At 60.6% G+C, this 113380-nt stretch carries 109 protein-coding genes, 1 tRNA gene and 2 pseudogenes (1 of these 112 cut by a window edge); 54 read left to right on the plus strand and 58 right to left on the minus strand.

From position 1 onward, the window contains the following. Positions 1-422: 422 nt before the first annotated feature. The 4 genes from QDY28_RS08615 to leuC all read left to right on the plus strand — a co-directional run bounded on the left by QDY28_RS08615 (position 423) and on the right by leuC (position 3772). Positions 423-1220 (plus strand): transporter substrate-binding domain-containing protein, encoded by a 798-nt coding sequence (locus QDY28_RS08615; RefSeq protein WP_331381288.1) that lies wholly within the window; start codon positions 423-425, stop codon positions 1218-1220. A 34-nt stretch (positions 1221-1254) separates the two neighbouring features. After that, positions 1255-2079: an amino acid ABC transporter permease gene (locus tag QDY28_RS08620; protein WP_331381289.1), complete on the plus strand. Its 825-nt coding sequence runs from the start codon at positions 1255-1257 to the stop codon at positions 2077-2079. Positions 2080-2157: 78 nt separating this feature from the next. After that, entirely contained in the window at positions 2158-2292 is a 135-nt protein-coding gene (locus QDY28_RS08625) for a hypothetical protein (RefSeq protein WP_331381628.1), read from the plus strand. 70 nt (positions 2293-2362) lie between these two features. After that, the gene (gene leuC / locus QDY28_RS08630) at positions 2363-3772 is read left to right on the plus strand and encodes a 3-isopropylmalate dehydratase large subunit (protein ID WP_331381290.1); all 1410 of its coding nucleotides are present in this window, start codon (positions 2363-2365) and stop codon (positions 3770-3772) included. 78 nt (positions 3773-3850) lie between these two features. On the opposite strand, the gene QDY28_RS08635 is transcribed toward leuC, so the two are convergent. Continuing rightward, positions 3851-4753 (minus strand): EamA family transporter, encoded by a 903-nt coding sequence (locus QDY28_RS08635; protein WP_331381291.1) that lies wholly within the window; start codon positions 4751-4753, stop codon positions 3851-3853. 81 nt (positions 4754-4834) lie between these two features. Here QDY28_RS08635 and QDY28_RS08640 point away from each other — a divergent pair, with 81 nt between their 5' ends. After that, entirely contained in the window at positions 4835-5347 is a 513-nt protein-coding gene (locus QDY28_RS08640; protein WP_331381292.1) for a MarR family winged helix-turn-helix transcriptional regulator, read from the plus strand. Positions 5348-5390: 43 nt separating this feature from the next. On the opposite strand, the gene QDY28_RS08645 is transcribed toward QDY28_RS08640, so the two are convergent. From QDY28_RS08645 to QDY28_RS08655, 3 genes are read right to left on the minus strand one after another with little or no spacing between them, the layout of a single operon-like run. Beyond that, positions 5391-6128, minus strand: a complete 738-nt coding sequence (locus tag QDY28_RS08645; protein WP_331381293.1) for an SDR family oxidoreductase — start codon at positions 6126-6128, stop codon at positions 5391-5393. A 27-nt stretch (positions 6129-6155) separates the two neighbouring features. After that, positions 6156-7145 (minus strand): aldo/keto reductase, encoded by a 990-nt coding sequence (locus QDY28_RS08650; RefSeq protein ID WP_331381294.1) that lies wholly within the window; start codon positions 7143-7145, stop codon positions 6156-6158. Positions 7146-7158: 13 nt separating this feature from the next. Then, positions 7159-7554 (minus strand): (R)-mandelonitrile lyase, encoded by a 396-nt coding sequence (locus QDY28_RS08655; protein WP_331381295.1) that lies wholly within the window; start codon positions 7552-7554, stop codon positions 7159-7161. Between the two features lie 123 nt (positions 7555-7677). Here QDY28_RS08655 and QDY28_RS08660 point away from each other — a divergent pair, with 123 nt between their 5' ends. Further along, positions 7678-8571: a LysR family transcriptional regulator gene (locus tag QDY28_RS08660; protein WP_331381296.1), complete on the plus strand. Its 894-nt coding sequence runs from the start codon at positions 7678-7680 to the stop codon at positions 8569-8571. A 94-nt stretch (positions 8572-8665) separates the two neighbouring features. Here the strand turns inward: QDY28_RS08660 and QDY28_RS08665 are convergent, their stop codons facing one another. Then, the gene (locus QDY28_RS08665; protein WP_331381297.1) at positions 8666-9496 is read right to left on the minus strand and encodes an aldo/keto reductase; all 831 of its coding nucleotides are present in this window, start codon (positions 9494-9496) and stop codon (positions 8666-8668) included. Between the two features lie 166 nt (positions 9497-9662). Continuing rightward, positions 9663-10211: a L,D-transpeptidase family protein gene (locus tag QDY28_RS08670; protein ID WP_331381608.1), complete on the minus strand. Its 549-nt coding sequence runs from the start codon at positions 10209-10211 to the stop codon at positions 9663-9665. A gap of 148 nt (positions 10212-10359) precedes the next feature. On the opposite strand from QDY28_RS08670, the gene QDY28_RS08675 reads away from it, so the two are divergent. Together QDY28_RS08675 and QDY28_RS08680 are read left to right on the plus strand one after the other, a co-directional pair. Beyond that, complete coding sequence (locus QDY28_RS08675) at positions 10360-11043, plus strand: response regulator transcription factor (protein ID WP_331381298.1); 684 nt, start codon at positions 10360-10362, stop codon at positions 11041-11043. A gap of 9 nt (positions 11044-11052) precedes the next feature. Beyond that, positions 11053-11508: a cyclic nucleotide-binding domain-containing protein gene (locus tag QDY28_RS08680; RefSeq protein ID WP_331381299.1), complete on the plus strand. Its 456-nt coding sequence runs from the start codon at positions 11053-11055 to the stop codon at positions 11506-11508. Between the two features lie 114 nt (positions 11509-11622). Here QDY28_RS08680 and QDY28_RS08685 read toward each other — a convergent pair whose 3' ends face one another. The 6 genes and pseudogenes from QDY28_RS08685 to tesB form a co-directional block, all read right to left on the minus strand. Next, positions 11623-12426, minus strand: a complete 804-nt coding sequence (locus QDY28_RS08685) for an exodeoxyribonuclease III (RefSeq protein WP_331381300.1) — start codon at positions 12424-12426, stop codon at positions 11623-11625. A 103-nt stretch (positions 12427-12529) separates the two neighbouring features. After that, complete coding sequence (locus QDY28_RS08690; RefSeq protein WP_331381301.1) at positions 12530-13189, minus strand: outer-membrane lipoprotein carrier protein LolA; 660 nt, start codon at positions 13187-13189, stop codon at positions 12530-12532. Positions 13190-13324: 135 nt separating this feature from the next. Then, complete coding sequence (locus QDY28_RS08695) at positions 13325-15991, minus strand: FtsK/SpoIIIE family DNA translocase (protein ID WP_331381302.1); 2667 nt, start codon at positions 15989-15991, stop codon at positions 13325-13327. Positions 15992-16268: 277 nt separating this feature from the next. Beyond that, entirely contained in the window at positions 16269-17711 is a 1443-nt protein-coding gene (locus QDY28_RS08700; protein WP_331381303.1) for an ammonium transporter, read from the minus strand. A gap of 28 nt (positions 17712-17739) precedes the next feature. Further along, a complete protein-coding gene (locus QDY28_RS08705) occupies positions 17740-18090 on the minus strand; it encodes a P-II family nitrogen regulator (protein ID WP_181316108.1) in 351 nt (116 codons plus the stop codon). 213 nt (positions 18091-18303) lie between these two features. Further along, positions 18304-19190 (minus strand): annotated as a pseudogene (gene tesB, locus QDY28_RS08710) (acyl-CoA thioesterase II). A gap of 83 nt (positions 19191-19273) precedes the next feature. Here tesB and QDY28_RS08715 point away from each other — a divergent pair. Beyond that, positions 19274-20488: a ubiquinone biosynthesis hydroxylase gene (locus QDY28_RS08715; protein ID WP_331381304.1), complete on the plus strand. Its 1215-nt coding sequence runs from the start codon at positions 19274-19276 to the stop codon at positions 20486-20488. 210 nt (positions 20489-20698) lie between these two features. On the opposite strand, the gene QDY28_RS08720 is transcribed toward QDY28_RS08715, so the two are convergent. The 4 genes from QDY28_RS08720 to QDY28_RS08735 form a co-directional block, all read right to left on the minus strand. Beyond that, entirely contained in the window at positions 20699-20887 is a 189-nt protein-coding gene (locus QDY28_RS08720) for a Trm112 family protein (RefSeq protein ID WP_028751380.1), read from the minus strand. A gap of 9 nt (positions 20888-20896) precedes the next feature. After that, positions 20897-21556, minus strand: coding sequence for an LON peptidase substrate-binding domain-containing protein (locus tag QDY28_RS08725; RefSeq protein ID WP_331381305.1), 660 nt, complete (start codon positions 21554-21556; stop codon positions 20897-20899). Positions 21557-21778: 222 nt separating this feature from the next. Next, positions 21779-22756 (minus strand): thioredoxin, encoded by a 978-nt coding sequence (trxA, locus tag QDY28_RS08730; RefSeq protein WP_331381306.1) that lies wholly within the window; start codon positions 22754-22756, stop codon positions 21779-21781. Between the two features lie 156 nt (positions 22757-22912). Further along, positions 22913-23422, minus strand: a complete 510-nt coding sequence (locus QDY28_RS08735) for a prolyl-tRNA synthetase associated domain-containing protein (protein ID WP_331381307.1) — start codon at positions 23420-23422, stop codon at positions 22913-22915. Positions 23423-23665: 243 nt separating this feature from the next. On the opposite strand from QDY28_RS08735, the gene QDY28_RS08740 reads away from it, so the two are divergent. The 3 genes from QDY28_RS08740 to QDY28_RS08750 all read left to right on the plus strand — a co-directional run bounded on the left by QDY28_RS08740 (position 23666) and on the right by QDY28_RS08750 (position 25095). After that, a tRNA-Gly gene (locus QDY28_RS08740) sits at positions 23666-23740 on the plus strand. Positions 23741-23941: 201 nt separating this feature from the next. Next, the gene (locus QDY28_RS08745; RefSeq protein WP_331381308.1) at positions 23942-24706 is read left to right on the plus strand and encodes a hypothetical protein; all 765 of its coding nucleotides are present in this window, start codon (positions 23942-23944) and stop codon (positions 24704-24706) included. Beyond that, entirely contained in the window at positions 24703-25095 is a 393-nt protein-coding gene (locus QDY28_RS08750; protein ID WP_331381309.1) for a DUF5615 family PIN-like protein, read from the plus strand. The genes QDY28_RS08745 and QDY28_RS08750 overlap by 4 nt, the downstream gene beginning before the upstream one ends. A gap of 469 nt (positions 25096-25564) precedes the next feature. Here the strand turns inward: QDY28_RS08750 and QDY28_RS08755 are convergent. From QDY28_RS08755 to QDY28_RS08765, 3 genes and pseudogenes are all read right to left on the minus strand, one after another. Next, positions 25565-25843, minus strand: a pseudogene (locus QDY28_RS08755) (acylphosphatase); the annotation flags it as partial. Positions 25844-25937: 94 nt separating this feature from the next. Continuing rightward, on the minus strand, positions 25938-27209 hold the full coding sequence (locus QDY28_RS08760; protein ID WP_331381609.1) for an MgtC/SapB family protein: 1272 nt from the start codon (positions 27207-27209) through the stop codon (positions 25938-25940). Positions 27210-27294: 85 nt separating this feature from the next. Beyond that, complete coding sequence (locus QDY28_RS08765; protein WP_331381310.1) at positions 27295-27495, minus strand: hypothetical protein; 201 nt, start codon at positions 27493-27495, stop codon at positions 27295-27297. A gap of 363 nt (positions 27496-27858) precedes the next feature. Here QDY28_RS08765 and QDY28_RS08770 point away from each other — a divergent pair, with 363 nt between their 5' ends. From QDY28_RS08770 to QDY28_RS08780, 3 genes are all read left to right on the plus strand, one after another. Further along, positions 27859-28218, plus strand: coding sequence for a hypothetical protein (locus QDY28_RS08770; RefSeq protein WP_331381311.1), 360 nt, complete (start codon positions 27859-27861; stop codon positions 28216-28218). Positions 28219-28334: 116 nt separating this feature from the next. After that, a complete protein-coding gene (locus QDY28_RS08775; protein ID WP_331381312.1) occupies positions 28335-28976 on the plus strand; it encodes a DUF1007 family protein in 642 nt (213 codons plus the stop codon). A 150-nt stretch (positions 28977-29126) separates the two neighbouring features. Next, positions 29127-29969 (plus strand): MipA/OmpV family protein, encoded by an 843-nt coding sequence (locus QDY28_RS08780; protein WP_331381313.1) that lies wholly within the window; start codon positions 29127-29129, stop codon positions 29967-29969. Here the strand turns inward: QDY28_RS08780 and QDY28_RS08785 are convergent. The 11 genes from QDY28_RS08785 to QDY28_RS08835 all read right to left on the minus strand — a co-directional run bounded on the left by QDY28_RS08785 (position 29910) and on the right by QDY28_RS08835 (position 40112). After that, positions 29910-31250: a cyclopropane-fatty-acyl-phospholipid synthase family protein gene (locus QDY28_RS08785; RefSeq protein WP_331381314.1), complete on the minus strand. Its 1341-nt coding sequence runs from the start codon at positions 31248-31250 to the stop codon at positions 29910-29912. The genes QDY28_RS08780 and QDY28_RS08785 overlap by 60 nt on opposite strands. Next, complete coding sequence (locus QDY28_RS08790) at positions 31250-31678, minus strand: EamA family transporter (RefSeq protein ID WP_331381315.1); 429 nt, start codon at positions 31676-31678, stop codon at positions 31250-31252. The genes QDY28_RS08785 and QDY28_RS08790 overlap by 1 nt, the downstream gene beginning before the upstream one ends. Next, positions 31678-32823: a GNAT family N-acetyltransferase gene (locus tag QDY28_RS08795; RefSeq protein ID WP_331381316.1), complete on the minus strand. Its 1146-nt coding sequence runs from the start codon at positions 32821-32823 to the stop codon at positions 31678-31680. The genes QDY28_RS08790 and QDY28_RS08795 overlap by 1 nt, the downstream gene beginning before the upstream one ends. After that, entirely contained in the window at positions 32804-33619 is an 816-nt protein-coding gene (locus QDY28_RS08800) for an alpha/beta hydrolase (RefSeq protein ID WP_331381317.1), read from the minus strand. The genes QDY28_RS08795 and QDY28_RS08800 overlap by 20 nt, the downstream gene beginning before the upstream one ends. Beyond that, on the minus strand, positions 33609-34481 hold the full coding sequence (locus tag QDY28_RS08805; protein ID WP_331381318.1) for a fatty acid desaturase family protein: 873 nt from the start codon (positions 34479-34481) through the stop codon (positions 33609-33611). The genes QDY28_RS08800 and QDY28_RS08805 overlap by 11 nt, the downstream gene beginning before the upstream one ends. Continuing rightward, positions 34478-34831: an EamA family transporter gene (locus tag QDY28_RS08810; protein ID WP_331381319.1), complete on the minus strand. Its 354-nt coding sequence runs from the start codon at positions 34829-34831 to the stop codon at positions 34478-34480. The genes QDY28_RS08805 and QDY28_RS08810 overlap by 4 nt, the downstream gene beginning before the upstream one ends. After that, positions 34828-35781: an arginase gene (locus QDY28_RS08815; RefSeq protein WP_331381320.1), complete on the minus strand. Its 954-nt coding sequence runs from the start codon at positions 35779-35781 to the stop codon at positions 34828-34830. Before QDY28_RS08815 ends, QDY28_RS08810 begins: the two co-directional genes overlap by 4 nt. A gap of 4 nt (positions 35782-35785) precedes the next feature. Continuing rightward, positions 35786-37207 carry an aspartate aminotransferase family protein gene (locus QDY28_RS08820; protein WP_331381321.1) on the minus strand — a complete coding sequence of 474 codons (1422 nt, stop codon included), beginning with the start codon at positions 37205-37207 and terminating at the stop codon, positions 35786-35788. 20 nt (positions 37208-37227) lie between these two features. Then, positions 37228-37911, minus strand: a complete 684-nt coding sequence (locus QDY28_RS08825; protein WP_331381322.1) for an MtnX-like HAD-IB family phosphatase — start codon at positions 37909-37911, stop codon at positions 37228-37230. 168 nt (positions 37912-38079) lie between these two features. Beyond that, complete coding sequence (locus tag QDY28_RS08830; RefSeq protein WP_331381323.1) at positions 38080-39459, minus strand: sensor histidine kinase; 1380 nt, start codon at positions 39457-39459, stop codon at positions 38080-38082. Next, entirely contained in the window at positions 39456-40112 is a 657-nt protein-coding gene (locus tag QDY28_RS08835; RefSeq protein WP_331381324.1) for a response regulator transcription factor, read from the minus strand. Before QDY28_RS08835 ends, QDY28_RS08830 begins: the two co-directional genes overlap by 4 nt. Positions 40113-40349: 237 nt before the next feature. On the opposite strand from QDY28_RS08835, the gene QDY28_RS08840 reads away from it, so the two are divergent. After that, complete coding sequence (locus QDY28_RS08840; protein WP_331381325.1) at positions 40350-40634, plus strand: hypothetical protein; 285 nt, start codon at positions 40350-40352, stop codon at positions 40632-40634. 60 nt (positions 40635-40694) lie between these two features. Here QDY28_RS08840 and QDY28_RS08845 read toward each other — a convergent pair whose 3' ends face one another. Beyond that, entirely contained in the window at positions 40695-42113 is a 1419-nt protein-coding gene (locus QDY28_RS08845) for an aminotransferase-like domain-containing protein (RefSeq protein WP_331381326.1), read from the minus strand. Positions 42114-42218: 105 nt separating this feature from the next. Here QDY28_RS08845 and QDY28_RS08850 point away from each other — a divergent pair, with 105 nt between their 5' ends. The 3 genes from QDY28_RS08850 to QDY28_RS08860 all read left to right on the plus strand — a co-directional run bounded on the left by QDY28_RS08850 (position 42219) and on the right by QDY28_RS08860 (position 44204). Beyond that, positions 42219-43082, plus strand: a complete 864-nt coding sequence (locus QDY28_RS08850; RefSeq protein WP_331381327.1) for a DMT family transporter — start codon at positions 42219-42221, stop codon at positions 43080-43082. Positions 43083-43165: 83 nt separating this feature from the next. Then, complete coding sequence (locus tag QDY28_RS08855; protein WP_331381328.1) at positions 43166-43630, plus strand: nuclear transport factor 2 family protein; 465 nt, start codon at positions 43166-43168, stop codon at positions 43628-43630. A gap of 10 nt (positions 43631-43640) precedes the next feature. Then, positions 43641-44204 (plus strand): TetR/AcrR family transcriptional regulator, encoded by a 564-nt coding sequence (locus QDY28_RS08860; RefSeq protein WP_331381329.1) that lies wholly within the window; start codon positions 43641-43643, stop codon positions 44202-44204. Positions 44205-44215: 11 nt separating this feature from the next. Here QDY28_RS08860 and QDY28_RS08865 read toward each other — a convergent pair whose 3' ends face one another. Then, on the minus strand, positions 44216-44767 hold the full coding sequence (locus QDY28_RS08865) for a hypothetical protein (protein ID WP_331381330.1): 552 nt from the start codon (positions 44765-44767) through the stop codon (positions 44216-44218). A gap of 117 nt (positions 44768-44884) precedes the next feature. Here QDY28_RS08865 and QDY28_RS08870 point away from each other — a divergent pair, with 117 nt between their 5' ends. Both QDY28_RS08870 and QDY28_RS08875 read left to right on the plus strand, forming a co-directional pair. Then, positions 44885-45511, plus strand: a complete 627-nt coding sequence (locus QDY28_RS08870; RefSeq protein WP_331381331.1) for a TetR/AcrR family transcriptional regulator — start codon at positions 44885-44887, stop codon at positions 45509-45511. 152 nt (positions 45512-45663) lie between these two features. Next, positions 45664-46989 carry a glucoamylase family protein gene (locus QDY28_RS08875; RefSeq protein WP_331381332.1) on the plus strand — a complete coding sequence of 442 codons (1326 nt, stop codon included), beginning with the start codon at positions 45664-45666 and terminating at the stop codon, positions 46987-46989. A gap of 219 nt (positions 46990-47208) precedes the next feature. Here QDY28_RS08875 and QDY28_RS08880 read toward each other — a convergent pair whose 3' ends face one another. The 3 genes from QDY28_RS08880 to QDY28_RS08890 form a co-directional block, all read right to left on the minus strand. Beyond that, on the minus strand, positions 47209-48198 hold the full coding sequence (locus QDY28_RS08880) for an Ldh family oxidoreductase (RefSeq protein WP_331381333.1): 990 nt from the start codon (positions 48196-48198) through the stop codon (positions 47209-47211). An 88-nt stretch (positions 48199-48286) separates the two neighbouring features. Further along, the gene (gene amaB / locus QDY28_RS08885; protein ID WP_442967494.1) at positions 48287-49822 is read right to left on the minus strand and encodes an L-piperidine-6-carboxylate dehydrogenase; all 1536 of its coding nucleotides are present in this window, start codon (positions 49820-49822) and stop codon (positions 48287-48289) included. A gap of 197 nt (positions 49823-50019) precedes the next feature. Continuing rightward, positions 50020-51303: an NAD(P)/FAD-dependent oxidoreductase gene (locus QDY28_RS08890; RefSeq protein ID WP_331381334.1), complete on the minus strand. Its 1284-nt coding sequence runs from the start codon at positions 51301-51303 to the stop codon at positions 50020-50022. Positions 51304-51513: 210 nt separating this feature from the next. On the opposite strand from QDY28_RS08890, the gene QDY28_RS08895 reads away from it, so the two are divergent. Continuing rightward, a complete protein-coding gene (locus QDY28_RS08895) occupies positions 51514-51750 on the plus strand; it encodes an Lrp/AsnC ligand binding domain-containing protein (RefSeq protein WP_034522129.1) in 237 nt (78 codons plus the stop codon). Between the two features lie 374 nt (positions 51751-52124). Next, positions 52125-53327 (plus strand): glycosyltransferase family 4 protein, encoded by a 1203-nt coding sequence (locus QDY28_RS08900; RefSeq protein WP_331381335.1) that lies wholly within the window; start codon positions 52125-52127, stop codon positions 53325-53327. Here QDY28_RS08900 and QDY28_RS08905 read toward each other — a convergent pair. After that, positions 53294-54148, minus strand: coding sequence for a glycosyltransferase family 2 protein (locus QDY28_RS08905; protein ID WP_331381336.1), 855 nt, complete (start codon positions 54146-54148; stop codon positions 53294-53296). The genes QDY28_RS08900 and QDY28_RS08905 overlap by 34 nt on opposite strands. Positions 54149-54279: 131 nt before the next feature. Between QDY28_RS08905 and QDY28_RS08910 the strand changes: the two genes are divergently transcribed. The 4 genes from QDY28_RS08910 (at position 54280) to QDY28_RS08925 (ending at position 59798) form a co-directional block, all read left to right on the plus strand. Continuing rightward, positions 54280-55845 (plus strand): lipopolysaccharide biosynthesis protein, encoded by a 1566-nt coding sequence (locus QDY28_RS08910; protein ID WP_331381337.1) that lies wholly within the window; start codon positions 54280-54282, stop codon positions 55843-55845. 10 nt (positions 55846-55855) lie between these two features. Beyond that, positions 55856-57643 (plus strand): alpha/beta hydrolase, encoded by a 1788-nt coding sequence (locus QDY28_RS08915; protein ID WP_331381338.1) that lies wholly within the window; start codon positions 55856-55858, stop codon positions 57641-57643. A gap of 81 nt (positions 57644-57724) precedes the next feature. Beyond that, positions 57725-58393, plus strand: a complete 669-nt coding sequence (locus tag QDY28_RS08920; RefSeq protein WP_331381339.1) for a response regulator — start codon at positions 57725-57727, stop codon at positions 58391-58393. After that, the gene (locus tag QDY28_RS08925) at positions 58383-59798 is read left to right on the plus strand and encodes a sensor histidine kinase (RefSeq protein ID WP_331381340.1); all 1416 of its coding nucleotides are present in this window, start codon (positions 58383-58385) and stop codon (positions 59796-59798) included. Before QDY28_RS08920 ends, QDY28_RS08925 begins: the two co-directional genes overlap by 11 nt. Before the next feature lie 40 nt (positions 59799-59838). Here the strand turns inward: QDY28_RS08925 and QDY28_RS08930 are convergent, their stop codons facing one another. The 5 genes from QDY28_RS08930 to QDY28_RS08950 all read right to left on the minus strand — a co-directional run bounded on the left by QDY28_RS08930 (position 59839) and on the right by QDY28_RS08950 (position 64925). Beyond that, entirely contained in the window at positions 59839-60552 is a 714-nt protein-coding gene (locus QDY28_RS08930; RefSeq protein ID WP_331381341.1) for a DNA helicase, read from the minus strand. 290 nt (positions 60553-60842) lie between these two features. Further along, on the minus strand, positions 60843-61724 hold the full coding sequence (locus tag QDY28_RS08935) for an ABC transporter permease (RefSeq protein ID WP_331381342.1): 882 nt from the start codon (positions 61722-61724) through the stop codon (positions 60843-60845). A gap of 13 nt (positions 61725-61737) precedes the next feature. Then, the gene (locus QDY28_RS08940; protein WP_028751426.1) at positions 61738-62556 is read right to left on the minus strand and encodes an ABC transporter ATP-binding protein; all 819 of its coding nucleotides are present in this window, start codon (positions 62554-62556) and stop codon (positions 61738-61740) included. Positions 62557-62663: 107 nt separating this feature from the next. Continuing rightward, on the minus strand, positions 62664-63677 hold the full coding sequence (locus QDY28_RS08945; protein ID WP_331381344.1) for an ABC transporter substrate-binding protein: 1014 nt from the start codon (positions 63675-63677) through the stop codon (positions 62664-62666). Between the two features lie 234 nt (positions 63678-63911). Then, positions 63912-64925, minus strand: coding sequence for an ABC transporter substrate-binding protein (locus QDY28_RS08950; RefSeq protein WP_331381345.1), 1014 nt, complete (start codon positions 64923-64925; stop codon positions 63912-63914). Between the two features lie 825 nt (positions 64926-65750). Here QDY28_RS08950 and QDY28_RS08955 point away from each other — a divergent pair. The 7 genes from QDY28_RS08955 (at position 65751) to QDY28_RS08985 (ending at position 71816) form a co-directional block, all read left to right on the plus strand. Next, complete coding sequence (locus tag QDY28_RS08955; protein ID WP_331381346.1) at positions 65751-66059, plus strand: hypothetical protein; 309 nt, start codon at positions 65751-65753, stop codon at positions 66057-66059. A gap of 193 nt (positions 66060-66252) precedes the next feature. Continuing rightward, positions 66253-66711: a helix-turn-helix domain-containing protein gene (locus tag QDY28_RS08960; protein WP_028751430.1), complete on the plus strand. Its 459-nt coding sequence runs from the start codon at positions 66253-66255 to the stop codon at positions 66709-66711. A gap of 338 nt (positions 66712-67049) precedes the next feature. Next, complete coding sequence (locus QDY28_RS08965; protein WP_331381347.1) at positions 67050-69017, plus strand: DNA-binding protein; 1968 nt, start codon at positions 67050-67052, stop codon at positions 69015-69017. An 81-nt stretch (positions 69018-69098) separates the two neighbouring features. Then, positions 69099-69440 carry a hypothetical protein gene (locus tag QDY28_RS30980; RefSeq protein ID WP_442967495.1) on the plus strand — a complete coding sequence of 114 codons (342 nt, stop codon included), beginning with the start codon at positions 69099-69101 and terminating at the stop codon, positions 69438-69440. Positions 69441-69523: 83 nt separating this feature from the next. Beyond that, positions 69524-70720 (plus strand): YcaO-like family protein, encoded by a 1197-nt coding sequence (locus QDY28_RS08975; RefSeq protein ID WP_442967499.1) that lies wholly within the window; start codon positions 69524-69526, stop codon positions 70718-70720. Then, positions 70717-71442 carry a TfuA-like protein gene (locus QDY28_RS08980; RefSeq protein WP_331381348.1) on the plus strand — a complete coding sequence of 242 codons (726 nt, stop codon included), beginning with the start codon at positions 70717-70719 and terminating at the stop codon, positions 71440-71442. Before QDY28_RS08975 ends, QDY28_RS08980 begins: the two co-directional genes overlap by 4 nt. Positions 71443-71573: 131 nt before the next feature. Then, positions 71574-71816: a hypothetical protein gene (locus tag QDY28_RS08985; RefSeq protein ID WP_104824725.1), complete on the plus strand. Its 243-nt coding sequence runs from the start codon at positions 71574-71576 to the stop codon at positions 71814-71816. A gap of 232 nt (positions 71817-72048) precedes the next feature. On the opposite strand, the gene QDY28_RS08990 is transcribed toward QDY28_RS08985, so the two are convergent. Next, a complete protein-coding gene (locus QDY28_RS08990) occupies positions 72049-72732 on the minus strand; it encodes a TetR/AcrR family transcriptional regulator (protein ID WP_331381349.1) in 684 nt (227 codons plus the stop codon). A gap of 98 nt (positions 72733-72830) precedes the next feature. On the opposite strand from QDY28_RS08990, the gene QDY28_RS08995 reads away from it, so the two are divergent. The 5 genes from QDY28_RS08995 to QDY28_RS09015 all read left to right on the plus strand — a co-directional run bounded on the left by QDY28_RS08995 (position 72831) and on the right by QDY28_RS09015 (position 79094). Further along, on the plus strand, positions 72831-74126 hold the full coding sequence (locus tag QDY28_RS08995; RefSeq protein ID WP_331381350.1) for an efflux RND transporter periplasmic adaptor subunit: 1296 nt from the start codon (positions 72831-72833) through the stop codon (positions 74124-74126). Positions 74127-74134: 8 nt separating this feature from the next. After that, positions 74135-77281: an efflux RND transporter permease subunit gene (locus QDY28_RS09000; RefSeq protein ID WP_331381351.1), complete on the plus strand. Its 3147-nt coding sequence runs from the start codon at positions 74135-74137 to the stop codon at positions 77279-77281. Positions 77282-77320: 39 nt separating this feature from the next. Next, the gene (locus tag QDY28_RS09005) at positions 77321-78343 is read left to right on the plus strand and encodes a zinc-binding alcohol dehydrogenase family protein (RefSeq protein ID WP_331381352.1); all 1023 of its coding nucleotides are present in this window, start codon (positions 77321-77323) and stop codon (positions 78341-78343) included. A gap of 83 nt (positions 78344-78426) precedes the next feature. Continuing rightward, positions 78427-78672: a FitA-like ribbon-helix-helix domain-containing protein gene (locus tag QDY28_RS09010; protein ID WP_331381353.1), complete on the plus strand. Its 246-nt coding sequence runs from the start codon at positions 78427-78429 to the stop codon at positions 78670-78672. Beyond that, positions 78669-79094, plus strand: coding sequence for a type II toxin-antitoxin system VapC family toxin (locus QDY28_RS09015; RefSeq protein ID WP_331381354.1), 426 nt, complete (start codon positions 78669-78671; stop codon positions 79092-79094). Before QDY28_RS09010 ends, QDY28_RS09015 begins: the two co-directional genes overlap by 4 nt. Positions 79095-79110: 16 nt before the next feature. On the opposite strand, the gene QDY28_RS09020 is transcribed toward QDY28_RS09015, so the two are convergent. The 5 genes from QDY28_RS09020 to QDY28_RS09040 form a co-directional block, all read right to left on the minus strand. Beyond that, positions 79111-82218: an efflux RND transporter permease subunit gene (locus QDY28_RS09020; protein WP_331381355.1), complete on the minus strand. Its 3108-nt coding sequence runs from the start codon at positions 82216-82218 to the stop codon at positions 79111-79113. Next, entirely contained in the window at positions 82215-85334 is a 3120-nt protein-coding gene (locus QDY28_RS09025) for an efflux RND transporter permease subunit (RefSeq protein WP_331381356.1), read from the minus strand. The genes QDY28_RS09020 and QDY28_RS09025 overlap by 4 nt, the downstream gene beginning before the upstream one ends. After that, the gene (locus QDY28_RS09030) at positions 85331-86839 is read right to left on the minus strand and encodes an efflux RND transporter periplasmic adaptor subunit (RefSeq protein ID WP_331381357.1); all 1509 of its coding nucleotides are present in this window, start codon (positions 86837-86839) and stop codon (positions 85331-85333) included. Before QDY28_RS09030 ends, QDY28_RS09025 begins: the two co-directional genes overlap by 4 nt. A gap of 426 nt (positions 86840-87265) precedes the next feature. After that, positions 87266-88429, minus strand: coding sequence for an amidase (locus QDY28_RS09035; RefSeq protein ID WP_331381358.1), 1164 nt, complete (start codon positions 88427-88429; stop codon positions 87266-87268). Positions 88430-88530: 101 nt separating this feature from the next. After that, the gene (locus tag QDY28_RS09040; protein ID WP_331381359.1) at positions 88531-89640 is read right to left on the minus strand and encodes an RHE_PE00001 family protein; all 1110 of its coding nucleotides are present in this window, start codon (positions 89638-89640) and stop codon (positions 88531-88533) included. Positions 89641-89811: 171 nt separating this feature from the next. Between QDY28_RS09040 and QDY28_RS09045 the strand changes: the two genes are divergently transcribed. After that, positions 89812-92337 (plus strand): heavy metal translocating P-type ATPase, encoded by a 2526-nt coding sequence (locus QDY28_RS09045; protein ID WP_331381360.1) that lies wholly within the window; start codon positions 89812-89814, stop codon positions 92335-92337. Positions 92338-92410: 73 nt separating this feature from the next. After that, entirely contained in the window at positions 92411-92797 is a 387-nt protein-coding gene (gene cueR, locus QDY28_RS09050; RefSeq protein WP_331381361.1) for a Cu(I)-responsive transcriptional regulator, read from the plus strand. A gap of 248 nt (positions 92798-93045) precedes the next feature. Here the strand turns inward: cueR and QDY28_RS09055 are convergent, their stop codons facing one another. After that, positions 93046-94236 (minus strand): acetyl-CoA C-acyltransferase, encoded by a 1191-nt coding sequence (locus tag QDY28_RS09055; RefSeq protein WP_331381362.1) that lies wholly within the window; start codon positions 94234-94236, stop codon positions 93046-93048. Positions 94237-94418: 182 nt separating this feature from the next. Between QDY28_RS09055 and QDY28_RS09060 the strand changes: the two genes are divergently transcribed. Together QDY28_RS09060 and QDY28_RS09065 are read left to right on the plus strand one after the other, a co-directional pair. Further along, on the plus strand, positions 94419-94646 hold the full coding sequence (locus QDY28_RS09060) for a type II toxin-antitoxin system VapB family antitoxin (protein ID WP_331381363.1): 228 nt from the start codon (positions 94419-94421) through the stop codon (positions 94644-94646). Next, the gene (locus QDY28_RS09065) at positions 94646-95041 is read left to right on the plus strand and encodes a type II toxin-antitoxin system VapC family toxin (protein WP_331381364.1); all 396 of its coding nucleotides are present in this window, start codon (positions 94646-94648) and stop codon (positions 95039-95041) included. Before QDY28_RS09060 ends, QDY28_RS09065 begins: the two co-directional genes overlap by 1 nt. 16 nt (positions 95042-95057) lie before the next feature. On the opposite strand, the gene QDY28_RS09070 is transcribed toward QDY28_RS09065, so the two are convergent. From QDY28_RS09070 to QDY28_RS09085, 4 genes are all read right to left on the minus strand, one after another. After that, on the minus strand, positions 95058-95366 hold the full coding sequence (locus tag QDY28_RS09070; protein ID WP_331381365.1) for a hypothetical protein: 309 nt from the start codon (positions 95364-95366) through the stop codon (positions 95058-95060). Positions 95367-95458: 92 nt separating this feature from the next. Further along, positions 95459-96910 (minus strand): MFS transporter, encoded by a 1452-nt coding sequence (locus QDY28_RS09075; protein ID WP_331381366.1) that lies wholly within the window; start codon positions 96908-96910, stop codon positions 95459-95461. A gap of 200 nt (positions 96911-97110) precedes the next feature. Next, positions 97111-97773: a sulfite oxidase-like oxidoreductase gene (locus tag QDY28_RS09080; protein WP_331381367.1), complete on the minus strand. Its 663-nt coding sequence runs from the start codon at positions 97771-97773 to the stop codon at positions 97111-97113. Positions 97774-97849: 76 nt separating this feature from the next. Continuing rightward, on the minus strand, positions 97850-98428 hold the full coding sequence (locus tag QDY28_RS09085) for a HutD/Ves family protein (RefSeq protein WP_331381368.1): 579 nt from the start codon (positions 98426-98428) through the stop codon (positions 97850-97852). A gap of 75 nt (positions 98429-98503) precedes the next feature. Between QDY28_RS09085 and QDY28_RS09090 the strand changes: the two genes are divergently transcribed. Together QDY28_RS09090 and QDY28_RS09095 are read left to right on the plus strand one after the other, a co-directional pair. Next, positions 98504-98776, plus strand: coding sequence for a type II toxin-antitoxin system Phd/YefM family antitoxin (locus QDY28_RS09090; protein ID WP_331381369.1), 273 nt, complete (start codon positions 98504-98506; stop codon positions 98774-98776). Beyond that, positions 98773-99159, plus strand: a complete 387-nt coding sequence (locus tag QDY28_RS09095; RefSeq protein ID WP_331381370.1) for a type II toxin-antitoxin system VapC family toxin — start codon at positions 98773-98775, stop codon at positions 99157-99159. The genes QDY28_RS09090 and QDY28_RS09095 overlap by 4 nt, the downstream gene beginning before the upstream one ends. Before the next feature lie 3 nt (positions 99160-99162). Here the strand turns inward: QDY28_RS09095 and hutU are convergent, their stop codons facing one another. The 3 genes from hutU to hutI are packed head-to-tail and all read right to left on the minus strand — an operon-like array spanning position 99163 to position 103638. Further along, a complete protein-coding gene (gene hutU / locus QDY28_RS09100; protein ID WP_331381371.1) occupies positions 99163-100848 on the minus strand; it encodes a urocanate hydratase in 1686 nt (561 codons plus the stop codon). Position 100849: 1 nt separating this feature from the next. After that, positions 100850-102385, minus strand: coding sequence for a histidine ammonia-lyase (gene hutH, locus QDY28_RS09105; RefSeq protein WP_331381372.1), 1536 nt, complete (start codon positions 102383-102385; stop codon positions 100850-100852). Continuing rightward, positions 102382-103638 carry an imidazolonepropionase gene (gene hutI / locus QDY28_RS09110; RefSeq protein ID WP_331381373.1) on the minus strand — a complete coding sequence of 419 codons (1257 nt, stop codon included), beginning with the start codon at positions 103636-103638 and terminating at the stop codon, positions 102382-102384. The genes hutH and hutI overlap by 4 nt, the downstream gene beginning before the upstream one ends. 101 nt (positions 103639-103739) lie before the next feature. Between hutI and QDY28_RS09115 the strand changes: the two genes are divergently transcribed. Both QDY28_RS09115 and hutC read left to right on the plus strand, forming a co-directional pair. Further along, positions 103740-105083, plus strand: coding sequence for a formimidoylglutamate deiminase (locus QDY28_RS09115; protein WP_331381374.1), 1344 nt, complete (start codon positions 103740-103742; stop codon positions 105081-105083). An 83-nt stretch (positions 105084-105166) separates the two neighbouring features. Further along, the gene (gene hutC, locus QDY28_RS09120; protein ID WP_331381375.1) at positions 105167-105886 is read left to right on the plus strand and encodes a histidine utilization repressor; all 720 of its coding nucleotides are present in this window, start codon (positions 105167-105169) and stop codon (positions 105884-105886) included. A 10-nt stretch (positions 105887-105896) separates the two neighbouring features. Here hutC and QDY28_RS09125 read toward each other — a convergent pair whose 3' ends face one another. After that, entirely contained in the window at positions 105897-106049 is a 153-nt protein-coding gene (locus tag QDY28_RS09125) for a hypothetical protein (RefSeq protein ID WP_331381376.1), read from the minus strand. Positions 106050-106317: 268 nt separating this feature from the next. Between QDY28_RS09125 and QDY28_RS09130 the strand changes: the two genes are divergently transcribed. The 5 genes from QDY28_RS09130 (at position 106318) to QDY28_RS09150 (ending at position 109910) form a co-directional block, all read left to right on the plus strand. Next, positions 106318-106902 (plus strand): TetR/AcrR family transcriptional regulator, encoded by a 585-nt coding sequence (locus tag QDY28_RS09130; protein WP_331381377.1) that lies wholly within the window; start codon positions 106318-106320, stop codon positions 106900-106902. 206 nt (positions 106903-107108) lie between these two features. Next, positions 107109-107732, plus strand: a complete 624-nt coding sequence (locus QDY28_RS09135) for a hypothetical protein (RefSeq protein WP_331381378.1) — start codon at positions 107109-107111, stop codon at positions 107730-107732. A 176-nt stretch (positions 107733-107908) separates the two neighbouring features. Continuing rightward, complete coding sequence (locus QDY28_RS09140; protein WP_331381379.1) at positions 107909-108769, plus strand: cytochrome b/b6 domain-containing protein; 861 nt, start codon at positions 107909-107911, stop codon at positions 108767-108769. Beyond that, the gene (locus tag QDY28_RS09145) at positions 108766-109542 is read left to right on the plus strand and encodes a molybdopterin-dependent oxidoreductase (RefSeq protein WP_331381380.1); all 777 of its coding nucleotides are present in this window, start codon (positions 108766-108768) and stop codon (positions 109540-109542) included. Before QDY28_RS09140 ends, QDY28_RS09145 begins: the two co-directional genes overlap by 4 nt. A gap of 113 nt (positions 109543-109655) precedes the next feature. After that, positions 109656-109910, plus strand: coding sequence for a hypothetical protein (locus QDY28_RS09150; RefSeq protein ID WP_331381381.1), 255 nt, complete (start codon positions 109656-109658; stop codon positions 109908-109910). 98 nt (positions 109911-110008) lie between these two features. Here QDY28_RS09150 and QDY28_RS09155 read toward each other — a convergent pair whose 3' ends face one another. Further along, positions 110009-110485: an Lrp/AsnC family transcriptional regulator gene (locus tag QDY28_RS09155; protein WP_331381382.1), complete on the minus strand. Its 477-nt coding sequence runs from the start codon at positions 110483-110485 to the stop codon at positions 110009-110011. A gap of 147 nt (positions 110486-110632) precedes the next feature. On the opposite strand from QDY28_RS09155, the gene QDY28_RS09160 reads away from it, so the two are divergent. Continuing rightward, entirely contained in the window at positions 110633-111382 is a 750-nt protein-coding gene (locus tag QDY28_RS09160; protein ID WP_331381383.1) for a tryptophan 2,3-dioxygenase family protein, read from the plus strand. 17 nt (positions 111383-111399) lie between these two features. Here QDY28_RS09160 and mntR read toward each other — a convergent pair whose 3' ends face one another. Beyond that, positions 111400-111855, minus strand: coding sequence for a manganese-binding transcriptional regulator MntR (gene mntR, locus QDY28_RS09165; protein ID WP_331381384.1), 456 nt, complete (start codon positions 111853-111855; stop codon positions 111400-111402). 195 nt (positions 111856-112050) lie between these two features. Here mntR and QDY28_RS09170 point away from each other — a divergent pair, with 195 nt between their 5' ends. Then, positions 112051-113380: the 5' portion of an Nramp family divalent metal transporter gene (locus QDY28_RS09170; protein ID WP_331381385.1), read on the plus strand. It continues 26 nt past the right edge of the window; only the first 1330 of its 1356 coding nucleotides appear in the window; the start codon lies at positions 112051-112053; its stop codon lies beyond the right edge, outside the window.

Here is a 113380-nt window from a genome sequence, read left to right on the forward strand (position 1 = left end):
CCAAGCAGCTTCACGGCCATCGCTATGCCCGCTTCCGAAGTCTCACCCGCGTCGCCTGCCAATGCCTGCTTGCCGCCGCCGCCCAAAACATCAAGAAGATCACCATGGCGCTCACCAAAGCACCCAAACCAGCCATGACATGAAGGCCAAGGCTACAAACTTCGCCCTGCCTCACAACCAAACTTGAAACAACCAACCCTCCAAAAACAAAACCCGCCGAAAATATCGACGGGTTTGTCAGCGGTCTGAGGCGGCCTTCGGGCCGCCTTTTTTGTTGCCGGGAAAAAGGCGAAGGAAAATTCTCCGCAGACCACAAGCTTTGGAGCGGCTTTTCTGTTTTTATCATCGCCATCATGGCAATAGCCTTGCCATTCGCTTTCTAAATATGACAATTTTCCATTGCGCTATCCGGGGAGATTTCCATGGCATTCCGTCGTTCGTTCCTTCTGGGCCTCACCGCCCTTATGCTTGCACCCATTGCCTCCTTCGCCGCCGACCTGCCGAATCTGAACGGCAAGACCGTGGTCGTCGTCACCGAAAATGCCTATCCGCCCCTGCAATTCGTCGACCCCAAGTCCGGCAAGGCGATCGGCTGGGAATATGACGCGATGAACGAGATCGCCAAGCGGCTGAACTTCAAGGTCGAGTACCAGAACACGAGCTGGGACGCGATGATCCAGGCTGTCTCCGAAAACCAGTACAACATCGGCATGACCGGCATCACCATCAAGGAAGACCGCAAGCAGAAGGTCGATTTCTCCGATCCCTACATGCGCTCGCAGCAGTTCATGCTGGTGCGCAGCGACGAGAAACGCTTTACCGACGCTAAGAGCTTCGCCGCCTTCAAAGAAGGCCTGGTCGGCGCGCAGCCGGGCACGACGCCTTTCTACACCGCCGTCTATGAAGTCCTCGACGGCAATGAGCAGAACCCGCGCATCAAGCTGTTCGAGACTTTCGGGGCGACCGTGCAGGCCTTGAAGACCGGCGATGTCGACGTGGTTCTGACCGATGGCACCGCCGGCAAGGGCTATGTCGATGCTTCGAACGGCGCACTGAAGCTGACCGGCGATCCGCTCGGCACCGAGGATTTCGGCTTCATCTTTCCGAAGGGCTCCGATCTCGTCGCTCCGGTCAATGCCGCCATCGCCAGCCTGAAGGCCGACGGCACCTTCGAGGCGCTGAATAAGAAGTGGTTCCTCGACTATAAGATGGGCCAGTAAATAGCATGCAGTCTAAAGCTGGAAGCCCGCTCTGATGGCGCAGCGAGCAGGCCCGGGCGGGCACCTTAGCAAGGACGACTTCCCCTGGTGGCTAGTCGTCCTTGTTCTTATCGGCATCGTCATTGCAATCGCCATCGTCACTAGCGATCTCTACGCTCAGGTTTTCACGACCATCGTCCGGGGCATCGGCACGACGGTCTTCGTTACGATCGTCGCCTTTGCGCTGGCGATGGCGCTCGGCCTCGGCGTGGCGCTGCTCGGTCTCGCAGACAGCCTGATCCTGCGCCAGACCTCCCGCTTCTATGTCGAAGTCATCCGCGGCATCCCGATCCTGGTGCTGCTCTCCTATATCGCTTTCGTCGGCGCGCCGGCCTTCGTCGCGATCTACAATACGGTCACATCGCCGCTTGCCGCAGCAGGCTGGACCGAGCCGCTTCTGGTGCGCGACGTGCCGTTGATGTGGCGGGCGATCGTCGCCTTGATGATCGCCTATGCCGCCTTCATCGCCGAGGTCTTCCGCGCCGGCATTCAGGCCGTCGATAACGGCCAGATCGAGGCGGCGAAGGCGCTCGGCCTGTCGCGCTATCGCCGTTTCCGCCATGTGATCGCGCCGCAGGCCTTTCGCGTGATTTTCCCGCCGCTCTCCAACGATTTCATTGCGATGGTGAAGGACAGCTCGCTGGTCTCCGTCCTCGGCGTCGCCGACATCACCCAGCTTGCCAAGATCTATTCCTCCGGTTCCTTCCGCTATTTTGAAAGCTACTCGATCCTCGCCTATATCTACCTTATCCTGACGATCGGCCTGTCGCTATTGCTGCGCAGGTTCGAGAAACGGATGCGCGAGCGGCACAGGCGCTGACCTCGGGGACGCCTTCACGGTTTTGTGCCGCAGAATGTTGGCCAATGGCCACCATTGCCGAAGGTTTTGAAAATTGGTATGAGCATCGGCATGACTAAGATCATGAGCAAAGACGGACAAGTCGTCACGGCTTTCGTGCTGCAGGACCATAAGCGCCTGCCGGCCCGATTCTTTGCGATGATTTCGGGCGCGCTCAACAGCCGACTTCGCTGATCACTCCCGAGGCCGGCGGTCCTGATCCGCCACTCCCCATTTTCGACAATGCCAATATGGATCTGTAGCCATGAGCGCTCCACGCACCCTTTACGACAAAATCTGGGATGACCATCTCGTCGACGCCCAGGACGACGGCACCTGTCTTCTCTACATCGACCGTCACCTCGTTCACGAAGTGACGTCGCCGCAGGCTTTCGAAGGCCTGCGCATGACCGGCCGCAAGGTTCGCGCGCCGGAAAAGACGCTGGCCGTCGTCGACCATAACGTCCCGACCTCTCCGGATCGCCATCTCGGCATCAAGAACGAGGAAAGCCGCATCCAGGTCGAGGCGCTCGCCAACAACGCCGCCGAATTCGGCGTTGAATACTACTCGGAAAACGACAAGCGCCAGGGCATCGTCCATATCATCGGCCCCGAGCAGGGCTTCACCCTGCCCGGCATGACCATCGTTTGCGGCGATAGCCACACCTCGACACACGGCGCCTTCGGGTCCCTGGCGCACGGCATCGGCACGTCCGAAGTGGAACATGTTTTGGCCACCCAGACCCTGATCCAGAAGAAGGCGAAGAACATGCTGGTGCAGGTCGACGGCCAGCTTCCGCCCGGCGTCACCGCCAAGGACATCATCCTCGCCATCATCGGCGAGATCGGCACCGCCGGCGGCACCGGCTACGTCATCGAATATGCCGGCGAAGCCATCCGCTCGCTGTCGATGGAAGGCCGCATGACCATCTGCAACATGTCGATCGAAGGCGGCGCCCGCGCCGGCCTGATCGCGCCGGACGAAACGACCTTCGAATATATCAAGGGCAAGCCGCGCGCGCCGAAGGGCGAAGCGCTGGAACAGGCCATCGCCTATTGGAAGACGCTGAAGTCGGACGAAGGCGCGCATTACGACCGCATCGTCAAGCTGGATGCCGCCAACCTGCCGCCGATCGTCTCCTGGGGCTCCTCGCCGGAAGACGTCGTCTCCATCGAGGGCATCGTGCCGAATCCGGACGAGATCCAGGACGAGACCAAGCGCGCCTCCAAATGGCGTGCGCTCGACTATATGGGTCTGAAGCCAGGCACCCCGATGACCGAGATCAACATCGATCGCGTCTTCATCGGCTCCTGCACCAACGGCCGCATTGAAGACCTGCGCGCCGTCGCCAAGGTTGTCGAAGGCAAGACGGTGGCCTCGACGGTCAACGCCATGATCGTGCCGGGTTCCGGCCTCGTGAAGGAGCAGGCGGAAGCCGAAGGTCTCGACAAGATCTTCAAGGCTGCCGGTTTTGACTGGCGCGAGCCGGGCTGTTCCATGTGCCTCGCCATGAATGACGACCGCCTGAAGCCGGGCGAACGCTGCGCTTCGACCTCGAACCGCAACTTCGAAGGCCGCCAAGGCTTCAAGGGCCGCACGCATCTGGTGTCGCCGGCCATGGCCGCAGCCGCCGCGATCGCGGGGCACTTCGTCGATATCCGCGAATGGAATTGATCGGCTGCAAGGCATGAATGACAAAGGGCGGCCTGAGTGCCGCCCTTTTCTTTTGTGGAAATGAACTCGACCTCCGTCCTATCGCTTCGACAGGACGGACCGGCCGTCGCCGAGCGTGGAATTTCCCGCTGCTGGCGCTTGCTGTGCCCTCTGACTGAGCCAGACACTGCCGAGCACAACGGCGATGCCGAAGATCTGCATCGGACTTAGCTGCTGGCCGAGCACTGCCCAACCGAGGATCACGGCGGTCATGGGACTGAGAAAGCCGAGCGGCGAGACGACAGATGGTTCCAGGCGCGACAGGCCGCGAAACCAGAGCATATAGGTGAGCGCCGCTCCGATCAGCCCGAGATAGACGAAGCCGAAAATATTGGCCGCGGTCGGAAAGGGAAGCGGCGGTTCCATCATCATGGCGAAAGGCAGCAACAGCAAGCCGCCTGATGTCAACTGCCAGGCGGTGAAGGTGAGCGGCGAGACATCCGGCCGCCAGCGCCGGCTGAGCACGGTCCCGGCCGCCATGGAGACGGCGCCGCCAAGCCCGGCCGCAATGCCGAGAGGATCGAGCGCCGCCGCCGGCGTAAGGATCAGCAAGGCGACGCCGACAATGCCGGCAAGAGCCGCCACGATGGACAAGCCGCGGATCGGCGAGCCCAGCAAAAGCCGGGCGAGCACGATGACGATCAGCGGCTGGATCGCACCGACAGTTGCCGCCACGCCGCCCGGCAGCCGGTAGGCGGAAATGAACAGCATCCACCAGAAGATGGAAAAATTCAGCGCGCCAAGGACGAACGACCTTGCCCACCAGATGCCGTGCGGCAATTGCCTGACAATGGCGAGCAGAAGCAGCCCTGCGGGCAGCGCACGCAACAGGGCGACCGTCAGGGGATAGCCGGCCGGCAAAAGCTGCGTCGTCACCAGATAGGTGCTGCCCCAGATCGTGGGTGAGACGGCGGTCAGCAACAGGTCGGAATTGCGCGTCATATCATACGTCCGAATTTATCTTGACCTCAAGATAACTGAAAATACCTTGACGTCAAGATATTTCCATGGCGATGTCTCGACATGGATCGTATCGACAAAATTCTAGCCCAATGGAACCGGGAACGGCCCGATCTCGACACCACTCCCATGGGATTGATCGGCCGCCTCGGAAACGTCGCCCACCATCTCGGCCGTGAGATGGATCGGACTTTTGCGCAATTCGGCTTGAATCGGGCAACCTTCGACGTGCTGGCGACCCTGCGCCGCTCGGGAGCGCCTTATGCCCTTTCGCCCAGCGACCTGATGGCCACCATGATGGTCACCTCTGGCACCATGACCAACCGCATCGATCAACTGGAAAAAGGCGGCCTCGTCGCCCGCAGCATCAACCCGGAAGATGGCCGCAGCTTTCTGGTGTCGCTGACCGAAAAGGGATTTGCGCTGATCGACAGCGCAGTGACAGCCCATGTCGAGACGCAGGCCCGGCTGGTCTCAGGCCTATCGGAAGAGGAGAAAGCGGCGTTGAACGCATTGCTCGGAAAATATTTAGCCGACTTCGAAAGCTCTGCGCTGGAGAACTCTGTCGAAGTCTGACCCCATAGAAAGGTGGCCCGTAGATCGCGGGCCACTTTCATGCTCAATATTCTTGTCGGGTCGGCCTGAACAGGATTTCGTTGACGTCAACGTCTTCCGGCTGGCTCATCGCAAATGCGACCATGCTCGCAAAGGAGTCGGCGGGAATGGCGAGCTCGTAGACCTTCCGGACGCGCTCGGCGACGTCGGCTTCCGTGATGCTGTCGGGAAGCTCGGTCGCGACCGCACCGGGCGAGATGATGGTCGTGCGGATATTGTAGGGTTTGACCTCCTGCCGCAGCCCCTCCGAGATCACCCGCACGCCATGCTTTGTCGCGGCATAGACCGCTCCTCCCGGATTGACCTTGTGACCGGCCACCGAGGACACGTTGATGATGTGGCCGCTCTTCTGCGCCTTCATGTGGGGCAGCGCCGCGCCGATGCCGTAAAGCACGCCCTTGAGATTCACATCGATCATACGATCCCAATCCTCAACCCTACAGCGCTCCAGAGGAGAGTGCGGCATCAGTCCGGCATTGTTGATGATGACGTCGATACGGCCGTGGAGCTTCACTGCATGGTCGACAAGATGCTTGACCTGCTCGAACTGCGTCACATCGGTCTGCTGGACGGCTTGAGGATCCAGCGAAAGCTCTTCGGCAAGCGCCTTCAGCCGATCGAGGCGACGTGCTCCGAGCACCAATTTCGCTCCGTCTTTCGCCAGGCGACGGGCAGCCGCCTCGCCGAGACCGCTGCTTGCTCCGGTGATGACAACCACTTTGTTCGTAATGCCTTGCGTCATGGCTTTTCCTTTCCGGGCAGCGCGCCCCTAGCGGTTGACCCTTGCTTGCAGATGCGGAGGATAACGGTCGCCATGCACAGCGATCTGTGAAAGCGCATCCTCGATATTGCGGAGATCGTCGGCGGTAAGCGTAACGTCAGCCGCTCCGATGTTCTCTTCAAGCCTATGCGTCTTGGTGGTGCCGGGGATCGGAACGATCCAGGGCTTTTGAGCGAGCAGCCAGGCAAGCGCGATCTGAGCCGAAGTCGCCCGCTTCTGCGAAGCGATTGCGCCAAGCAGATCGACAAGGGCTTGGTTGGCTTTTCGGGCTTCCGGCGTGAAGCGCGGCACGATGTTGCGGAAGTCCTTGCTATCGAATGTGGTGTTTTCACTGATCGCGCCGGTGAGGAAGCCTTTCCCCAACGGACTGAACGGAACGAAGCCGATGCCAAGTTCTTCGAGTGTCGGCAGAACCTCTTGTTCCGGCTCACGCCACCAGAGTGAATACTCGCTTTGAAGGGCTGCGACCGGCTGGACCGCGTGGGCACGCCGGATCGTCTGTGCGCCGGCTTCCGACAAGCCGAAGTGCTTGACCTTGCCCTGCCGGATCAGCTCCTTCACGGCACCGGCCACATCCTCGATCGGCACGTTCGGATCGACGCGGTGCTGATAGAAAAGGTCGATGACGTCGGTCTTCAAACGCGTCAAGGCGGCTTCGGCAACCCTGCGGATGTGTTCCGGGCGGCTGGTCATGCCGCTCTGCCCGCCATTCGCATCGAATTCGAAGCCGAACTTCGTGGCGATCACGACCTTTTCCCGAAGGGGCGCCAGAGCTTCACCCAGAAGCTCTTCATTCTTATAGGGGCCATAGGCTTCGGCAGTGTCGAAGAAGGTGACGCCGCGTTCGAAAGCCGAACGGATCAGCTTGATCGCCTGCTGCGTGTCCGTTGCCGGGCCGTAGCCATAGCTCAAACCCATGCAGCCGAGGCCGAGGGCTGAGACTTCGAGACCGCTGTTTCCAAGTTTACGCATCTGCATGGCTTTTTCTCCCTCAGGCCTGATATTGTTCGTCGCTGACATGCTCCATCCACTCGACCACTTTGCCGTCGCGGTGTTCCTGGATGGCGATATGGGTCATGGCTGTGGTGGGGGAAGCGCCGTGCCAATGCTTCTCGCCCGGAGCAAACCAGACAACGTCGCCCGGCCGTATGTCTTCGATCGGACCGCCCTCGCGCTGCACCCGGCCCAGCCCGGCCGTCACGATCAGCGTTTGACCGACGGGGTGGGTATGCCACGCCGTGCGGGCGCCCGGCTCGAACGTGACGCTGGCACCGGCCGCGCGCGTGGAATCATGGGCTTGAAACAGCGGATCCACACGGACCGTTCCCGTAAACCAGTCAGCCGGCCCTTTGCCCGATGGTTGCGAACCGTTTCGTTTGATTTCCATGGCCTTTGTCCTTTGATCGAAGGCAGCACGATGAGTTCGGCTGCGAATAACAGACATCTAGGGCGTGCGATTAATCTCGATTAGATGGTAGAAGTGGCAAGGGCCTATGAGAAAGTTTCATGAATGCCGCGTCAGCCTTTGAATGACCTTATTGCGTTCCTGGCCGTGGCGCGGGAACAGAGCTTCACAAAAGCGGCTGCAAAACTCGGGGTTTCGCAATCGGCGCTCAGCCACACCATCCGGGGACTTGAGGCTCGCCTGGGACTGAGGCTGCTGACGCGCACCACACGCAGCGTCTCTCCGACGGAAGCAGGCGAGCGACTGCTCGTCACCATAGGCCCACGTTTTGACGAGATCGAAAACGAATTGGCGGCCCTCAGCGAATTCCGGGAAAAGCCGGCGGGCACCATTCGCATCACCGCCGGTGAGCACGCGGCCGAAACCATCCTTTGGCCGGCGCTGGAACCATTGCTGCCGCAGTATCCGGACGTCCATGTGGAAATCATCATCGACTATGGTCTGACCGATATCGTCGCCGAGCGATATGATGCCGGCGTGCGGCTGGGGGAGCAGGTGGCGAGAGACATGATTGCCGTTCGCATCGGTCCGGACATGCGCATGGCTGCCGTCGGTGCTCCCGCATATTTTGAAGGTCGGCCGAAACCCCTGACACCACAGGATCTCACCGGTCACAATTGCATCAATCTGCGCCTGCCGACCTACGGGGGCATCTATGCTTGGGAATTCGAGAAGGAAGGGCGGGAGCTGAAGGTGCGGGTCGAAGGCCAGCTCGTCTTCAACAATATCGGGCTCCGCCTGAATGCCGCATTGGCGGGTTTGGGGTTGGCATATCTTCCGGAGGATGTCGTGCAGCCTTATCTTCGCGACGGGCAGCTCGTCAGGGTTCTCGAGGATTGGTGCCCGCCATTTACCGGATATCACCTTTACTATCCGAGCAGGCGGCAGGCCTCACCGGCCTTCGCGCTGGTGGTGAATGCGCTTCGCCGCCGCCTTTGAAGAGGTCGCTACTGCAAAAACATAAAGCGGCCCGGAGTATTGGCTCCGAGCCGAATGTCAGCTGGAACGACAATCCTTCCGCAAATTCCAATGATCAGAACGCCGCCCTCAGCGGGTCCGGCCCGATGCGCCCGCCAGCCGAATCCAGCTTGGCGATGTCGGCGAGATCATCCGCGTCGAGCCTGAAGTCGAACACGTCGAGGTTTTCTTCGATACGGCTCGGCGTAACCGATTTCGGGATGACGATCAGGCCGTTGTCGATGTGCCAGCGGATGATGATCTGAGCCGGCGTGCGGCCATGCTTGGCGGCGATCTTGCCGATGACGGCGTTGCCGAGCAGCTTGCCTTGGCCGAGCGGGCTCCACGACTCCGTCTTGATGCCGAGTTCGTCGTGCGCCTCGCGCAAGGCTTTCTGCTGGAAGGTCGGATGCAGCTCGATCTGATTCAACACAGGGGTGACGCCTGTCTCGCCGATGATGCGGTCCAGATGCTCCTTGCCGAAATTGGAGACTCCGATCGAGCGGGCGCGGCCTTCTTCCTTGATGCGCTGGAAAGCCTTCCAGCTATCGAGGTAACGGCCACGATGCGGCGACGGCCAATGGATGAGATAGAGATCGACATAGTCGGTGCCGAGCCGCTTCAGGCTTTCATCGAACGCCTTCAGGGTCGAGTCGAAACCCTGGTCTTCGTTCCAGAGCTTGGTGGTCAGAAAGATGTCCTTGCGGGCGACGCCGGACTGGCGCATGCCTTCGCCCACGCCGTCTTCATTGGCGTAGATGGCAGCCGTGTCGACATGGCGATAGCCGGCCTTGAGGGCCGTGCTGACCGCCATCGGCGCGACGTTTTCCGGCGTCTGCCAAACACCGAGGCCGACTTGCGGAATGGAATTGCCGTCATTGAACGTGATTGTCGGTTGCGTAGTCACGATAAGTCTCCAAAGAATGAGAAGTGGGTGGAGTGAAGGCGTGATTTAAATTCGGAAAGAAAAGGACTCAGCCTTGGCCCGCGCGGGCGCTCCGGTCTCAAAACCTATGTCGCAAAACCTATATAGTGGGGACTGTCGGTATTTTAACCCTAGCCCAGCCCGCCGCTCAGACAACCCGGATGATCGTTCCCTCGCGCAGCAGCGGAAGGATGCGCCGCATGTCGCGAAGGTTGATTGCGACGCATCCCGCCGTAGGCTCGTAGCCGGGCTTGATCAGATGAAAGAAGATCGCCGAGCCACGATGGCGCCGGCGCGAGCGGATGTTCCAGTCGAGCACCAGGCAGATGTCATAGAGCCCGTCACGCCGCAGCATCTCCTCGTGGCTTGGCTTGAACGGCGCTTTGACGAGCCTGTTGTAGTTGGCATCGTCCGGCTGGTCGCACCAGAGCATGTTCTTGCGGATGCGCCGCATCTGCAAAGGCGTCTGAAGAAAGGGGACATGATCGCCGCGGACAAAGCCGTAAAGCAGCTTCATCGCCGCAATCGGCGTCGCGCCGTCCCCCTCCCGCTTCAGCATGCTGCGCCCCGACCGGCCGATCGCCGCCGGCACTGTCAGTGGCCCGATCTGCACCAGGGCGCGCGTCGGTTTACCCGGCGCCGGACGGACGACGATTGTGGAAACGGCCTGCCTGCCGCCCGCCCTTGCTTTCTGCATTTTGCTCACATGTTTTTGCTTTGCGCGTGATTTCGTTTGAAATCATAGCAGTTTCAACTGGACGACCAAGCCTGAGCCGCCTCACGACTTGCTAAAAATGCAATTTGGCGTAGGACTTAGGAGGCAATAGAACGAGGACCGCAACGGCATGACCGCACGCACCATTCTACTGGTGGATGACGACAACGACCTGCGTGAAACGCTGGTCGAGCAACTGTCCCTTTACGAGGAATTTACGGTTCTGCAGGAAGCGACTGCCGCCAAAGGCGTCCAGGCCGCCCGCGCCGCGCCGGTCGACCTGCTGATCATGGACGTCGGCCTGCCCGATATGGACGGCCGCGAAGCCGTGAAGCTGCTGCGCAAGAATGGCTTCAAGGCACCGATCATCATGCTGACGGGCCATGACACCGATTCCGATACCATCCTCGGCCTAGAAGCTGGCGCCAACGACTATGTCACCAAGCCATTCCGTTTTGCCGTGCTGCTCGCCCGCATCCGCGCGCAACTGCGACAGCACGAGCAGAGCGAGGACGCAACCTTTACGGTCGGCCGCTATCTCTTCAAGCCGAGCCAGAAGCTGCTGACCACGGAAGACGGCCAAAAGATCCGCCTGACGGAAAAGGAAGCGGCGATCATCCGCTATCTCTACCGCGCCGATCAGAAGGTGGTTACACGCGATATCCTTCTCGAAGAAGTCTGGGGCTACAATTCCGGCGTCACCACCCACACGCTGGAAACCCATGTCTATCGCCTGCGCCAGAAGATCGAGCGCGATCCCTCCAACGCCGAAATTCTGGTGACGGAAAACGGCGGCTACAAGATCATTCCGTAGGCGATCGCGATGGCGCTCAACGACGATATCCGCCTGCTGTCGCAATTGCCGCTCTTTCACGGCATGGGCGATGAGCCATTGCGGTTGATCGCCTTCGGCGCCGACCGCCGTCATGTCACGGCCGGTCTCACCCTGTTCCGCGAAAAATCGCCGGCCGAGTGCGCCTATGTCATCGCCCGCGGCAGCTTTGAGCTGAGCACCCTCGATGCAGCCGGGCAACCCCATGTCGAGGCCACTGTGCACGAGGGTGCCATGCTCTCCGAACTGGCGCTGGTGACGCTGGTGGAGCGCAAATACACCGCCGTGGCATTGGAGGACTCCGATGTCATCCGTATCACGCGGGCGCTGTTTCACCGGCTGATCGAAGAATATCCCGACGCCGGTCTGCTCATCCAAAACCGCGTCCGCGAAAATTTCGCCGTCCTCGCCAAGCAGGCGGCGGCGTTGCTTCACCGATTTTCTTGATTCCAGCCTTGGAAGGATCGCGGCCGACCCTCGCGGTTCGAGGCTCCGGCCTTTGGCCTGCGCACCTCACCATGAGGGCGGGGCAAGCTCCTTTCTCACCATCAGGGAGGAGTCTCAGAGATTGAAGTACGCCGTCACCGGCACATGGTCGGACGGGCGGTCCCAGCCGCGTGCTGCCTTCAGGATCTCGATGCGCTGGAGCAGCGGGCCGAGATCGGATGATGACCAGATGTGGTCGAGACGCCGGCCGCGATCGGCTGCCTCCCAATCCTTGGCGCGGTAGCTCCACCAGGTATAGAGCTTCTCGTTCTCCGGCACCTGCTGACGCATCAGATCGAGCCATGCCCCGCGCTTCATCACCTCGATCAACCCATCGGTTTCGACCGGCGTGTGGCTGACGATCTTCAGCAACTGCTTGTGGGACCAGACGTCATGTTCGAGCGGCGCAATATTGAGATCGCCGACAAGGATTGCGGACGTATTGGGCTCGGCGTTGGCATGCAGCCGCTTCATCTCGTCGATGAAATCGAGCTTATGGCCGAACTTCGGATTGATCGTCCGATCCGGCTCGTCGCCGCCGGCTGGAACGTAGAAATTATGCAGCCGGATGCGCCGGCCGCCGCGTTCGAAGATCGCCGAGATATGCCTGCTATCGCCAACTCCGCAATAATCCTGCCGATGATCCTCGGTCAGCGGAATGCGCGACGCAATCGCCACGCCGTGATAGCCCTTCTGGCCATGGACGATGATGTGCTCGTAGCCGAGCGCCCGCAAAGGCGACAGTGGGAAGAGCTCGTTGGGGACCTTCGTTTCCTGCAGGCAGAGAATATCGGGCCGGGCCTGCATTACGAATTGCTCGACGATCGGCATGCGCAGCCGCACCGAGTTGATGTTCCAAGTCGCAATCGAAAATCCCATGCCCAAACCCTTAGTTCCAATCAGGCTAGGGATTTAGACTGGCAGGGAGAGAAAAGGAAGATCATTCAACCTCTTCTCCCGCCCCATCATCGCCGGCGGGAGATCACCGGTTCGTGCCGGTGTAGTCGATCCGGAAAACGCTGTCGTCGAAGGAAATATTGGTCTTCACATTGTTGATGATGACATCGGTCGTCTTGCCCTGGGGATCGATGACCGTCCATTGGCGCAGGTCGTACGTCTTAGAATCGAAGATCATGGCGATGGTCGAATCACCGAAGACGGTACGATTGCCGAGCGTGATCTTGGTCAGGTCCGGCCGCGCATCGACATTGCGCACCATGTCGGCGGAAAGGTCGATCTTGTTGGCGAGCAGCAGGCTCAGCGGCGTCTTCGAGAGCTGATACATATTATTCGTGTGCGTCTGGTCGTTGATGACCTGCACGTTGTTGCCATCGCAGATGACACGCATGCGGGACGGCGGGTCATAGTTGAAGCGCATCTTGCCGGGGCGCTGAATGAAAAACGACCCGCTCATCTGGTCGCCACGCGGCCCAATCTGCAGGAAGCCACCCTTCATAGTCTTGATGGACGAGAAATGATCGGCGATTGCCTGGGCAATGCCGGGATTGAGTGCAGCAGCCTGCGCCTGCGCAAAGGCCGCAACGGGTGTCGCGCCTGCCGCACCCGCCACCAGCATGGCGCCGAGAAAATGACGGCGGGTCAGGTTCAGGCGGGTCGAGGGCTGCGCATCGGTCTTTTTCATCGAATTCTCCTTCATGCTTTGTCCATCGCGCGCAAAATCGGCGTCTTCATGGCGCGGCGGCCCATGCTCGATCATCGGCCGCGATCAAATCTCCGAAAGCATATTCGGGATAGGTGACATGAGGCTCGCGATCCCTCAGCGATCGAGAACATCCGCTTCGGTCGGCACGAGAATCTCGCGCTTGCCGGCGTGATTGGCCGGGCCGATCAGGCCTTCCTGCTCCATGCGCTCGATCAGCGAAGCGGCGCGGTTATAACCGATGCCAAGGCGGCGCTGGATGTAGGAGGTCGATGCCTTGCCGTCGCGCAACACGATCGCCACGGCCTGGTCATAGGGATCCTCCGAGTCGGAAAGGTTGGCCGTACCCGCCGGACCGTGACCATCGTCGTCGTCATCGTCGTCGGCAGTGATCGCATCGAGATATTGGGGAGAGCCCTGCGTTTTCAAGTAGGAGACGATATCTTCCACCTCGCCATCGGCGACGAACGGGCCATGGACGCGCTGGATGCGTCCGCCGCCGGCCATGTAGAGCATGTCGCCCATGCCGAGAAGCTGTTCGGCCCCCTGCTCGCCGAGGATCGTGCGGCTGTCGATCTTCGAGGTCACCTGGAAGGAGATGCGGGTCGGGAAGTTCGCCTTGATCGTGCCGGTGATGACGTCGACGGATGGACGCTGCGTCGCCATGATGACATGGATGCCGGCTGCGCGCGCCATCTGCGCCAGGCGCTGCACGGCGCCTTCAATATCCTTGCCGGCGACCATCATCAGGTCGGCCATCTCATCGATAATGACGACGATGTAAGGCATAGGCTTCAGATCGAACTCCTCGGTCTCGTAGATCGCCTCGCCGGTCTGGCGGTCGAAGCCGGTCTGCACGGTCCGGCTGATGGCCTCGCCCTTGGCAACGGCCTGCTCGACGCGGGTATTGAAGCCATCGATGTTACGCACACCGATCTTCGACATCTTCTTGTAGCGCTCTTCCATCTCGCGGACGGTCCATTTGAGCGCGACCACAGCCTTCTTCGGATCGGTGACCACGGGCGAGAGCAGATGCGGAATGCCGTCATAGACGGAGAGTTCGAGCATCTTCGGGTCGATCATGATCAGGCGGCATTGTTCCGGCGTCATGCGATAGAGCAGCGACAGGATCATGGTATTGATGGCGACCGACTTGCCCGAGCCGGTGGTACCGGCCACAAGCAGATGCGGCATCTTGGCGAGATCGGCAATGACGGGCTCGCCGCCGATCGTCTTGCCGAGCGCCATGGCAAGCTTGGCCTTCGAGCTCTCAAAATCGCGGCTGGCGATGAGCTCGCGCAGGTACACGGTCTCGCGGGTGGAATTCGGCAGTTCGATGCCGATGGCGTTACGGCCGGGAACGACGGCGACGCGGGCGGCGATGGCGCTCATCGAGCGGGCGATATCGTCGGCAAGGCCGATCACGCGGGAAGATTTGATGCCCGGCGCAGGCTCGAGTTCATAGAGAGTCACGACCGGACCAGGACGGACATGGATGATCTCGCCCTTGACGCCGAAGTCCTCGAGCACGCCCTCGAGCATGCGGGCATTCTGCTCCAGCGCATCGGAAGACAGCGTTGCGTCGCGTACAATCGCCTTGGGCTCAGCGAGCAGGTGTACGGCCGGAAGCTGGAAGCCATAGGGTCGGATGAAGGAGGTCTGCGCCTCGCGCTCGGCGCGGATGCCGGGCTTCGGTCGGGCGGCGGCGGGAACGACGCGGTGGCCGGCATGGCCGCCGGGAACTTTCGGCGAAGCGGCACGCAGCGCCCATTCGTCCTCGTCGTCGTCAGGCAGAATGCCGGCCGGGCGCGGCAGCTCGCGCTCATAGGACGGATCGTCGTCCTCATCCTCGTCGTCGTCGATGCTCATCGACGGCGGAGAGACAACGCGGCGTGACGCCGGACCGTCCATCGACGGCTCGACGCGTTCGCCGCGGACGACAGGCGCCTTGGCGCGCACCGGCTCGTTCAGCGTGCCGAATTCGTCATCGTTGAAGTCGTAAGGCGCATCGAAGGCGTGGTCCCGGCGCTTGCGCGGACCCATGCCGAACAGACGGCGAAGACGCGCCTGGGTATTGTACCAGGAGTGCATGAGGGCGCCGAAGGCGAGGAAGCCGCCGCGATCGTCATCCTCGTCATCATCACCGACATTGCGCGCGCGGCTCGGCGTGTTTTCGTATTCCTCTTCCTCCTCCTCGTCTTCCGGCAGGCTGCGGCCGAGAACGCCGGCAGCAAACAGCATGAGCCAGGCCGCAGGAACTGCGAGAATGGAACCGAATACCGTGGCGAAAGCGCCGCTCGGATAGGTGCCGATGAAAAGCGCGGGGAAGCGCAGAACGATATCGCCAATGACGCCGCCGATACCGTTCGGAATCGGCCAGGTCGGAGGCGCGGGAAAGCAGGCGATGGAACCTGCGGCAACGATCGCCCCGCCGACCCAGGCGCCCAGGCGAGCCGGCACACGATGGATTCTGCGATTGGAAATCAACGCGAAAGCCCAGGCAACGACCGGCAGCAGCGCGACGACGGAGGCAAGTCCGAGCGCTTGCATCAGAATGTCGGCAAAGGCAGCGCCCGGAAAGCCTAGTATATTCGTCGGCGCGTTGCTCGTGGCATAGGAATAGCTGGGGTCCATGACGTTCCATGTCGCCAGTGCCGCAACGGCAAGCGCCAGCAGGAACAGCAGCGCGAAGCCGCCGAGGCCCCTCACCTGCCGCCAAACCACTCCCGAAAGCGAGAGACGACCGGAAGGACCGCCCAACGCTGCCGAATTGCTTCTGCCCATATTATCCAGCCCGTTCGTTGTCGAAAGCACTCGCGAATCGGCCTCATGGCCACTCGCAAAATACGTCAGCTCTAGCTAATCAGAGGAGGGTTAATGCCATGTTAACCATGCGGGTGCGGCGGGCGAATCAGCGAAATATCGGCGCCTGGCGAGCGGTCGCGCGAACAAAAAGGCCCGAACCAAGGTCCGGGCCAACAGCGGCTCATTTTTGATAAACAGGCCGCGACGGGATGTTGAGCGGCGCCGGGATTTTCACCCCGCCGCCGCAAACTTCAAATTAGGAATTGTGGTACGCGGCTTCGCCATGCGAGGCGAGGTCGAGACCTTCGCGCTCGGCTTCCGGCGTCACGCGCAGACCGACGATCAGGTCGACGATCTTGTAGAGGATCGCCGAACCGACGCCTGACCAGATCAGCGTGGTCAGAACGCCCTTCAACTGGGCGAGCACCTGGGTTGCGGTGCCCGGATAGGAGGCTGCGAAGTCGGCCGTCGAATAATCGACGATGCCTGCGCCGCCGAGCGCCGGGTTGACCAGGATGCCGGTCATGATGGCACCGAAAATACCGCCGACGCAGTGGACGCCGAAGACGTCCAGGCTGTCGTCGTAGTTGAACTTGTTCTTCACGACGTCGACGAAGAAGTAGCAGATCGGCGAAACCAGCAGGCCGAGGACGATGGAGCCCATCGGACCGGCAAAGCCGGCAGCCGGCGTGACGGCAACGAGACCAGCGACGGCGCCCGAAGCTGCACCGAGCATCGAAGCCTTGCCGCGGGTGAAGGTTTCAACGACGCACCAGGAAAGAGCGGCGGCAGCGGTGGCGACGAAGGTGTTGATCATCGCAAGGGAAGCATAAGCGTTGGCTTCGAGGTTGGAGCCGGCGTTGAAACCGAACCAGCCGACCCACAGCAGCGAAGCGCCGACCATGGTGAGCGTCATCGAATGCGGAGCCATGATCTCCTTCTTGTAGCCGGTGCGCTTGCCGAGCATGAGTGCGCCGACCAGGCCTGCGATACCGGCATTGATATGAACGACGGTGCCGCCCGCGAAATCGATCGCGCCGAAGCCGAAGACCATACCCGACGGAGCCGAGTAAGAGCTCGGGCCACCCCAGAACCAGACCATGTGGGCGATCGGGAAGTAGATCACGGTAACCCAGAGGAAGACGAAGAGCATGACGGCGGAGAACTTGATGCGCTCGGCGAAGGCGCCGACGATCAGGGCCGGCGTAATGCAGGCGAACGTCATCTGGAAGCAGACATAGGTGAGCTCAGGAATGCCGACGCCCTTGGTGAACGTTTCGACCAGATCCTTTGGATCGGTGCTGACGCCGGCAAGGAAAGCCTTGGAGAAGCCGCCAATGAAGCTGTTCAGCGAACCGCCATCGGTGAAGGCGAGCGAGTAGCCGTAGACGCACCAGATGACCATGACCATCGCAGTGATCATGAAGACCTGCATCAGGACGGACAGCATGTTCTTGGCGCGCACGAGACCGCCGTAGAACAGCGCGAGGCCCGGAATGGTCATCAGAAGAACGAGAACCGTGGAAACCAGCATCCAGGTGTTGTCACCCTTGTCCATGGTCATTGCCGGTGCTGCGGCAGCGGCAGCCGGGGCTGCGGTCGTCGCGGCTTGCTGCGCAAAGGCAACCGCCGGCGCGAGCAGGGCCGCAGAAAGCGCACCTACCCGAGCAAGAGTGGAGGAAAGCTTTGTAGATGTCATTGCAAATAACTCCCTGATCGGCCGTCTCTTACAGCGCTTCTGAATCGGTTTCGCCCGTACGGATGCGCACGGCATGGTCAATCGAGTAGACAAAAATCTTGCCGTCGCCGATCTGTCCGGTCTTGGCGGACGCGGCGATGGCTTCGACCGCCTTGTCGACGATTTCGGTTGCGACCGCGACTTCGATCTTCAGCTTCGGCAGGAAGCTGACGGCATATTCCGTGCCACGATAGATTTCGGTATGCCCTTTCTGACGCCCGTAACCCTTCACTTCGGTCACGGTCAGGCCCTGGATGCCGACAGCCGTCAGGGCCTCACGGACCTCATCGAGCTTGAACGGCTTGATAATGGCCATCACAATTTTCATCTGGTTTCCCATCCTTTGTTTACCCTCGGCACGGAGCCGATCTCCTTGCCGCTGACGACTGTTTCAGCAGCGACTGAGGGTACACATTCAAAGGGCGTGCCAGATTCGTGACACTATTATAACTACTTGAAATTTAACGGCTTTGCGCAAGGCACCTAATAAAGCGGCAGATCGCGGCACAGCTCACGCACAAATAATATGCAAATTTGCAAAATTGCATATCAATTAATCATTTGCCTTTTTACGAATCAAACCCTCTTGCGCGACAGACGCAATCAGGACACCGGACCGTGTGAAAAGGCTACCGCGGGCCAAACCACGGGCGCCCGAAGCACTTGGGCTGTCCTGGGTGTAAAGAAGCCAATCATCGAGCTGAAACGGCCGGTGGAACCACATGGCATGATCGAGGCTCGCGACCTGCAGGCCCTGATCGAAAACCGAGGTGCCATGCGCATGCAGCGCCGCGTCGATGAGCGTCATGTCCGAGAGATAGGCAAGCACGGCGTTCCGATAGAGACGGTCATCCGGCACGGGCCCCGTCACGCGAACCCAGATATCCTGCCGCTGGCTGGGCTGCGACCGGGAAAAATAATGATCGAGCGACACTGGCCGGATTTCGATCGCCCGCTTCCGCTCCCAATAGCGGCGCACATTCTCCGGGGCGTTGGCGATATAGCGTTCCTTGATCTGCCGTTCGTCCATCAGCTCTTCCGGAGCCGGCACGTGCGGCATCTCGCTTTGATGTTCGAAACCTGGCTCGTCGATCTGGAAGGAGGCCGTCATTCCAAAGATCGCCTTGCCGTGCTGGATCGCCAGCACCCGGCGCGTATTGAAACTCGAGCCGTCGCGCAGACGATCGACCTGGTAAAGAATCGGGACGGTGGGATCACCGGGCAGCATGAAATATAGGCATGCAGCGAATGCACGAAGCGTTCATCCGCCACCGTCCGCTGCGCCGCCATCAGCGCCTGGCCGATAACCTGCCCGCCGAAGACGCGCTGCCAGCCGACCTGCGGACTATTGCCGCGAAAGAGGTTCATCTCGATGGTTTCCAGATCGAGCGTCGCGAGCACGACTTCCATGGCGGTCTGTTTCTCGTTCTCGCGCGACATTTTGATTGAACTCCGACGGTAGGAACCACGAATGGGATGCTCTATATAGAACAGGAAATGACAGTAGGACACGGGGAAGCGCGATGTTGGACATGCTGGTAGTGGGTGGCGGTTATGTAGGTCTCGCCGCTGCGGTCGCCGTCAAGCAGGCAGCCCCCCATCTTGACGTCATGGTCATAGAGGCCGCCCCCGAAACCGCCTGGAAAAAAGACGCGCGCGCTTCGGCGATCATCGCCGCCGCCTCCAAAATGCTGGAGGTCTTCGGCATCTGGGATGAGATCAAACCGGAAGCGGAACCGATCACTCGGATGATCGTCACCGATTCGCGCACGAGCGATCCCGTGCGCCCGGTGTTTCTGACTTTTGACGGGGAAGTGGCCGAAGGCCAGCCCTTCGCTCATATGGTTCCTAACATTGCCATGGTCGGCGCTCTGCGCGGCGCCTGCGAACGCCTCGGCATCCCGATTCGCCACGGCGTCAGCGCAACGGACTTCAAGACCGGCGATGCCAATGTTACGCTGACGCTCTCGGATGGCAGCACACTGGAAGCAAAGCTGCTGGTCGCCTGCGACGGCGTGCGCTCCAAACTCCGCGACATGGCTGGAATCAAGACGGTGAGCTGGGACTACGGCCAGTCTGGCATCGTCGTGACCGTGGAGCACGAACGGCCGCACAACGGCTGTGCGGAGGAGCATTTCCTGCCTTCCGGCCCCTTTGCCATCCTGCCGCTGAAAAACAATCGCGCCTCGCTCGTCTGGACCGAACGCACATCCGACGCCGACCGGCTCGTCGCCTCTGACGATCTGGTGTTCGAAGAGGAGTTGGAGCGCCGTTTCGGCCACAAGCTCGGCGCGCTGCACACGGTCGGCGAGCGCCGCGCCTTCCCGCTCGGCCTGACACTCGCCCGCGATTTCGTCGCGCCGCGCTTTGCGCTCGCCGGCGATGCCGCCCACGGCATTCACCCGATCTCCGGCCAGGGCCTCAATCTCGGCTTTAAGGATGTTGCAGCATTGGCCGAAACGGTGGTCGAAGCGGACCGCCTCGGCCTCGATATCGGCTCGATCAACATCCTAGAACGCTACCAGACCTGGCGCCGCTTCGACACCTTCCGCATGGGGGTGACCACCGACGTGCTGAACCGGCTGTTTTCCAACGATATTACGCCGCTGCGCGTCGCCCGCGATTTCGGCCTCGGCCTCGTCGACCGGCTGCCGAAACTCAAATCCTTCTTCATCGGCCAGGCCGCCGGCACGGCTGCCAGGGACAATCCGCGGCTGCTGGCGGGCGAAGCGATCTGAGTTCCGTTTACCTTTTCCGGTAACGCCCCCTCAACCCGAGCTTCGCTCGACCTTCTCCCCGCTGGGGCGAAGGTAAGGTGCCGTGCCCATCGGCGTCACGGTGAGGACAAAGCAGTGAACGGTCGTCGCAAGAGGTAACACCTTCGCCCCAAGCGGGAGAAGGATGCCCGCAGGGCAGGTTGAGGGGGCGTTACCGGGAGAAAGAATCCCTCAATCCTCGATGCGCCGCGCTTCCGAGATCAGCATGATCGGAATGCCGTCGCGGATGGGATAGGCGAGCCGTGCCTTTTCCGACACCAGCTCGTTCTTGTCGCGATCGTAGCTTAGCCGTCCCTTGGTAAGGGGGCAGACGAGGAGATCGAGCAGTTTCGGATCAACCTTGCTGACGGTGATGTCCATCGCAAACCCCTATTGCATCACCGAATCGGTATCGCCGAAGCGAGCGAGTACGATTTCGATGATGGCGATGAAGGTTTCCGCCCGCGTCTTCAGGTCGGGCGCTTCCAAAAGCGCCTGCTTTTCAGCGGGATCGAAGGGCGCCATCATCGCCAGCGAATTGACCAGCGTCATATTGCTGGCGCGCTCGACGCTCTCCCAGTCCGCCTCCAGCTTGTTGGCATCGAGATAAGCCCGAAAAGCCGAAAGCAGTGCCGAACGATCGACCGTATCTTCCTCGTCCCGCGACTTGAGGTCGGAAATGAACGGCGTAATGCGAAAGCTGCGGTAGGGCTGGTGGCCGGTGATCTCGTCCATCAGCCGGAAGCGGCAAATGCCGGTCAGCGAGACGATATAGCGGCCATCGCCCGTCTCGGCGAAGGAGGTGATACGCCCAAGGCAGCCGACATGCGCAAGATGCGGCGTTTCCGCCGGCTCGCCGAGCGCCGGCTGCACGACGCCGACCAGCCGATTGCCGGCGATCGCGGCATCGAACATCGAAAGATAACGCGGCTCGAAGATATTGAGCGGCAATTGTCCGGTCGGCAGAAGCAGGGCACCGGAGAGGGGAAAGACCACCACCGATTCCGGCAGATCGCTTGGCTTCAAATATCTGGCATTGCCGACTTGCATGATTTTCGTCCCGTTACATTACTGCGCCGCTCGTTTCCGAGATGCGCAAGAACGATACCCAACGGACATTGTTCCGTCATACGCCACGCCATAGGACAATGTGCCCCCCTCTCCCGAAAACACAAGAGGATTTCCGGGCAAAACGCCAGAGCATTCCGCTTTCCTGTTCAGCCGAGACAACCGCTGTGATCCGGATGAAACGCCCTCCGAACACACGGCGTCTTATGAAAACAGGATCGACGAAAGCTTGCGGCGCGCGGCAATGGTCGCCGGGTCCTTCGGACCCCAAACCTCGAAGAACTGCAGCAACTGACGGCGCGCACCATCATCGTCGAAGGCGCGGTCGCGGCGCATGATTGTCAGCAGATGCTCGGCAGCTTCCTCGCGCTTGCCCTCGACATTGCGGATCTTGGCGAGTTTGACACGCTGCTCGTGATTGTCGGGATTGAGCACCAATTCCTGCTCAAGCGCCACGGGGTCGCCGAGCTTGCGGGCTTCCTCGATCTGATCGAGCTTCTTTACCACCGCCTGGATGCCGGCATCGTTGGCCAGCGTTTCCGGCAGATCGGTCAGCGCTTCGCGCGCTCTCTGGTTCTGGCCGGCCGCGATCATGCACTCGGCCATGCCGGCAAGCGCCTTGGCATTTTCCGGATCGGCCTGCAGCACCGCGCCGAACAGCTCGGCGGCGCCATTGATATCGCCGCCGGCAAGAAGGCCCGCTGCCTCTTCCAGGATAGCTTCGATCTCCGCCGCCTGATCGCCGGCACCGTCAGCCGGCCCGCCGAGGCGATCGATGAACTGGCGAACCTGGCTTTCGGGAACAGCGCCCATGAACCCGTCAGCCGGGCGGCCGTTGACGAAGGCGATGACCGCCGGGATCGACTGGATGCCGAGTTGGCCGGGAATGGCCGGATGATCGTCGATATTCATCTTGACCAGCTTGACGCGGCCCTTGCCCTCGTTGACGACCTTTTCCAGAACCGGTGTGAGCTGCTTGCATGGTCCGCACCAGGGCGCCCAGAAATCCACCAGAACCGGCTGGTTGCGCGATTCCTCTATAACGTCCCGCGCGAAATTCGCCGTCGTCGTGTCCTTGATGGGCGAAGCGGCGCCGGATGCGGCAGGTGCGGCACCATAGGATGCCGAGGCAGACATCTGGCCGCCGAACGAAGCGTTATAAGGATTGTTTGAACCGCTCATGAGTGTCTCCCGTCTGCCGGCATCCTGGACTTTTTAAAGCATGATTTCAAAAGGAACGAAGCCGCTTTTGCATAAATCACGCCCAATGAAATTCCTGAGCGACAGGACATTCGAAGATAGGCCATCTCGCTCTAATCGTAGCGTTAAAATCGTACGTCAGCCCGTCACTTTCAAGACTAGCGGCGTATGACCCGTCGCTTCCATGAAGCGCAGGAGATCGCCGCTGGCAATCGAGGTCGTCGCATCGTTCGACAACGGATGGCAATTGACGATGTCGTGCTCCATCAATTCGGCATCGAGAACGAAGGTGACGTTCCTGCCCGTATCGTTGATCGCCCCGAACGCCGTCACCGCTCCCGGAACGACGCCCAGATATTCTAGCAGCTTTTCGGGTTTGCCGAAGGAGACTTTGCTCGCCGCACCGATCAGCGTATGCACCGTCTTCAGATCGACATTCGCATTCTCCTCGACCGTCAGCAGGAAGAAATTGTCCTTCTTGTCCTTGACGAACAGGTTCTTCGTATGCCCACCGGGAATCTCGTCGCGCAGCGATACCGATTCGGCAACGGTGAACACCGGCGGATGATCCTTGGTGCTATGGGCAATGCCGAGGTCATCCAGGAAACGGAGAAGATCGTCGCGGGTTTTCGGGCTGTTGTCGGTCATGGGCATCTCGCAATAAAAATGACCCGCCCCTGATACGTCGCCCGCAAATCCTTTGCAATCTTCCAGACGACAAAGCCAAGCGTTCTAGGGCTTTCCGGCGGACAAGGCAAAAAATACAGATTTTTCTTCGCGACCTCGTCATTTCCCTGTTGCATTTGAAAAATGGTTAGGCCATATAGCGCCCGTCGCCGCAAGACGACGCCCAGCGGTCCAACACACTACCCCGGACGGCTGCGGATATGAGCGGGTGTAGCTCAGGGGTAGAGCACAACCTTGCCAAGGTTGGGGTCGAGGGTTCGAATCCCTTCGCCCGCTCCAATTTTCTTAAGAAAATCAAGGCTATAACAAGATCCGTTATAGGCTATTGTTTGAATTTCATGTGGCGACCGCGAAAAGGAATCTGGCGTTGGGAACCGCGAACCCCAAGGGGCGGAATTATGCCCACGGGTCTCCGTTTCGGAATGCGTCGACGGCTCACCGCCGTGCCTCCCACAAAGTTTCAAAAATAATCGTTCGCACTTGCGCTATTTCCATCTTGCGAGCGATGTGGATATCGGTAGGTTGCCTTACATGGTTTCGACGCAACGACACTCATCGACTATTGATGCGATCGGCGTAGGTTCTTACACCGCGCCGGAGGCCGCTCGGCTTTTGAAAACGTCGGCTCTCAATGTGAACCGCTGGCTTCGCGGCTACACCTTCCGGCGCTCAGGCAAAGAGCACCACATGCCGCCGCTCTGGACAACCCAGCATGCCGAGATCGAGGAGCATCTGGAAATCGGCTTCCGCGATCTAATCGAGCTTCGGTTCGTCAAGGAATTCCTAGACGCTGGCGTCGGTCTATTGGCGATACGCAACTGCCTCGACTTTGCGCGCACATGCGCGAATGATGAGCGACCGTTCTCCACGCGTCGCTTTCAGACCGACGGCCGCACGATCTTCCTGCAGAGCATCGACCGATCCGCAGAGCCTAAGCTCCTCGATCTAAAACGCCGACAGTATGTGTTCCAGCAGGTCGTTGAGCGCACGTTCAAAGAACTCGACATCGAGGACGATGCGGTTGCCCGGTGGCGTCCCTTCAACGGCAAGCAGTCGATCGTGATCGATCCCGGTCGCGCGTTCGGTCAGCCGGTGGCCTCACAATCTGGTGTTCCGACTGTTGCGCTCGCCGATGCCGTCGAGGCAGAGGGATCGGTCGAGGATGTCGCACGGATATTCGAAGTGCCAGTGAGCGTGGTTCGCGACGCGGTGCAGTTTGAAAACGGATTGAAGAGAGCTGCGTGAAGGTTTTGGTAGACGAAAACCTTCCGCCCGCGCTCGCCCGCTCCCTACATGCATTGTTTTCTGGAAAACACGAAATCATCCACGTTCGGGAGCGGTTCGGGCCCGGCGTGAAGGACGTGCAATGGATCGGGGAGCTTAGCGCCGAGGGCCGATGGATTGTGATCTCCGGCGATCGGCGGATAACTCGCAACAAAGCCGAATACAACGCCTTCAGAAGCTCTCATTTGGTTGGGTTCTTCCTCTCTAAGGGTCTCTACAAGTCGCCGCTCATAAAACAGATGGAGCGCATCCTTGCGCTCTGGCAGACGATCGAAACGCAGGCGGGGCTCGTACAGGGCGGCGCGATGTTCGAGCTGCCAATGACGAGCACGAGGGTCAAGCAGTTGTAAGACGGGTCGCTCCACGCCAGAAACACGGCCTCAACTTGTCTTCTCCCTCAACGATGGCGCGGCTGGCGCGCTGTCTCACACTGGCCCAAGACGCCCCTAGGGAGGGTCGCGTAAGTGCCATTGAGCTGCGCGCTTGCGCGTCGAGCTTTTGTGGCTGAACAGGACGGCAAGCCAGCTAGCAAGGCCGACCGAAGACATGACGATCTGAAGACCGTCACTGGTCAATTTTCTATGTATGGTTTCTGGGCGGAGCAGAGGATTTTTTTGCCACCCGCCCTGCCCCAAGAAGACGAGGGCGGCGAACCACCGCCCGGTCACACTCGACATCCGAGTGACAGCTGCAGGACCGGGCGAATGTTAACCATGTCTCCGGTACAAACGTCACCTATCTCTCAGGTTTGGCACAAAAATCAGGTGGTTTGGAATGGCCTTTCGAGGCCAGTCGCTCGTCTTGCGGATCCAGCCAGCCGGTGATGCGAAACCCTGTCGGCATCTGCGCGAGAGTGGTTTGCTGTTTCTCCACGCTAAAAACCGATGCGCCAGGCGGCCCATGCCAGAAGCGCTCGATCATGGTCGAAATCGCGGCGTCAGATCCAGCAATCAAAGCGACGACGGATCCGTCCGCTTCGTTGCGAACCCAGCCTGCCAAGCCGAGCCTTAAAGCCTCGCTCCGCGTCCAAACACGGAAACTGACGCCCTGTACCCTGCCGGTTATCCGTACCAGGGTAGCCTGATAATCATCGGACATAGCCACACCTATCTGGCGACACCACCAGAATGCCAATCTGCAAAGCCGTGCGCAAGGGACCGATTACGACGGCAGCCGGGCGTGCCTGATCGCATCACTCAGGCATGAAGCTGCGGAGCGCGAAATAGGCGACCGCTCCCGTGACGATTGCGATGGCTGACGCTTGCGCGAGCGCCATGCCATAGTCACGCGTGCCGGCCGTGAAAGCGAGGACCGCCTTGGTCACCACATTGACGACGACGGCAATGAGGATGACGGCGGCGGCTGTGTTGACGTCGATCGCCGAGCCCGCGAGCCGCGCTGTGGAAAGCGTGATCGCGTCGACGTCTACCAGTCCGGAGATGACCGCCACGACGAAGAGTGCCGATGTGCCAATATAGTTGATCGTCATTTTCGATATCAGGCTGATCAGCCCGAGCAATGCGGCGAATGAAAACACCATGCGCAATTCGAACGGGTTCTTCAGCGTAATTTCCGGCACATCCGCTGCAGCGCTGGAACGCCAGACCCGTAGAAAGCCGGCAATCAGAAACCCTATGATCGCCGGCACCAGGCCGGATGCCAGCGGCACAAGCAGGTTGAAGGAAAGGGCGCTGCCGATGACCAAGACGCGGGCGAAGGACAAGGCGCCGGCAATGGCTGCCCCGGCTGCCAGATGTGCGGAGCCTTGCGGCGCCTCCTTCGAATGACGGGCGAAGGAAAGCGTCAGTGCTGTCGAGGAGACCAGCCCTCCCGCAGCGCCGGCCAGCAACACGCCGCGGCTCGTGCCGGTCAGCTTGATGGCAACATAACCGGCAAATGAGAGAGCGGCGATGGTGATGGTCAGCAGCCATAGAGAGAAAGGATTGAGCGCTCCCCAGGGATCTAGCGCCCTGTCCGGCAGCAGCGGCAGCGCAACCACGGTCATGGCCAGCAACACCAGCGCCGAACGCAGTTCCGGCCAGCTCAGTCCTTTAAGAAAGCCATGCAGGCTGTGACGTGCGGCAAGAATTGCGGTTGCTACGACGCCGCCGGCTGCCGCCGTCACGATGTCGCCGACAGCAGCCAGAACCCCCAATCCAAAGACGACGAGAGCGGCAACGACCGAGGTGATGCTGTAATCCTCATCCCTTTTCGTTTCCTGCCACTTGCCAGCAATATAAATGAGGCCAAGCAAAACGGCGATGGTCGCCGGCAGCAATGGGCCAGTCATGGACTGCAATATGCCGGCTATTCCGCCGAGAAAACCGGTGAGGCCGAATGTGCGGATGCCCGCCGTTCTGCCACCCGCGCGAACATCGCGCTCCTGCCAGCCCCGCTCCACGCCGACGAGCAGCCCAATCGCAAGCGCCACGCCGAGGCGTTGAAAGATTTCGCTGTGTTCCATTACATGACGATAGGCCGATTGCGTCCGTAAGCAATCCACCGCCGTCTTCGAAGAAAGACGGTCGGTCGTCAATGTCGCTCGGCGGCTAGGAAAACAGCCGTTTCAAACTCGCCTCGTTTTTCACGCCGTGTTGATAGAAGTCGATGATGGATGCGGCAAGCTCTTCGCACCGATCTTCATCCTTGATCCCTTTTTCGACGCAGATCTGGTCGAACACACGCTGGCAGATTTCGATATCTTCATTCTGCAGTGGGATCTCACCTGCCGATACCATGCTGCGGATCATATCTGCCCCTTATCAGTCGCCATTGCCAAAAAGCGCCCCACCGGGGAGCCTCTGGCAGGGCAATGAAAGGAAATGCATGAGACTTGCTAATTTTAGCGCAGGCATGATTGGAATCAAGAAAACCGCGGGTCTATCTACGCAGTCGCGATAATGTGAACCGCAACGGAAAGCCAAGATTTTGACGGATCTCGCTTTGATCGAGATTGCATGCGTCGCGCGTGTCACGCAGCAAGAGCAATCCGACAAAGTCCGGCTGCATTTTTAAGCGATGCAAACAAATGAGCAAATCCAGGCAACCAGGCGCATTGTTTCAGGCTCTTGCTCGACACCATCTCTGCGCAACCGGCAATGATGGACCGGATCATGAATTCTTGGGCGAAATCTCTTCTCCTTTTCGAAGTCACGCTCTTTGCCGCCGCGTCGCTCGTCCACTCCGGCGTGATCCTTGGCGGCTATTATGTGCACACACAGGCCGCGACAGCCGAAGGGTTGATCGCAGTGGTTCTGATTTGCGGGATATTCGCGTGCCTCTTCCAGCCGGCATGGACCCGCTCCGTCGCGCTTGCGGTCCAGAGTTTTGCCCTTTTTGCAACGCTGATCGGCGCCTTCACCATTGCCATCGGCATCGGCCCGCAGACAATGGAAGACCGTGTATTCCACCTGCTCCTGCTGCTGGTGCTGATCTCGGGCTTTGTTGCCGCCTTCCGATGGAACAGTCAGTAGAGCGAATCTCGGTTCGACTTCGGTCCACATCATCCACCCGTCAGGGTCTCAAATCAGTCTCAATTGAAGTTCAGGCCTCGGCACTCGACCCCAGACGGACAACGGACAGAGCCTGAATGAAACGACGAACGATTTTGCCGCTCGCGATGCTGTCGCTCCTGCCCGTCCCGGCGCTTGCCCACCCGCATATATTCATCGACGCCAAATTCGAGGTGGTCGCAGCACCGGACGGCTCGATCGCCGAGCTTCGCAATGTCTGGCGTTTCGACGAGGTCTTTTCCTCGTCGGTGCTGCTGGATTTCGACAAGAACGGCAACATGACGCTCGATCCCGGCGAGCTGAAGGCCGTGGGCAAGACGGTCAGGAATTCGCTTGCGCAGTATAACTACTACACAAACGTCACCAGCAACGGCAAAGCAGTCGCGATGGCAAAGCCCGAGACGATACAGGCAGATTACAAGGACAGCGCCCTGATACTGACCTTCTCGCTGAAGCCGCTGCAGAAGACATTCCTCAAGGGAACCACGATTTTCGGGATTTACGATACGACCCTTTATACCGCAGTCGATTTCGCTGCCGACAGCGACATGGCCACCTCCGGCGAGGCCTTTGCCCGCTGCAAGCGCAAGGTGGTGCGGCCCAATCCAAACGAGATCATCGCGCAAAACCAGGCAACGCTCACCAGCATGTTCTTCAACGACCCGATGGGAACGAATTATTCGCAGCTCGTGGCAACGAGGCTGGAAGTCCAGTGCTGAAATTACTATCGATCTGAAATGCGGAAACGCGATCGTTACCCGCCATTGCCGCTCGAGTTTTTTCTATTCGTCGAACATCAAGCTGTGTTAGTAATGCCGCCGGTGGCAATCTGCCTGCAAATTGGGCGATTAAGGACAGGTGTCGGCAGCGTGTTCAGCGTCAAAACATCTTTGTTCAACAGGTCCTCGGCACTTGCCGGGATCGCTCTGCTGGCAACATTTGTAAGCGGCGCCTTTCCGGCGCGAGCGCAGGAGGCGGCGAAGTCTGCGTCAACCACCTGGGTCGTGACGCTCGGCGGTACGGTCGAATACGGTCCATCCTACGAGGGATCGAAGCATCTTTCCTTCAGCGGCATGCCGTCTTTCGATTTCCACCGCCTCGGTGAAACTCAGGATTACAGCGCCCCGGACGACAACATCGATTATAGCCTCTTCGAGGTCGGCGGCATCGAAGTCGGCCCGGTCGTCGGTCTGAGAAGCGGGCGCTCGGCCTTTGACGATTCTCGCCTGGACGGCTTGCGCAGGGTTCGCTGGAATTTCGATGCCGGCGCCTTCGCGCAGTATTGGCCGATGGAAAATCAATTGCGGGTGCGCGCCGAGACGCGCCAAGCGCTCTGGGGCGGCGATGGTCTCGTCGCCGATCTGTCACTCGACTGGTTCCAGCCCGTCGGAGACAGTTGGCTTCTTTCCGCCGGTCCGCGCATGTCGTTGGCGAACTCCACCTACATGAGCAACAATTTCGGAATCTCCGCGAGCGAGGCAGCGAAAAATGGTCATCTCGGCGCCTTTGACGCCAGCGGCGGCCTGAAATCCGTCGGCTTTACGGTCGCGGCCACCTATACGTTCTCGCCCGCCTGGAGCGTGCAGATCTACAACAAGTATAACCGCCTGGTGAGCGATGCCGCCGACAGCCCGATCACCTCGCAGATCGGCTCACCCAATCAGAACATCATCGGCTTTACGCTCAACAGAACGTTCGACGTCCGTTTTTAAAGCTTGGCTCGCTTCGCTGCGGGCGATGTAGTCCCGCGTGACAGGGAGGATGTCGTTGCGCTTGCTGATCTGGATCTGGAAGACGACGAGATCTTCGTAGCGGAACGCAGCCTCCGCGGTCGAAAGATAATATTCCCACATGCGGCAGAAGCGCTCGTCATAGAGTTCTGCCACCGCGGCCCGGCGTGCCACGAAACGCTCGCGCCAATTGGCGAGCGTCCAGGCATAATGCAGGCGCAGCACCTCGACGTCGGTAATCATCAATCCCGCGGCCTCGATCTCCGGTACGATCTCCGAAAGTGCCGGAATGTAGCCACCAGGAAAAATGTATTTGTCGAGCCAGGGCGTGGTAAAGCCGGGCGTGGCCGAGCAGCCGATGGTGTGCAGCACCATGATGCCGTCATCCTCGAGCAACTCGGCGCATTTGCGGAAGAAGGTCCGATAGGATGCCAGGCCGACATGCTCGAACATGCCGACCGAAACGATCCTGTCGAAATGACCCGTCAGGCTGCGGTAGTCTCTGAGCGCGAACTGAATCTCCACCCGCGATCGGCCCACGGTGCTCAAAAGCCGTTTCGAAGCATAGTCATGCTGCTCTTCGGATAGCGTGACACCGAGCACATAGCCGCCCGGCGCCTGCTCGGCCAGGTGCAGGGCAAGGCCTCCCCAGCCGCAGCCGATGTCGAGAATGCTGTTGTCCGGTTCGATCGAAAGCTTGGCGGCCAGATGCCTTTTCTTCGCCCGTTGCGCCTCTTCCAGCGATTGATCGGGATGCTCGAAATAGGCGCAGGAATATTGCCGGTCCGGATCCAGGAAAAGTTCGTAGAGCCGGCCGTCGAGATCGTAGTGATGCGCGACATTTGTCTTGGAGCGAACTGGCACATTGCGGTGACGAAAAATCCGCAGCCTCGTGCGGATCTGATCAATCACCCGGGCAATGAGCGGATGCGTGCTGTTCTGCGCCTCCCGCAGCATCATCGCGACGAAATCGTAGAGCGAACCCTGTTCGACGAGGAAACGGCTATCCATGTAGAGTTCGCCGAGCCGCAGGTCGGCATCGATAAGGAAAGCCCATTGCGCGCGGGCGTCCGTGAAGCGGACATGGACTGGCTGACCGCTGCCGTCGCCGAACGTCAGGACGCGGTGGGCGGCCGTCGTCACCGTCAGCGATCCTCTTGTCACGATATGCGACAGCGCGCGCTTCAGGCTCCAGTCCGCAAGGCGGGATATGATGCTGACGCCCTTGTTCTGGCGATGGTCTTCAGCTTGCAATCGGGACATCACTTATCCTCACCCGTGTCGGCACTGAGCGAACCCTGCTTTGAGCTCCAGCCATTTTGGTCCGATGTTTCACCCGCAGCGCCTGCGATCAGCCACACGCCCGTCAGGATCAGCCCGCTGCCGATCACCTGCAGGCCGACGACGGGTTCGCCGAAGACGAACCAGCCGGTGGCGATGATCAAAACGTAGCTGATGCCGGAAAGGGGAAAGGCGCGGCTGAGCTCAAGCTCGGAAAGCACGTTCATCCAGATGAAGAAGCAGAGGATTTCGGCTGCTATCGCCGCGAGGATCCAATGCGAAGCCAGCGCCTGCCACAGCCAATCCGCTCCGGCGGCACCGTCCAATTGCGCGGCTCCGTGCTTGATGAAGAATTGGTACAGCGTGTTCAGCACCGGCACCGCCAGCCAGGATAAGCGCATCGATATCATCAGCCCGCCTCATCTGTCGAAAACAGCGGAGACACCAGCCGCAGTATTTTCTGAAGAACGGGATTACGATGGCGAAAGAACATCGCGTTGGCGGTGAGATTGCTGCCGAGCCGCACCTTGTTCTCATAATAGGCCTGCCCGCTCTGGTAGCGGCCTATGCCGTGTTCCAGGCAATAGCGCAGATTGGTGAACCAGCTCAGGAAATAAAGATTGTAGGGCCGCCCCTCCTCGCCATCCATGCAGAAGAATTTGTCGATGGCGACGCGTCCGTCGTGAACGATCAGGTTAGCGGCGAGCAGCCTGTCCTCGACGAAATAGAAGGCGCAGAAAGAACGGCCCTCCATGCGGGAAAGGATTCCCTCGAAGTAAGCGGCCGTCAGCTCCTCGAACTGCCATTCGCTGCGATTGCGGGTATCGTGGTAGAGCCTCATGACCTCGGGCAAGAAGTCGCCGAAATCCGTACGGATCTCGACCCTGACCTCGGCAAAGGATTTCAACTTGCGGCGCATGTCCTTGCGGGTGCCGGAGGAGAGCCGGGCGAGATATTCATCGATCGTCTTGAAATCGATATCGAGCCAAGCGGTCGGCAAACCGCCGATCATGGCGTAACGACCGGCCGAGAGCGGGCCATCGAGCGCGGGAACGACCGGCTGCGGAATGTCCTTCAGGCCCATCAGCGCGCAATCTTCCGTTGCCGCAAGCTGTTCGAAGAACGACAGCAGCTCGGCACACAGCAATTCCCGGCGTGCCAGTGGCACATCCGGATGGAAGCCGACCGCGCCCGTTTCCGTGCAGGGCGAACCGAGACAGGCAAGACGCAGCGTCAGAAAGCCCGGGAAACGCTGGCGTACGCGACGCACCATCCTTCGCAGCGCGCCCTCTTCCAGCGTCGTATCCAATGCATAGGGGCAGAGGAAAGCCGGCATGGCGGCACTGACCCGCCCGTCTTCGACGACCGTGATGTAGCGCCATTCGAAACCCTCGATGCCGGCCTCCTCGATGGCCAGCAGGCAATCATAATCCTCGACCTGATCGTGGAAACAAGCATTCCAGGCATCGCGGCCGATGGCGCGAATGCTGAAATGCACCTCGGCGATGGGATCGCGAACCGGTGCCGGCGAAACGTCAAGCGAGGACTGGAACATGGCTCGCCTCGAAGAAATCTGCGGTGAAATCGGCTACCTGCCGGTGCTGACGGTCGACATGGATCATATGGTAGCTGTCCTTGATCCATCTGAGCTCGTGCGGGCCGCCGATGTGGTCGGAAATGTAACGCGCATGCCTGGGATTGCTGAGGTCGTCGTCCTCAGCGTGCAGGATCAGCGTCGGCGTCTTGATCTGCGGCAGTCTGCCCCTGAGGGTCTTGCCCAGCCGATACATCTCGACGAGCCCCCTGCCGGGGAATTTCTCGAGAACGCCCTCTCCCCCCATGGCCTCGATCAGCTTGCGCATCCGCTCGTCCTTGATCCCGAGGGATGCGGTCTCGCGAAAATTGAGACGGTCGAGAAAGGGAATGCGGGAAAGCCAGCCGATCTGCGACGACAGCAGCGGATAATAGAAGGGGACATCCCACCCGTCATAGTGAAAACACGGGGAATAGATGGCCACGGCACGGATGGTCTCCGGACGCCTTTCGGCCGCCAGCATCGACAGCTTGCCGCCGACGCAGATACCGGCTGCAAAGACCTGCTGCGTTCTCTGCGCGAGCAATTCCGATGCCTGCACGACGCTCTCCAGCCAATCCTCCCACCGCGAGCGCCGCAGGGTACCGGTATCCACGCCATGGCCGGCCAGCAGCGGCGCATAGACGCTATAGCCCTTACGATTGAGATGGCGGGCGACCAGCTTCATTTCCGCCGGAGCCCCCGTCAGCCCGTGAACGAGCAGGACGCCTTTGTCATTCGAGCCTTCCAGAAAAAAGCTCAGTCCATCAGCCTTCATGAGAAAGCTCCGCCTGCCGGTTTTCCTTGGCTATGAAGCCAAGCGCGTGACAGGTGCTGATGACGTGCGTACCGGCCTTTTGCTGCTCTTCCTTGATCTGCTCGTGCAGAGTGCGCAGCTTCGTCCAATGGGTCCGCGGCCGGTAATGGTGCTCAGCGTGATAGCCGTTGCCGAACCACAGCCAATTGTAGAACGACTTATGGCTGGAAACGCCCCAGGCGATTGGCTCGTCCGGATCGCCATTCAGATGCTCGTAATAACCGTTGAGCGACGACAGGCAGTTGCCGAAATAATAGAAGGGCACGAAGAACAGCACCGCCTTCCAGTCGTAGATCAGCGCAATCGCAGCAAGGCCGAGGAAGAAGAAGAGCTCGAACCGGCCCCATTTCGCATCGAACGGGCGGTTGCGGGCGATAGCCTTGTGAATATCGCCGAGACTGTCGCGAAAGAAGCTCAGCAGCGTGTAGGACCACACATTCTCCGGCTCGCCGTTGCGGCCGTGGCGATAGATCGACAAGAGATCGATCGTGTCGCCCTTTTCGTCCGGACGGTCGCTGTTGCCGGAGTGATGGCGCATATGCACCCAATGATAATAGGTCTGGGAGAAGCCGATCGCGACCGATTCCAGCAGGCTGAATGCATAGTTCATCCAGCGCGGCTTGAAATAGGGCGTGTGGATGAAATTATGGGATATGCTGTTGATATTCCACGAGATCGACACGGCATACAGGCAGCCGAGGACAGCCGAGAGCCACAATGGTCGGCTTTCGAAACCGACGATCAGATAGATGTCGAAGGCGAGATGCGCCACAGCGGCCAGAACCGGTACGACGTCCCATCTGGTGTGCGCAAAGATTTTCATAGTCCGGTTACTCCCACGCAAGCCACGCCGGCGGTCACGAGGAACACACCTGCCGCGTGGCGGAGGTTGATATTTTCTTTGAAGATCAGGGCTCCGGCGAAGACGATGACGACATAGCTCAGCGCCATCAGCGGAAAGGCGATTGACAGAGCCACGTGCTCGAGCACGGCGGTCCAGGCCAGCAGCTCCACAGCCCAAAAGAAGATGCCCAGCCATGTGACAGGCCTGGCCAGCGCCGAAAGCAATGCGTTCTGGCTTGCCGATTGCTTGAAACAGACCTCGCGCGCCGTTTCCGCCAGCACGCAGAAGAGGATCAGGCCGAGCATGGGAAAGGTCAGGCTGCCGCTCATGCCATGTACTCCGCCAGGACCTCCAGCAACGCGTGATTTGCGGCACTGTTGATGTTTCTGATCGCTTCGGCCTTTGCCCGGATATGCGGCTGATCGATAAAGATCTCGGCCCTTTTCAAGAGCCTGGTTTGAAAATTGCCGCCATAGGTCGGGACGGAGTAGTCGCCGATGACGTCTGCGCCGATGATGCGATGGCGGTTGCCGATTTCGCTGATCAGCGCCAGGAGATAGGGCAGCCGCATCCGGCCCTGGTCCCAGTTCGTCACCGCGTCCTCCGCCGCCAGCACGTCCTTGTCGATCGTCACATAGACGGCTTCGGTACGAATTCGGCTCAGCATTCGGTCGATGAAATTTTCCTCGCCGATCTCGGAAATGGATTTCCAGTGCAAGGCGCCCTTTTCCTGCCGGTAGCTGGCGCCGCTGCCGTACTCGGCCAGGACACGGCTCGGCGGGTGTTCGTAAGGATAGAGTTCGAGCTTGCCTTCGCCGAGCCAGTGCAGATTGGCGCCCTTGCGTTCCGGGCTGCGAAGGTCCCGGCTGCAAACGCCGATGGTGATGACTTTCTGGATATTGCGGTTGGCAAGGGCACTGTTGACCCACGATCCGCAATGCATGCCGCCATTGAAAGTGACCCAGTCCGGGTGATTGTCGAAATGAATAAGGGTCGCCGCAACGGACTGCCGCTCCAGCGCCCCGTCAAGAAGCAGCGCCGTCACATGATGAAAGTCGCCCGAGCCCATGAAGCAGAGCTGCGGATCCTTGCCGGCTGCGGGAGTGTTCCGGACTATATTGCGGCTGAGTTCGGAAAGTGCCTTCTGCTTGCTCCACAGCCGGACCGCCTTGCCGGTTGCCTTATCGGCGTATTGGCACGCGCCCGCAAATTTGCAGGCGCGCACGAAATCTGGCTGCAACTCCAACGCATCATCGAGATGAAGAAGAAGGAGTTGCACCGATCTATCTCCGGGCAGCGCGCGTGAGAAGCTGATCGAGCAGGGCAATCGCCAGATCGATCTCCTCGCGGGTGATGAGCAGGTTCGGCGCGAAGGTGATGACGTTCTTGTGGTAGCCGCCGACGTCGAGCACGAGGCCGTACATCTTGGAGCCGACCTGAATATCGCCCTTCATGCCCTCGTCGCAGAGCCAGTCCATCGTCGCCTTGTCGGGCGTATAGCTGTCGTCCTTGCAGATCTCCATCCGCAAGGCCAGGCCAAGCCCGTCGACCTCGCCGACAATAGCGTGACGCTTCTGCAATTGTCTCAGCCCATCGAGGAAATAGGCGCCCTTGGCCATGATGGCCGCGCCGAAATCCTCCTCTTCCAACATCTTCATGGTTTCGAGAGCCACGGCGGTCCCCATCGGGTTGCTGGCGAAGGTGGAATGTGTCGAGCCGGGCGGGAAGATCTCGGGGTTGATCATCTCTTCCCTTGCCCAGACGCCTGAAAGCGGGTTGAGCCCATTGGTGATCGCCTTGCCGAAGACGAGAGCATCCGGCGAAACGCCGAAATGCTCGATCGACCAGAGCTTGCCGGTGCGATAGACGCCCATCTGGATTTCGTCGACGACGAGCAGGATGCCGTGATCGTCCAGCACCTTCTTCAATTCGACGAAGAAGTTCATCGGCGGAATGACATAGCCGCCGGTGCCCTGGATCGGCTCGATGTAGAAGGCGGCATATTCGGACTTGCCGGCCTTCGGATCCCAGACGCCGTTATATTCGCTCTCGAACAGACGGGCGAACTTCTGAACGCAGTGCTGCCCGTATTCTTCCTTGGACATGCCCTTCGGGCCGCGGAAATGATAGGGGAACTCGATGAACTGTGCCCTATCGCCGAAATGGCCGTAGCGGCGGCGGTAGCGGTAGCTGGAGGTGATCGCCGAGGCGCCGAGGGTGCGGCCGTGATAACCGCCCTCGAAGGCGAACATCAGGCTTTTGCCGCCGGTGTAGTTGCGCACCAGCTTCAGCGAATCCTCGACGGCCTGCGAACCGCCGACATTGAAATGGACGCGGCCTTTGTGGCCGAACTTGCGCTCGGCATCCTGGGCGATCATCGCCGCCAGTTCCACCTTTTCCCGGTGCAGATACTGCGAGGCGACCTGCGGCAGCCGGTCGAGCTGCCGGTGCGCGGCGGCGTTCAAACGTTCGTTGCGGTAGCCGAAATTGACGGCGGAATACCACATTTGCAGATCGAGGAACGGCGTCCCCGCCCGGTCGTAGACGTAGGAGCCGTCGCATTCCTCGAAGAATTTCGGCTTTGCCGTGTAGTGGACCGTATCGCCATGGGAGCAATAGGTCTCTTCAAGGATACGCAACTCCGCCTCAGATTTGACAGGCGATTCCATCTCGCCGCTGAAGGCTTCGACTACATTGGTTTTCATTAAATGCCTCTTGATCTGTTTTATGCGATCTTGGAATGCAGCAACGCGCGGTGTCCCCGTGCGGCGCCGGGAAGAATGGCTTTCATCTTTGGAAGCAGGTCGCCGAAACTGTCGAAGCCGACATAGGGAATGCCGCGGCCCTCGCAGTAATCCGCGAGCTTGGCTTTCGCGAAGACGAGGTCGACCTTGTCGGCAACACAGAAATCGCTTCGCCCATCGCCGATGTAGATCTGCAGCTCGGCACCCTGGACAACCCGGCATTTGCAGACGCCTGAACCGGACACGCATCCGGCTGCCGTGGGCGACGGAGAAAGAGAATACCACTCTCGGCCTTGAGCGAAGCGATAGTTGAGGACGTTGGCGACTATCCGCAGCTCATCGATGCCGTGACGTGCCAGGATATGGCGAATGAATTGATCGACACCGTCGCTGACGATCGTCACGGGCAAATCGCTGCGGTTGCAGTATGACAGGAAATCCTCGAAGCCGGGGTCGATCGACACCTCGTCCAGGAGAGCATCAAGATCTTTCCGGCTCGCCTGCACGAGGGCGATCTGCCGACGCATGCACTCGCCCGACCCGATCAACCCCTGTTTCCACTGCTGTTCTATGTCTTCCCATTCGGAACCGGCGAAACGGGACAACACCATATCCGTCACGTCTTCGATGGATATGGTTCCATCAAAATCGCAAAACACCTGCATGAAAAACCCCTTCGCCTTGTCCTGACGTTGGGTCTAACAACGGCGGATGAGCTAGGCATGAGGGCAGGATGATGCGAAAATGAAATATGGCGCGGCTCAAGAATCCGTGAAAAGCTGAACCCGCCCAGCGACAAGGTCTCGCGCTCAGATGAATGTGCAAGCATGGTTCTATTGGTTTTTGGGCAGTCGCAAATCGACCCGCAGGCCCGTTCCCCAACGCGGCGTTAAAAGCTGGATTGACGCGGCGAGCCTGTCAGCCGTATCGGCGACGATGGCCAGACCGAGGCCGGCGCCTTCGGTGTGCAGCGTATTGAGCCGATAGAAGCGCTGGAAAACCGCCGCACGCTCATCTGGCGGAATGCCTGGCCCGCTGTCGCTGATCGATATGCGCCAGAGCGCGCTTTCGGAGGAGATCACAACCTCGATCTTGCCCGACACTGGCGTGTATTTGATGGCATTGTCCAACAGGTTGCCAATCATCATGCGCAGCAGTGATTCATCCGTCTTGACCTGCGCCGTCTCGTCGCCCTCCAGCAGGACATCGAGCTGCCGGCTGGTGATGATATTGCCGAATTCCGCCAGGACCGATGCCACCAAATGATAGAGCGTGACCGGCGTCGGATTGAGGGGATGATGGCTTACCCGCGCAAGCCGCAACAATTGCTCGATCAGATGTATGGCCCGATTGTTGCTGGCAACGAGATCGGCGATGATCGTCTGCCTTTCGTGCTCGCTATCGGTATTGCCCAGCATCTGCAGCAACAGTTTCACGCTGGCCTGCGGGGTGCGCAACTGATGCGCCGCAAGATCCGAAAAGCGCCGCTCCAGCGTCAATGAATGGCCGAGTTTCTCGAGAAGCTGGTTGATCGACCGGCCGAGCGGCAACAAGTCCCGCGGCAGATCCTGGACAGGGATGGCGGAGAGATCGTCGGGTGACCGGGTGCGGATCTGGCGCACCAGCCCGTGGATCGTGCGCAAGCCGCTGTTGATGCCGAGCCAGATGAGAAAGCCGATGACCGGCACGAGAACAAGCAGCGGAAAGAAGAGATTGAGCAGGATGTTGGAGACGAGCGTTTCCCGCAGGGCAATCTTTTCGCCTATCTCCATGACGATGGTCGTGTTCGGTATCGGCAGTGAATAGACCCGCCAATCCTCGCCCTTATAGGTGATCGTGGTGAAGCCGACCTTCTGCTGCGGCACGTCGGACAGGAAGGCCGTACTGCTGTAGAAGCGGATATGGCCGTCCACCCAGGCGCGAAACATGTGAGCGTCGGCATAATCGTCGGCGTCCTCATTGAAGGATAGCTGATTGTCCATCGCAAAATCGATGTCGTCGATCTGCTTGGCAGAGTGATCCGGCGATCTTTCCAGAGGGCGACGCAGCAGGCTCCAGATAACATTGGCATCGTCGATGAGCTGGGCATCGTAGATATTGTTGATCTCGCGCGTCGCGCTGTTGAAGGCGAAGGCGCCGATCACCACGATGGTCACCGCCACGACCGGCGCGATCCTGAAGAAGAGTTTGCGGGTTAGCGTGGAGGTGCTCATCGCTCGATCATGTAACCGACGCCGCGGATCGATTTGATGAAATCGGTACCGAGCTTTTTGCGCAGATTATAGATCGTCACCTCGATGGCGTTGCTTTCGACGGTGTTCTCGGCATCGTAAAGCGCATATTCGATATCGTTCTTGGTCACGTATCGGCCGCTGCGCTCCATCAGCAGCTTCAGCAGATGGAATTCCTTGGCGGTGGTATGAACCTGTGCATTGCCCTTGCGGGCGACCATCGCAGACGGGTCGACCTCGACATCGCCGCATCGAATGAGGCTTTCCGTCCGCCCGTCGCGGCGGCGGATCAGCGCGCGCAGGCGGGCAAGCAGCTCGTCGAGATCGAACGGCTTGACCAGGTAATCATCGGCACCCTCATCCAGCCCTTCGACTTTCTGCCGTACGGCATCGAGCGCCGTCAGCAGCAGAACCGGCACCGCATTGCCCCGGTGCCGAATGCCCCTCAGCACCTCCATACCATTGAGCTGCGGCAGGTTGATATCGAGAATGACGGCCGCGAAATCCGAATGTTGCGCAGCTTCCAGGCCGGACTCGCCATCGCGCATCCAATCGACGCCGTAAGCATGTTTCTCCAAAGCCTTCTTGAGGGATGATCCAAGGATATTGTCGTCTTCAACAAGCAGAACACGCACGGTCGATCTCATCGCGCCAAGAGGGATAGAGCCGATGTGAACCGCAATTGAAGCGGCCTTGTGGCAGAGCTATAATGTGATGCTTCAGTTCAGCAAGACCTGCAAGAGCGTATTCGAGCTGCTTCACAGTGCCCGATTGTCTTTCCGATCTCTCCCCCGGCATTCGATCATATCCCGAGACCTTTGGTGTATATGTTTTATCTGTAGACTGCGTACGGAGCTGAGGGATGCAGAAACATGAAAACGCTCGCTCTTGCCGTTCCGTCGGTTATTTCGATTAACCTTATTCTCTCCTTCACCGCATTGGCGGCAAACACCGCAACCAAAGGGACCAGCAATTCATCGCCATGCGCTGCCATGGTGGAGAGTATCAATGATGGGCTGAAGGCATCGGCGATCAGCGCCGCCGAAAGGAAGCGGGCACGCGAGCTGGTGGCCGAAGGTCTCAAGCGCTGCAAGGTCGATGACTATTCCGGCGCCGACAGCTATTTCATCGAGGCTTTAAAGATGCTGCACAAATGATGCGTCCGGCATCACTGGCCGGATCGTAATCGCCTGGATTCTGAGTAGAGACGCTGCCGGTCATCCGGACGCCAATCTCCGCATCGATGCCGCGAGCACGTCGAAAATGCGGGCATCCGTCGATTGCGCGACATTGAAGCGAAGGAAATTGCCTGCCGTATCCCTCTGGCTGAAGGCATTGCCCGGCGCCAGAATGATGCCTTCGGCAAGGCAGTTGCGCGCAACGTCGGCCGCATCAAGACCTTCCGGCAATCGGCACCAAAGGAACATGCCGGCCTGCGGCCTCAGCCAGGGCGTGATGCCGATCGCTTCCAAGCGCGACACCGTTTCGTTCATGGTTTTGGCAAGCCGAACCCGCAGTGCCTCGATATGCTTGCGATAGCCTCCGTCCTTCAGGGCCGAAAACAACAGCTCAGCCCCTAGTTGGCCGCCGCTGAAGTTGGTGGCGATCTTCAGATCAACGAGGCTGTCGATCCAGTCCCGCCGCGCGGCGATGAAGCCGCAACGGACCGAGGCGGACAGCGTCTTTGAAAAGCTGCCGATATGGATCACCCGATCGAGCCCGTCATATGCGGCAAGCCGCGGCGCCGGCACATGCTCGAAATCGGCAAAAATATCGTCTTCGATGATGATCAAGTTGGAAGCGTCAGCCAGTTTCAGCAGGCGATGCGCGATCACCGGCGACAATACGGCACCGGTCGGGTTGTGAACGGCAGAATTGGTAATGTAGAGGCGCGGCTTATGTGTTTCGAGCGCCTCTGCGAACAGTTCGATGTCCGGCCCCGTCGGCGTGAAGGGTACGCCGACGATATTAGCCCTGTGCGCCCGCAGGAGGGCATGGAAATTGAAATAGCAGGGATCGTCGACCAGCACGGTATCGCCGGGTTCGAGCAGGAACCGGCAGAGAAGATCGATGGCCTGGGTGCCGGATTCCATAAGCATGATCTGGTCGGGCGACGCGGCGATCCCGTGTTCGCCCATGCGTCGCGCGAGAAGCTGCCGCAACGGCGGCAGACCGAGCGGCGTTCCATAATTGGTGAGAATGCCGCTTCCGCCGGTCCGCGCCAGGCTTCGCATCGCTCGACGAAGCGCCGCTTCCGGCATCCAGGAAGGTGGAAGCCAACCGCAGCCGGGCTTCAGAACACCATCGTCCACCTCCAGCGATTGCCGCGAAATCCAGAGCGGATCGACATCGCGTTCAAGCTTGGGCGCTATCTCCGACAGGGAAAGCGGCGCGAGCGGCCCGCAGACGTAAAAGCCGGAGCCGGGCCGCGAGCGGATGACGCCCTCGGCCGCCAGCCGCTCATAGGCTTCGACCACGGTGGAAACGGACACCTGCATCGTCCTGGCGAAGCTGCGCACCGAGGGAAGCCGCGCTCCCGGCCCCAGGCTGCGTGCGGCGATGCGATCCGCGATCGCCGCCATTACGCCCTCGATGCGCGTGCCGCTGGCGCCTTTCATGACGATGGCATCGTTCATCCGTACTGCACCTCACACCATAACAGTTTGCGAAAATTGTACTGCACCGTCTCTGGAATGACCAGCCGACTTCGCCGATACCGGTCAGCAAATTGGAGCATCGGCATGGACAAGACGACAAGCGGCTGGATCTACGGAATGACGGGTGTGCTGATCTTCAGCGGCTCATTGCCGGCGACACGGGTAGCGGTCATGGATTTCGATCCGGTCTTCCTGACGGTCGCCCGCGCCGCGATCGCCGGCATCCTGGCACTGTGCCTGCTGCTCGCCTTTCGGGAGAAGCGGCCCGTCCGCAGCGATATCATCCCCCTTGCCATCGTCGCCTTGGGCTGCGTCGTCGGCTTTCCGCTGCTGACGGCGCTGGCGCTCAAGCATGTCACTTCGGCGCATTCGATCGTCTTCATCGGCTTGCTGCCGCTGGCTACCGCCATATTCGGTGTATTGCGCGGCGGCGAACGCCCGCGGCCGGCCTTCTGGCTATTTTCTGCGATCGGCAGCGCCATTGTCTCCGGCTATGCGCTTGCCCAGGGCATCTCCGCATCGCCGGTCGGCGATTTGCTGATGCTCGCGGCAATCCTCGTTTGCGGGCTCGGCTATGCCGAGGGCGCGGTGCTGTCACGCCGGCTGGGCGGTTGGCAGGTCATTTCCTGGGCGTTGGTCCTGTCGCTGCCGGTCATGATCGCGCTTTGCCTGTTCACCATGCCGCAGACGATCGGCGGCATCGGCGAACCCGCCTGGATCGGCCTCATCTATGTCTCGCTCTTCAGCATGCTGATCGGCTTCGTCTTCTGGTATCGCGGACTGGCGCAGGGCGGTATTGCTGCCGTCGGGCAATTGCAGTTGCTGCAGCCTTTCTTCGGCTTGGCGCTCGCCGCCACGCTGCTGAAGGAAAGCGTCAGTTGGTCAATGCTTGCGGTGACCCTTGGCGTTGTCGGTTGCGTGGTAGGCGCGAAGAAATTCGCGCGATAACGCCGCTTGAAGAGCCGAACTCGCTCTTGCTCGTCTAAACCGATCGGTCTAGTATGGCCGCATCGGTCTAAAAGGAGCAAGTCATGGCCAACCCACTCGTGCCGCCGTTTACCCGCGAAACCGCTATCGCCAAAGTCCGCCTGGCCGAGGACGGCTGGAACAGCCGCGATCCCGAACGCGTCTCAAAGGTTTATACCGAAGACAGCCAATGGCGGAACCGCGCCGAATTTCCGCATGGCCGCAAGGAAATCATCGAGTTCCTCACCCGCAAATGGGCCAGGGAGTTGGACTACCGGCTGATCAAGGAGCTATGGGCTTTCGACGGCAATCGCATCGCCGTGCGTTTCGCCTATGAATGGCACGACGACAGCGGCCATTGGTTTCGCTCCTACGGCAACGAAAACTGGGAATTCGACGCTGACGGCCTGATGCAGCGCCGCTTCGCCTCGATCAACGATATGCCGATCAAGGAAGAGGATCGGAAATTCCATTGGCCGCTCGGCCGCCGTCCTGACGATCATCCAGGGCTTTCCGATCTCGGCCTCTAAGAGAAAGACGATGACCCGCACCGTCTTCGAAAAATCGGACGCCATAACCCTCGTCGCCGAGGTTTTCCGCGAACTCGGCTATGAGGGTGCGTCGATGAGCAACATCACGGCGCGGACCAAACTGTCGAAGGGCAGCCTCTATCATTTCTTCCCTGGCGGAAAAGAAGAGATGGCGGCGGAAATCATGGCCAATATCGATGCCTGGTTTGTCGACGAGATGTTCAAGCCGCTCGAAGAAGACGAACCACATGTCGCCATCGCCGGCATGTGGCAGACGACAGACGCTTATTTCCGCTCGGGCCGCCGCATCTGTCTCATCGGCGCCTTCGCGCTCGACGAAACACGCGACCGTTTTGCAGGAGCGATAAGGGGCTATTTCTACCGATGGATCGAAGCGCTTTCCGGCGCTTTGACGAGAGCGGGCGTCAAGACCGGAGAAGCAAATGCCCTCGCCGAAGAAGCGGTTGTAGGCATCCAGGGGGCGCTGATACTTGCAAGAGCGCTCGGGGATGATGGGATTTTTGGGCGAACGCTTCAAAAGCTAAGGGAGCAGATGGAAGCCAGGCTGAGGTGAGTGAATGTCGCCTATCCTCCTGCCGTTTGCCGCACGCGCTTCGGATACCAGCCTGTAAACCTGACCGCGCCGGCAAGCGCCGCGATGGTTGCGACGATCCCGACATTCGTCGGTATTTCGGGTGCATAAAGCAGGATTGCATCCGCGGCTGCCATCACCGTGAAGGCAAGCGCCCAGACAGAGGTGATGATGTAGTTCGTCCTGATGAAAACCGGATTATCCCAAAATTCGTGTGCCACCTGTTCGCGAGCATATTGCAGCGTGAACGGGCGGCGGACGGCAATGGAAATCAGGACAATCGCCAGCAACCCGGCATCAACAGCCAAGCGTACGGCAAAGATCGATTCCATGGCGCCCCCGAGCAGAACGCAAAGCGCAAGGCCGCCAAACAGGATCGTCGTGCCGATATCCAGAATTTTCGGCGCTTTGCCGAGAATGAGCCGGTCGCGCAGCAAAAGAACCAGGGAGACAAGCGCGGCTAAGAATAGCGCTAAGGTCGGGCTGGTGAAACCGTTCGCAACCGCAAAGACGATGAAGGGCAGGAACGCCAGGAGAAGACTCATCAAATTTCCGTTCGCCAAAGAGGTGAAGCGAAACTCGTTCGCGTCAGATATTGACAGTGACAATATTTAGCAATTTCCAGCTTGTCAACGGAAATATTTCCATTGTAAACATTTGACATGAATCATGATGTCCCGATCCGCCGCCCCTATCACCATGGCGACCTGAAAGCCGCCCTGCTCGCCGAAGCGGAAACAATTCTGGAAAACGAGGGCGTTCAGGCGCTGACGCTGCGCGCTGCCGCACGAGCCGCGGGGGTCTCGCATGCCGCACCGAAAAACCATTTCGGCGATCTCACCGGTCTGCTGAGCGAGCTCGCCGCCCTGGGTTTTGTCCGTTTCGGCGCGGCACTCGCAGCCGCGATGGCTGAAGCAGGAGACGACCCGCGCCAGCGGAACAAAGCGATGGGTCGCGGCTATGTCGGCTTCGCCACCGCCCATCCCGGTCTTTTCGCCCTGATGTTTCGCGGGGAAGTGCTCGATCAAGACCGGCCGGCTCTGCGCGATGCCGTCCTCGCCGCGCGGGAGGCGCTTATCGCCGCTGTCCGCGCCCGGGCACCCGGCATATCGCCGCCGCCGCTGCAGATGGCGGCACAGGCGACGGCCCTCTGGTCACTGGTGCACGGCTTCGCTATGCTGCTGCTAGAGGGACGCTTGAACGGCATGATCAGATCGCTTCCCGGCGACGAGACAGCGGATAGTTTGCTGGACGCGGTGCTCGCGGCCATCCGCGTCGTCGATGATTGAGCTTTCTGGAGGCGACCGCCACTGATAGGCGAATGTTTCCATTTTAAACAATCGTCCACAAAAGCGTGGCAGCATTAATCATCTTTGATTTGCAACTGTCGGGGCTCTTGTGCTCAGCAGAAGTGGGGGGCGCCGAGAAGATGGATCAGACTATGCTGCAACAGACCAACGAGACCGACGATGCGCTGATCGACCGTCTGCAACGCTCGGCCTTCGACTATTTCATGCTGTACACCAATCCCGAAAACGGGCTGGTGGCGGATACGTCGATCAAGACGAGCCATTGCAGCATCGCCGCCGTTGGTTTCGCGCTATCGAGCTATCCCGTCGCCGTCGAACGGGGCTGGATCAGCCGCGCGGATGCGGCGCAGCGCGTGTTGACCGCACTCAATTTTTTTGCCGAAAGCCAGCAGGGCGAAGAGCGAGGCGCCACCGGTCATCGCGGCTTCTACTATCACTTCCTCTATATGGCGACCGGCAAGCGTGCATGGAACAGTGAGCTCTCGACCATCGATACTGGTCTTTTCCTGCTCGGCGTATTGACGGCGGCCGCCTATTTCAACGGTCCCGATCAGGACGAAGAGGACATCCGTACGCAGGCGCAGTTTCTCTATGAGCGTTGCGATTGGCATTGGGCACTGAACAAGGGCAAGACGATCAGCATGGGCTGGAAGCCGAGCAGCGGTTTCCTGCGCTGGCGTTACCAGGGCTATGACGAAGCAATCTTCCTTTACGTGCTGGCACTTGCTTCGCCCACCCACGCCGTGCCGTCCTCGAGCTACGACGCCTTCGCCTCGACCTATACCTGGATGATGTTCAAGGACACGCCCTATCTTTATGCCGGACCGCTGTTCATCCATCTCTTCTCACATGCGTGGATCGATTTTCGCGGCATCGCCGATCGGCATGTAGCCGATAAGGAGACGGACTATTTCCGCAATACGCAGACGGCCATCGCCGTTCAGCGCGATTACACCGACCGCAACCCCGGCCATTTCGTCGGCTATGCCAAGGACATTTGGGGGCTCTCGGCCTGTGACGGGCCGAATCCGACCGGCACCAAGCACAGCCGGCGTTACAGCCCGAAAGTTCTCGGCTATGCCGCCCGTGGCGCCCCGCTCGGTCCCGACGACGGTACCATTGCACCCTGGGGGCCGCTATCCTGCCTGCCTTTCGACCGCCAGGCCGCGCTCGACGGCACCAAGGCCCTGCTTGCCACCTATCCGAACCTGTTGCTGGATGGCCGCTTTCCCGGTGGCTTCAATCCGAGCGTCAGAGGCCCTGGTCCGGAAGGCTGGGTCGACGACCGTTCGGTCGCCATCGACCAGGGCCTGCTCGTCATGATGATCGAAAATGAGCGCACCGGGCTGATCTGGAACCTCATGCGGCAATCTCCGATCCTGCGCCGCGGCCTGGAACGCGCCGGCTTCACCGGCGGCTGGCTGCACGAAAAACAAGCTACACCGGCGATCGCCTGATCTGTGGATCTCAGGTGGCAATCAGTCATCCTCATCGAGCAGCACTGTGCCTCGCCCCTCACCCTAGCCCTCTCCCCCAATGCGGGGCGAGGGACGACGGAGCCAGGCAGCTATCCTCCTCATCGATCGACACATTGTTTAGCGGATAACTCCCTCGCCCCGCTTGCGGGGAGAGGGTTGGGGTGAGGGGCCGTGCACAAGAGCACGGCAAAAACACATTCAAAGCCTCTCTATCGCGGCAATCACTTCATCCTCGACGGTGATGCCCTCACTCAGCGCCGCGCGCCGCGCCGTCTGCCCGCGCCGGCCCGGCAGGCGGACATTGGGATCGCGGGTGATTTCGCTTGCCAGCAATGCCAGCCGCTGAGCCGTATCGGCAGCACTCGTCGCTGCCGGATTGATCGCGATGATCGTATGGCCGAGCGCCGGAGGCGCCCCCTTGTCGTCGAAGAGCGAAGAGGATTCGAAGGAATAATTGGCGCCGGTCAGCCCAGCCGCCAGTATCTCGACCATCAGCGCGAGCGCCGCTCCTTTCGAACCGCCGGCGGGGATCATCGTGCCGGCCAAGGCCTCTTCGGCGGAGGTCGTTGGTCTTCCGTCACGGTCGAAGGCCCAACCGGGTGGGATCGGCTCTCCCTTTTGCCGGGCGGCCATGACCTTGCCGCGCGCCACCTTCGATAGCGCCAGATCGATCACGATCGGCTCGTCATCGGGCAGCGGCGCGGCGAAGGCGATCGGGTTCGTGCCGAAGACCGGCCGCTTGCCGCCCCAGGGCGCCATGGCGGCCGGCGCATTGGCGACCATCAGCGCCACCAGCCCCTGATCGGCAAAGCGCTCCAACGTCAGGCCCATGACGCCGGCATGATGCGAACGGCTGATGGCCGCGAGCGCGATCCCCTGCTCGCGGGCAATAACGGAAAGCTCGGTAACGGCAAGGTCGAGCGCCGGATAGGCATAGCCGTTGCCGGCATCGATGCGCAGCACGGCCGGATAGGGCCGAGTGAGCTGCGGCTTGGCAAAGCCGTCCGTCTTGCCGATCTTGGCCTGCCCGGCATAGGCGGGCACGCGGCGCAAACCATGGCCACTCTGCCCGGCCGCCTCGGCGGCGACGAGGGCGACAGCCACCGAACGGGCGTTTTCCGGACTGACTCGATTTCGCTTCAGCGCCTCAGCAACCAGCGTTTCGGCTTCGGCGAGCGACAGATGCATGATGAGGGACCTTGGAACGATGAGGAGGGCGAAAACGATCCTACGCTCACGCCCTCCTCATCGCAACGCAACGATTGCTATGCCTGCCTTACTCGACGTCGAACTTGACGCCCTGCGCCAGCGGCAATGTCCTGCCGTAGTTGATGGTGTTGGTCGCCCGGCGCATATAGGCCTTCCACGCGTCCGAACCGGACTCGCGGCCGCCGCCGGTTTCCTTCTCGCCGCCGAAGGCACCGCCGATCTCAGCGCCGGAAGGGCCGAGATTGACGTTGGCGATGCCGCAATCCGAACCGCGCGCCGAGACGAAGGCTTCCGCCTCGCGCATGTCATTGGTGAAGATCGACGATGACAGGCCTTGCGGCACGGCATTGTGCAGCGCCAACACCTCGTCGAAATCGCTGTATTTCATCACGTAGAGGATCGGCGCGAAGGTTTCCTGCTCGACCGGTCCGGTCTGCGCAGGCATCTCCACCAGAGCCGGGCGGACATAGAAGGCATCGGCCGTGCCGTTTTCCACGCGTTCGCCGCCGGTTACCTTGCCGCCGGCCGACTGCGCCTCGCCGAGAGCCGCCTGCATCTTGTCGAAGGCATGCTTGTCGATCAGCGGTCCGACGAGCGTGCCGGTTTCCAGCGGATTGCCAATGGTCACCGAGCCATAGGCCTTCTGCAGTCGCGGCACAAGCTGATCGTAGACGCTCTCATGCACGAAGAGGCGGCGCAGCGTCGTGCAGCGCTGGCCGGCGGTACCCATGGCGGAAAAGGCGACGCCACGCAGCGTCAGGTCGAGATCGGCCGTCGGGCAGACGATCGCGGCATTGTTGCCGCCCAGTTCGAGGATGGCGCGAGCGAAGCGGTTGGCGAGACGCGGGCCGACTGCGCGGCCCATGGCCGTCGAGCCGGTCGCCGAAACCAGCGGGATCTTCGGGTGGTCGACCAGCACCTCGCCGACGTCGCGGCCACCGATGATCAATGTGGAGAGATTGGCCGGCGCCTCGCCGCCCTCTGCGACATAGCGCTTCAGCGCCTTTTCGAAGAGCGCCTGTACGGCAAGCGCCGTCAGCGGCGTCTTTTCCGACGGCTTCCAGACGGTAGAATTGCCGCAGACGATAGCAAGCGCCGCATTCCATGACCAGACCGCGACCGGGAAGTTGAACGCGGAAATGATGCCGATCGGCCCCAGCGGATGCCAGCTTTCCATCATCCGGTGTTCCGAACGCTCGGTGGCGATGGTCAAGCCATAGAGCTGGCGCGACAGGCCGACGGCGAAATCGCAGATATCGATCATCTCCTGCACTTCGCCGAGGCCCTCGGAGGTGATCTTGCCGACTTCGATCGAGACGAGGCGGCCGAGCGCCGCTTTGCCGGCGCGCAACTCTTCGCCGAGCAGGCGGATCAGCTCTCCGCGCTTCGGTGCCGGCACGGCGCGCCAGGAGAGAAATGCCTCATGCGCCTTGTCGATCGCGGCCTTTGCTTCGGCAGCCGAATGCTCCCTGAGCCGGCCGATTTCAGCGCCGGTCACGGGTGAAGTGACGGCCAGTGTTCCGCCCGTATAGCGATCGGCGGCAACGCCGAGTTCGGTCAGGATTGCCTTGGTCTCGGTGGCGAGATCGAGTGTGGCGGTCATGATTGTCTCCTCTTCTTTTTATGTATCGGAAGGCAAGGCCGGCGAAAACCCCTCCCCAACCCTCCCCACAAGGGGGAGGGGGTCAACGCGTGGCGCCCGCCCGGCAAAACGACATCCCGCGAATGCTGAGGACGCGGCATCTAAGCCCTCCCCCTTGTGGGGAGGGGTTGGGGAGGGGTCTTTAAAAAAACCCCACCTCAAAACCGTACCCCGACAAAATGCGCAGCCTGGGCGCCGGCTTCGTACCACATTTCCTTCAGCGCCCGAAAGCCGAGCTCACGGGGATCGGTCAGCGGCAGCGGCAGGTCGGCTTCGGAGACGCGGCCGAGAACATGGTCGGACAATATCTTCCCGAACACCGTGCCCGGCGCGATGCCGCGGCCATTATAGCCGGAAAAGCCGACGACATCCGGGGCAAACCTGTGGAAGCGCGGCAGGGCATTGTCGGTCATGCCGATCTTGCCGTACCACTCGCTTTCAAAGGCAACGTCTCCGAGATGGGGAAACAGCTTCCTCAGGGAACGGCGTGCCCAATTCTTGTGAATGGCAAGCCCGGTATTGCGCAACGCTCCGACACTCCCGAAGACAAGACGGCCGGCTTGGTCCATGCGGAAGGACGACAGGATCTCTTTCGTATCCCACGCTCCCTCGCGGCCGGGCAGGACCGATTTGCGCAGATTGTCGCCGAGCGGCACGGTGGCGAAATTGAAATAGGGCAGATGCACCTGCTCATTGCGCACCTGCTGCCAAGGGCCGGTGCTATAGGCATCCGTCGCGACGACGATCCAGTCGGCGCTGACACTGCCGCCCGCCGTCCCGACGATCCACCGCCCGCCATTCTTCTCGGTCGCCGTCACCCGGCTGCCGGTGTGGATGACAACACCGGCCTTGGCCGCCGCATGCGCCAGACCGCGGACATAGGCCAATGGCTGCAACGTGCCGGCGCGCATATCGAGCAGCGCCCCCGCATAAGCGGAACTTCCCACCCGTCGCGCCGTCTCGTCCGCGCCAAGGACGGTGACCGGGGCGCCGCGCTTGCCCCATTGACGGGCACGCTCCTCGATCTCCTTCAGCCCCTCCGTTCCGACGGCGCAATGCAGCGTGCCGTTGCGCTCCAGCTCGCAGGCAATGTCGTGTTTCTCGATCAGCGTCATCACCAGCTTCGGCGCATCGCCGAGAAGCTCCAGCAGCCGTTCGCCATGGACCGGGCCGAGCACGCCGGGCAAGTCGTCGGGCATGACCCACATGCCGGCATTGATCAGGCCGACATTGCGCCCCGCCCCGCCGAAGCCGATTTCATTGGCTTCCAGCAGCACGACCCTGGTTCCGGTTTCCGCCAGATGCAAAGCCGAGGACAGGCCCGTATAGCCGCCGCCGACCACCACCACATCGGCCGAAACATCGCCGGCAAGCGGCCGGGTCGCAGGCGGCGGCGGTGCGGTCTTCTCCCAGAGTCCGTGAGAGCGAGGGTCATTCAGCATCGAGGCGATCCAATAGTGTAAAAGAATCCGGCCAATCTAGCGCCACCTCCCGACTTGCGGAAGCGGCAACAACGACATCCGGTGGATAGAGAAAAACTTGCATGGCCACGCCGCTTTCGACCATTATAGAGCAAAGCGCCGGCCGCCATCGCGGCCGCGACAGAGTCAAGACAGCCGCCATCGCGGCCGCGACAGAACCAGGACAATCTCATGAAGCCCATTTTCGTTCAGCTCCAATGCGCCCCCGGCAAGACCTACGAGGTTGCCGACGCAATCTACCAGACGGAGCTGGTCTCGGAACTCTATTCCACCAGCGGCGACTACGACCTGCTGCTGAAGGTTTACATCAAGGACGAGCAGGACATCGGCAAGTTCATCAACGATAACATCGCCAATATTCCCGGCATCGTCCGCTCGCTAACGACATTGACGTTCCGAGCGTTTTGAAAGGTCCCGGTCGGCAGGCCTCGCCTCAGAGCACTTTCAGAGATGGCCCCTCACCCCAACCCTCTCCCCGCATTGCGGGGAGAGGGAGCTCATTGACTATCGTATCCGAGGCACGATAGCGCGGCAAATGCCGAAGCAGTCCCCTCGCCCCGCCTGCGGGGCAGAGGGTTAGGGTGAGGGGCCAAGCACAAGCCCAGCCTCTTTTTACGGAACGCCCCGATATTAACCCTCTTGCTTGAAACGCCGCCGTCTCTCCTCCGCAATTAAGCTCTTTTTAACCAGCAAGATGATGTGCTTTGCGCTGATCAAGAGACGGCGCCTTCGCGCGCCTGATCGCCGCGGCTTTGCGCGGCCCAAGGATCGAGGGCGGGTCAATGACATCGGCTATTTCGGATATTCAGGCACAGAATGCCTCGGGACAGCTGATCGTGCACGTCGTGCGGCAGTTTCTGCCCAACAAGGGCGGGCTGGAAGATGTGGTCGCCAATCTCTGCCGGCAATTGATCGGCCGCGGCTATCGTGTCCGCGTCGTCACCTGCAACAGCCTGTTTTCCGATCCCACCCGCGAACTGCCACCAGCCGAAACGATCGAGGATATCGAGATCGTCCGAATCCCCTGGTCCGGCTCCAGCCGTTATCCATTGGCGCCACAGGTGTTCAAGCACATCGCCGATGCCGACCTCATCCATGTCCATGCCATCGATTTCTTCTTCGACGCGCTTGCCTGGGGCAAGCTGTTCCATGGCCGCCCAATGGTCGCCACCACGCATGGCGGCTTTTTCCATACGCCGAAATATGCCGCCATCAAGAAGCTCTGGTTCAACACCGCAACAAGGCTTTCCGCCCTCGCCTATGCAGAGCTCATCTGCTGCAGCCTGTCGGACGAACGGCTGTTTTCCAGCATCGCCGGGCACCGCACCCGCCTGATCGAAAATGGCGCCGATGTCGGCAAATTCGCCAATTGCGCCGCGCTCGAAGCCCGCCGCCGCATCGTCACCATCGGCCGCTTCTCCGTCAACAAGCGGCTCGACCGCATGCTTGACGTCATGAAGGTGCTTGCGGCCCGCAATGCGGATTGGCACCTCGACATTATCGGCGCCGTCTCCGATCTCGACCAGCAGACGCTGGAGAAGGAAATCGCCGCCCGCGATCTCGGCCGCCATGTGTCGCTGCATGTATCGATCGACAATTGCGCCATCCGCAACATCATCGCCCGCGCCTCAGTTTTCGCCTCGGCCTCCGAATATGAAGGCTTCGGCCTGGTGGCGATCGAGGCGATGAGCGCCGGCCTGCTGCCGGTGCTGCACACGAACGACGCCTATAAGGCGCTTGCCGAAACCCATCCGACGCTGATGCTTTCGGACTTTTCCAATCCGGAAATTGCTGCCGATGCCCTCTCCGCCGCTTTCGCCCGCTTGGGGGCCGAAGGCCTCGGCCTCAGGGAAGAACTCATTCATGATGCCCGCGCCTATGCGTGGGAAGAGGTCGCGCAGCGCTATGTCGATGTCTATGCCGGAGCCATGACGCCAAGAGGCAAACGCCATCAACCCCTGTCCCAGCGCGGCCAGGTCGCATAACCTTCCAGTATGCCCATCAGCCAGGCCCGCTTGTAGCGAGCCGTATCGGCCCTGAATCGCACCAGCGCCGCCAGCCAGCCGGCGACCGGCCGGCAAAGGCGATAGCAGACATAGGCTAGCGGAAAGCGCTGTTTGCGCATCAGGGCGCCGAAGCCGCGGCCATATTTGCGTGCCCGCTCGACCTGCCGTGGACCGTATTCGCTGGTGACCTGATCGTGATGAACGATCAATTCCGGAAAGAACATCAGCCGTTTGCCCGCAGCAAGGGCCCGCAACAGAAAATCCGCCTCCTCGCCGCTCTGGAACGGCGAATCCGAGCCGACCCCGAGATTCTCGTCGAAGCCGCCGATTTCCGGCAGCGCTGCACGGCGCACGAAGATGCTGTTGGAATTGCCGCACTTCAGATAGTTCCAGCGCGTGACCGCAAGCGAGATGTCGCCCGTCGGACTGACCGAGGCCAAGCCGCCGGCATCGAGCGTACGGCCGGTGACGATGGCAAGCTCGGGATGTTCGGTAAACAGCCGCTCCGCCGTCTCCAACGTATCGGGCTCATACCAGCAATCATCGTCGGGAAAGCAGACATAGTCGTCCTTTGCCGCCGCCATTCCATTGTTGCGTGCCCGCGAAAGACCCTTGGCCGAGCGAATATGGCGGATCAAGAAAAAGGGCGAAAAGCTTCCGATCAGCTCCAACAATCGATCGTCCGGATTCTGGTCGACGAGGATCACCTCGAAATCCCTGTGACGCTGATTCATCAGCGACAGAAACAGCCTTTCCAATTGGTCGAAGCGATCGATCGTACAGACGACGAGGCTGAACAAGGAAGACCTCCGGACAAACGGCAAGCCAGCCAACATCGGGATATCGCATATTAGCTGAAGTAAAAATGAAAGTTACATTAGGAATAGACGGTAAATATTAAGGCATATGAAATACAGCAGGCGCTATCTCCATGAAGAGCCGGACATTTGCGGCCACTGCGACTTGGGGAACGGTAATCTTCATGACGAAGAGCATCATGGCGAATTCGGCGTTGAATGCAGCGGCGGGGCTGACCCTGCTGGCGACCGGTTTTGCCTGTTCGATCATCGCCGCCCGCCTGCTTGGCCCGGAGGCCAACGGCATCATCGCCTTTTCGCTCTGGTTGACGACGACGGGAGCACTCGTCGCCGAACTCGGCACCGGCATTACGCTGCTGCGCATCCTGCCGCAACTGAAGGTCCAGGGCTATTCGGCGGAGGAGCGGCGCGGCTTTGCGGCCTATCTCCTGCATCCGACGATCTTCTCGACGCTGATCCTGCTTGCCGGCTATGCCGCCTACTATTGGGAAGCGGAACGGATGCATTGGGCAAACGATGCATCGGCCATCATCGTGATTACCGGCGCGTTCTTCGTCCTGCAGTCGCTCGGCGCCTACAGCAAGAACTATCTGGTCGGCGAACAACAGCTCGGCGCATTCTTCCGCATGACCCTGACGAGCTCGGTGCTGCAGCTCGCAACCGTGCTTCTCGGCGCCATCTTCTTCGGCGTCACCGGCGCCCTGACCGGCTATGCCATCGGTCAGCTCCCGATGTTTATCTCGAGCCTCAGGATCGCAGTCGCTCCACGGAACAGTTGCGGCGTCGGCCTTGGCTATCTCGTCAGCTCCTCGCTCATTCTCTCGGTCGAATTCATCAATAGCTCGATCTTCCTGAACCGCATCGAGCTGGTCTTCCTGCAGCACTATTGGGGCATCGAAGCCGTCGGCTTTTATGCCGTCGGCCTGTCGCTTGCCAATCTGGCGCTACAGCTTCCGGTGCAGTTGAGCGGCAGCCTGCTGCCCTATTACTCCGAGCAGATGCATTCTCAGGCGTCCGGCAAGCTGCCGGTCCATGTCTTCGAAGGTGTGGCGCGCGCCATTTCCTACATTACGCTGCCGATGAGCTTCGGCCTTGCGGCAATCGCCCCGGAGCTGGTGGTGACGATCTTCGGCAAACCCTTCGGCCCGAGCGGCGGCATGGTGGCGCTGCTCTCGCTGACGGCGGCTCCTTACGTCTTCATGCAGATCTGTACGCAATATCTCTATTCCATCGACCGCATGCGCGAGCGCACCATCATCGGCGGCGTCGCCAGCGCCATCATGGTCGTCGGTTGCTTCATCGCAGTGCCCCTGTATGGCGGCGAAGGTGGCGCCCTGGTGCGGCTGCTCGCCTTTACCGCCCTATGCGTGCTGATGGTGCGCCGCATGGAATTCGAAGGCTCGATGCACAGCATGTTCGTCAGCCTTTCCAAGGTGACCGCCGCATCCGCGCTCTGCGCCGCTGCGGCCTATGGTTTCGTTCACGTGCTGCCCGGCATTCCCGGCCTCGCCAGCGCCGTCATTGCCGGCATCCTGGTCTACGGCCTGGCGCTCCGGCTGCTGAATGCCGTGCCGCCGGAGGATATTGCGGTGCTGCAACAAATTGCTGCGCGTCTGCCCCGGCGCGCCCATCCCATTGCCGTTCACGCGCTGGCATGGCTGGCGCCGCGCCGAATTTGAGGAGAATGCCATGGCTGCGTTGGGAGCCGCCGAATACCAGGGCCCGCTTAAAGAGATCACCCCTGCCGCCACGCCGGTGACCTTTTCCGGAACCGTCGGTCTGTTCATGCCATCGGCGGCACCGACGAGCCAGACCGCCGTATTGTTCCTTAGCCCCTGGGGCTTCGAGGAAATGTGCACCCGCAAATTCTGGCGCATCCTCGCCGAAGATCTTGCCAAGAAAGGTATCGCCAGCCTCCGCTTCGACTATGCCGGTACGGGCGACGCGCTCGACGTTGCAGATCCAGGTGAAGGGCTGGCGCTCTGGCAAGATACGGCGCGCGCCGCCGCCGCGACGCTGCGATCGCTCTCCGGCTGCGAGCGGCTGATTCTGGTGAGCCAAGGGCTTGGAAGCGTCGTCGCGCTTGATATCGCAGAACAGCTCTCCGCCGTCGACGGCATCGCCCTTCTGGCCCCGACCATCTCCGGCCGCGCCTATCTGCGCGAATTGACGGTGTGGTCGAAAATGATCGACGAGGGCATGGGCCTCACCGAAGCGCAGCGCCGCAGCGAAGGCGTGACGATCGCCAGCCTGCACATGCCGGAGGGTATCGCCGCTGCGGTCAAGAAACTCAACCTGATGACGCTTGCTCATGTCGGCGTGCCGGATTGCCTTGTCCTGGCGCGGCCCGGGCGTCCGGGCGATGCCGATTTCGCAGCCCATCTCGAAACCCTCGGTCCGCGTGTCGAACGCGCTGCCTATGAGGGCTACGACGAGCTGGTGTCGAACCCGACGATCGCCACCATGCCGCTCGACGCCGGCCGGAAAATCCTGGATTGGGCACGATCGATCGCGGTGGAATCCACCACGACATCGCGCAGAATTCTCCGCACACCCCGGGCCGAAGCGCTTGATGGCGACGGCTTTCGCGAGACGCCGCTGCGTTTTGGCGAAGGTGACCGCCTCTTCGGCATTCTATGCGAACCCGCAGGCGCCCGCACGGGCGCAACGGCTTTGTTTTTGACCACGGCCTATGACCGCCATGCCGGCTGGGGCCGGATGTCGGTGAGCATGGCGCGGGCGCTCGCCCGTGACGGCATCCCCTCGCTGCGTTTCGATACCGCCAACGCCGCCGACAGCCCGCCGCTTCCCGACGCGCAGGAGCAGGTGCTCTATTCCCGCGATCAGCATCAGGATGTCAGCGCCGCACTCGACTTTCTTGAGACTCAGAAGCTGCTGCCTGCCTTTGCTGTCGGCCGCTGCAGCGGTGGTTATCTCGCCTTTCAGAGCGCCATCCGCGATAGCAGGTGCAGCGGTCTGATCACCGTCAACCCTTACGCTTTCTTTTGGGATGAAACCCAGTCCGTGGACGCAGCCCTTCGCTTCGTGCCGCGTTCGCTTGAGACCTATGGCCAGAAACTCCTGCAGTTCGAGACCTTGAAGCGGCTCTACGGCGGCCAGATCGACGCCAAAAGCGCAGCGCGCAACATCGTCGTGGCGCTGGCGCGCCGCGCCGTCCGCCTCGGTCGGCCCCTGCTCGGTGTTCTTCCCTTTTTTGCCGGCGAGCATGAAACCGTCATCAACGGCTTCCGCGCGCTGACCAAGCGGCAAGTCGATATTTCGCTGATCTACAGCGCCCACGACATCGGTCTTGATCACTTTCGCGAGCATTTCGGCGAGGACGCTGCCGGCCTGAAGAATTTCCCCGACATCCGGCTCACCATTATCCCCGACGCCGACCACAATTTGACGCCGCCCTATGCGCGAAAAGTCTATTTGCACGAGGTAAGAGAGATGGCATTGAGGCTCGGCAAATGAACGCCCGCCTCACCGCTGGCAAGATAGGCCTCGGGCACCCAAAATGCTCGCAACACCCGGCCCTTGCTGTATAATCGCGCCATGAGGCTTCTGATCGTCGAAGACAACCGCGAACTGGCGTCCTGGCTCGGCAAGGCGCTGCGTCAGGCGCAATATGCCGTCGACATCGCCTATGACGGCGAGGATGCCGAGCATATGTTGAGGGTGGCCGGTTACGCCGTCGTCATTCTCGATCTCTCACTGCCGAAAATGGATGGATTGACGCTGCTGAAACGGTTGCGCCAGAGCGGCAACAAGGTGCCGGTCATCATCCTGACGGCCAATGCCAGCCTCGACGGTCGTGTTGCCGGGCTCGACAGCGGCGCCGACGACTATCTGGCAAAACCTTTCGAGATCGCCGAGCTGGAAGCTCGCATCCGCGCAGTCGTCCGCCGCGGCCATGACCGCGCCGCACCTGAAATTGCGGTGGGCGACCTGCTCTTCGACGGCGGCACGCGGCAGTTCTTTCTCGGCGGCGAAACCCTGGCGCTCACGCCGCGCGAACATGCCGTGCTCGAACATCTCGTCATGAAGGTCGGCACGACGGTCACCAAGACCGCGCTGTCCGAAAGCGTCTTCGGCTTCGACGATCTCGCCGACACCAGCGCCATCGAAATCTACGTGCACCGCGTCCGCAAGAAACTCGAAGGCAGTGCCGTGCAGATCGCCACGCTGCGTGGCCTCGGTTATCTCCTTCGCCATGCGCAATGACGAAAGCCGCCAACGCAAAGGACGCCTGCGCCGCGCCGTCGCAAGGCTGACCTCCAGCCTGAGGGCGCAGCTCTTCGCCTGGGTGGTGCTGACGCTGATCGGCGCGATCTGCATCAATCTCTATCTTAGCTTTCGATCGGCGAATGCCACCTCGGACCTCGTCACCGACCATACGCTGCTTGCTTCCGCCCGCGTCATCGCCGAAGCGGTGCATGCCGATCCGAGCGGCACTGTCCAGGTCGATATCCCACCGGCCGCGCTCGAAATGTTCGACACCGGCTATGGCGACCGCGTCTTCTATCAGGTGGTGACCGCCTGGGGGAATCTCGTCGCCGGCTATCCCGATCTGCCGCAGCCGAAGAAACAGCAGGTCGGCGAAGACACGACATTTCGCAATGAGCAGGTTCGCTTGATGCTGCTGAACCATCCGATCGTCGGCCTCGGCGAGGACAGCACGATCTCCGTTACCGTCGCGGTCACCCACAACAGCCAGTACGCCATGCGCCGCAGGCTGTGGCTCTCGGATTTCAGCAAGCAGCTCGTGCTGGTGCTGCTCGCGGGGCTGGTGACCATCATCGGCCTGCAGCGCGGTCTGACACCGGTGCTGCGGCTGCGCGATGCCGTGCGCGAACGCGGCCGCCAGCGGCTGGACCCGCTGGAACCGGATATGGTGCAGAGCGAGCTGCGTCCCCTCGTCCATGCCCTCAACGATCACATGGAGCGAGTGCAGAACCAGATGGCGGCGCAGCGCCGCTTCGTCTCCAATGCCGCCCATCAGTTGCGTACGCCGCTCGCCCTGATCTCGACGCAGGCAAGCGTGGCGGCGCGCGAGGACGACAGTGCCAGGCGCGACGAAGCGCTGACCGCACTGCGCTCCAGCACAAGGCAAGTGACACGGCTGGCGAGCCAGCTTCTCACCCTGTCGCGGGCCGAACCCGGCAGCCGCCGGCCACGCAGCGACACGATCGATCTCGTCGCTACCGCCCGGCAAGTCCTGGAGACCCTGGCGGAGGAAGCGCTGAGGCGCAATATCGACCTTGGGCTGGAGGCCGATGGCGCGCCGGTTCACGTTCAAGGCGACGGCACCATGCTGCGCGAGATGCTGGTCAATCTCGTCGACAATGCCCTGCGTTATACGCCTGCGAACGGCCGGGTCACGGTCGGCATCCGTCGCGATGGCGGCGACGCCGTGCTGTGGGTGGAGGATAACGGTCCGGGTATTCCCGAGGCCGAACGCGGCCAAGTGTTCGAACGCTTCTATCGCATCATCGGCACGGAACCGGAAGGCAGCGGCCTCGGCCTCGCCATCGTCCGCGAAGTCGTCGACGGCGCCGGCGGCGCGATCGCGCTCTGCGACGCGCCCGGCGGCGGCCTGCTGGTGACGGTAAGATTGCCGGCGGTTTGATCCATTTCCAAACCACCGGCAACCGGAATGGGCCGGACCGCTACCCAGCCGCCCGGAGCTGGACTTCGCCCTTGTTCAAGAAAAATGTCTTATCGAACAAGGTCAAGTCTAGTGGATTAGGCAGGCGGACATCCCCCAGATCGGGATAGGCCTTCATCGATGGATCGTAGGACCGGTCGATCTGCGAGATGAAGACGATGATCAACCCTCGCTCCTGCGCAAAGGACCTCAGCGCCCGAACCTGCACCATCAATTCCGGCTTCTGCCGGTTCTGGTCGAGTATTTGCAGGTAATCGATGACGACAAGCGTTCCCTCGGGCGCCGACGCCAGCTTCTCGACGATATAGCCGGCGCTGATCGCGTCCGAACTGTCGAATTCGAACAAGCCTTCAAAAAGCTCGAACTGAGCGCCGATCATCCGGAAACGATCGAGAACAGCACTCTTGGTATCTTCCAGCGTGAAGAAGGCGCTCCGCTTGCCTGATTTCATCGCCTCGACGGCCAGCTTGAGGCTCATCAGGGTTTTGCCGTGGCCACGGCGGGCGCCCAGAAGCACCAGGTCGCCACGGTGCAGTTGTGCGAACATCTCTTCGGCTGATGTGGTCGCCTCCGCACGAGCTGCAAGCAAGCTCCAGCCGTGGAAACCTTCCTGGGCTGCAATGCGGTCAAGTGCTTCGTGCAAGGGAATATTCTCCTCGCGCGACATGAGCCGGGCTTTTCGCTTCAAACGATGGATTGGGCCAGAAAGCCTCATGTGAAAAACCTCCTATTGCGAGCAACGACCGCAACCCCTCCTTATGCTTGGCGCTCGAACAGTCGGTTCGATGATCGATCAGCCCTGCATGGATGATACTTTCCCGAATGGAGGGGGGAGGCATGGGCTTTGCCGGAATTGGACCATAAGCTGATTCTCGCCCGGAGAAAATTGTCCCGTGGTCGTTTCGTATGGCCCGGCGGGACGGCAAGGCAGTGCCTGTTTTATGGCAAAAAAAGAGGCCGGGTGGGGGAGCCCGGCCTTGGGAGTTAAGTGAATACCTCGACGGCTTATTGCACGTCCATGTGCTGCTGCGGACGCCATCTCGTGATGCGGTTTTCGACGAGCGTCATGACGTATTCGGCGCCGAGCGTCACCACCATCACCAGGATGATCGCGGCATAGAGGCCGGCGGCGTCATAGGTGCCCTTGGCGATCGAGATCAGGTAACCGATACCGGCCAGCGAGCCGACGAACTCGCCGACGATCGCGCCGATGATGGCGAAGGAGAAGGAGATGTGCAGACTTGCAAAAATCCAGCCCATCGCAGACGGCAGGATCACATTGCGGGTAACCTGCCAGTTCGACGCGCCGAGAATGCGGGCATTGGCGATCATGTTGCGGTCGGCTTCACGAACACCCTGGAAAGCATTGGCAAACACGACGAAGAACACCATGATGAAGGCGAGCGCGACCTTGGAAGGCAGGCCGAGGCCCATGATCATCACGAAGATCGGCGCGAGAACGACGCGCGGGATCGAGTTGATTGCCTTAATGTAGATCGACAGGATATCGGAAGCCAGCTTGTTGCGGCCAAGCGCCACGCCGACGAGCACGCCGGTCACCGAGCCGATGACGAAGCCGATCAGCGCTTCTTCCATCGTCACGCCGAGGTGAAACCAGAGCGAGCCGCTTTCAGTGCCCTCACGGACCCAATCCCAAAGGCGCAGGGCGATGCCATACGGGCTGGAATAGAAGAACGGATCGATCCAGTGCAGATCGGATGCGAGCTGCCAAAGGCCGAGGATGGCGGCGAGAAGGCCGGCTTGCCATGCTGCAACGACATATTTGCGGCGCCTCATCGCCTTCAGCGCTGCGGCTTCGATTTCCGCGTCCGAGGTACCGGCGCGGAAGATCGGGGCGTTGCCTGCTTCGAGAGCTGTGTTTGCCATGATCAATCCTCCCTTATGCCGCTTCCGAAGCGCGGCGATAGCTGGTCTCGACCTCTTCGCGAAGGTCGTCCCAGATCGTCTTGCAATAATCGATGAAGTTCTGCTCGTAGCGGATCTCGGAGACGACGCGCGGACGCGGCAGGTCGATCGTGTAGACCGACTTCACCGTCGCCGGGCCCGCCGTCAGCACATAGACCTTGTCGGCGAGCGCCACGGCCTCTTCGAGGTCGTGCGTGACGAAGACAACGGAAGCCTGGCGCTCGGCCCAAAGCTTCAGCAGCTCTTCATGCATAACTGTGCGTGTCTGCACGTCGAGCGCCGAGAAAGGCTCGTCCATCAGCAGGATTTCCGGCTCGTTGATGAAGGTCTGCGCCAGCGAAACGCGCTTGCGCATGCCGCCCGAGAGCTGATGCGGATAATGATGCAGGAACTTCGAGAGGCCGACACGGGCTAGCCAGTCCTTGGCGCTCTTTTCGGCTTCGGCCTTCGACTTGCCGCGGAACAGCGGACCGGACATGACATTGTCGATGACGTTCTTCCAGGGGAAGAGCGCATCCGTTTGGAAAACGAAGCCGACACGCGAATCGATGCCGTTAACGGGTCCACCCATCAGGCGAACTTCGCCGGCACTCGGCTTGGCAAGACCGGTGACCAGATTGAGCGTCGTCGATTTGCCGCACCCGGTCGGGCCGACGACGGCGACGAATTCACCGCGTTCGACGGTCATGTTGAAATCGCGCAGTGCCGTCAGCGATTTGCCGGTCGGCGATACGAACCGGCGGCTGACATTGATGAGCTCGATCGCCGGCGTCCGGCGTTCATCCTGTTGCATGATGTGATCCTGACGCGTGCCTTCGGGGCGTGCACGCAAAGCCCAGTGAACTGCAAAGTCTCTTGAACTGCCGCTTCCGGAACGGGCGGAAGCGGCACTATGACTGCTTACTTGACGTTCTTGACGAATTCCGTCGTGTAGGTCTTCGACAGGTCGATCGTCTTGCCCTTGACGTTCTTGGAGAACTGCGAGAGCACGGCGAGAACCGTCTTCGGACCATCTTCCGGCATCACGCCGTCGGCCGTGAACATTTCCTTGCCTGCGTCGAGAGCCTTGATGTAGCCCTCCTTGTCGCCGACGTAGAAATCCTTCGGCATCTTTTCGGCAATTTCCGCGCCCGAATGCGTATTGATGAAGCGCAGCGTCTTGACGAAGGCATTTGCAAGCTTCTGCACGTCTTCCTTGTGGGCATCGACCCAGGCGGCATCCATATAGAGCGACGCGGCCGGATAGGTGCCGCCGAGCGCGGCTTCGGTGCCCTTCAAGGTTCTGAGGTCGACGAGAACCGAGGCTTCGCCGGTCTTCAGCATGCGCGAGATCGTCGGTTCGGTGGTCATGCCGGCCTGGATAGCGTCCTGCTGCATCGCGGCGATGAAAGTCTGGCCGGCGCCGACCGGAACCGGGGTGACGTCAGCCGGCGTCAGGCCTGCCTTGGTCGCCATATAGAGCGTCAGGAAGTTGGTCGACGAACCAAGGCCGGTAACGCCGACGCTCTTGCCCTTCAAATCGGCGAACGACTTGATTTCGGGATGCTTGGTCGACACCAGTTCGACCTCACCCGGCACCCGGCTGAACTGCACGACCGATTCGATGAACTTGCCCTTGGCCTGCAGGTCGACGCAGTGATCGTAGAAACCGACGACACCCTGGACAGCACCGGCAAGGAGCTGGTTTTCGGCGTCGACGCCGGCGGATTCGTTCAGAAGCTCGACATTGAGACCTTCATCCTTGAAGTAACCGAGGGATTCCGCAAGTTTGGCCGGCAGATAGATCTGCTTTTCATAACCGCCCACCATGATGGAAATCTTGTCGGCGGCATGCGCCGCGGTGGCACCGAGGGATGCGGCGGTCATGACAAGCGAAAGGGCTACGGTATGAAAAAGCGTGCGCGATGAACGCATGAATGTCTCCTCCTGTTAGGATGCCTGCGTCACATGTTCGCGCATGGCATGTGCTTCCTCCACGAAGCTTGGCAAGCCTAGCGCGGGCAACCTTTCAGTAAGCTTTCAGCGGAAATTTCGCCGGACGGCGGTGCATTTTTTTCTCACCGCCGCCAGCGCAGGCGGGATCGAGAGACGGAAAATCCGAGACAATGGCCGCCGCCGGCGTTTGCCGGAAGCGGCACGATGGGGCTCTTACTTGGCGTTCTTGACGAACTCCGTCGTATAGGTCTTCGACAGGTCGATCGACTTGCCCTGAACATTCTTGGAGAATTCGGAGAGCACGGCGAGGACGGTCTTCGGCCCATCTTCCGGCATCACGCCGTCGGCCGTAAACATTGCCTTGCCGTTTTCGAGCGCCTTCACGTAGCCCTCCTTGTCGCCGACATAAAAGTCTTTCGGCATCTTGTCTGCGATCTCGGCGGCGGAATGGGTATTGATGAAGTGCAGCGTCTTGACGAAGGCGTTCGCAAGCTTCTGCACTTCCTCTTTGTGATCCGTGACCCACGACTCCTGCATGTAAAGAGACGCGGCAGGATAGGTTCCGCCCAGAGCGGCCCTTGTTCCGTCCATCGTGCGCATGTCGATGAGGACCTTGGCCTCGCCGGTCTTCAGGAGGCGCGAGACCGTCGGCTCGGTGGTCATGCCGGCCTGAATGGCGTCCTGCTGCATGGCGGCGATGAAGGTCTGGCCGGCTCCGACCGGAACGGAGGTGAATTCACCAAGCTTCAAACCGCTTTTGACCGCCAAATATTGGGTCAGGAAGTTGGTGGAGGAACCGAGGCCGGTAACGCCGAGGCTTTTGCCCTTGAAATCGGCAGGCGACTTGATCTCCGGATGCTTGGCTGACACCAGTTCCACTTCGCCGGGGGCCTGGCTGAACTGTACGACGGATTCGACGAATTTACCCTTGCCCTGCAGATCGATGCAGTGATCATAAAAACCGACAACGCCCTGGACCGCGCCGGCAAGCATTTCGTTTTCCGCGTCGACGCCCGCAGGCTCGTTCAGCAGTTCAATATCAAGACCTTCGTCCTTGAAGTAACCGAGAGATTCCGCAAGCTTGGCCGGCAGATAGATCTGGTTTTCATAACCGCCCACCATGATGGAAATCTTGTCGGCGGCGTGAGCCGCCGTGACACCGAGCGAGCTGCCGGCGACAACGAAGGAAAGAGCCGCAGAATAAAGGAACATGCCTGACGAACGCATAAATATCTCCTCCAATAGGATGCCGGGCGCTTGATCGCCACCCGGCATATGCTTCCTCCCGAAGCGGGACAGGCATGCACGAACAACCTTTCAGTGAGCTGAAAGGACGCGGGCGACTTTCTGAGCTCGAAAAGCGTTCCGAGTTCCCAATGCAAATATTTGCGAGTACCGGCGATTTACAATGCTTGTGCGAGTTGCATCATCGGCAATTAAAGCAGGAGTTTGTGGACGTCAGCGGAGTTCTGGTGGATCGTCGTGCCGCCGTGCTTGGACGGCCGGGGCTCGCTGACCCCCCTGCTGTGTTGGCATGGCGGGCCCCGCAAAAATCAAAAATGAAAGCGGAAAAAGGACCCGCTGTTCTTGGTGCAGCGGGCCTAAGACTCCAGCAACTTGTCCGGGCGCGGGCACGACCGGACGATGGGCATTAAGACCATCTAATATAACAGGGTCAAGACGCGATTCCGACCAATTTTGGTTCTGTCGCTCAACCGTGAGTGGATTTGACGCTTGCGTAATACGCTAGAGCGTTGATTTTATAATGAGAAATATAAAAGAGCCCCTCCCCGGAAAATAAACTTTCGAGCAAAAAATTTTTACTATTAGCCTCGCTCGACTCAACCCGTGAATGGGTAATTTCCCTATACACATACTTGAAAAGACTAACGCCACGTGAAGTAAGGAAAGTTCGGTGGAGGAAAATGCGACGCCCAGCGGCCTCTATATTAAGCTCACCGATAGGAGATGGCGTGTGCTAAGCCGGCTGCCGCGCCGGTAGAAAATAGAGCTTCCGTTTAACGTCAGTTATGACGATTGGGGGAACGATCCATGAAAACAATGGCAGCCGCTCTGCTTCCATTTGCAACCATTCTCGCCGATCCGGCTTTGGCGATCTCGCGCTATGATTCACTCGGCCAAACCTGCGCATCGGTGCAGCAGATAATTTCGCGGGAGCACGCAGTGCTGCTGCGTTATCCTTCGAGGAGCGGCAATGTGGTGCTCTATGACCGCTACGTAGCCAGCGATGGGCAGTGCGGAACCGGCCATTATGCTGCGCCCGCAAGCGTACCCACCAAGGATAATCCGATGTGCCGCCTGTACAATTGCAGATCGTCCTCAGTCTTTAATCCACATTGACGCGAAGCTTCTTTTCTGCCGTTTATCTTTCCGACGTTCGAAGAAAAGCTCTGCGTCAGGACTTTTGGTTGAAAATTATCGATATTTAATACACACTGAACGGGCAGATTGGGGACGTGTTCTTGCCTCCTCCCCAGGCATCTGTAAGGTGGCGCCCGCTGGGGTGCCCCCGTTCGAATGAGGAGACTGCGCAGTGAGTGCAAAAGTACCAAACCCGATTGACGCCTATGTGGGCTCACGCGTGCGCATGCGCCGGCTCATGCTCGGCATGAGCCAGGAACGGCTCGCCGAACAGATTGGCGTTACCTTTCAGCAGGTGCAAAAATACGAAAAAGGCACCAATCGCATCGGCGCCAGCCGATTGCAGGCGATCGCAGGGGTTCTGGCTGTCCCTGTCGCTTTCTTCTTTCAGCAGGACAATTCGCAGCCGCTGACGACGGAAGGGCTGGGCGCGATCAGTGGCCTGGAAGATCTGTCCGATTTTCTGACGTCCAAGGAAGGTCTCAGCCTCAACAAGGCCTTCATGAAGATCAACGATCCCAGCGTCCGCCAATCCGTGCTGATGCTCATCAAGTCGCTGGCCAACGCCTCCGAGCCCGCAGCGATGCATGCACCGCCTGCGGCTGAAGTTCCTTTCGGCCTTAGAAACTGATCTCCATGCCTCGCCCTATGAAAAATGGGTGAGGCGCGGATCACGACCGAACGGCAGATTGCTCCCACATCGACGATCGCGGTATCCGCAATCGCAGAATGCGGTTGACCGCGGCGCGTTATTCGAACGCACACGGATGGCTCCAAATTTTGAATTTGGGGCATTTCTCCCGCTTTCATGCGATTCATCCGAAACAAGGATGTTCCAGCGATTGCGATGGGATAGCAGTCATCGTAGTGTGAAATTCACAAATCGTAGATGACACCTGTGATCACACATGATGTTGGTGATCGCAAGCGATACCGGAAAGCGCGGTTTGCGATACCGGACGCTGCTAAATGCAGTGGGGATGTATGGATTTCAGGCTGCTGACATTCGGAGACCTGCGTCTCGTGGACGGAACAGGCTCGACGGTGCCTTTTCCCGAAAAAGGCCTACTGTCGATCTGCTTTCTGCTGACGAGCCCCGCGCAGAAAAAGACCCGTGCGGAGCTTGCGGAATTTCTTTGGGGCGACATTCCCTTAGATAAGGCGCTCGCCAATCTGCGGCAGACCTTGTCGCGGGTCAAAAACCGGCAGGACGAACTCGGAATAGCGCTGCTCGTGATCGAGCAGGCGACCGTCAGCGTCAATGTCCAAGCCTTCACCAGCGATCTTGCGCTGCTGAACGCGGGTTCGCAAACCGATCCCCACACCGCGCTGGAAGAATTGTTGCAACTCGGCCGCTGGGATTTTCTCGCCCGCACCGAAGTCATCGGTGGTCAGGCCCGCATGTGGCTGCACGCACAGCGGGATCGCATCAAGACACAGATGCTCACGACGCTGCGCGATGCCATTGCGGCCATGAGCAAAGATGCCGATCCCACCGTCATCAAGGAGGCGGCGCTGCGGCTCTTCGAGGCTCATCCCGAAGACGAGACGATCTACCAGATACTGGGAGAGACCTATGCCGGCGAACCCCAGCTTGAAAGCGCTCGCCACATTTTCGAGAGCCGCAGAAAATATCGCTGGGGCGAATTGCCCGCCGACCCCGACCCTCAGACCCTCAGCGTTGCGCGGCGCTTGTTCGAACGCCAGCGCAGCGTCGCACCGCAGCTTCGAGAGGTGCCAGGTCCACAGGTGGAAATCGTTCCGCCCGAGCGCCGCGGGCCGCCCAAGCTCGCGCTGCTGCCGCCGGTGAACACGGCCAGTAACCACCAAGCGGCGATCTTTCTCTCATCAGCGCTGCTCGAAGATATCACCGTCGGCCTCTGCGTGCTGAAGACAGTGACTATGGTGGCGCACTACACCGCGGAAAAGATTGCGCTCCACTTCGATCGCGCGGCAATGCTGGACAAATACGGCATCAATTATGTGCTGGACACCAGGCTCAGCTTCGACGGCAGCGTTTACCGGCTTTTCGCGCAGTTAATTTATGCCGGTAGTGACGAAGTCATCTGGGCCGAGCGCTTCAGCATGGAGGCCCAGGATCTGCCGCACCAGCATCGCGAAATCGGCCAACGCGTCGTAGCATCGGTCGCAGGCTATATCGAGCGCAACGAATTTTCCCGCGATTACTTCGAGCGTAACCCGGAAGCCTATCACCAATATCTACTCGGCCAGCGCCACCTGAAGCATCTTGATTTGCCGGACATCCGTCGGGCCCGCAAGGCCTTCCAAGCAGCTCTGAAGGAAAACCCTTATTTCTCGCCTGCGCTGAGCGGCGTGGCCCGCACCTATCACCTCGAATGGCTCGTGACGGCGCAGGGCGACGCAAGGCTGTTGAAGCTTGCCGAGGAAGAGGCCGGCAAGGCAATTGCGACCGGCCAGGATATCGTGGGCGGCTACCATCAATTCGGGGTTGTCAAGCTCTACCAAGGGGCTTTCGATGAAAGTATCGAAACCTTCAAACTCGCGGAAACTATCAGCCCGCACTATGCCGATGTTATTGCGGATTATGCAGACACGCTGATGCATGCTTCGAGACCAGCCGAAGCGCTGGAAAAGGTTGAGCGCGCTATCAAGCTCAACCCGCTGAGCCCAGATCTCTATTTTTGGACTGCCGCCGGGGCCAACTATTGCTTGGAGCGTTACGACGAAGCCAATGCCTATATCGCTCGGATGGCCGAACCCGCCCAGGCAGCACGGCTTGCCGCGGCCAGCGCAGCCATGGCCGGCGACATACGTAAGGCCAAGACATTGGCGCGCAGGGTCAAGGAAACTTATCCGGATTTTGAAATCGATACATGGCTCTCGATCGTTCCCTTTCGGGAGCAATGGCAGAAGGACCTGTATAGGGAAGGACTTAAGCGGGCAGGATTTAGATAACGTCACATCGAAACAGCGCATGGCTTCCAGAAATTCGATCTTGCTCTCGGGACCATGCACAAATGGGGAAAGAAATTAAAAATGGGAAATTTCATAGTTTTCGGTATTCCTGGCGACACTCAACTTTACCTCGCTGATCTCAGCGCGGGAACTGTATCCCCGCTCAATGTACCTGCGGGTAGTGACCTTGGCGTAGCGGATCAACTGCGCAATTCAGGGGCAACAATTACTAAAGGCGTCAACCTTGCCGTTCTCGTCGGCAGTATCGCCAGCGCCGGCTCCGGTAGAATGGATGACACTGCTGCGAGCGGCAGGATGGACGAAAGTCCTGCAAGCGGAAGGATGGATGAAAGTCCCGCAGGTGGCAGAATGGACGAAGGTCCCGCAAGCGGTAGGATGGATGACGATCCTGCCAAGCGATAACTGACGCCACAGTGCTGACAAACGCATCGTTGACAGCGGCATCCCTGTCGGAATTCCTCAACGGAAACTCCGACAGGGAGCGGATCGTCGCTGTCTCATCGCCGTATTCAGACCGTGCCTGTTCTGCCGAGGAAACGTTTCGGCGGATCGAGCCTTGTCTTGCCGCCCACGGCGTCACTCGCCTTGGGCGCCTAACGGGGCTCGACAAGGTCGGCATTCCCGTCTGGCAGGCGGTCAGTCCAAACGCGCACTCGATCGTCATCAACAATGGTAAGGGTATCACCGATCTCGATGCCAAGGTCTCTGCGGCTATGGAGGCATTGGAGCGGACCGTTGCCGGCGTGCCCGCCGTCAAAACCATAATCACCAGCCGCCGAAAATTGATCGCCGATGGACATTGCGCCGATCCTCTGCCCTCGCTGATTGCTAAGGAACAGGCCGATATCGCCGATGACGAGGACACTGCCTGGACCGAAGGTTATGATGTTCTTGCCGGCAGAAAAGCCTGGATTCCCTTCGACGCGGTGACGCTCGACCGCACCGTTCGAAATCCGCGCTTCTGGCAATCCTCCGATGGCCTCGCCTCTGGAAATATATTGGCCGAAGCCATCCTGCACGGCTTGCTCGAACGCATCGAACGCGACGCCGAAGTCCTCTGGGATATTTCCGAGCCGAAGCTGCGCATGGGCGCCTGTGTCGATCCCGCATCGTTCGCCGATCCGGTATTGGACGAATTGATCGCGAAGTTCACCGCTGCCGGGCTGACGTTGCGGCTCTTCGACATCACCAGCAATATCGGCATACCTGTGATCGTGGCTCTCCTCGGTCCCGAAGAAATCGCAGAGGCGCGACATGTCCGCTATCTCGATGTGACTATTGGCAGCGGTGCGCATCCATCGCCGCTAAGGGCGGCGATCCGTGCAGTAACGGAAGCGGCGCAGTCGCGCCTGACCTTCATCAGCGGCGCGCGCGACGATATCCGTCCCGAGAATTTCACCCGCGAATTGCCGAATAGCATCCGCCGTTGCTTCTACGCGGTTCCGAAAACTACTGTCAAACCGCATGAAACCCTACCGCACGGCGCCGAGGCGCTCGTGCACCTGACTATCGACCGACTTCGCCAGGCAGGCATCACGTCCGCTATTGCCGTTTCCCTTGCCGACCCGTCGCTTCCCTTTGCGGTCGCCAAGCTTATCGTGCCGCAACTGGAAAATCCGGCTGGGGACCGCAAGCGCCGCTTTGGCTACCGCGCCATCTCGAAAACGTTGCAACTGCTATGAAGATCCTATTCGTCGGCCCCACGCTTCCCGATGCCGCCGAGATCGTCGATCCCGCTATCACCCTGCGCCCGCCGGCAAAGCAGGGCGATATCGTCGGCGCCATGGAAGAGGGAGCCAACGTCATCGGCCTGATCGACGGGCTTTTCGAAAATGTCGCGCCCGTGTGGCACAAGGAAATCCTCTTTGCCCTGTCGAAGGGCGTCCGCGTCTATGGCGCCGCGAGCATGGGCGCGCTGCGCGCTGCCGAATGCGCCGCTTTTGGCATGGTCGGCATCGGCCGCATTTTTGAGGCCTATGCCTCCGGTGCGGTTGCAGACGACTCCGCCGTGGCGCAGATCCATGGCCCGGCCGAGCTCGGACACCTTCCGCTCAGCGAACCGCTGGTCAACGTGCAGGCAACGTTGCGCGCCTTGGCTGAAACCGGAGCGATCAGCAAAGCCGAACAGGCGGCACTGCAGACGCGCGCCGAAACCATGTTCTTCAAATCGCTGACCTATCGCTCCCTGGCGCAAACCGCTGACCTTCCGGATCCGGCGCGCCGGCCAGTAATTTTCGATCTGCTGCGCGCCAATGCGGTCAACCAGAAGCGCATCGATGGCCTGGAATTGCTGCGTGTGATTTCCGACTGCCCGGACGAACGGCAGCAACCGCCGCGCGATTGGACCTTCAAGGCCAACAGTTTATGGCGCTTCGCCTTCCACCGCCTTGAAATTGCACCGTAAAAACCGTGTGCAATCTCACCTCGTGTCACGCTGTATGTCACGCGCCAAGACGTGCGACTTGGGTTAACGTCTGCTCATGTTCCTGGCGATGAGTATCTAGTTCTCCAGGAACTGGGTCAAAGGGGCGTGAAATGACAGCAATACTTCCTATCGAAATGGCACACCACGATTCGGATTCACTGAAAGAACTGGCGTCTATCGCACGGTTGATCACCTATGCGCGCCAGAGCGCCAAGAGCATGAATGCCGAATTCCCGGTCTGGTGCCTTGATCTTGCACTCGGTGCCGTATTGCAGGAAATGTATGCAAACGGACTGCAGATGCCGCTTTTCGAAGAAGGTGTAGACAAAGTGAATAGGGCTGTTGCACATTAGAGCGGCTGAGCGCTTCACGGAAATCGCTGAATCGCTCTGTTCTGACTCTTTACGCAATTCCGGACGGAAAGCCGTTGCACACTTTCCTGGAATTGCTCGAAGCACAGTTTCTCGGATTTCTGGCGGGGGGCCGGAGAAAGATGCCGGTATGGTTCTTCGGAGCCATGCCGGCATTGCTCTTTTGGCTAGAGCGTGATCTCGAAACGAGCATGGCTGCTATCACGACCCAATTCTACCGCAGCTTCCGATGCGGCTGCACACCCGCCACGAAAATTGCGATGCATTGACGTAAGTGCCGCAGACGGGTTTCGCGGTCGGGCCAGTCGTTCAGCTTGCCGGGATGCGAGATCATCGCGCCGAAGATCATGTTCATCAGCATGCGCGCACCGCTAATGGCATCGTCAATTTCGATCAGACCGCGTTTCTGCTGCAGGCCGAGCCAATCGGCCAGCATTTGCCGCGACTGTTCGGCGCCGTGCGTGCGCAACAGTGACGCCATTTCGGGGAACTGCTGCGCTTCGTTCACGGCAAAGTGAATGAAGGCCTCCCGCTCCCGCTCCGCCGCCTCATCGATATCGATCATGAAAATCTGTTCCAGCGCCTTATCGAGCGGCAGATCTTCCTCGGGATCGCGTGGCAGGGCCAGCATCGAGGCGCGATGCTCGGCGATAATCGCCATGAAAAGCTCGGTTTTGCTCGAAAACAAGCGATAGAGGGTCTGCTTGGAGATCCTGCATCGCGCCGCGACGAGGTCCATGGTCGTGCCGCCATAGCCGAGCTCATGAAATGTCGCGCGGGCCTCCGCAACGATCTCCGCCCGCTTTGCATCGTCACTCGCCGTCTTCGGACGGCCGCGCGGGCGACGAGCGGCAACTTGATCTGCGTCCCTTCTTCTCGCCTCTGTCCGCGCTTCCATCTTAACCTCAAAAAAGCCAAATGAGATTGACATTTATAGCAATGCCAATATTTTCCGTACTAATTGGTACTGTAATTAAGACAATGGGAAATAGCAACGTGGGAAAGCTCGCCTCTTCTACCCGTGTATTCGTACGTCCGGCGGCATCCGAACGCCTCCCAGCCACACGGATCTCCCTGATCGCGGTGGGCATCGCTGCTACATTGCTGCTCGCCGGCTGCAACGAGCAGAAGGCTGCTCAAAACAATGCGCCGGCCGTCAAGACCGAGGTCAGCGCCGTGACGCTGCATCCGCAATCGGTTGCGATCACCGCCGAGCTGCCGGGCCGCACCAGCGCCTATCTTATTGCCGAAGTCAGGCCGCAGGTGGGCGGCATCATTCGCAGCCGCAATTTCAAGGAAGGCAGCGAAGTCAAGGCGGGCGACGTGCTCTACGAAATCGACCCCGCCACCTATCAGGCTGCCTATGACAGCGCCGCCGCCGCTCTGCAGAAGGCAGAAGGCGCCGTGCCGAGCGCACAGGCCAAGATGGACCGTTACAAGGGCTTGAGCGCCCAGAACGCCGTCAGCCAGCAGGACTACGACACTGCGCAGGCCGCCCTCGTCCAGGCGCAGGCCGATGTCGCCTCCGCCAAGGCCGCGCTGGAGACCGCACGCATCAATCTCGATTACACGAAACTGCGCGCGCCGATCGGCGGCCGCGTCGATGCCTCGACGGTGACCGTCGGGGCGCTCGTCACCGCCGACCAGACGACGGCGCTCACCACGATCCGCCAACTCGATCCGATGAATGTCGACGTCACGCAGTCAAGCACCAACCTGCTCGAATTCCGCCGCGCCGTCGAGGAAGGCCGGCTGAAGACCAACGGCGAAAACGTCTCGGTTCACCTGACGCTGGAAGACGGTACCGACTACAAGGAGACCGGCAAGCTCGAATTTGCGGAAGCCTCGGTTGCCGAGACCGTCGGGACGATCACCGTGCGCGCCGTCTTCCCCAATCCGGATCGCGTGTTGCTGCCCGGCATGTATGTTCGCGCCAGCATCGAGGAAGGGGTCGCCGAAAACAGCTATCTCCTGCCGCAGCGCGCCGTCTTCCGCAACACCAAGGGCGAACCGACGGCTATGTTCGTGACCGCCGACAACAAGGTGCAGCAGCGCGTGCTGAAAGTGCAGCGAAGCATCGGCAATAGCTGGCTGGTGAACGAAGGCATGCAGGATGGCGACCGTCTGGTCGTGGAGGGCAGCCAGCGCATCCGGGACGGCCAGGACGTCAATGTCGCCGCCGTCACGATCGACGACGCGACCGGCGAAGTGAAGCAGGTCGCCGGAGATCCGGCTGAACAGGCCAAGCTGGAAAAGACCGATACCCAGGCCGCCCCTGGCGCCCAGAAGTGAGGTGAGCGATGTCGCGTTTTTTCATCGACAGGCCGATTTTTGCCTGGGTCATCGCCATCGTCATCATGCTGGCGGGGGCGCTGTCGATCCTGACGTTGTCGATCTCGCAATATCCGCAGATCGCACCGACGACGGTGAGCATCAACGCCACCTATCCCGGCGCCGATGCCGCAACCGTCGAGAATTCGGTGACCAAGGTCATCGAGCAGGGCATGACCGGGATCGACAATCTCGACTACATGACGTCGACCTCGACCTCGACGGGCCAGGCATCCATCTCGCTGACCTTCACCAACAAGGCCGATTCCGACGTCGCGCAGATGCAGGTGCAGAACAAGCTGCAGCTCGTCACCGCGCAATTGCCGCAAACGGTGCAGTCGACGGGTATCACCGTTTCCAAGTCGACATCGAACTTCCTGATGGTCGTGGGCTTCGTATCCACGGACGGCAAACTGAATTCGAACGACCTTGCCGACTATGTGTCGAGCACGCTGAATGATACGTTGAAGCGCATCGAAGGCGTCGGCAACACCCAGATTTTCGGCTCAGGCTATGCGATGCGCATCTGGGTCGATCCGGACAAGCTCGCCAAATACCAGTTGATGGTCAGCGACGTCACCAACGCGATTCAGGCGCAGAATTCGCAGGTCTCGGCCGGCCAGCTCGGTGCATTGCCGCAGCGCAAAGGCCAGCAGCTCAACGCGACGGTCACGGCCAAGAGCCGCCTGCAGACACCCGAGCAGTTCAACAACATCATCCTGAAGAGCCAGTCCGATGGCTCGCTCGTCCGCCTCAACGATGTCGCGACGGTCGAACTCGGAGCGGAAAGCTATACCACGTCGAGCACCTATAACGGCCATCCTTCGGCCGGTCTCGCCGTCATGCTCGCCTCCGGTGCCAATGCCATCAACACCGCCGAGGCGGTGAGATCGACCATCGACAGCTTAAGGCAGACCCTGCCGCCGAATGTCGAAATCGTCTATCCCTACGACACGACGCCCTTCGTCAAACTGTCGATCGAAGATGTGGTCAAGACGCTGTTCGAAGCTATCGTGCTCGTCTTCATCGTCATGTTCGTCTTCCTGCAGAACATCCGCGCCACCCTGATCCCGACGCTCGCCGTACCCGTCGTGCTGCTCGGCACCTTCGGCGTGCTGTCGCTGTTTGGCTATTCGATCAATACATTGACGATGTTCGGCATGGTGCTGGCGATCGGCCTCCTTGTCGACGATGCGATCGTCGTTGTCGAAAATGTCGAGCGCGTGATGGAGGAAGAAGGGCTTTCACCGCGCGAGGCGACGATCAAATCGATGCAAGAAATCACCGGCGCGCTGATCGGCATTGCGACGGTTCTTTCTGCCGTGTTCATCCCGATGGCCTTCTTCTCCGGCTCTGTCGGCGTTATCTACCGCCAGTTCTCGGTGACGATCGTCTCGGCGATGATCCTGTCTGTTATCGTCGCGCTGATCCTCACGCCGGCGCTCTGCGCCACCATTCTCAAGAGGCCAGAACACGGCTCCAAGCAGCGCGGCGTCTTCGGCTGGTTCAACCGCAATTTCGAGCGCGCTACGCTTCGCTACCAAAGCGGCATCCACGGCATGATCCGCCGCGCGGCCGTCTTCCTGCTGTTGTTCGTGTTGATCGGCGGCGCCGTCGGCTATCTATTCAACCGCCTGCCGAGCTCGTTCCTGCCGGATGAGGACCAGGGCATTCTTTTGACCGCGATTCAGCTTCCGCCGGGCGCTACGGAATCCCGCACCTGGTCCGTGCTTAACCAGGTGAAGGATTATTATCTCAATAACGAGAAAGACTATGTCGAAGGCGCATTCGCGGTTGCCGGTTTCGGTTTCAGCGGTCAGGGCCAGAATGTCGGCATCGTTTTCGTCAGGTTGAAGGATTTTGATCTGCGCAAGACGCCACAGTCGAAGGCGCAAGCGATCGCGGGCCGCGCCATGGGCGCCTTCTCGAAGATCAAGGATGGCAGCGTTTTCGCATTGGCGCCGCCCGCCATTCCCGGCTTCGGCAGTTCCAGCGGCTTCGATTTCTTCATCAAGGATATCAACGGCGCAGGCCACGCCGCGCTGATCGCCGCCCGCAACCAGTTGCTCGGCGCTGCAGCGCAGAACAAGAAGCTCTTCGGCACCCGCCCGAATGGCCAGGAAGACACGCCGCAATATTCTCTGAATATCGATCAGGAAAAGGCGAGCGCGCTGAACATCACGCTCTCCGACATCGACACGACGCTGTCGACCGCCTGGGGCGGCACCTATGTCAACGACTTCATCGACCGCGGTCGCGTCAAGAAGGTCTATGTCCAGGCGGATAAGAAGTTCCGCATGCAGCCGGAGGATTTCGGCCGCTGGTATGTGCGCAATTCCGATGGCGCCATGGTGCCGTTCTCCGCCTTCTCCAAGGGTGAATGGACCTACGGCTCGCCGCGTCTCGAACGCTATAACGGCTCGTCCGCCGTCGAAATCCAGGGTGCCGCCGCCCCGGGTGTCTCGTCCGGCGACGCCATGAACCAGATCGACCAGATCATGGCGAGCCTGCCGCCGGGCTTCAGGCACGAATGGACCAGCCTCTCGGCCCAGGAAAAGCTTTCCGGCAATCAGGCGACCCAACTCTATGCCATCTCCATCCTGGTGGTCTTCCTGGCGCTAGCGGCGCTCTATGAAAGCTGGTCGATCCCGCTCGCCGTCATGCTGTCGGTGCCGATCGGCATCTTCGGCGCCCTTCTCGCCGCCACCATTTTCGGTCAGTCGAACGACGTCTATTTCAAGGTCGGCCTGCTGACGACGATCGGTCTGGCGGCCAAAAACGCCATCCTGATCGTCGAATTCGCGATCGAGCAACAGGCAAACGGCAAGGATCTGATCCCGGCGACGTTGGAGGCGGCCCGTCAGCGTCTTCGACCGATCCTGATGACCTCGCTCGCCTTCATCCTCGGCGTCATGCCGCTGGCAATCGCCAACGGCGCGGGCTCCGGCAGCCAGAACTCGATCGGCATCGGTGTCATGGGCGGCATGATTTCAGCGACCGTGCTCGGCATCTTCTTCATCCCCTTGCTCTTCGTCTCCGTGCGTCGCATCTTCAAGGGCGGGAAACGGCCGACCAGTGCCACGGCATCGGAGCCAACCCCGGACACGGCGCATTGAGAAGCGCCACCTGAAGGCAGTTTAAGGGAGGAGAATGCGGTGATCAGGGCTTTGATGATAGAGGCGGAAAACGTGACGCGCTTTCACGATGTTGCGGAGGCGCCGCTTGCCGCCTGTCAGGTCCGCGTTGGCATCCGCCACATCGGGCTTTGCGGCAGCGATCTCAACACTTTCAAGGGCCTCAACCCGCTGGTGAAGCTGCCGCGTATTCCCGGCCATGAAATCGGCGGCGAAATTCTCGCCGTCGGCTCCGGTGTCGATCGCGCCTATGCGCCCGGCCGCCGCGTCATCGTCATGCCCTATACCAATTGCGGCGAGTGCACCTCCTGCCGGAAGGGCCGGCTCAACGCCTGCCGCTATAACAAGACGCTCGGCGTGCAACAGGATGGCGGCCTGGCCGAAGAGATCGTGCTGCCGGCTGAAAAGCTGATCCTCAACGATACACTGCCGCCGCACCATCTCGCCCTGGTCGAGCCGCTATCGGTCGGCTTTCATGCAGTCGAACGTGGCCGGGTCGCGAAAGGCGACCGCGTCGTCGTCCTTGGTTGCGGCATGATCGGCATGGGAGTCCTGATCGCCGCCGTCGCCCGCGGCGCCGAGGTCATCGCCGTCGATCTCAGCGAGGAAAAGCGCGCGCTCGCCCGGCAATTCGGCGCCATCGAAGCGATCGATGCCGGCAGTGAGGATGTCGTCGCGAGAGTCAGCGAACTGACGGGCGATGACGGCGTGGATGTCGCTTTCGAGGCCGTCGGCCTGCCCGCCACCTTCACCCAGGCCATCGATCTCGCCTGCTTCGGCGGTCGTGTCGTTTATGTCGGCTATTCCAAGGCGCCAGTCACCTACCAGACGCAGTTCTTCAACCTGAAGGAACTCGACATCATGGGTTCCCGCAACGCCTTGATTCGCGATTTTCAAAACGTCATCAGCCATCTCGAGGAGATCGGCGACAAAGCGGACGCGCTGATCTCGAAGATCTTTCCTTTTGAAGAAGCCGAAAAAGCGCTGCCCTATTGGGACAGCCACCGCAATGCGCTGAAGATCGTGATCGAGCGCGGCGCCTAGAGTATCTTGTCGAGGGCGAACTCCCGTTTGAAAACTCTGCCATCAATGATTAATATGCAATCGTTGATGACTGGAGAAGTCTTTTGGCGAGTATGACGATTCGCAATATCGATGATCACCTGAAGGCGCGACTGCGTGTTCGCGCGGCTGCACATGGGCGATCGATGGAAGATGAGGCACGGGACATCTTGCGGGCCGCATTGTCGACCGAGGAAAAGCGACAGCCTAATTTGGCGGAGACAATCCGACGTCGTATGGCTGCCACCGGTGGCGTCGTATTGGAGATCGCGCCACGTGAACCGATGCGACCGATCGACCTTGATCCATGATCATTCTCGACACCAATGTCCTTTCCGAACTACTGGCGCCATCGCCATCGCCAGCCGTTGAAGCGTGGCTCGCCTCCCAGCCTCCCCTATCCGTCTTTACGACGGCAACGACACAAGCGGAAATCCTCTACGGCCTCAGGCTCTTGCCCGCCGGCCGACGCCGCAGCCAATTGGAGGCTGCCATTCTCCCAATATTCGAAGAGGATTTTGCCGGAAGAATTCTACCGTTCGACAGCGAAGCAGCGGACGTTTACTCCGTGATTGCAACATCGCGACGTCAGGTCGGCAAGCCAATCAGCCAGTTCGATGCTCAGATCGCAGCAATCGCGGCATCCCGCGGCGCAGCGCTGGCGACACGCAACGCGTCGGATTTTCTGGACACCGGAATTGCAATCGTCAATCCATGGGACCATCGCGACTGATCCGCCCATTACGCACTCACACCGATGTCGAGGATATCGGCGCCTCCACTTGCTCCTTCGTCGACCACCTGCTGTGCAGCTTGGCCAGCATCAGGTAGATGATCGGCGTCGTATAAAGCGTCAGCACCTGCGAGACGATCAGGCCGCCGACGATGGTAATGCCGAGGGGGCGGCGGAGTTCTGCGCCGGGGCCGGTGGCGATGATCAGCGGGATGGCGCCCATCAGAGCGGCGAGCGTTGTCATCAGGATCGGACGGAAGCGTTTCAGGCAGGCTTCATAGATCGCCTCTTCCGATGGCAGGCCGAGCTTGCGTTCGCCCTGCAGCGCGAAATCCACCATCATGATGCCGTTCTTCTTGACGATGCCGATCAGAAGGATAATGCCGATGAAGGCGATGATCGTCAGTTCCGTGCCGCTGATGACCAGCGCCAGCAGCGCGCCGAGACCGGCCGATGGCAGCGTCGAGATGATCGTCAGCGGATGCGCCAGGCTCTCGTAGAGAATCCCAAGCACGATATAGACCGTCAGCAGTGCCGCCAAAAGCAACAAAGGCTGGCTGCTCGTAGATTGCGTGATACTGGCCGCGTCGCCGGCAAAATCCGCATGCAGCGTATCCGGCAGATGCATTTGCAGCACCGCTTGTTGAATGGCATCGTTTGCAGCTTCGAGCGTCGTATTGAGCGCCAGATTGTAGGAGATGGTCACGGACGGGTATTGCCCCTGGTGATTGACCACCAGCGGTGCGAGCGTCCGGTCGACCGAGGCCACGGCACTCAGCGGAACCTGGATGCCGCCTGATGCCGGCACATAAAGCTTGGAGATATCATTGGGATCGCGGGCATAGCTGGGATCGGCCTCCAGCACGACGCGATATTGATTGCGCTGCGTATAGATGGTCGACACCTGCCGCTGCGCGAAGGCATTGTTGAGCGCTGCATCGATCGACTGGATGCTGACGCCGAGTCGCGAGGCTTCGCCGCGATTGATATTGACCGTCGCCTGCAAGCCGTTCGGCTGCCGGTCGGTGGCGACATCGGTCAGCCCCGGCAGCGTTTGCATACGTGCGAGCACTTTCGGCGCCCAATCCACCAGCTCGTCGTAATTCGCACCCCAGAGCGTGAACTGATATTGCGACTGCGATTGGCGGCCGCCGGCACGGATATCGCCCGGCGAAAACAGGAATGTACTGAGACCGGGAATGGCCATCAGTTGCTTGCGCAGCCGGTCGATCACCTCGGCCGTCGAGACGCGCTCCGATGCCGGTTTCAGCGAGATGAACAATTGCCCGCGATTGACCGAACTGGTAAAACCGCCACCGCCGACGGACGAACCGACACCGGAGACGGCGGGATCTTTGGCCACCATATTGGCCGCCTGCTGCTGTAGCTTGACCATGGCGGGATAGGAAATATCCGTCGCCGCCTGCGTGCCCCCCTGGATGAAGCCGGTATCATCCTGCGGGATGAAGCCCTTCGGCACTTTGATATAGAGATAGACGGACATGACGACGCAAGCGAGGATGACGAGGACGGAAAGCACGCGATGATGCAGCACCGCCTTCAGTGTCCGGCCGTAGAAACTGGTGATTGCGCTGAGCGTTCCTTCGACGATCCGGCCGAACAAGCCCGGTCGCGCCTCCATGTCGCGCGCCCGCAGCCGATGGCCGCAGATCATCGGCGTCAGCGTCAAGGAAACCAGGGTCGAGAAGACGATGGTGAAGCCGAGCGTCAGCGAGAAAGTCTGGAAGAAACGGCCGACGATGCCGCCCATGAAGAACAGGGGAATGAAGGCGGCAAGCAATGAGAGGCTAATCGAAACGACGGTGAAGCCGATCTGCTTTGCGCCTTCGAGTGCGGCCCGCATCGGCTTCATGCCGGTTTCGAGATTGGCATAGATGTTCTCGATCATCACGATGGCGTCGTCGACAACGAAGCCGACGGACACGGCGAGCGCCATCAGCGACAGATTGTCGATCGACAGCCCAAAAAGCCACATGGCGGCAAAGGTGCCGCAGAGCGACAATGGTACGGTGACCCCGGCTGCGAAGGTCGTCGTCGCCCGCCGCAGGAAGACGAAGACCACGGCCATGACCAGGCAGATGGTGGCCAGCAGCGTCCATTGCATGTCGGTAACGCTGGCATGGATCGTCGTGGTGCGGTCCGAGAGAATCGCGATGCGGACACCGGCCGGTATGAGGCTCTGCAATTCGGGGATCAGCGCCTTGACGCCATCGACCGTGGCAATGACGTTGGCGTCCGCTTCCTTGGTGATGTTGAGTAGCACGGCCGGCTTGCCGTCATACCAGGCATCCGAGCGGCTGTTGCGCACGCCGGGCTCGACCGTGGCGACATCGGAAAGGCGAACGGCGGTGCCGTCGCCGCTTTGCACGATGATCCGGCCGTAATCCTCCGGCGTCCGCAGTTGCCCATTCATGGAAATCGAAAAGGCGGCGCTGTTGCCATCGATCGAGCCGATGGGACCGAGCACATTGGCATTGACGATTGCCGTGCGGATGCTGTCGAGCGACAGGCCCATCGCGGAGAGCCTGTCGGGATCGAGCCTGACGCGCACGGCCGGCTGGTCGGCGCCGCTGACGGTGACGCCGCCGACGCCGTCCACCTGCGAGATGCGCTGCACCACCACGGTATCGGCTGCGTCATAGATGGCACTCGGCGACACATTGTCCGATGTCAGCGCCAGGATCAGCACGGGCGCCGCCGCCGGGTTGATCTTTCGGAACGACGGCAAGGTTGGCAGATCGCCGGGCAGATCGGTCGCGGCCGCATTCAGCGCTGCCTGCACGTCCTGCGCCGCACCGTCGACGCTGCGCGACAGATCGAATTGCGCGACGATGCTGCTCGATCCGAGCGAGCTGACCGAGGTCAACTGCGTGATGCCGGCGATGGTGCCGAGATGCCGTTCGAGAGGAGCTGCGACGCTTGCCGCCATGCTGGCTGGGTCGGCGCCTGGGCGGCTGGCGGAAACGACGATCGTCGGCAGATCGACGGTCGGCAGGCTTGCCACCGGCAGGAAACGATAGGACACCATGCCGAGGATCATCAACCCGATCGCCAGAAGCGTCGTCCCGACAGGACGTTTGATGAACGGCTCGGAGAGGTTCATGTCCTGCCACCCGCAACTTCGTCCAGTTCCGCAGCCGGCGCGCCGGTCGGCCGTCCGACGATCCGAGCACGCAGGTTTTCGAAAGCGAGATAGATCACCGGCGTCGTATAGAGCGTCAGAAGCTGGGAAAGCACCAGGCCGCCGATGATGGTGATGCCGAGCGGGATGCGCAGCTCAGCGCCGGTGCCCTGCGCCAACGCCAACGGCAGCGCGCCGAAGAGAGCGGCGAGCGTCGTCATCATGATCGGGCGGAAACGCAGGATCGAGGCTTTCAGGATCGCCTCGCGCGGCGCCAGCCCCTCCTTGCGTTCGGCCTCCAGCGCGAAGTCGATCATCATGATCGCGTTCTTCTTGACGATACCCATCAGCAGCACGATGCCGATCAGCGCGATGACCGACAGATCCTGGCCGAACAGCATCAGCGCCAGGAGCGCGCCGACGCCCGCCGACGGCAGGGTCGACAGGATCGTCACCGGATGCACGGCGCTCTCATAGAGCAGGCCGAGGACGATATAGATCGTCACGACAGCCGCCAGGATCAGCCATGGCTCACCCGCAAGCGAGGAAGCGAACTCCTCGGCATCGCCGGAATAATTGCGCTGGATCGTATTTGGCATGCCGATATCGTGCTCCGCCGCCTGGATCTCGGTAACGGCCTCGCTGAGCGACGCGCCGTTGGCGAGATCGAAACTGAGAGTCACGGCCGGGAACTGTTCGTCATGGCTGATGACCAACGGCGCCGTCATGAACGAAGCCGTCGTAAAGGCATTGAGCGGCACCTGCGTATCACTGGCGCCTGCGACATAGAGCTTGTCCAGCGATTTCGGGTCCGACTGATATTGCGGCGCGGCCTCGAGGATGACGCGGTACTGATTGGCCTGACCATAGATCGTTGCGATCTGCCGCTGGCCGAACGCATCGTTCAGCGTGTCGCTGACAGCCTGCATCGAGACACCCAATCGCGAGGCCGTTTCGCGGTCGACATTGACGAAGATGCGCCCGCCGCCCATCTCGACCTCAGAGGCGACGTCGATCAGCTTCGGGCTCTGCTGCAGCCGCTGCGCCAGTTTCTCCGCCCACTCCACCACGGTCGCCGTGTCCGTACCGGTCAGCGTATATTGATAGGGCGCGCGGCTGACGCGCGTGCTGATCGAGATGCCGCGCACGCTCTGGAAGGTCACGTGAATGCCCGGCAGATCGGCCATTTCACCACGCATGCGGTCGATGATTTCGGCCGCCGACGACGCGCGCTCGCTCCTAGGCTTCAATATGAGGCTGAGATTGCCGGTGTTGAGCGTCAGATTGCTGGCGCTGGTGCCGATGACCGAGACAACGCCTTTTACGTCCGGATCGCGACGAAGCCGCTCGGCCACCGTTTCCTGCGTCTGCTTCATCGCTTCGAAGGAGGTGGTGGGTTCCGTTTCGACGACGGCGGTGATCAGCCCGGTGTCCTGCGCCGGTAGAAAGCCTTTCGGGACGATGACATAAAGCGCGATCGTCGCGGCAAGCGTCACCACCGTGATCAGCAGCATGAGCGCGCTGCGATCCACCGCCCAGACGAGGCTGCGGCGATAGCCTTCGATCAACCGTTCCATGGCGTGATCGGCGCCGGCCAGCAAACCGCGCCGATGCTCCTTCGGTCTGCGCAGAATGCGGGCGCACATCATGGGCGTCAAAGTCAGCGAAATCACCGCCGAGACCACCACGGCGATGGTCAGCGTCAGCGCGAACTCGCGGAACATGCGCCCGACGATGCCCGTCATGAACAGCAGCGGAATGAAGACGGCGATCAGCGAGAAGGTCAGCGAGATGATCGTGAAACCAATCTCGCCAGCGCCCTTCAGCGCCGCCTGCATCGGTTTCTCGCCCTCTTCGATATGGCGGGCGATGTTCTCGATCATCACGATGGCGTCGTCGACGACGAAGCCGGTGCCGATGGTGAGCGCCATCAGCGATAGATTGTCGAGGCTGAAGCCCGCGAACCACATGACGCCAAAGGTCGCGATCAGCGATAGCGGCAAGGCAATGCCGGCGATGAAGGTCGCCGTCACCGTCCGCAGGAACAACAGAACGACCAGGATAACCAGGCCGATACTGACAACCAGCGTCCATTGCACATCATGGATAGACGCCCGGATCGTCTCGGTGCGGTCGTTGACGATGTCGAGCGAAATCCCGGCTGGCAGCGCCTGCTTCAGCCGCGGAAGCTGCTTCAGCACGCTTTCGACCGTCTGGATGACATTGGCACCCGGCTGGCGCATGATGTCGAGAATGACCGCGGGCTGACCCTGATACCAGGCGCCGACGCGGTTGTTCTCCAGCCCTTCGACGACAGTGGCGACATCCTTCAACTGGACCGGCGCATTGTTGCGATAGGCGACGATGACGGATTTGTAGATATTGGGATCGACGATCTGGTCGTTGGCGGCGAGCGTGAAGCTCTGCTGCGTGCCATCGAGCGCCCCCTTGGCGCCCGCAACGCTGGCATTGGTGATCGCCGTGCGCAGATCCTCGAGTGCCAGACCATAGGAGGCAAGCCGCGGAAGGTCGGCCTGGATGCGGATTGCCGGCTTGACGCCGCCCTGGATGTTGACGTCGCCAACCCCTGAGACTTCGCTCAGCCGTTGCGCCATCATCGTATCGGCGAAATCGCTGAGTTCGCGGATCGAATAGCTGTTGGAGCGCAACGCCAGTGTGACGATCGGCGTATCGGCCGGGTTCACTTTCGAATAGGTCGGCGGATAGGGCAGCGTGCGTGGCAATGTCGAGCCGGCGGCATTGATCGCCGCCTGAACGTCCTGGGCCGCGCCGTCAATATCGCGGCCGAGATCGAATTGCAGGGTGATCTGGCTGATGCCGAAGGCGCTCGAAGAGGTCATCGACGCCAGCGATGGTATCTGCCCGAGCGGCCGCTCCAGCGGCGCGGTCACCAGCGCCGCCATCGTATCGGGATCGGCGCCCGGCAATTGCGTCGTCACGCGGATGGTCGGAAAATCCACCTGCGGCAGCGGCGCCACCGGGAGGAAGAGATAGCCGAGAATGCCGCCCAGCAGCACCGCGACCCCGAGAAGCGAGGTGGCGACCGGCCTGGAGATGAAGAGCGACGAGACGTTCATTGCTGTTGCGTTGACGTAGCGGGTGGATTGGTGGAAGCGGCATCGCCCCCGCCGCTATTGGCGTTGGGGTTGGCGTCATTGCCGCCCGCGCCATCCGTATTCTGCCTGCGGTGGCCACCATTCCCGCCACCCTGGCCGCTATGCTGGCGATGCGGCCGCTGGCCATCGCTGGCCGCATTGCCGCTGGTTTGAGCCTGATTGGGTTGGGCTGCGTTTTCGGCAACCGGCTGCCCATCGACCTCGGGCGTTGTTGCACCCGGTGCGGCCGCGCCGGCACCTGCGGAGACCTGCACTTTCGAACCGTCCTGCAGCCGCGCAAAGCCCGTCGTGACCACCTTGTCGCCGGGGGCTACGCCTTCGGCGATGACAGCCTGTACATCGTCCTGCTGGCGCACCGTTACCGGCTTCATCGAAACCGTTTGATCCTGCCGGACGATATAGACAAACGTGCCGTTCGGGCCGCGCTGCACGGCCGCGGTCGGAATGACCGTCACGCCCTTCAGCGTCTCGACCAGCAGGCGCGCGTTGACGAAGGCGCCGGGCCACAGCGCCAGCTTGTCGTTCGGGAAATTGGCTTTCAGCTTCACCGTGCCGGTGGTCGGATCGACCTGATTGTCGACCACCGCCAGCGTGCCGTTGTCGATCACGGTTTGACCATTGCTTGCGATCGCCTGGACGGCCAGTGTACCCGTCGCGCTTGCCGCGTTGACGCGTGCAAGCTGCTGCTGCGGAATGGAGAACAGCACGGAAATCGGCTTGATCTGCGACAACGTCACGATGCCCGTCGCATCCGACGAGCTGACGAGATTGCCGACATCGACATTGCGGATGCCGGTACGCCCATCGATCGGCGCTTCGATCGTCGTATAGTCGAGCGTCGCCCGTGCGCTTTCGATGGCTGCCTGGTCAGACTGGATCTGCGCCGTATATTGCGCCACAAGGGATGTCTGGGTATCGACCTGCTGCTGCGTGCCCGAAGCGCTCTGCACCATGCGTTGAAAACGCTCGAGATCGCGTTTCGCACCGGCCAGCAATGCCTCGTCCTGCGCCTTCTTGGCGATCGCCTGATCGAGCTGGGCCTTATAGACGGCATCGTCGATGCGGGCGATGACATCGCCCTTCTTGATGTCCTGGCCTTCCTCAAAACCGATTTCGACGATCTTGCCGCTGACCTGGGCGCGCACCGTCACGGTATTCAGCGCCTTCACCGAACCGACACCGTCGATATAAACCGGCACATCGGCGGATTTCGCATCTGCCGCCAGCACCGGAACCGGGCCGGTGAATTGCGAAAGGCTGCCGCGCCGCCGACCGCCGCCTTGGCCAAAACCCTGGCCCTGATTGCCACGGCGCCCGCCCTCAGCCTGTTCGCCGGGAGCCGCCGCGCTCTGGTAGCCGAGCAGGCGCTCGGCGCTGCCAAGCCAGCGATCACGCGTCACATAGGCGCCATAAGCCACCGCGCCAATCACTGCTACCGACATCAGGACCCGAAATGTCCGAGCCATCAACACACCTTCCTTCACAGCTCCGGCTTCAATGGTCTGCCGGTGCGATATAGGCGCGACTTTAACTTGCAGCTCGTCGCGAAGGAATTTGGTAAGGCCATTAAATTTTGTCCATTTTCGTGTGGCTTAGCGCAACAAATTGTTACATTGGACGAAAACCAGGGTTGTGGTTGCAAGTGAGGAAGCCGCAGCGCGCGCCCTCGCTGTCTTACAAACTCTGCGCAAGGCTTATGGTTCGAGCGCGCGATGTCTCCGCTAAAGCTTCGTCGCAGATGCCTCATTGTGAAGGGCAGGTAACGGATAACATTTGGCGACGCTCAGATCCGCGCGACCAGGCGGCGGCAAACTGGCACGCGAGACGACGGCTGCTGCCGGCAGGGAAGCCATCAGGCATCAAGCGGTATCTGCCGGGTAATCGCAGAGGCCTCACAAACCTTCCAGCAGCTCCAGCAAGCCGCCATCACTGCCGCGGCGGCCGATGACCGACAGCCCCACCGGTCCGCCATCCATCTTCTCGGCCGGCATGGAAATCTGCGGCAGGCTGGCGTGGCCGGCGATCGAGAGGAGGCCGAGGGCCTGCTGGCGGTAGGCTTCGAATATCTCTCGCGATGAATCCTTGTGCGGCGCAGGGCCCGGCGCCGTCGGAATGATCATCACCAAGCCCTCGGCAAGTGCTTTGTCCATCGCTCCGGCAATCTCGCGGCGTGTCGCATCCACCCTGGCAAAGGTCTCATCGCTGACGGATCGAGCGGTGGCAAAACGCGATGCGATATCCGGGCCGAGTTCGGCATCATGCGCCGCGATCCAGCCGCCCAGCGCTTTCCATGCATCATAGCCCTGCCAGAAGCGAAAGACCTCGGACCTTTCTTCCGGTCCGACGATCGGCAGCGGATCGGTAACGGTTTTGCCGAATCGCGCCGCAATCTTTTCCACCGCTGGCCGCAGCAAGGCGGCAAGCCCCGGATCGACGCCCGTCCAGATGTCCGAGGGCAGCCAGGCGACCGTAAAATCCGCCTTGCGGGTCAGGCCGAGTGCGCGGCCGACCCGAACCAATGTTCCGGCATCGCGGGCAAACCAGCCGAGCGTATCGAAACCCGGCCCGAGCGGCACCACCCCGGCCATATCGATCGCCCCGTGACTAGGCCGCATGCCGAAAATGCCGTTGAAGGAGGCCGGCAGCCGCACCGAACCGCCCGTATCCGTCCCGAGCGCGAAGTCCACGAGGCCGGCACCGACGGCCGAAGCCGAGCCCGATGAGGAACCGCCGGGCACGCGATCGGGCGCAGCGCTGTTCAGCGGTGTGCCGTAATGCGCGTTGGTGCCCATCAGACTATAGGCAAACTCATCCATATGCGTCTTGCCGGCAAGCACCGCTCCCTCGGCCAGCAGCCGGGCGACGACAGGAGCATGCGCCGTTGCCGGGCCATGCGCGCGCCGCCAGACCGGATTGCCGTTGCCGGTGATCCGCCTTTCGACATCGATATTGTCCTTGGCGGCAAAGGTCAGCCCGGCCAACGAGCCGCTATCTCCAGTGCGAACCGGTTGCGCAAAGAGCTCGATGAAGGCGTTGGCGGTATCGATCAGAGGCATGGGTGCCTTTCCGTGAAGATAGGAATAGCAGGCTAACCGCATTCCACCGCTGCGGGCAATGACGGCGCTGTCTTCAGATGAGCAATCTAGCGCTCACTGCATCAAAGGACACCCCAGCCGCGATAGCGCCCGCGTCCGGTCATCTCGCGCACGCCAAGTTCGGTCACCAGATTGAGAGCACCGCGGGAGGTGACGCCGACATGGCGCGCAACCATGCTGGCGGAGACGATGGGCCGGGAAAGCACGATCTCGATGACGCCGGGCAAACTGCTGTTCGACCGCCGGTCCTTCAGCCGCTGCTCCATCTGTATCTTGGCGAGCGACAGGCGGTCGAGCTCCTTCAGCCCCGCCTCGGCCGATGAGGCCATGGCTTCGAGAAAAGCCGTCAGCCGCGTGGTACCGTCAGACGAGCGGCGGCGCTCACGCCGAACGGACTTCAGGCCGGTATTGAGGCAGAAAAGGTGTGACGTGATCTTGCCGCGGCTGCGAAGGTAGGCGCTGACGAGCAGGCTGCCCAGCCAATGCTGCCGGCGCAGCGGTTCGAGCCGTTCCCAGGCGTCGAACAGAACGGCGGCCCCTAAAGTCGGCGGCAGAAGATCGGCCTGATGGATGACAGAGCGCCAGTTCTCCAACCGCTCGTTTTCGTCCCAGTCCTGATCCTGGATAAGGCCAAGCGGGTCATCCTTGGTCACAATCCTGGCCTCGGGAATCTTTCCATCCAGCACTTGCCCGGAGCGGGCGATGATGGCGTCGATCTCGGCAAAATCCATGCCGAAATCATTCTCGTCCTCGTCATCATCTTCCTCTTCTGCTTCCGCGCTCTCGACAGAGATAGGCCGCGGAGTGGCCGCTTCCTCGGCATCACCGACGTCACCACGCAAAGCGGCAAGACCGGCCATCCCCAGCCCCCAATCGGGCTCGGCGCTCCACAGCCGTCGCCGGGCGCGGAGCACTGCGTGGGCGATGGTCAGCTCATGCGTCGGCGCGCGGGCATCCACATGAGCATCATGCAGCACCAGATCCTCGACATGCACCAGCTCGCCGCCGACCCAGAGTGCGCCGACCGCATCGAAAAAATGGCCCCGCTCGCGAAAACCATTGCTGACCGCATGCCTTAGGACCCGCTCATCAAGCCGCGCCAGCATATCCTCCGCCTTGGTCATTGCGGGCAGAAGCGTCGTCAGCGGCAGGGTGGCAAGATCATATCGCATTGGAATCGCATGATTGATTCATTCTTACGGAAGTTAACATCCCTGACGGCATCGGGATAGAAAGCCGCCTCTTTCATTTGTGGACGGTGCTTACCATTTTTCTCTTGACCTTCCAGTAACAGGAAGGTTCATAAACCTATCCAACGCCCGCTTCCGGGCACTGGAGTTCCCATGGCATTGCACGACAAACACGACCATCATCATCCGCACGATGCGCCGCAGGATGCGGTCATCCGCGACCCCGTCTGCGGCATGACCGTCGATCCCAACGCCGGCAAGCCGTCATTGGATTATCGCGGCCATACGTTCCACTTCTGCAGCGAAGGTTGCCGGAGCAAATTCGAAGCAAAGCCTGAACACTATCTGACGGCCAAAGACCCCGTCTGCGGCATGGATGTCGACCGCGCCACTGCGCCGCATTTTATGAAGCATGAGGGCGAGAAATTCTATTTCTGCTCCGCGGGCTGCAAGACAAAGTTTGAGGCCGATCCCACAGCCTATCTCGACGGCAACAGGCCGGCACCGAAGCCGATGCCGAAGGGTACGCTCTATACCTGCCCGATGCACCCCGAGGTCGTCAGCGACCATCCCGGCGATTGCCCGAAATGCGGCATGGCCTTGGAGCCGATGGGTGTGCCGGCCGCCGATGAAGGCCCGAATCCGGAGCTTGTCGATTTTACCCGCCGCCTCTGGATCAGCGCCGCGCTGTCGCTGCCACTGCTGATCCTCAGCATGGGGCCGATGTTCGGCCTTCCCCTGCGCGACCGGATCGGCGAGCCCGCCGCCACATGGATCGAACTGGTGCTGGCGACGCCGGTCGTGCTCTGGGCCGCCCTGCCCTTCTTCCGCCGCGCCTGGAATTCGGTTCTCAACCGCAGCCCCAACATGTGGACTCTGATCGGCCTCGGCGTCGGCACGGCCTACCTCTACAGCCTTGTGGCGACGCTCGCGCCCGACATCTTCCCGATGGGCTTTCGCGGCCATGGCGAGGCTGTGCCCGTCTACTTCGAAGCCGCTTCGGTCATCGTCGCCCTGGTCTTCGTCGGCCAGGTGCTGGAGTTGAAGGCGCGCGAGCGCACCGGCTCGGCGATCCGCGCCCTGCTCGACCTTGCGCCCAAGACCGCCCGCCGTATCGGCGGCGACGGCAGCGAGACAGATGTGCCTGTCGATCATATTCAGGCCGGCGACCGGCTGCGCGTGCGGCCCGGCGAGCGCGTGCCGGTGGACGGCTCGGTCATCGACGGACAGTCAACCATTGACGAATCGATGATCACCGGCGAACCGCTGCCGGTCGAAAAGACCGAAGGCGATACGCTGACGGGCGGCACGATCAATAAGAACGGCGCTTTGATCATGATCGCCGAAAAGGTGGGTGCGGACACGACGCTGTCGCGCATCGTCGAGCTGGTCGCCAAGGCGCAGCGGTCTCGCGCGCCAATTCAAACGATGGTCGATCGTGTATCCGCAATCTTCGTGCCCGCCGTCGTCGCCGCCGCCATCATCGCCTTTGCGGTCTGGGCCTTTGTCGGGCCGGAGCCAAGGCTGGCGCATGCGCTGCTTGCCGCCGTCGCCGTCCTGATCATCGCCTGCCCCTGCGCATTGGGGCTTGCAACCCCGATGTCGATCATGATCGCCACGGGCCGCGGCGCGCAGGAGGGCGTGTTGGTGCGCGATGCCGAGGCGCTGGAGCGCTTCGCCAAGGTTGACACGCTGATCGTCGACAAGACCGGTACCTTGACCGAAGGCAAACCGAACCTGACTGATATCGTCCCTGCCGCAGGCATCGACGGAGCCCGCCTGTTGTCGCTTGCCGCAAGCCTGGAACGCGGCTCGGAGCACCCTCTGGCGGAGGCGATCGTCGCCGGTGCCGAGGAGCGCGGCGGCCGCTTCGTCGAAATTTCCGGCTTCTCGGCAGTAAGCGGAAAGGGCGTCGAAGGCCGCGCCGGCGAGACCGCAATCGCCCTCGGCAATGCCGCGATGATGGCCGATCTCGGCATTACGACGGACGCATTGCAGGCCGAGACTGAGCGCCTGCGCAGCGAAGGCAAGACAGTGATGTTCGTCGCCCTCGACAAGAAGCTCGCCGGTGTTGTCGCCGTCGCCGACCGGATCAAACCGACGACATCTGCCGCCATCAAGGCGCTGCACGACAGCGGCCTGAAAATCATCATGGCGACCGGCGACAACGCCCAGACCGCCAAGGCCGTCGCCGCGCATCTCGGCATCGATGAAGTGCGCGCCGACATGCTGCCGGAAGGCAAGAAGGCGCTGATCGACGAACTGCGGGCTAAGGGCAAGGTGGTCGCCATGGCCGGGGACGGCATCAACGACGCGCCGGCGTTGGCCGCGGCCGATGTCGGCATCGCCATGGGCACCGGCGCGGATGTCGCGATGGAAAGCGCCGGGATCACCCTGGTGAAGGGCGATCTCAACGGCATTGTCAGGGCGCGGCATCTTTCGGAAGCCACGATCCGCAATATCAAGCAAAACCTGGCCTTCGCCTTCGGCTACAACGCTCTCGGCGTGCCGCTGGCCGCGGGCGTGCTCTACCCGGTCTTCGGCCTGCTTCTATCGCCGATGATTGCCGCTGCCGCAATGAGCCTGTCCTCTGTCTCGGTGATCGCCAACGCGCTGCGGCTGAGACTAGAGCATCCCGCCTTCAGGTGGAACCACCGGAAAACGGATAAGATGTCCTAGATTCAAAAGACTAGAGCGACCTTTGTGCGTTCAAGCGAACGCGCGGCGCTCTAGCGAAATAAGGAGAGTTCACATGAATATCGGCGAAGCATCCGGCCGTTCCGGCCTGCCGGCCAAGACGATCCGCTATTACGAGGATATCGGCCTGATCCGCCCCGATCGCGGCAACAATGGCTATCGCGACTACGGCTCGGACGACGTACACAAGCTGCGCTTCCTGCACCGCTCCCGCAGCCTGGGCTTTTCGGTCGACGAGTGCCGGCAACTGCTGGCACTCTACGAAGACAAAAGCCGCGCCAGCGCCGATGTCAAGGAGATCGCCACATCGAAACTCACCGAGATCGACCGGAAGATCCGCGAACTGACCGAACTGCGGCGCGCACTGGAGCATCTGGTGCATGCCTGCCATGGCAATGAGCGGCCGGATTGTCCGATCCTGGAGGAGTTGTCGGAGGGGTGAGATTGCTGATCCACCCGCCCTCGCTCTTCGAGGCTCCGGCTTTAGCCTCCGCACCTCAGAGTGAGGGCTGATCTTCTTGCCAGCCGCCCTGACTTGCCCTCAAGTCCTGAGCTTGCCGAAAGAGGGCAAGTTGCAGCTTGAACGCCCTTTCGATGCACTCTCTCCGCCTCATCCTGAGGTGCCCAGGCGATGAAGCGCCAGCGGAAACGTCTGGGCCTCGAAGGACGAGGCGGCCACCGCCCCTATCCTCAATTCATCCTCTCCACCGCAATCGCCGTCGCCTCGCCGCCGCCGATGCAGAGTGCGGCGACGCCCCGCGTTGCGCCCTGGCGCTCCAGAGCATGCAGCAAGGTCACAATCAGCCGAGCACCCGTGGCGCCGATGGGATGGCCGAGCGCGCAGGCGCCGCCATTGATGTTGAGGCGGTCGCGATCGATGCCGAGATCCTTGGCCGCCGCCATCGCGACGACCGCAAAGGCTTCGTTGATCTCGAAGAGATCGACATCGCCGACTTTCCAGCCGGTCTTGTCGAGCACCTTGCGGATCGCCGGGATCGGCGCGGTTGTATACCAGGCGGGCTCCTGAGAGTGCGTGGCGTGCGCCTTGATCTCGGCGAGGATCGGCAGACCTTCGCGCTCGGCGATCGAGCGGCATGTCAGGACGAGGGCAGCCGCGCCGTCGGCATTGGCCGAAGCGCTGGCGGCGGTGATCGTACCGTCCTTGCGGAAGGCCGCCTTCAGGCTCGGAATCTTTTCCGGCGAGACCTTCTGCGGATGCTCGTCCTTGGCGATCGTCACCGGTCCACCCTTGGCAGCCACAGAAATGGGCGTGATCTCGGCCTCGAACGCCCCCGATTCGATCGCTTTGCGAGCCCGTGTCAGCGTTTCGACGGCATAGGCATCCTGATCGTCGCGGCTGAACTGATAGGCTTCGACCGCCATTTCGCCAAAATCGCCCATGGAGCGGCCTTTTTCGTAGGCGTCCTCCAGTCCGTCGAGCATCATGTGATCGAAGATGCGGTCATGGCCCATACGGTAGCCGCCCCTTGCCTTGGAAAGCAGGTAGGGTGCGTTCGACATCGACTCCATGCCGCCGGAGACGGCGATCGAGGCGGAGCCGGCAAGGATCAGATCATGCGCCAGCATAGTCGCCTTCATGCCCGAACCGCAGACTTTGTTGATCGTCGTGGCGCCGACCGCGTCTGGCAATCCTGCGCCGCGCGCCGCCTGCCTGGCCGGGGCCTGCCCCTGACCTGCCGGCAGGACGCAGCCGAACAACACCTCGTCCACTTTCTCGGCTGACAATCCGGCCCGCTCCAAGGCAGCACGGATGACATGGGAGCCGAGTTCCGGCGCCTGAAACGGCGACAATTCGCCTTGGAAACGGCCGAGCGGCGTGCGGGTGGCGGAAACAATGACGACGGGATCGATAGCGGGCATGACATCTCCTCATGATCAGCAAACGGCATCTTCAGCCCCATTGCTATCACGTTAAATGATGTTCGTCATCTAAATAAGCGCGACAGATCGACTGCAAAGCTGCCGGCGTTACACGGCAAGGGGCAATTGCTCTTGCTGTTGATCCGCCGTAAGGATATTCGCAAAAGATCGAAGGGATATCCATGCCGCTTTACATCAAGGATGACGCCATTGACCGGCTGGCGCGGCGCTATCAGGCGCTGACCAAGGCCTCCACCAAGACGGAAGCGGTGCGGCTTGCCTTGCAGAAGGCATTGGATGAAGAGCTGAGCAAACCAGCCCTTGCCGATATTGCCGTCGCGTTCTGCCGCAATCTCAAGCAGAAAGCCACTGCAAACAGTGGAGACGCTGGCACAACGGAGGATGCTTGATGTTTATCGATGCGTCCGTGTTGTCGGCGATGATGACCGACGAGGAGGAGGCGCGCGCCTTTGCCATTCGCATGCAACCGGCGACGGCGCGGATGACCTCGCCGCTTGCGGCCGCGAATGCCGCAATCCTGGTTTCCGCCGCTTTGGGGCTATCGCCGACCGGAGCCGGCGAAGCGGTGCGCACGTTTCTGCAGCTCATGAATATTCAGATGTTTGCCGTGCCACCCCGTGCCGCCGTTTTGGCGACCGAAGCCTACGAGCGCTTCGGCCAAAACGACCATCCGGCACGCCTCAGCCTTGACGATTGCATGACTTATGCCTGCGCTCGCTATTATCGCCAGCCGCTATTGTCGAAAAGCGACCGGTTTGGCCATACGGATATCGATATGGCCTAACCGATCTGCATCGAAACTACTGTCCAGGGCAAAGCGAGGTCGGACCGGCGGCATATGTGTTCGAAACGCCAACGGCGTTTGGAGCCGCGGCGCATTGCAGCCTCGATATCGCATCGCCCGCGCGGATGGGACCGGTCACCGACGGATCGGTGTTGATCGTGCCGTCCGGGAGGATTGCATCCTTGGAATGGTCGACAAAGACGACATCGGGCTGGAACGCCTCCACAGTGACACGCTTGGGATGATGCTTGTGCACCTGCTCCGCCATAGCGGCGCCGGACATACCGACGATAAGAGCGGAGATAGCGAGAGTTTTGAGCACCATGAGACTGCCTCCTATAGGAGTTAACGCCCCCATTTATATGGGAACCGACAAGCCAATTTACAGTTGCTTGCGTCTCGATATCGTTAAGAATTTTAAGCTTTTGATGAGGTCTTCGCCCTGTGTCGCGAGACTTCCTGGCCGGCATCGTGGGGCAGGCTGATAAAACGCATTGCGGAGACGGCGCCGATAAGGCCAACGACGAGGAAAGCCCAGCGGAAATCAACGAGCGACAGCGTTTCTCCACCGTGAATGGTGCGGGAGAGATTGAGAACAGCGGCGGCGACGGCAACGCCGAGCAGCAGCGAAACCTGCTGCAGCATGCTCGAAAGAGTCGAGGCAGAACTGCGCTGCGCGGCATGAATATCGGCAAAGCCGAGCGTATTCAGCGCCGTGAAGTTCATCGATCGCGACAAGCCTGCAACGAATAGCAGGCTATATATCAGCGGATCCGGCGTCGACGAAGATAACAACGCGCATGCGCCGATGCTGGCCGACGAGATCAGACCGTTGACGACGAGCACGTTGCGAAAGCCGAAGATTTTCAACATCTGCGTGGTGATCGCCTTCATGCCGAGGTTACCGGCGAAGTAGAACAGCAGATAGGTGCCGGCGTCGATCGCACTGCGGCCTAAGCCGACTTGGAAGAGCAGCGGGATCAGGAAAGGCGTGGCGTTGATCGCCACTCGGCTTGCCGTTCCGGCCGAAAGCGTCGACATGGCGAAGGTCTGCACCTTGAAGGCGGAAAGATCGAGCAAGGGCGCATCGACTTTCATGAAATGCCGGGTGGCGATGACGGAGAAAACCACGCCGGCAGCAATGAGCCCAGCGCTGGGCGCCAATCCGGTGGTCCCCTGGACCACGAATTCCAGGCCGGCGAGCAGGAAAGTCAGCCCCGCCGCCGATTGCAGGAAGCCGATGAAATCGAGCCTTGCGACCTTTTCCTCCCGCTGGTCCGGCACGAAGCGCAGAACAAGCCCAAGCCCCAGAATGCCGATCGGAATGTTGATCAGGAAGTTCCAGTGCCAGGTGAGATAAGTGGTGATGAAACTGCCGAGGACAGGACCGATGACGGGTGCGGTCAACGCCGGCCATGTGATCATCGATATCGCATGCACGAGATCGGATTTGCGTGCGTTTTTCAATACGATGATGCGGCCGACCGGCGTCATCAGCGCGCTGCCGATACCCTGCACTGCACGGGCGGTGACGAATTCGACGAGATTGCCGGAGAGACCGCAGAATAGCGATGCCGCAGTGAAAACCGTGATCGATGCCAAAAACACCCGCCGGGCGCCGTAACGATCGCCGGCCCAGCCCGCCAGCGGCACAAAGGCCGCCATCGTCAACAGATAGACGGTGATGCCGATGCTCATCGACACCGGCTCGACGCCGAAGGACGCCCCCATCTGCGGCAACGAGGTCGTGACGATCGTGCCGTCCAGGATTTGCATGAAGAATGCAACGGCGACGACGAGAGCGATGATACGCGATTGCCGGCCGAAACTTTCTTCGGATTGCTGCTCTGTGGTCCGGACAACGGTCATGACATGAATTTCAGAGAATGACGTTTCGGCGGCCGGGCGTTCCCCGACAGTAATCATACGATCATTGCATACGCCCATCACCATGGATTGCAAAGCCGCAAAGCCTCATCGCGGCCATCAAAAATTGACAGGGTGACATAAGAGTCGCGATTCCCGCGGGATTTGCGCTTGCCTCACTTCGGCCTGCCATTGTGCGCCCATCAATCGTCGGAGTATCGTTGCTCCCGCCAGGGATCGCCATACATGTGATAGCCGTTCTTCTCCCAGAAGCCGGCCCTGTCGACACCGATGAGCTCGATGCGGTTCAGCCACTTGGCGCTTTTCCAGAAATAAAGATGCGGCACGACGAGGCGCATTGGACCACCATGCTCTCGTGTCAGCGACTGGCCCTCCCACGCGGTGGCCAGAATAGCGTCCTCGGCAGCAAATTCGGCAAGCGGCAGATTGGTGGTATAGCCGTCATAGCTCGTCAGCAGCACATGGTGCGCTTCGGACGTCGGCATGGCGAGATCAAGTAGATCGCGCGTCGAAACGCCTTCCCAGCGATTGTCGTAGCGCGACCAGGTCGTCACGCAATGAATATCGCTGACGCGGGTGCTCTGTTCGATCGCCTGGAAAGCGGCCCAATCGAGGCTGAGCCGCTTTTCCACGAACCCCAGCACATCAAGCCGCCAGCTCGATAGCGAAACCTGCGGCTGCTGACCGAGATCGAGCACCGGCCAATTCCTGACGAGATGCTGCCCCGGCGGCAGGCGCTCGGTTTCCGGCCGGCTGATCCGTCCGGTTAGAAATTTGCCCTCTGCCGCCCAGCGGCGCTTGGAGGTGGTGAGCTTGCTATCGGCCGGGATCTGATCGTCGCTCATTCAGGTATCCTCTCTGCTGCGCAGAAATAGGATAACTGAGCCGGGCGGGTGTCAAGTCAGAGGAGTTGATAGCCGACTATATTGCTTCGATGGCGATGTAGAAGAGCTGCGCCTTGCCAACGATCGGACGCCGTGTGGCGTCACCATCCGGGATAAGCAAGCAATCGCCCGCGGCAAGCGCGATACCACCAACGTCGACATCTCCGCGATGACAAAGAACAAAGCTAGTCCCGCCTTCGAAAGCGACATCGTTATTGCCGTCGACGGAAACGCGCCGCACCGAATGCGTAAAGCGTCCCCGCCGCGTCATCACGTTGAGATCGGTGATCGTCCCGTCGATCAGCGTCGCCGAGGTCGGCGCATCGGCCGCAAAGGGCAGCGGGTCGCTCTCCTGCGTCAGGCGTTCGGGCGCACGCCCTTCGATGAAGAGGGTCATGCCCTCGCCATCAAGAATGGATAGCGTACGATCTATGCCGGGAAAGACCGAGAATGGCCCGTCCGTCGCAACGGTCGCCATGCTGACGCGCCAGTCGAATTCGGCAAGCCCGGCACCCTCTGGCGAAACGGCGATTTCCACCGTCTCGCCGCCGCCGTTTTTCCAGGGCATGCGCCGATAGCTGTCATGGCGGAGGATTTTGAATTTCTGAGCTGCCATACGTTTGGGTCCAATTATTGTGATTTGGGCAAGAGTAAACTAAGTTTAGTGGACTAAGTCCACTCGGAGCCTGCTATGGAAACCGTCAACATACATGAGGCGAAGACGCATTTGTCGCGGCTGATCGAGAAAGCCGCAAAGGGCGAAGCTTTCATTATCGCCAAGGCGGGCAAACCGATGGTGAAAGTTGTGCCGATCGAAGAGAAAGAAGCACCGAAGAAGCGTCGCATCGGTTTCTTGAAAGGCGAAATCCTGGTTCCCGAAGATTTCGACACTATGATGGCTGATGAAATCGAGGAGATGTTCTCCGGCAATCTCAATGATTTCAAAGACATCAAAGACCGATGAAGTTTCTCGTCGATACACATGTTCTGCTCTGGGCGACGGTCGATTCCCCGCGACTGCCGGAAAAAGCCCGCGATCTAATTGAAGACCTCGACAACACGATTGCATTTTCAACCGCAAGCATATGGGAGGTGGCGATCAAGACGGGATTGGCGCGGCCCGGCTTTGACGTCAATGCCCACAGGCTCTACGAAAATCTGCTTGAAAACGGATATGAAGAACTACCCGTTTTCGGGCAACACGCGGCGGCGGCCATGGATCTGCCAGATATTCACAAAGAGCCTTTCGACCGCATTCTTGTCGCCCAAGCCTTTGTCGAAGGTATTCCCCTGATCACCGCTGACAAGACCGTCGCGAGCTACGGCGGTCTTGTACGGCTGGTTTAGGCCTCAATTCCCCAGGATGGCCGGCAGGCGCAGGTCCTGTTCCTTTGCGCAATCGATGGCAATGTCGTAACCGGCGTCAGCGTGGCGCATGACCCCAGTTGCCGGATCGTTCCAGAGAACGCGCTCCAAACGCCGCGCCGCATCATCGGTGCCGTCGGCGCAGATGACCATGCCGGAGTGCTGGGAAAAACCCATGCCGACGCCGCCGCCGTGATGCAGCGATACCCAGGTGGCGCCGGATGCGGTGTTGAGCAGGGCGTTCAGCAGCGGCCAGTCGGAAACGGCATCCGAGCCGTCCTTCATGGCTTCCGTCTCACGGTTCGGCGAAGCGACCGAGCCGGAGTCGAGATGATCGCGGCCGATAACGATCGGCGCCTTCAGCTCGCCGTTCCTGACCATTTCGTTGAAGGCTAGGCCGAGACGATGGCGATCGCCGAGGCCAACCCAGCAAATACGGGCCGGCAGGCCCTGGAAAGCGATGCGCTCCCGCGCCATGTCGAGCCAGTTGTGCAGGTGCTTGTTGTCGGGCAGCAGCTCCTTCACCTTGGCGTCCGTCTTGTAGATATCCTCCGGATCGCCGGACAGGGCGGCCCAACGGAACGGACCGATACCGCGGCAGAAGAGCGGACGGATATAGGCCGGCACGAAGCCCGGGAAGGCGAAGGCGTTTTCGAAACCTTCATCCTTGGCGACCTGGCGAATGTTGTTGCCGTAGTCGAGCGTCGGAACGCCAGCATCCCAGAAGGCGACCATGGCTTCGACATGCACCTTCATCGAAGCGCGGGCGGCAGCCTCGACGGCTTTCGGATCGCTCTCGCGCTTGGCCCTGTGTTCGGCCACAGTCCAGCCCGCCGGCAGGTAGCCGTTCAGCGGGTCGTGGGCGGAGGTCTGGTCGGTGACGATATCCGGGCGCGGACCACCGGCCTTCATGCGCTTCACCAGCTCCGGGAAGATTTCGGCAGCATTGCCGAGCAGGCCGACAGACTTGGCTTCGCCTGCCTTCGTCCACTTGTCGATCAGGGCCAGCGCTTCATCCAGCGTCTTTGCCTTTTCGTCGACATAACGGGTGCGCAGGCGGAAATCGATGCGGGTCTCATCGGATTCGACAGCGAGGCAGCAGGCGCCGGCCATGACGGCCGCCAGCGGCTGCGCGCCACCCATGCCGCCGAGGCCGCCGGTCAGTATCCACTTGCCCTTCAGATTGCCGTTATAATGCTGGCGGCCCGCTTCGACGAAGGTTTCGTAGGTGCCCTGCACGATGCCCTGCGTGCCGATATAGATCCACGAGCCAGCCGTCATCTGGCCGTACATGGCAAGGCCCTTCTTATCCAGCTCGTTGAAATGATCCCAGGTCGCCCAATGCGGCACGAGGTTGGAGTTCGCGATCAACACGCGCGGCGCATCCTTGTGGGTGCGGAACACGCCGACCGGCTTGCCGGACTGCACGAGCAGCGTCTCGTCCTCGTTCAGCGTCTTCAGCGTCGCGGCGATGCGGTCGAAATCATCCCAGGTGCGGGCAGCGCGACCGATGCCGCCGTAAACGACCAGCTCGTTCGGGTTTTCCGCAACATCCGGGTCGAGATTGTTCATCAGCATGCGCAGAGGCGCTTCGGTCATCCAGCTCTTGGCGTTGAGCTCCGGGCCGCGAGGAGCGCGGATTTCGCGGATATTATGGCGTGGGTTGGTCATGTCATATCTCCAGAGAGGGCAGGATGCCGGCGGATACGGATGCGTTGAGTGCGCCGGAAGCGACAAGGTCGCTGGCGGCTTTGAGGTCGTTTGCCATATAGCGGTCTTCATCGAGCGCGGGCGCTGCGGCACGGATCGTGGCGATGGCAAGGGTCAGTTCGGGACTGGTGGTCAGCGGCGCGCGCAGCTCGACGCCCTGCGCCGCCGTCAGCGCCTCGATGCCGACGATGCCGAAGAGATTGTCCGTCATCGGCAATAGGCGACGCGCGCCATGGCAGGCCATGGAGACATGGTCTTCCTGATTGGCTGATGTCGGCGTCGAATCGACGGAGGCCGGATGCGACATCTGCTTGTTTTCGGACATCAGCGCGGCCGAGGTGACCTCGGCAATCATCAGCCCGGAGTTCAAACCCGGCTTCTTGGCGAGGAAAGCCGGCAATCCATAGCTGAGCGCCGGATCGACCAGCAACGCAATGCGGCGCTGCGAGATCGCACCGATCTCGCAGACGGCGATCGCGATCTGGTCGGCGGCGAAGGCCACCGGCTCGGCATGGAAATTGCCGCCGGACACCACGGAATTGTCCGACAGGACGAGCGGATTGTCGGTGACCGCATTGGCTTCGATTTCAAGCGTGCGGCCGGCCGAACGCAGGAGGTCCAGGCAGGCGCCGTCGACCTGCGGCTGGCAGCGGATACAATAGGGGTCCTGAACGCGCTCGTCGCCCTCGATATGGCTTTGACGGATCACCGAACCGGCAAGCAGGCCACGAAGGGCGGCGGCGGTATCGATCTGGCCCTTATGACCACGCAGCGTGTGGATATCGGGATGGAACGGCGCGGAAGAGCCCATGGCGGCATCCGTCGACATTGCGCCGGTGATCAAGGCCGCCTGCGCAGCGCGATGGGCACGGAAAAGGCCGGCAAGAGCGAGTGCCGTTGAGACCTGCGTGCCATTGATCAGCGCCAGCCCTTCCTTGGCGGCAAGTACGATCGGCGTCAGTCCGGCCTTTTCGAGAGCTTCTGCGCCGGAAAGCCGTTCACCGGCATAAAAGGCCTCGCCATGCCCCATCATGACGGCGGTCATATGCGCGAGCGGCGCCAGATCGCCGGAAGCACCGACCGAACCCTTCTCGGGGATGACGGGCACCACGCCCTTTTCAAGCATCGCCTCGATCAGCCGCACCAATTCCAGCCGGACGCCGGACGCCCCGCGGCCGAGTGAAACGAGCTTAAGCGCCATGATCAGGCGAACGACGTTCTCCGGCAGCGGCTGGCCGACGCCGCAGCAATGCGACAGAATGAGATTGCGCTGGAGGGTGGCCACATCGGCGCTGTCGATCTTGATGGAAGCCAGTTTGCCGAAGCCGGTATTGATGCCGTAGACGGGTGCATTGCCGGCGGCGATTTCGGCGATACGGGCAGCGGCTTTGAGGATGCCGGTATCGAAAGAGGCATCGAGCTTGGCAGGCTCGCCGGTCCAGTAGATCGCGGCCAGTTGTTTCAGCGAGACGGAGCCGGGATGGAGAGTGACGGTCATCGGTCGAATTTTTCTCCCTTGAAGACGCGGGCATGAAGCGGATTGAAGCCGATGCGATAGACAAGCTCGGCAGGGCTTTCGATGTTCCAGACGGCGAAATCGGCCGATTTGCCGGCCTCCAACGTGCCGGTCTCGGCAAGCAGACCGAGAGCACGGGCGCCTTCACGGGTGGCACCCGCGATGCATTCCTCGACGGTCAGGCCGAAGAGCGTGGCCGCCATGTTCATCGTCAGCAGCATCGAGGTCAGCGGCGAGGTGCCGGGATTGCAATCGGTGGCGATGGCGATCTCAACACCTGCCTCGCGCAGCGCCTTGACAGGCGGCTTCTGCTTTTCATGAATGGCATAGAAGGCGCCGGGCAGAAGAACCGCGACCGTGCCAGCCGCCCCCATAGCCTTCACGCCGTCCTCATCGAGATATTCGAGATGGTCGGCGGAAAGCGCACCATAAGAGGCGGCAAGCTTGGCGCCGCCGAGATTGGAGAGCTGCTCGGCATGCAGTTTCACAGGGATGCCGAGCGACGTGGCACGATCGAAGACGCGGGCAATCTCGGCCGGCGAAAAGGCTATTCCTTCGCAGAAGCCGTCGACCGCATCGGCCAAGCCCTTGGCATGCGCCTGCTCCAGACCCGGCAACACCACCTCGGAAATATAATCGCCGTTCCGGCCCTTGTAATCCGCCGGCGTCGCATGCGCGGCGAGATAGGACGTGACGACGCGCACCGGGCGAGCATCTTCCAGCGCCCGGGCTGCCTGCAGCATCTTCAATTCGGATTCGATGCTGAGGCCATAGCCGGACTTCACCTCGATCGTGGTGACGCCCTCGGCAAGCAGCGTATCGAGGCGCGGCAGGGCAGTTGCAATGAGATCATTGACGGACAGCGCGCGCGTCGCGTTGACCGAGGAGACGATGCCGCCGCCGGCGCGCGCAATCTCTTCGTAGCTCGCGCCTTCCAGCCGCATCTCGAATTCGCGGGCGCGGTTGCCGCCGTGAACGATGTGCGTGTGGCAATCGACGAGACCGGGCGTGACCCAGCGGCCTTCGAGATCGAGGATTTCCGCATCGCCGGCCTCAGGCACATCGCTCTCATTGCCCGCGAAAACGATTTGGCTGCCCTTGGTCAGGATTGCACCCTTCTCGACGGTGCCGAGCCCCGGCCTATCGCCTTGCAAGGTCGCCAGACGGGCATTGCGCCAGAGGCGGCTTTTGGCCTCGGATCTCACGCTATCGCTGGAAAAATTGTTCCCACTCATCAGCTTTACGCCTTTCCTTATGGGTTCATAATGTATATACATATTAAAAGAGCTGACAAGAGGGATTTTGGATTCTGGATCCAAAAGGAAAGAGCTAGGTCATGACGAAACTTCATGCACGTTCGGCGCTGCTTCACGATGGCTGGCGGGAAAATGTCCGGCTGACGCTGGAGGACGGCCGCATTGCCGGTATCCAGGCTGGCGTTGCAGCGGACGCCGACGACGAACGGCACGAGGTTCTGGTTCCGGCAATGCCCAATCTCCACAGCCACGCCTTTCAGCGCGCCATGGCGGGCCTCGCCGAAGTCCGCGGCCCGGCAAATGATAGCTTCTGGAGCTGGCGGACCGTCATGTACAAGTTCGCGCTCTCGATGACCCCCGATCATGTCGAGGCGGTGGCTGCGCAGCTTTATATGGAAATGCTGGAAGCCGGCTTCTCCCGGGTCGGCGAGTTCCACTATCTGCATCACGACAAGGATGGCAGTTCCTATGCCAATATCGCCGAGATGGCCGAGCGCATCGGCGCGGCAAGCGCCGAGACCGGCATTGGCTTGACGCTGCTGCCAGTCTTCTACGCCCATTCCGGCTTCGGCGGCGCCGCCCCAATCGATGGCCAGCGGCGCTTCATCAATTCGCTCGATCGGTTCGAAGCGCTAATGGCCGGCTGCCGGACCATCGTCGACCGGCTGCCCGGCGCCGAACTCGGCCTTGCCCCGCATAGCCTCAGGGCGGCAACGCCTGAAGAGCTCGCAAAACTCGTGCCGCTCGCCGGTGACGGGCCGATCCATATCCATGTCGCCGAACAGGTGAAGGAAGTCGAGGATTGCCTCGCCTGGTCCGGTGCCCGGCCGGTCGAATGGCTGCTCGATCATGCACCGGTCGACGGACGCTGGTGCCTGATCCACGCGACCCATATGACCGATGGCGAAACCCGGCGAATGGCGAAAAGCGGTGCGATCGCCGGCCTCTGCCCGGTGACAGAAGCCAACCTCGGCGATGGCACTTTTCCGGCGCCGTTGTTCCTGGAGGAGGGCGGCCGCTATGGCATCGGCTCGGATTCCAACATTTTGATCTCCGTTCCCGAAGAACTGCGGCAGTTGGAATATTCGCAGCGTCTGGCGCTGCAGGCCCGTAACGTCATCGCCACATCGGGCGGCTCGACGGCGCGCGCGCTGTTCGACTATGCCATCGCCGGCGGCGGCGTGGCGTTGAAGGCACAAGCCGGGCTCGCTGTCGGCCGTTACGCCGACGTGGTCTCGCTCGACGTTAGCGCCGTTCCCTACCTTTCCGGCGATCAGATCCTCGATCAGTGGATGTTTGCCGGCGGCGTTGCAGTCGACAGCGTCTGGGCGCAGGGCCGTAAGCAGGTCGAAGGTGGCCGGCATAAGCAGCGGAAAACAATTGCCGGTCGGTTCCGTGCCGCAATGACCGAACTAATCGGTTGAAAAAGCATTTTCCGTCGCGACAATGAAGTTCTAAATGAACAGAGTGGCGATCATCCAGGTCTCACGAGGAAACGGTCGGCGGCATGACGACAGCTAAAGAAGCGACCCTGCATCAGCGTATCCTGAGCGATATCGAGAGCCGGATCGTTTCCGGCGATTGGCCCCCCGGCCATCGGATACCCTTCGAGCTTGCCCTGGCGGAACAATATGACTGTTCGCGCATGACGGTGAACAAGGTGCTGACGCAGCTTGCCCGGGCCGGGCTGATCGAGCGGCGCAAGCGTTCGGGAAGTTTCGTCACGCAGCCGCAGGCGCAATCGGCGGTGTTGGAAATCCACGACATCAAGTCGGAAATCCTGTCGCTGAACCTGCCCTACTCCCACAAGATCGTGAAGCGCGCTAAGCGCAAGGGTCGCCCCGACGACGCGCGGCGCCTGCAATTTGCCGGCGCGGTCTCGGTGCTGGACATCACCTGCATTCATTATGCCGGCCGCCGGCCTTTCTGCCTGGAAGACCGTGTTATCAATCTCGACGCCGTACCGGAGGCGGCCCAGGTCAATTTCGACGAATTGCCACCCGGACCGTGGCTCATCAATCAGGTGCCGTGGAGCACGGCCGAACACCAGATCCGCGCCATCGCCGCCGAAGGTGAGGCCGCCGCAAGCCTGGACATCGCCAAGGGCACCGCCTGCCTCGTCATTGAACGACGCACCTGGAGCGGCCTCGGGCCGATCACCCACGTCCGCCTCACCTATCCCGGCGATCGTCATACATTGGTGGCGCGTTTCACGCCGTCGAGCTGAAACCTTCCCGTTACTGGCGCTGCACGGGCTCGGTCTGCATCGGGATAAGGTTATCGGACTGGTGGACGGGCTTCACGGGATTGACCAGCAAGATGCTGAGCGCAATCAGTACCAGCGCCAGGACGAGGATAATGCCGATCAAAAATGGACGAATGGCGATCATTTCGGTTCTCCAATCTTCCGTGTTTGACACCATAACGTTACAGGAAGGGGATTTTGAGGCAATCAGCTTTTTGCGCTCAGACATTGCGCCCAGCCACAAAGTTTCAACCTCATTTCCCGATTTCCCCGGATTCTTGGCGACGAACCGACAGTCGAAAACCACTCCGGCTTGCCGACGCAGTGCCGGCTGTCGCGAGACCTCGGATGCGCATTTCCTCTGTCCGATGCCTAGACTTGACAGACACCCTACCGATAGGTAGGCAAAACGCATGAGCAATATTTCGACAAAAGCCGACGAGATCGTGCAATCTGCACGCGGCCTGATTATCGCGGGCGGTTACAACAGCTTCAGCTTCGCCGATATTTCGGCAGAGGTCGGCATTCGCAAAGCCAGCATACATCACCATTTTCCGACCAAGGCGGATCTCGTCAGGATCGTCGTGGCACGCTATCGGGAGGAGGCGCGGCAGGGTCTCGCCAAGGCCGACGCCAATATTGCCGATCCCGTCGCGCGCCTTCGAGCCTACACGGGCTTCTGGGAAGCATGCATCAGAGACGATACTGCCCCCTTCTGCATCTGCGCCATGCTTGCCGCCGAACTGCCGGTGCTGCCGGCCGAGGTGGCGGCCGAGGTGCGGGGCCATTTCCGCGACCTTTCGGGATGGCTTGCCGCCGTCATGGAAAAAGGCGCGGCCGAACGCCATCTCATATTGCCCCGCCCGGCAACCGAGGAAGCGCTATCCTTCATGGCGACGGTGCATGGCGCCATGCTTTCGGCGCGAGCCTATGGCGACCCGGCAGTCTTTACCACCATTGTCGAGCCGCTGTTCGATCGACTGACCGTTTTTCATTGAAATCATTATGGTTTTGGTGATTATTAACGGATAACGCACCTCTCACGCTTGTTTGATTGGCGAAGCTACCGAGTGGTAGATAGGATCGCCTCGTTGCAGCACGGGATGACGATCTTTTCGCTCCTCTCATGCAAAGAATTCTGTTGGCGGTCCCGGCCGCCTGTCCAAAAGCCTACCGATTAGTAGGTACCTCAAGGAGACTATTCATGGATCGCAAGCTTCTGACGAAGAGCATATTTGCACTGGCCGCCGGCGCCGTCGTAACGCTCGCCGCGCTGCAGGACGCCAATGCGGCCGAGCGCGTCCGCGTGCGGGGCACGATCGAAAGCCTCGATGGCGATACTCTCAAGGTCAAGTCCCGCGATGGCAAGGACATCACCGTGATGCTGAAATCCGGCTGGGGCGTCACCGGCGTAACCAAGGCTTCGGCTGCCGATATCAAACCCGGCGATTTCGTCGGCATTGCCAACGAGCCGACGAAGAGCGGCGTTGCCGGCGCCATCGAAGTCGTGATCTTCCCCGCCTCGATGAAGGGCACCGGCGAAGGCGACAGGCCCTGGGATTCGAAGCCGAACAGTTCCATGACAAACGCCACCGTGGCCAATGCCGTGAAGTCGGTGAACGGCCCGACGCTGACCCTGACCTATAAGGGCGGCGAGAAGAAGATCAACATTCCGGAGGGCACTCCGGTCGTGACCCTCACCTCGGCCACCAAGGATGATCTGAAGGCCGGCGCCGGTGTCTTCATTACCGGCGAAACCACAGGCGACGGCATGGTTTCCAGCGATCGCGTTGCCGTCGGCGTTAACGGCACCGTTCCGCCGATGTGATCTCCCGGCCAAGGGAAGCTTGCAGGCCAATCGGCATCCGCCCGCCGAGAGCCTGCCATGCGGCGCTCCATAGTCAGACCTGGTGATGGAGCGCCGCCACTTTCCCGGCCGATTTGTGGTACCATACAGCCGGGCTTTCCAAAGGGTTCGTTGAAAATTTCGAGAGGAGCCTAGCCATGGCCGACATCGATGCGACCGGCGCACCGCCTGCGCGCCCTCGGACAATCTACATTCGCCGGCATTCGATCGTCACCCGCCTGACGCACTGGCTGAATGTGCTCTGTCTTTCACTGCTGCTGATGAGCGGCATGCAAATTTTCAACGCCCATCCCGCCCTTTATTGGGGCCAGTACGGCGCCAATGCCGATCCATCCTGGCTGCAGATATCCGCCACGGACGGCGACAACCAGCCCTACGGCACCCTGCGCATCGGCAACCTGACGATCCCGACAACCGGCGTTCTCGGCGCGTCGAAAGAGGACGGTCAATGGACCGAACGCGCCTTTCCCGCCTGGGCGACGATCCCGAGTTATCAGGATCTGGCCGACGGCCGGCGCTGGCACTTCTTCTTCGCCTGGCTCTTCGTCTTCAACGGTCTGATTTATCTGCTCTATGGCTTCATTGCCGGCCATTTTCGCCACGATCTGACCCCCTCGGGTGCCGAGGTCTCGCCGCGCAATCTCTGGCATGAAATTGTCGAGCACGCCCGCCTGCGCTTTCCGAAAGGCGAGAAGGCAAAACGCTACAATGCATTGCAGAAGCTTACTTATCTGATCGTCATCTTCATCCTGCTGCCGCTGATGCTGGCGACCGGCCTCACCATGTCGCCCGGCATCGATGCCGGCTATCCGTTCCTGCTCGATATCTTCGGCGGCCGGCAGACGGCGCGCGGCATTCATTTCATCACTGCCTGGACGATCGTGCTCTTCGTCCTCGTCCATGTGGCGATGGTCATCCTATCCGGCCTCTGGAACAACATACGCTCCATGGTGACCGGCCGCTATGCCATCCGTACGGAACGAGAGGACGAGGCATGAGCAAGATTTTCACCCGTCGCCGCTTCCTTATCGGCTCTGCCGCCAGCCTCGGCGCCATCGGCCTTACCGGCTGTGACGACGTTACCGGGAACCAGAACGTCCAGAAAGTTCTGGCGCTGGCCGAAGGCCTGACCATGGGCACGCAACGCCTGCTCGTTTCACCGCAGGCGCTTGCCCGCGAATATACCGACAAGGACATCTCGCCGACCTTCCGCCCGAACGGCACCGATAATCCCGGCACAGAGGACTATGCCGCTATGGTGGAAAACGGTTTCTCCACCTGGAAGCTGAAAGTCGACGGCATGGTCAACCAGCCGATGGAATATTCGCTTGCCGACCTCAAGAAGCTGCCATCGCGCACGCAGATTACCCGGCATGACTGTGTGGAAGGCTGGAGCGCCATCGGCAAATGGACCGGCGTGCCGCTCGGCCTCATTCTGCAGAGCGCCGGGCTGAAGCCGGGCGCGCGCTATGCGGTGTTTTATTGCGCCGACGAGTTGGAGCAGACGCTTGACGGTAGCGGCCGTTATTACGAAAGCATCGACCTGATCGACGCCTTCCATCCCCAGACGATCCTCGCCTATTCGATGAACGGCAGGGATCTTGAAGTCGCCCATGGCGCGCCGCTGCGTCTGCGCGTCGAGCGCCATCTCGGCTACAAGCATGCCAAATACGTGATGCGCATCGAAATCCGCGACAAGTTCGACGATCTCTGGGGCGGCAAAGGCGGCTTCTGGGAGGATCGGGGGTATGAATGGTACGCCGGAATCTGAGAGGGCATCCTTCAGCATGGTCCAATTTGTCGCAGGCTGTTCGGAAGCGGAACACGCATGCGCGGGGATGCGTTTGTTAAAAGGGCAATTATGCCCTTTCGGAGGAAATGCACATGCTGAGATCGATTTTGATCGCGGCCGTGTTTGCGGCAGCGGGCATTGCGCCTGCCTATGCTGCATCTATGGCGAAATGTGACGATGCTTCCATTTCGGCCTTGCAGACCAAAGTGGATGCAATGACCGACCAGACGAAAAAGACAGCCGCCACCAAACAAGTGGCTATGGCCAAAGATGCCATGAAGGCGCACAAGATGAAAAACTGTGTGACCCACATGGAAAATGCCGAGAAGGGCATGAGCAAGATGTAATGGCTCGCCGCCGCTTGGTGGATTTGGAGTATGAGGCCCGGGCATCCGGGCCTTGAGTTTGTCGGGAGCGGCTGTTTCGACCTCTCGCACAACTCACCCTAACGGCTACCCCTGATATGCCGCGCCGCGTCGGCAAACGAGATGTGCGATTTGATTTCGCGCGTCGACATGGATGTCACCGTATGCCGCACGCCGGGCAGCCGGTTCAACTCCTGGCGCAGCAACCGGTCGAGGGCAGCCATGTCGGCGGCCAATATGTGCAGGAGATAGTCGGCCTCTCCCGTTGTCGCATGACAGCGCCAGATCAGCGGATGGTGGCGCACGGCGGCTTCGAAGGCATCGAAGCGCTCGACGTCGATCGACACTTGCACGAAGGCCTCCAGACCGAAGCCGAGCTGTGCCGGATCGAGGAGCGTCCGGTAACCGCGGATCACACCGGCCTCTTCCAGCGCCTTCACCCGCTTCCAGCACGGCGTCTTGCTCAGACCCACCTGTTCGGCAAGCGCGGCAAAGGAGATGCGGGCGTCGGCTTCCAGAGCTGCGACGATCTTGTGGTCAAGTGCGTCCAAGTCCATCGTTCTCTCCGTTGCGCTTATCGCCCCCGATCGTACTCCCAATCGCCGATTTTGAATGACAATGAGGAACAATGTTCAAGCGAAATTTTCGTATCCTTCCAAAAGGGGAATATGCCAGTGGCAAAGGCCAGGAAAATGGGAACGAAGATGCAGAAGGAAGAATACTACGCGCACATCGAGGCGCCAGACATGCGCGACTATGGCGTTTATCTGCAATGCGACAAGCTGCTCGCCTGCCAGAAGCCGTTAAGCGCGATGGTCAACGGCGACGAGCTGCAGTTCCAGATCGTCCATCAGGTGGAAGAGCTCTGGATGAAACTCATCGCCTACACGCTTGTCGACGTCATTGCCTTCATCGAGGAAAAGAATACCCATCGGGTGGTGACGCTGATGGGCCGCGTGCATCGGCTGATGCGGTTGATGACGGCGCAGCTCGATCTGCTCGAAACCATGTCGCCCAAGGAATATCAGCAGATCCGCTTGCAGCTCGGCAATGGCAGCGGCCAGGAATCGCCCGGTTTCAAGTTCCTGTTGCGCCTGCCGCCGGATCTCTGGCGGGCCTTCAAGGCCCACTATCTCGACGCAGCGGGATTGACGGTCGAGGACCTCTATGACGGCAAATACGATCATGGCGACAGCTACGTCGTCGCTGAAGCGCTGGTGGAATTCGACGAGCTCTTTCAAAAATTCCGCGCCAATCACATCTACCTGATCCAGCGCTCGATCGGGCTCGGCTCGAAATCCCTCAAGGGCCGCCCGGTCGAGTTGCTGCAGGCCGGTACCCGCCATCGCTTCTTCCCCGATCTCTGGGATATTCGCGCCGAGATGACCGATCGCTGGGGCAGCCAATACGGCGTGGTGCGCGATTCCATTTCCAAGCACGACGCCGCGGAATAGGTTTCGCCAGCCTCCGATCATCCGTCGCGCTGCATGGTGCGACGGAAGGCTTTCAGCGTTTCGGCACTGACATGGTGTTCCATGCCCTCGGCATCGATCCGTGCCGTCTCGGCGCTGACGCCGAGCCACCGTAGGAACGCCTCGACGGTCTGATGGCGGGCACGGATATCCTGGGCGATCTTGCTGCCCGCCTCCGTCAGGAAAACACCGCGATAGGGCCGCCGCGATACCAGCCCATCTTCGCAGAGCCGTGCCAGCATCTTGGCGACCGTCGGCTGCGACACGCCGAGCCTTGCCGCGATATCCACCTGCCGCGCCTCGTTGCCATCATCGATGAGATCGGCGATCAACTCGACATAATCTTCCACCAGAGCACCGCGGCTGGCCTCCCGCGTATGTCGGAAACCCTCCGAATGGGTTTCGGCATCCGGCAGCGGCTCGTCCCGATGGATCGGCGGTTTTATCTTCGGCAATTCCTTCGGCTCCCGGAGCTACGGACAAACTTACTTTTATCTTTATAGCACCGGCTTCAATCTTGAAAGCGGATGATGATTTTTGCGGCGGCGTTACCGCGCCACAACGCCGAAACTATAAAATATAGCCTATTGCATAATGTTGATATCGGGCATATTTATTTAGTCATGTCGTAGACGATGCCGGAGCCCCGCATGACGCAGATTCAGGAAGCAGCCGCGCCGCGAGCATGGAAATTTGCCCGCTCGAATGAAGATGCGCGGCCGAGCCTTCCGGAGGTCAATGCCACGGTTCACGTTCCGCACACCGGCACATGGGTGCGACGGCTGATTGCCTTCCTCGGGCCGGGCTATATGGTCTCCGTCGGCTATATGGACCCCGGCAACTGGGCGACCGATCTCGCCGGCGGTGCGCAATTCGGCTATACGCTGCTTGCCGTCATCATGCTATCCAATCTGATGGCGATCCTGCTGCAAGCCCTTGCGGCCCGGCTCGGCATCGTCACCGGCCGCGATCTGGCGCAGGCCTGCCGCGACCATTATTCGAGGCCGGTCAATCTGGCCCTGTGGTTTGCCTGCGAACTCGCCATCATCGCCTGCGATCTCGCTGAGGTCATCGGCACGGCGATCGCACTGCAATTGCTCTTCGGCATCCCGTTGATCGGCGGCGCGCTGATCACCGCGCTCGACGCCTTCCTGCTGCTGCTCCTGATGAACAAGGGCTTTCGCTTCCTGGAGGCCTTCGTCATAGCACTCCTCGTCGTCATCGCCACCTGTTTCGCCATCCAGATCGCCGCCGCCGCTCCTCCGGTTGCCGCTATCCTCAATGGTTTCATCCCCTCGCCCGAGATCGTCACCAATCACGAGATGCTCTACATCGCCATGGGCATCATCGGCGCGACCGTCATGCCGCATAATCTCTACCTGCATTCCTCGATCGTGCAGACCCGTGCCTATAAGCGCACCGACGAGGGCCGCCGCGATGCGATCAAATGGGCGACGACCGACAGCACGATTGCCTTAATGCTGGCACTTTTCGTCAACGCTTCCATCCTGATTGTGGCAGCCGTCGCTTTCCACAATAGCGGGCATTCCGATGTCGCCGAAATCGGCCAGGCCTTCGAGTTGCTGTCGCCGCTGCTTGGCCTTGGGATCGCCTCGACGCTCTTTGCCGTGGCGCTTCTTGCCTCCGGCCTCAATTCCACCGTAACTGCGACGCTCGCCGGCCAGATCGTCATGGAAGGTTTTCTTCGCCTGCGCATTCCGCACTGGGCAAGACGACTTCTGACACGCGGCCTCGCAATTATTCCAGTTGTTTTTGTTACTGCATTTTATGGTGAAAAAGGCACTGCGGATCTGCTCGTTCTGAGCCAGGTCATCCTGTCCATGCAACTGCCCTTTGCCGTCATCCCACTCGTCCAATTCGTCACAGATCGCGGAAAAATGGGCAGATTCACCGTTCCGAGAAGTGTTGCCCTCCTTTCCTGGTTAGTCGCGGGCGTCATTCTGGCGCTGAATTTCAAGC

This window comes from Rhizobium sp. BR 362, from assembly GCF_036528765.1.
Classification (GTDB): domain Bacteria; phylum Pseudomonadota; class Alphaproteobacteria; order Rhizobiales; family Rhizobiaceae; genus Rhizobium.

Bases quoted from the DNA above. Each gene is read 5' to 3' on its own strand.
- QDY28_RS08615 (WP_331381288.1), top strand. From the start codon at position 423: ATGGCATTCCGTCGTTCGTTCCTTCTGGGCCTCACCGCCCTTATGCTT.
- QDY28_RS08620 (WP_331381289.1), top strand. From the start codon at position 1,255: ATGGCGCAGCGAGCAGGCCCGGGCGGGCACCTTAGCAAGGACGACTTC.
- QDY28_RS08625 (WP_331381628.1), top strand. From the start codon at position 2,158: ATGAGCATCGGCATGACTAAGATCATGAGCAAAGACGGACAAGTCGTC.
- leuC (WP_331381290.1), top strand. From the start codon at position 2,363: ATGAGCGCTCCACGCACCCTTTACGACAAAATCTGGGATGACCATCTC.
- QDY28_RS08635 (WP_331381291.1), bottom strand. From the start codon at position 4,753: ATGACGCGCAATTCCGACCTGTTGCTGACCGCCGTCTCACCCACGATC.
- QDY28_RS08640 (WP_331381292.1), top strand. From the start codon at position 4,835: ATGGATCGTATCGACAAAATTCTAGCCCAATGGAACCGGGAACGGCCC.
- QDY28_RS08645 (WP_331381293.1), bottom strand. From the start codon at position 6,128: ATGACGCAAGGCATTACGAACAAAGTGGTTGTCATCACCGGAGCAAGC.
- QDY28_RS08650 (WP_331381294.1), bottom strand. From the start codon at position 7,145: ATGCAGATGCGTAAACTTGGAAACAGCGGTCTCGAAGTCTCAGCCCTC.
- QDY28_RS08655 (WP_331381295.1), bottom strand. From the start codon at position 7,554: ATGGAAATCAAACGAAACGGTTCGCAACCATCGGGCAAAGGGCCGGCT.
- QDY28_RS08660 (WP_331381296.1), top strand. From the start codon at position 7,678: ATGCCGCGTCAGCCTTTGAATGACCTTATTGCGTTCCTGGCCGTGGCG.
- QDY28_RS08670 (WP_331381608.1), bottom strand. From the start codon at position 10,211: ATGCAGAAAGCAAGGGCGGGCGGCAGGCAGGCCGTTTCCACAATCGTC.
- QDY28_RS08675 (WP_331381298.1), top strand. From the start codon at position 10,360: ATGACCGCACGCACCATTCTACTGGTGGATGACGACAACGACCTGCGT.
- QDY28_RS08680 (WP_331381299.1), top strand. From the start codon at position 11,053: ATGGCGCTCAACGACGATATCCGCCTGCTGTCGCAATTGCCGCTCTTT.
- QDY28_RS08685 (WP_331381300.1), bottom strand. From the start codon at position 12,426: ATGGGATTTTCGATTGCGACTTGGAACATCAACTCGGTGCGGCTGCGC.
- QDY28_RS08690 (WP_331381301.1), bottom strand. From the start codon at position 13,189: ATGAAAAAGACCGATGCGCAGCCCTCGACCCGCCTGAACCTGACCCGC.
- QDY28_RS08695 (WP_331381302.1), bottom strand. From the start codon at position 15,991: ATGGGCAGAAGCAATTCGGCAGCGTTGGGCGGTCCTTCCGGTCGTCTC.
- QDY28_RS08700 (WP_331381303.1), bottom strand. From the start codon at position 17,711: ATGACATCTACAAAGCTTTCCTCCACTCTTGCTCGGGTAGGTGCGCTT.
- QDY28_RS08705 (WP_181316108.1), bottom strand. From the start codon at position 18,090: ATGGGAAACCAGATGAAAATTGTGATGGCCATTATCAAGCCGTTCAAG.
- QDY28_RS08715 (WP_331381304.1), top strand. From the start codon at position 19,274: ATGTTGGACATGCTGGTAGTGGGTGGCGGTTATGTAGGTCTCGCCGCT.
- QDY28_RS08720 (WP_028751380.1), bottom strand. From the start codon at position 20,887: ATGGACATCACCGTCAGCAAGGTTGATCCGAAACTGCTCGATCTCCTC.
- QDY28_RS08725 (WP_331381305.1), bottom strand. From the start codon at position 21,556: ATGCAAGTCGGCAATGCCAGATATTTGAAGCCAAGCGATCTGCCGGAA.
- trxA (WP_331381306.1), bottom strand. From the start codon at position 22,756: ATGAGCGGTTCAAACAATCCTTATAACGCTTCGTTCGGCGGCCAGATG.
- QDY28_RS08735 (WP_331381307.1), bottom strand. From the start codon at position 23,422: ATGACCGACAACAGCCCGAAAACCCGCGACGATCTTCTCCGTTTCCTG.
- QDY28_RS08760 (WP_331381609.1), bottom strand. From the start codon at position 27,209: ATGGAACACAGCGAAATCTTTCAACGCCTCGGCGTGGCGCTTGCGATT.
- QDY28_RS08765 (WP_331381310.1), bottom strand. From the start codon at position 27,495: ATGATCCGCAGCATGGTATCGGCAGGTGAGATCCCACTGCAGAATGAA.
- QDY28_RS08770 (WP_331381311.1), top strand. From the start codon at position 27,859: ATGAATTCTTGGGCGAAATCTCTTCTCCTTTTCGAAGTCACGCTCTTT.
- QDY28_RS08775 (WP_331381312.1), top strand. From the start codon at position 28,335: ATGAAACGACGAACGATTTTGCCGCTCGCGATGCTGTCGCTCCTGCCC.
- QDY28_RS08785 (WP_331381314.1), bottom strand. From the start codon at position 31,250: ATGTCCCGATTGCAAGCTGAAGACCATCGCCAGAACAAGGGCGTCAGC.
- QDY28_RS08790 (WP_331381315.1), bottom strand. From the start codon at position 31,678: ATGATATCGATGCGCTTATCCTGGCTGGCGGTGCCGGTGCTGAACACG.
- QDY28_RS08795 (WP_331381316.1), bottom strand. From the start codon at position 32,823: ATGTTCCAGTCCTCGCTTGACGTTTCGCCGGCACCGGTTCGCGATCCC.
- QDY28_RS08800 (WP_331381317.1), bottom strand. From the start codon at position 33,619: ATGAAGGCTGATGGACTGAGCTTTTTTCTGGAAGGCTCGAATGACAAA.
- QDY28_RS08805 (WP_331381318.1), bottom strand. From the start codon at position 34,481: ATGAAAATCTTTGCGCACACCAGATGGGACGTCGTACCGGTTCTGGCC.
- QDY28_RS08810 (WP_331381319.1), bottom strand. From the start codon at position 34,831: ATGAGCGGCAGCCTGACCTTTCCCATGCTCGGCCTGATCCTCTTCTGC.
- QDY28_RS08820 (WP_331381321.1), bottom strand. From the start codon at position 37,207: ATGAAAACCAATGTAGTCGAAGCCTTCAGCGGCGAGATGGAATCGCCT.
- QDY28_RS08825 (WP_331381322.1), bottom strand. From the start codon at position 37,911: ATGCAGGTGTTTTGCGATTTTGATGGAACCATATCCATCGAAGACGTG.
- QDY28_RS08830 (WP_331381323.1), bottom strand. From the start codon at position 39,459: ATGAGCACCTCCACGCTAACCCGCAAACTCTTCTTCAGGATCGCGCCG.
- QDY28_RS08840 (WP_331381325.1), top strand. From the start codon at position 40,350: ATGAAAACGCTCGCTCTTGCCGTTCCGTCGGTTATTTCGATTAACCTT.
- QDY28_RS08845 (WP_331381326.1), bottom strand. From the start codon at position 42,113: ATGAACGATGCCATCGTCATGAAAGGCGCCAGCGGCACGCGCATCGAG.
- QDY28_RS08850 (WP_331381327.1), top strand. From the start codon at position 42,219: ATGGACAAGACGACAAGCGGCTGGATCTACGGAATGACGGGTGTGCTG.
- QDY28_RS08855 (WP_331381328.1), top strand. From the start codon at position 43,166: ATGGCCAACCCACTCGTGCCGCCGTTTACCCGCGAAACCGCTATCGCC.
- QDY28_RS08860 (WP_331381329.1), top strand. From the start codon at position 43,641: ATGACCCGCACCGTCTTCGAAAAATCGGACGCCATAACCCTCGTCGCC.
- QDY28_RS08865 (WP_331381330.1), bottom strand. From the start codon at position 44,767: ATGAGTCTTCTCCTGGCGTTCCTGCCCTTCATCGTCTTTGCGGTTGCG.
- QDY28_RS08870 (WP_331381331.1), top strand. From the start codon at position 44,885: ATGAATCATGATGTCCCGATCCGCCGCCCCTATCACCATGGCGACCTG.
- QDY28_RS08875 (WP_331381332.1), top strand. From the start codon at position 45,664: ATGCTGCAACAGACCAACGAGACCGACGATGCGCTGATCGACCGTCTG.
- QDY28_RS08880 (WP_331381333.1), bottom strand. From the start codon at position 48,198: ATGCATCTGTCGCTCGCCGAAGCCGAAACGCTGGTTGCTGAGGCGCTG.
- amaB (WP_442967494.1), bottom strand. From the start codon at position 49,822: ATGACCGCCACACTCGATCTCGCCACCGAGACCAAGGCAATCCTGACC.
- QDY28_RS08890 (WP_331381334.1), bottom strand. From the start codon at position 51,303: ATGCTGAATGACCCTCGCTCTCACGGACTCTGGGAGAAGACCGCACCG.
- QDY28_RS08895 (WP_034522129.1), top strand. From the start codon at position 51,514: ATGAAGCCCATTTTCGTTCAGCTCCAATGCGCCCCCGGCAAGACCTAC.
- QDY28_RS08900 (WP_331381335.1), top strand. From the start codon at position 52,125: ATGACATCGGCTATTTCGGATATTCAGGCACAGAATGCCTCGGGACAG.
- QDY28_RS08910 (WP_331381337.1), top strand. From the start codon at position 54,280: ATGAAGAGCCGGACATTTGCGGCCACTGCGACTTGGGGAACGGTAATC.
- QDY28_RS08915 (WP_331381338.1), top strand. From the start codon at position 55,856: ATGGCTGCGTTGGGAGCCGCCGAATACCAGGGCCCGCTTAAAGAGATC.
- QDY28_RS08920 (WP_331381339.1), top strand. From the start codon at position 57,725: ATGAGGCTTCTGATCGTCGAAGACAACCGCGAACTGGCGTCCTGGCTC.
- QDY28_RS08925 (WP_331381340.1), top strand. From the start codon at position 58,383: ATGCGCAATGACGAAAGCCGCCAACGCAAAGGACGCCTGCGCCGCGCC.
- QDY28_RS08930 (WP_331381341.1), bottom strand. From the start codon at position 60,552: ATGAGGCTTTCTGGCCCAATCCATCGTTTGAAGCGAAAAGCCCGGCTC.
- QDY28_RS08935 (WP_331381342.1), bottom strand. From the start codon at position 61,724: ATGGCAAACACAGCTCTCGAAGCAGGCAACGCCCCGATCTTCCGCGCC.
- QDY28_RS08940 (WP_028751426.1), bottom strand. From the start codon at position 62,556: ATGCAACAGGATGAACGCCGGACGCCGGCGATCGAGCTCATCAATGTC.
- QDY28_RS08945 (WP_331381344.1), bottom strand. From the start codon at position 63,677: ATGCGTTCATCGCGCACGCTTTTTCATACCGTAGCCCTTTCGCTTGTC.
- QDY28_RS08950 (WP_331381345.1), bottom strand. From the start codon at position 64,925: ATGCGTTCGTCAGGCATGTTCCTTTATTCTGCGGCTCTTTCCTTCGTT.
- QDY28_RS08955 (WP_331381346.1), top strand. From the start codon at position 65,751: ATGAAAACAATGGCAGCCGCTCTGCTTCCATTTGCAACCATTCTCGCC.
- QDY28_RS08965 (WP_331381347.1), top strand. From the start codon at position 67,050: ATGCAGTGGGGATGTATGGATTTCAGGCTGCTGACATTCGGAGACCTG.
- QDY28_RS30980 (WP_442967495.1), top strand. From the start codon at position 69,099: ATGGGAAATTTCATAGTTTTCGGTATTCCTGGCGACACTCAACTTTAC.
- QDY28_RS08980 (WP_331381348.1), top strand. From the start codon at position 70,717: ATGAAGATCCTATTCGTCGGCCCCACGCTTCCCGATGCCGCCGAGATC.
- QDY28_RS08985 (WP_104824725.1), top strand. From the start codon at position 71,574: ATGACAGCAATACTTCCTATCGAAATGGCACACCACGATTCGGATTCA.
- QDY28_RS08990 (WP_331381349.1), bottom strand. From the start codon at position 72,732: ATGGAAGCGCGGACAGAGGCGAGAAGAAGGGACGCAGATCAAGTTGCC.
- QDY28_RS09000 (WP_331381351.1), top strand. From the start codon at position 74,135: ATGTCGCGTTTTTTCATCGACAGGCCGATTTTTGCCTGGGTCATCGCC.
- QDY28_RS09015 (WP_331381354.1), top strand. From the start codon at position 78,669: ATGATCATTCTCGACACCAATGTCCTTTCCGAACTACTGGCGCCATCG.
- QDY28_RS09020 (WP_331381355.1), bottom strand. From the start codon at position 82,218: ATGAACCTCTCCGAGCCGTTCATCAAACGTCCTGTCGGGACGACGCTT.
- QDY28_RS09025 (WP_331381356.1), bottom strand. From the start codon at position 85,334: ATGAACGTCTCGTCGCTCTTCATCTCCAGGCCGGTCGCCACCTCGCTT.
- QDY28_RS09030 (WP_331381357.1), bottom strand. From the start codon at position 86,839: ATGGCTCGGACATTTCGGGTCCTGATGTCGGTAGCAGTGATTGGCGCG.
- QDY28_RS09035 (WP_331381358.1), bottom strand. From the start codon at position 88,429: ATGCCTCTGATCGATACCGCCAACGCCTTCATCGAGCTCTTTGCGCAA.
- QDY28_RS09040 (WP_331381359.1), bottom strand. From the start codon at position 89,640: ATGCGATATGATCTTGCCACCCTGCCGCTGACGACGCTTCTGCCCGCA.
- QDY28_RS09045 (WP_331381360.1), top strand. From the start codon at position 89,812: ATGGCATTGCACGACAAACACGACCATCATCATCCGCACGATGCGCCG.
- cueR (WP_331381361.1), top strand. From the start codon at position 92,411: ATGAATATCGGCGAAGCATCCGGCCGTTCCGGCCTGCCGGCCAAGACG.
- QDY28_RS09055 (WP_331381362.1), bottom strand. From the start codon at position 94,236: ATGCCCGCTATCGATCCCGTCGTCATTGTTTCCGCCACCCGCACGCCG.
- QDY28_RS09060 (WP_331381363.1), top strand. From the start codon at position 94,419: ATGCCGCTTTACATCAAGGATGACGCCATTGACCGGCTGGCGCGGCGC.
- QDY28_RS09065 (WP_331381364.1), top strand. From the start codon at position 94,646: ATGTTTATCGATGCGTCCGTGTTGTCGGCGATGATGACCGACGAGGAG.
- QDY28_RS09070 (WP_331381365.1), bottom strand. From the start codon at position 95,366: ATGGTGCTCAAAACTCTCGCTATCTCCGCTCTTATCGTCGGTATGTCC.
- QDY28_RS09075 (WP_331381366.1), bottom strand. From the start codon at position 96,910: ATGACCGTTGTCCGGACCACAGAGCAGCAATCCGAAGAAAGTTTCGGC.
- QDY28_RS09080 (WP_331381367.1), bottom strand. From the start codon at position 97,773: ATGAGCGACGATCAGATCCCGGCCGATAGCAAGCTCACCACCTCCAAG.
- QDY28_RS09085 (WP_331381368.1), bottom strand. From the start codon at position 98,428: ATGGCAGCTCAGAAATTCAAAATCCTCCGCCATGACAGCTATCGGCGC.
- QDY28_RS09090 (WP_331381369.1), top strand. From the start codon at position 98,504: ATGGAAACCGTCAACATACATGAGGCGAAGACGCATTTGTCGCGGCTG.
- QDY28_RS09095 (WP_331381370.1), top strand. From the start codon at position 98,773: ATGAAGTTTCTCGTCGATACACATGTTCTGCTCTGGGCGACGGTCGAT.
- hutU (WP_331381371.1), bottom strand. From the start codon at position 100,848: ATGACCAACCCACGCCATAATATCCGCGAAATCCGCGCTCCTCGCGGC.
- hutH (WP_331381372.1), bottom strand. From the start codon at position 102,385: ATGACCGTCACTCTCCATCCCGGCTCCGTCTCGCTGAAACAACTGGCC.
- hutI (WP_331381373.1), bottom strand. From the start codon at position 103,638: ATGAGTGGGAACAATTTTTCCAGCGATAGCGTGAGATCCGAGGCCAAA.
- QDY28_RS09115 (WP_331381374.1), top strand. From the start codon at position 103,740: ATGACGAAACTTCATGCACGTTCGGCGCTGCTTCACGATGGCTGGCGG.
- hutC (WP_331381375.1), top strand. From the start codon at position 105,167: ATGACGACAGCTAAAGAAGCGACCCTGCATCAGCGTATCCTGAGCGAT.
- QDY28_RS09125 (WP_331381376.1), bottom strand. From the start codon at position 106,049: ATGATCGCCATTCGTCCATTTTTGATCGGCATTATCCTCGTCCTGGCG.
- QDY28_RS09130 (WP_331381377.1), top strand. From the start codon at position 106,318: ATGAGCAATATTTCGACAAAAGCCGACGAGATCGTGCAATCTGCACGC.
- QDY28_RS09135 (WP_331381378.1), top strand. From the start codon at position 107,109: ATGGATCGCAAGCTTCTGACGAAGAGCATATTTGCACTGGCCGCCGGC.
- QDY28_RS09140 (WP_331381379.1), top strand. From the start codon at position 107,909: ATGGCCGACATCGATGCGACCGGCGCACCGCCTGCGCGCCCTCGGACA.
- QDY28_RS09145 (WP_331381380.1), top strand. From the start codon at position 108,766: ATGAGCAAGATTTTCACCCGTCGCCGCTTCCTTATCGGCTCTGCCGCC.
- QDY28_RS09150 (WP_331381381.1), top strand. From the start codon at position 109,656: ATGCTGAGATCGATTTTGATCGCGGCCGTGTTTGCGGCAGCGGGCATT.
- QDY28_RS09155 (WP_331381382.1), bottom strand. From the start codon at position 110,485: ATGGACTTGGACGCACTTGACCACAAGATCGTCGCAGCTCTGGAAGCC.
- QDY28_RS09160 (WP_331381383.1), top strand. From the start codon at position 110,633: ATGCAGAAGGAAGAATACTACGCGCACATCGAGGCGCCAGACATGCGC.